Here is a 92,964-nt window from a genome sequence, read left to right as displayed (position 1 = left end):
TGATTGGCGCTGGCATGCCAGCGTTGTTGAGTCAGGGAAAAGACTTCTCGCACCGCAGCGCTGCCCAAACGCTGGCGACCTTGCACGATTGCACTGGGTGCTACCAATGGCCTCTGCCCAGGCAGCATGATGTCCATACGGCTCGCGGCATCCCAAGCTGACATCCGGCGAAACAACGCCATGGCGATCACGCACCAGATCATGGCTTCAAGAGGGAGACGTCGCTTACGCAGGGTCGCCACTCCCGCCGTTTCCAGTGCGGTGCTAACTAGGTCTGGATCAAGCAGCGCCCCCAGCTCGTCAAGGGAGTGGGTAGCAGAAGCCGCTTCGTGAGTCAGTGCCAAGGCGCGGGAAAGTCGCATAAAAAATCCGATGCTCAAAACAAGCATCGGATTTTCGTTTCAGCGCGCAGAAGGTCAAGCTGTAGCGCTTAACTGACTGGCATTAGCCCCGAGGGGCGTTTTTTATTGCTCCAGATTCTTACTGGGCCTGCTGCACCAGCACCAGCTCACCCTGTTTGTTGACCGGGATACGGCTGCCCGGATCACGATCCATGCGCACGTTGCCGACCTTTTCACCCAGCTGGTACTTCACGTCGTAGCCCACCAGTTTCTCGCTGGTATCGGTCACGGTGTTGCAGCGGGTTTCGGTGGTGGTGTAGGTGTCACGCTGCTGCATGCCCTCCTGAACCTTGTTGCCGGCATAACCGCCGCCAACCGCACCGGCTACTGTAGCAATCTTCTTGCCAGTGCCGCCGCCGATCTGGTTACCCAGCAGACCACCCGCGATGGCGCCGATGGCAGTACCGGCAATCTGGTGCTGATCCTGTACCGGACGCTGACGGGTAACCGCCACGTCCTTGCACACTTCGCGCGGCGTTTTCACGGTTTCATTGATCGGGGTTACGGCCAGCACCTCGGCATAGTCCGGACCACGATCAACCAGACTGTACGTGGCAACAGCACCACCAGCGGTCACACCCACAGCACCCAGTACGGCACCTACCAACAGTGATTTATTCATTTTTTGTGTCTCCTAGGCTCGGCGACTCGCGCCCTTCTCCCTGCCTAGGACAGCAAAAAGCCGCGACAAGTTCGACTTGTCGCGGCTTTCACTGACTTTCATGAAGCCCATCACAACATCATGGACGACCGTCGTCAGCCTCAGCCTCGGCCACAGGAGGAATCAAATCCTCCACGCTGAGCTTCAGCCACACCAGCACCGTGGCGCCGATGTAGACCGACGAGTAGGTGCCTACCACTACACCGACCAGCAGGGTCAGAGCAAAGGCCGCCAATACGTCACCGCCGAAGAACAGCAGCGCCAACAAGGCCAGCGCAGTAGACAACGAAGTCGCGATCGTACGCAAAAGGGTCTGGGTGATCGAAACGTCGATGTTCTCGATCAACGAGGTCTTGCGCAGTACACGGAAGTTCTCACGAATTCGGTCGTAGATGATGATGGTGTCGTTGAGCGAGTAACCGATCATCGCCAGTACCGCCGCCAGCACCGTCAAATCGAATGGAATCTGGAAGAACGCCAGCACACCCAGGGTGATCACCACGTCGTGCACCAGCGACGCGATCGCACCGACACCAAACTTCCACTGAAAGCGGAAAGCCAGGTAGAGCATGATCCCGCCCAGTGCCAGGAGCATGGCAATGCCGCCCTGGTCGCGCAGCTCCTCACCTACCTGCGGGCCGACGAACTCGACGCGCTTGACCTCGAAGCGTGCCGCCTCATCGACCTTGCGCAGCGCAGCTGCGACCTCATTACCCAGGTCAGGAGAATCGCCAGCCAGACGCACCAGCACATCGGTACTGGCACCGAAGCTCTGCACCACAGCATCGGCATAGCCAGCCTGGCCCAACTCGGTCTTGATCAGATCGAGATTGGCCGGCTGCTCATACTGCAGTTCGATCAACGTACCGCCGGTGAAATCCAGGCCGAAATTCAGCCCCTTGGCAAACAGCGCGCCGAGACCGATCAGCGTCAGCACGACCGTAATGGAGAAGGCGATATTGCGGATCGCCATGAAACGAATGGTTGACTTGATCATGGCTGCACCTCAGATCCACAGCTTCTTGAAGTTACGGCCACCGAAGATCAGGTTGACCAGGCCACGAGTGAACATGATGGCGGTGAACATCGACGTAATGATGCCCAGCGACAGTGTCACCGCGAAGCCTTTCACCGGACCGGTCCCCATCGCGAACAGGATGCCGCCCACCAACAAGGTGGTCAGGTTACTGTCGAGAATCGCCGAATAGGCACGATCGAAGCCCTCGTGCAGAGCACGCTGCACCGGCAGTCCATTGGCCAATTCCTCGCGTATCCGCGAGAAAATCAGCACGTTGGCGTCAACCGCCATACCCAGAGTCAAGACGATACCGGCGATACCGGGCAGGGTCAGGGTCGCACCAATGGCCGACATCAGACCGACCAGCAGCACCAGGTTGAACGCCAGGGCAACGGTCGCCAGCACACCGAAGAAGCGATAGATGGCGATGATGAAGATAGCCACGAAGATCATCGCCCACTCGGTGGAGGCGATACCCTTGGCAATGTTTTCGGCACCCAGGCTCGGGCCAATGGTGCGCTCTTCAGCGAAGTACATCGGCGCTGCCAGACCACCAGCACGCAGCAGCAGCGCAAGCTCGGAAGACTCGCCCTGACCGTTCAAGCCGGTGATGCGGAACTGGCTGCCCAGCGCCGACTGGATAGTCGCCAGGCTGATGATCTTCTTCTCTTCGACGAACGAGGAGATAGCCATTTCCTGCTCGACGCCGTCGACGTTCTGACGCACGTAGCGAGTGACCGGCCTCTGCTCGATGAAGATCACCGCCATGCTACGACCGACGTTGTTACGCGTGGCGCGGTTCATCAGATCGCCGCCATGACCGTCGAGGCGAATGTTCACCTGCGGACGGCCATTCTCGTCGAAACTGGCCTGGGCGTCGGTCACCTGATCACCGGTGATGATCAGCTCACGCTCGAGCTGCACCGGCGGACGACCTTCCTCGCGGAAGCCGAAGGACTCGGTCGCGCCACGCGGCGCATCGAGATCGGCCTGCAGGCGGAACTCTAGATTGGCGGTCTTGCCGAGAATACGCTTGGCTTCTGCGGTGTCCTGCACACCCGGCAGCTCGACCACGATGCGGTTGGCACCCTGACGCTGCACCAGCGGCTCGGCTACGCCCAGCTCATTGACGCGGTTACGTACAGTGGTGAGGTTCTGGCGAATGGAATATTCACGAATCTCGGCGATTTTCGCTTGAGTCAGCCCCAACTGCAGAATCTGCTGGCCGCCACGCTCGACAGTGGTCAGTTCGAAATCGCTGTAATCCTTGCGAATCAGGCGCTGCGCCTGGTCCAGCGTATCGCTGTCGGCGAAGCCGAGCTGAATCCGGCTATTGCTCTCCGGCATGCTGCGGTAGCGAATACGCTCCTTGCGCAACAGGCTCTTGATCTCACCTTCATAGACCTTGCGGCGCACATCCAGCGCCTTGTCCATGTCGACTTCCAGCAGGAAGTGCACACCGCCGGACAGGTCCAGGCCGAGCTTCATCGGGCTCGCACCCAGGCTACGCAGCCAGTCGGGGGTGGTTTGCGCCAGGTTCAGCGCCACGACGTAATCATCACCCAGCGCGCGGCGGACGATGTCCTTGGCCGGTAACTGGTCATCCTGCTTGGTCAGACGAATCAGACCGCCACGGCCACGCTCGTCGATGCTGGCAGCCTTGACGGCAATACCGGCGTCCTGCAGCGCTTTGCTGGCACGGTCGACATCGGTCTGCTCGATGCTCAGCGCCGAACTGGCGCCACTGATCTGCACGGCAGGATCATCTGGATAAAGGTTGGGAATGGAGTACACCAAGCCGATTGCCAGAACGGACAAAATCAGCAGGTATTTCCACAGAGGGTATTTATTGAGCATGAACGAGCCGCCCGCTTATGACGCGGGGCGCTAAAAGCGCCCCGTCGAATGGAAACTAAGAACCGAATCAGATGGCTTTCAGCGTGCCCTTGGGCAGAGTGGCAGCGATGGCCTGCTTCTGGAATTTCAGCTCGACAGTGTCAGACACTTCGATAACCACGAAATCGTCGGCAACCTTGGATACCTTGCCAGCGATACCACCGCTGGTGACCACTTCGTCGCCCTTCTGCAGGCCGCCGAGCAGGTTCTTGTGCTCCTTGGCGCGCTTGGCCTGCGGACGCCAGATCATCAGATAGAAGATGACCAGAAAGCCAATCAGGAAAACCCACTCGAAACCGCTGCCGGCAGGGCCAGCAGCGGCGGTGTCAGCGTAAGCGGCGGGGATGAAAAAACTCATGTAACACTCCTAATGGAAAGGATCTTGAATCGTTCAGGAATCAGTCAAGCGGCGGCACAGGCAGGCCACGCTTGGCATAGAAGGTTTCGACGAAGGCGGCCAATGTACCCTGTTGGATAGCCTCGCGCAAACCAGCCATAACCCGCTGATAATGCCGCAAGTTATGGATGGTATTGAGCATGCTACCGAGCATTTCGCCGCACTTGTCCAGATGGTGCAGATAAGCGCGCGAGAAATGTTTGCAGGTGTAACAGTCGCAGGTCGGGTCCAGCGGCGAATCATCGTGCTTGTGCACGGCGTTGCGAATTTTCACCACGCCGGTATCAACGAACAGATGGCCGTTACGCGCATTACGGGTGGGCATAACGCAGTCGAACATGTCCACACCACGACGCACGCCCTCGACCAGGTCTTCCGGCTTGCCCACGCCCATCAGGTAGCGCGGCTTGTCGGCTGGCATGTACGGCGGCAGGAAGTCCAGCACGCGGATCATCTCTTCCTTCGGCTCACCGACCGACAGCCCGCCGATGGCCAGGCCGTCGAAGCCGATCTCGCAAAGCCCTTCGAGCGAGCGCATGCGCAGTTCTTCGTGCATGCCACCCTGGACGATGCCGAACAGCGCAGCGGTACTTTCGCCATGTGCGGTCTTGGAGCGCTTGGCCCAACGCAGCGACAGCTCCATGGAACGCTTGGCCACGTCGAACTCGGCCGGGTACGGCGTGCATTCATCGAAGATCATCACGATGTCCGAGCCCAGGTCACGCTGCACCTGCATCGACTCTTCCGGCCCCATGAACACCTTGGCGCCATCGACCGGCGAAGCGAAGTACACGCCCTCCTCCTTGATCTTGCGCATCGCACCCAGGCTGAACACCTGGAAACCACCCGAGTCGGTCAGGATCGGCCCCTGCCACTGCATGAAGTCGTGCAGGTCGCCATGTTTCTTGATCACCTCCATCCCCGGGCGCAGCCACAGGTGGAAGGTATTGCCGAGGATGATCTGCGCGCCGATATCCTCGACGTCGCGCGGCAGCATGCCCTTGACCGTGCCGTAGGTGCCCACCGGCATGAAGGCCGGAGTTTCCACCACGCCACGCGGGAAGGTCAGGCGACCACGACGGGCTTTGCCGTCGGTAGCCAGCAACTCGAAGGACATGCGACAGGTGCGCGACATACTCAAACCTCGGGCCCGCGCGCGGCGGGATTGCGGGTGATGAACATGGCATCACCGTAACTGAAGAAGCGATAGCCCTGCGCCACGGCCTCGCGGTAAGCGGCCATGGTCTCGGGATAACCGGCAAAGGCCGACACCAGCATCAGCAGAGTCGACTCGGGCAGGTGGAAATTGGTTACCAGGGCATCGACCACATGGAATGGACGGCCTGGATAGATAAAGATGTCGGTATGGCCACTGAAGGGCTTCAACTCACCGTCTCGCGCGGCAGTTTCCAGCGAGCGCACGCTGGTGGTGCCCACCGCGACCACGCGACCGCCGCGGGCGCGACAGGCTGCCACGGCGTCGACCACATCCTGGCCGACCTCCAACCACTCACTGTGCATGTGGTGATCTTCAATCCGCTCAACCCTAACCGGCTGGAAGGTACCGGCGCCAACGTGAAGCGTCACGAACGCGGTTTCCACACCCTTGGCGCGGATAGCCGCCAGCAGTTCGTCATCGAAGTGCAGACCCGCAGTCGGCGCAGCCACGGCCCCCGCCTTCTGCGCATAGACGGTCTGATAGCGCTCGCGATCCGCCTCGTCATCCGGCCGATCTATATAAGGAGGCAGCGGCATATGGCCGACGCGCTCCAACAGCGGCAGCACCGGCTCGGCAAAACGCAGCTCGAAAAGCGCGTCGTGACGCGCGACCATCTCGGCCTCACCACCACCGTCGATGAGAATCTGCGAACCGGGCTTGGGCGATTTGCTCGAACGCACGTGGGCCAGCACGCGGTACTGATCCAGCACGCGCTCCACCAACACTTCGAGCTTGCCGCCAGAGGCCTTCTGACCAAACAGGCGCGCCGGAATCACTCGGGTGTTGTTGAACACCATGAGATCACCCGGACGAAGCTGCTCCAGCACATCGGTGAACTGGCCGTGGCGCAGCGTGCCGTTAGGGCCATCGACCTGCAGTAGACGGCTGGCACGACGCTCGGCCAGGGGATGACGAGCGATCAGCGACTCGGGAAGGTCGAAGTGGAAATCGGCAACACGCATGATTCGGAGGGGTAATTTTGCAGGGTGGCAGAGCTTACCGGATTTCCACTTGGCCGGCCACGTGAGCCTGCGGCGCATACCTGGCGACGATACGAGCCAGCGTGCCATCGGCCTGCAAGGACAGGATGGCAGCATTGAATGCATCGAGCCGGCCCGCAAAATCCCGATGCAAACGCAAGCGCAGCTGAGAGCGATTGACCGTCAGCCCCTCCTCGACCTGCCAGCGTGACGCCTGCAGTTGCGCGTCTTCATGCTGAAGATAACGCCACTCCAGGCGATCCAGAATCCCGGCCTCACTACGCCCCTGCGCCACCAGATAGATCAGCGCCCGCACATCGGCCCCATCGTTGCGCTGGAAATACTCGCTACCGACGTAACCATAACCACGCACCGTGGCAATCGAACGCCCCTGCAGGTCCTGCAGACGCTCATAGGCAAAGCGCCTGCCAGGCGCGAAGATCAGCATTTCCTCGGCCTGCAGAACCGGCACTGTCCACAGTGAGACTTCGGCCTGATCGGCGTCGCTGCGCCAATTCTTGCTCACACAGCACTCGATCTGCAGATATCCCTCACGGAACAGCTTCTGCGTACGCAAAGGCGGCTGCGGATGACTGGCTTGCAGCTGTTCAGGCAAACGCTCATCCAGCGCGAGCATTAACTCATGGAAGATGCCGCTGACCCGCTGATCCTCGACAATCCAGTACGGCATCCAGCTTTCATCGGTCACGGCATAGGTCAGCGTTCCGGCCTGCGCAACAGGCGCAAGTAGCAGACCGGCAACAAGTGCACCACGCAAGACGTTGATCACTCCCCCTCCCAACATTGGACTGCCCCGACACCTTTATATACGCCACACCCAGCGCACTTGATGACAGCTGGCGATTCTAGCCGCAACGACGCAATCAAAGCCGGATGCCACTAGCTGCGCCATTGGCCGTTAGTAGATCAACCGATCACTGCACTAACGCCGATTGACCGACGCCAGGCGCATCCCTATACTGCGCCGCCATTGTGCCCCGGTGGCGGAATCGGTAGACGCGGCGGATTCAAAATCCGTTTTCGAAAGGAGTGGGAGTTCGAGTCTCCCCCGGGGCACCACGATTCGAAGCCCGCAAGACATTGTCTTGCGGGCTTTTTCGTATCTGCGCGAACAACGTGGGCAATTGTTGCAAGCATGTTGCCGAAAAACTTTTCCGACACCCCGACAAGCCCCGCAAAACCTGGCCGGCGACCTTGCTGGCGGGGGTTGGCAATTGCGCAAAAGTTAGCGTAGAGTGAGTCAACTGTTTGCATGGGTCGCTGTGAATCGTGACTCTGGTGCAGCAGATCATCTAGATCCGCTACATCCCGCTCGACTTCTATTACTCCTTGCAACCAGTCTCAGCCCTCTATACTTGGAGGCTGTCATCAACTCTAGTTTCAAGGAAAAAGACATGTCGAATCGTCAGAACGGTACCGTCAAGTGGTTTAACGACGAGAAAGGTTTTGGTTTTATCACTCCCGAAAGCGGTCCGGATCTGTTCGTGCACTTCCGCGCGATCGAAGGTAACGGCTTCAAGAGCCTGAAAGAAGGCCAGAAAGTCAGCTTCGTAGCTGTGCAAGGTCAAAAAGGCATGCAGGCTGACCAGGTTCAAGTCCTGGGCTAATCGCCGCTGCTTTGAAGAACCCCTGATATCAGTCAGGGGTTTTTTTTGCCTGTCATTTCTTTAACCCACCTTTCGCAGCGCCAGGTTACAGATAGCCCACGCACATCTTTATATCGATCGCAAAGTCGCGGTTAGAATGGCGCGCACTTTCGTCTCAGCGAGCCCATCATGCCGAAACACCAATTACGTCCGCAGGGAGACTTCCCCACTGCCGGGCTGATTCGTCGCCTGGCGGCCCTCTTCTACGACTTCCTGCTCTGCGTGGCACTGATCATGGTGGTCACCCTGATCTATCAACAGGGCATCCTGCGCCTGATTCACGGCGGCGATGCACTGATGGCCATGGCCGAGGCCGGCGCCCTGGATCATGACCCGATTCTCGCCAGCCTGGTGCTGCTGTCGCTGTTCGCCTTCTTCGCCAAGTTCTGGACGCACAATGGCCAGACACTGGGCATGCAGGCCTGGGGGCTACGCATCCAGAATGCCGATGGCAGCGCCATCGACCTGTGGCAGGCACTGCTGCGCTTCGTGGTCGCCATTGGCTCGTGGCTGTTCGCCGGCCTGGGGTTCCTCTGGCTGCTCTGGGACAAGCAGGGCCGCACCTGGCACGACATCTACTCCGACAGCCGCATGGTGCAGTTACCGAAGAACATTCACAAAAAATAGCCCAGAGCAGATGCGAAAAAGCCGGCTCATTGAACCGGCTTTTTCATACCCCTGATCGACTCATCCAGCTCGGCGCAGCAGCCACACCCCGGCCAACGCACAGATACCGGCCGGCACCAGCACCGCCAGCAGCGGCGAGAAACCGAATACCAAGCTCGATGGGCCCAGCAGGTCCTGGGCGATACGGAAGATGAAGCCCACCAAGACACCGGTAAATACGCGCTGCCCCAGGGTCACCGAGCGTAGCGGACCGAAGATGAAGGAAATCGCCATCAAGACCAACGCGCCGGTTACCAGCGGCTGCAGCACCTTGGTCCAGAACGCCAGCCAGTAGCGCGCATTGTTCAGGCCCTGCTCACCCAGGTAATGGATGTACTGCCACAGCCCGGTCACTGAAAGCGCCTCAGGCTCCATCACCACGGTACCGAGCAGCTCCGGATTGAGTTCGATCTCCCAGCGTTCTTCCGGCTGGTTGATCACCTCGGAACGGTCCTCATGCAGCACGGTGGTCTGCACGTTGCGCAGCATCCAGTGGTTGTCACGGTATTCGGCGCGACGGGCGAAACTGGAGGAAAGCAGGCGACGCTCGTCATCGAAGCGGTAACGCGTAACCCCGAGCAGGACGCCATTTGGCTGTACGGCGTTGATGTGCACGTATTCCTGCCCCTGACGGTGCCACATACCGCGCTTGGAACTCTGCGCCGCACCACCGCCCTGCGCCAGCGCACGGTCGGCCTGAGCCTGATTCTCGGTCAGCGGCGCGACGTATTCACCGATCAGAATGCCGGCCAGCATCAGCACCAGCATGGGCTTCATTACCGCCCAGACGATGCGCCCGATGGAAACACCGGCCGCACGCATGATGGTCAGCTCGCTGTTGCTGGCCAACGTACCGAGACCGATCAGGCAGCCGATCAGCGCCGCCATCGGCAGCATCTCGTAGGCGCGACGCGGTGCGGTCAGCAAGACGTACCAGAGCGCCTGACCAAGACCGTAATCGCCCTTGTTCAGGTCGCCCAACTCGTCGATGAAAGCGAACAGCAGTGCCAGGCCGAGAATGATGCCCAGCACCGCCAGAATGGCGAAGAACACCTGGGTGCCAATGTAGCGATCCAACTTAGCCATGAGCCACCTCCGACACCGGCGCACGACGACTGGCCCACCACAGACTCAGACGCTCCCAATACAACAACAGCATGCCGATGGCGAAGAAGATGCCATGCACCCACCACAACCCCAGCGCCGCCGGCAAACGGCCCTTGTCCAGCGCGCCACGAGCGGCGATCAGCAGGCCGAGGTAAGCCATATAGAGGAAGATAGCCGGCAGCAGTTTGAGGAAGCGGCCCTGACGCGGATTGACCTTCGACAGCGGCACGGCCAGCAGGGTGACGATAAACACCAGCAACGGCAGTGACAGGCGCCATTGCAACTCGGCCTGCATGCGCGGGTCGTCGCTGCCGAACAGCTCACGTGTCGGCGTCGCCTCGCGCTCACTGGCCTCGATGGCGACCTCCGGCTTGGGCAGCAACACGCCATAGGTGTCGTACTGGATGGCCCGATAGTCGGCCTCGCCCGGCTCGCCGTCATAGCGATAGCCGTTTTCCAGAATCAGATAGCGGCTGCCATCTTCCTGAATTTCCTGACGACCACTCTCGGCCACCAGCACGGTAATGCCACGCTCCGAGGTGCCATCGGTGGAGAAGCGCTTCTCCGACATGAACACGCCGCGCAGCTCGCTGCGATCAGGCGACAGCTCCTGCGAATAGGTCACCCGCGATCCATCGCGCAACGACTGGAAGCGCCCCGGCACCAGAGTATCGAGTTCGGTCAGGGCATCCTGCTCGTTGAGGATGCGCGCCACGCTGGCCACGCCTTGTGGTGCCAGGCCCATGCTCAGCCAGCCGACCAGCAGCGCGACGATCAGTGCCGGCGCCATGCTGTAGACGGTGAGGCGCTGCTGACTAACGCCAGTGGCCGACAGCACGGTCATCTCGCTGTCCAGGTACAGGCGCCCGTAGGCCAACAGGAAACCGAGGAACAGGCCGAGCGGCAGGATCAGTTGCAGGAAGCCGGGAATCCGGTAACCCATGATCAGAAACAGCACACCAGGATCGAGTACACCCTGTGCGGCCTGGGCCAGATATTTGATGAAACGACCGCTCATGATGATCACCAGCAGCACGGCACTCACCGCACTGAGGGTCACCAGCACTTCACGGGACAGATAACGGAAGACGATCAAACCGGACGCTCCAGGGTTGTCAGGCTCAGGCGCGAGCGCTCACACTAGCTGCACCTACTTGCCGGCCCACCGCAGGGTGGGCCCTCGAAAAATGGCGGTCATTATCCGTCAAACCCGACTCTTTGTCTTGGGGACAGCTCACTATGGAATTCCTCGTCAAAAGCACCCGTGCAGAAACCCTGAAAACCGCCACCCTGGTCGTCGCCATCGGTGAAGGCCGCAAGCTCGGCGATACCGCCAAGGCCGTCGACCTGGCCAGCAACGGAGCGCTCAGCGCCGTGCTCAAGCGCGGCGACATCGCCGGCAAGCCGGGCCAGACCCTGCTGCTGCACAGCCTGCCGGGGCTCAAGGCCGAGCGCGTGCTGTTGGTGGGCTGCGGCAAGGGTGATCTATCCGACCGTCAACTGCGCAAGTTGGTTGCAAGCGTGCATGGCGTACTCAAAGGCCTGGGCGGCAGCGATGCCCTGCTCGCCCTCGGTGAACTCAAGGTCAAGGGCCGCGACACCTACGGCAAGACTCGTCTGATCATCGAAACCCTGGCTGATGGCACCTACCTGTTCGAGCAGTTCAAGAGCCAGAAAGCTGACCCACGTGCCCTGAAGAAAATCACCCTGGTTGTCGACAAGGCCGAACTGACCGAAGCCGAACGCGGCCTGCAGCATGCCCGCGCCATCGCCAGCGGCGTCGCTTTCACCAAGGATCTGGGCAACCTGCCACCGAACCTCTGCCACCCCAGCTACCTGGCTGAAGAAGCCAAGGCCCTGGGCAAGGCGCACAAGAACCTCAAGGTCGAGATCATCGACGAGAAGAAGCTCAAGGAACTGGGCGCCGGCGCCTTCCTCGCCGTAGCCCAGGGCAGCGAGCAGCCGCCGCGGATGATCGTCATGCATTACCAGGGCAGCAAGAAGGATGACAAACCCTTCGCCCTGGTTGGCAAGGGCATCACCTTCGATACCGGCGGCATCAGCATCAAGCCGGCAGCCGGCATGGACGAGATGAAGTACGACATGTGCGGCGCCGCCAGCGTGTTCGGCACCCTCAAGGCCGTGCTGGAGCTGCAACTGCCGATCAACCTGGTGTGCCTGCTGGCCTGCGCCGAGAACATGCCCAGCGGCCGCGCCACCCGCCCCGGTGACATCGTCACCACCATGAGCGGGCAGACCGTGGAAATCCTCAACACCGACGCCGAAGGCCGTCTGGTGCTGTGCGATACCCTGACCTACGCCGAGCGCTTCAAGCCGCAGGCGGTGATCGACATCGCCACGCTGACCGGTGCATGCATCGTCGCCCTGGGCAGCAACGTCTCCGGCCTGATGGGCAACAACGACGCGCTGATCAAGCAGATTCTCAAGGCTGGCGAAAGCGCCGACGACCGCGCCTGGCAACTGCCGCTGTACGACGAGTACCAGGAGCAGCTGGACAGCCCGTTCGCCGACATCGCCAATATCGGCGGGCCGAAGGCTGGCACCATCACCGCTGGCTGCTTCCTGTCGCGCTTTGCCAAGAACTTCCATTGGGCGCACCTGGATATCGCCGGCACCGCCTGGATCAGCGGCGGCAAGGATAAAGGTGGCACTGGCCGCCCGGTGCCGATGCTGACCCAGTACCTGCTGGATCGCGCCAAGGTCTGACCCAGCATCCGGGCCATGCTCATGTAGGAGCGGCTTCAGCCGCGATCATTCGCGATGAAATCGCGGATGAATCCGCTCCTACAACATCCAGCCCATTACCCTCCAACCGTTGAAAACCGAATGCCCAGAATCGAGTTCTACGTCCTCTCTTCCAATGACGCCACGGGCCGCTTGCGCGCCGCCTGCCAACTGGCGCTCAAGGCCTGGAGTGCCGGCCTGCCGGTGTTCGTTCGCGGCAGCGACGAGGCGCAGTGCGGTGAACTCGACGAACTGCTGTGGACGTTCAAAGCCGAACGCTTCGTACCCCATGACCTGTACCAAGAAGCGCCACTGTCACCCGTGGTATTGGGCATCGACGAAGTGCCGAGCGCCGAGCAGGGCGTGCTGATCAACCTCGGCAGCAGCCTGTCGCCGCATGTCGAGCGCTTTTCCCGCATCATCGAGATCGTCAATCAGCAGCCCGAGTTGTTGAGCGCCTGTCGCGAGAATTTCCGTACTTATCGCCAGCGCGGGTATGATCCGCAACGCGTCGAACTTTAGTGTCCGTGCACGCTCACAACACAAGCCATTCCAGCCCTTTTTCTCGCTGCGCCGATAACCATGGACACCCCCAAGCCCCCACAGAAACCTGCTCAGTTGTTGCACGACCTGGAGTCGATTCGCGAGCTGCTGGGCGATAATGGCAGCGAACCGCCACTGCTGATCGACTCGCTGGACCCGGACAGCATTCCGGTACTGTCCGACATCGTCAGCGCGCCGCCCGGCCCGCCGCCGCCTTTTCATGCAACGCCGACGCCCAAACCGACACCAGCCTCGCAGCCTGCGCCAGCACCAAGCCAGCTGCGCGAGCGCATCGAACCGCGCCTGCATGACAGCGCCCGCGATCTGCAGCATTTGAATGGCGAGTTGCGCGCCGCCGCCCAGCTGATCCTGCAGGACGTGATCGACGATTTCGTGCCGCAGATCGAGGCCGAACTCAAGCGCCGCCTCGAAGCGCGCCTGCCGCGCCTGCTGCCGCCACGCAAGTAGACGAAGCCGTCACGCAACCTTAAAACTGAACGCGGGCCCGCCCTACAGCTCAAGACTTATGGCTTGGCGCTCAGAAGCGGTATACTTATCGGCTTTTCCGATCAGCCGTCAAAGGGTCCCGCCGCGCATGGACAAGACCTACCAGCCGCACGCCATTGAAACCGCCCTGTACCAGAACTGGGAAGCCAAGGGCTACTTCGCCCCGCAAGGCTCGGGCGAGCCGTACACCATCATGATCCCGCCGCCGAACGTCACCGGCAGCCTACACATGGGCCACGGCTTCAACAATTCGATCATGGATGCGCTGATTCGCTTCCGCCGCATGCAGGGCCGCAACACCCTGTGGCAGCCGGGCACCGACCACGCGGGCATCGCCACGCAGATGGTGGTCGAGCGTCAGCTGGCCGCCGACGGTATTGGCCGCCATGACCTGGGCCGCGAGAAATTCCTGGAGAAAGTCTGGGAATGGAAGGAACAGTCCGGCGGCACCATCACCCGGCAGATTCGCCGCCTGGGCAGCTCGGTGGACTGGTCGCGCGAGCGCTTCACCATGGACGACGGCCTGTCCGAAGCCGTGAAAGAAGCCTTCGTACGCCTGCATGAAGATGGCCTGATCTATCGCGGCAAGCGCCTGGTCAACTGGGACACCAAGTTCCACACCGCCATCTCCGACCTCGAAGTGGAAAACCACGACGAGAAAGGCTCGCTGTGGAACCTGCGCTACCCGCTGGCCGACGGCAAGAAAACCGCTGAAGGCAATGATTACCTGATCGTCGCCACCACCCGCCCGGAAACCATGCTCGGCGACAGCGCCGTGGCCGTGCACCCGGAAGACGAGCGCTACAAAGCCTTGATCGGCAGTTTCGTCGAACTGCCGCTGCTGGGCCGTCGCATCCCGATCATCGCCGATGACTATTGCGACCCCGAGTTCGGCACCGGCTGCGTGAAGATCACCCCGGCGCATGACTTCAACGACTACGAAGTGGGCAAGCGCCACAACCTGCCGCTGATCAACATCTTCGACAAGAACGCCGCCGTGCTGGCTCAGGCCCAGGTGTTCAACCTCGACGGTAGCGTCAACGAGCAGATCGAAGCGAACATTCCGGCACAGTTCGCCGGTCTGGATCGCTTCGAAGCGCGCAAGCAGATCGTCGCCGCCTTCGACGCCGCCGGCCTGCTGGAAAAGATCGAAGACCACGCCCTGAAAGTGCCGAAGGGCGACCGCTCCGGCACCGTCATCGAGCCGTGGCTGACCGACCAGTGGTACGTCTCCACCAAGCCGCTGGCCGAGAAAGCCATCGCCGTGGTCGAGAGTGGCGAAATCCAGTTCGTGCCCAAGCAGTACGAGAACATGTACTTCAGCTGGATGCGTGACATTCAGGACTGGTGCATCAGCCGTCAGCTGTGGTGGGGCCACCGCATTCCGGCCTGGTACGACGATGCCGGCAACGTCTACGTCGGCCGTGACGAGGCGGAAGTACGCGCCAAGCACAACCTCGGTGACATCGCCCTGCGCCAGGACGAAGACGTGCTCGACACCTGGTTCAGCTCCGGCCTGTGGACCTTCTCCACCCTCGGCTGGCCGCAGCAGACCGACTTCCTCAAGACCTTCCACCCTACCGACGTGCTGGTCACCGGCTTCGACATCATCTTCTTCTGGGTCGCCCGGATGATCATGCTGTCGACCCACCTGACCGGGCAGATTCCGTTCAAGACCGTCTATGTACATGGTCTGGTGCGCGATGGTCAGGGTCAGAAGATGTCCAAGTCCAAGGGCAACGTGCTCGATCCGCTGGACATCGTCGACGGCATCGACCTCGAATCCCTGGTGGCCAAGCGCACCAGCGGCATGATGCAGCCCAAGCTGGCCGAGAAAATCGCCAAGCAGACCCGCGCCGAGTTCCCCGAAGGCATCGCCGCCTACGGCACCGACGCCCTGCGCTTCACCAACCTGGCGCTGGCCTCCACCGGTCGCGACATCAAGTTCGACATGGGCCGCGTCGAGGGCTACCGCAACTTCTGCAACAAGCTGTGGAACGCCGCCAACTTCGTTATCGAGAACACCGATGACAAGGACACCGGCATCAATGGTGAACCAGTCGAGCTGTCCCCGGTGGATCGCTGGATCATCTCCGCCCTGCAGCGCACCGAGGCTGACGTGACCCGCCACCTCGACGCCTTCCGCTTCGACCTGGCGGCGCAAACCCTGTACGAGTTCATCTGGGACGAGTACTGCGCCTGGTATCTGGAGCTGGTCAAGCCGGTGCTGTGGGACGAGAACGCCCCCATCGAGCGCCAGCGCGGCACCCGCCGCACCTTGGTGCGCGTGCTGGAAGTGATCCTGCGCCTGGCCCACCCGTTCATGCCCTTCATCACCGAAGAAATCTGGCAGCGCATCAAGGGCCAGGCTGGTGTGCAGGGTGAAACCCTGATGCTTCAACCCTGGCCGGTGGCCAACGAGAGCCGCATCGACGCCGCCGCCGAAGGCGACATCGAGTGGGTCAAGCAACTGATGCTGGGCGTGCGCCAGATCCGTGGTGAGATGAAAATCTCCATGGCCAAACGCATCGACATCATCGTTGCCAACGCCAGTGCCGAAGACCTGCGTCGCCTGGCCGACTTCGAGCCGCTGCTGAGCAAATTGGCCAAGCTCGAGTCAGTGCGCGTGCTGGCTGCCGGTGAAGAAGCGCCGATGTCCGCCACCACTCTGGTCGGCGAGATGGAAGTGCTGGTACCGATGGCCGGGCTGATCGACAAGGACGCCGAACTGGCGCGCCTGGACAAGGAAATCGGTCGTCTGGAAGGCGAAGTGCAGCGCGTCGGCGGCAAGCTGAGCAACCAGGGCTTCGTCGCCAAGGCTCCGGCCGAAGTGCTCGATAAAGAGCGCGCCAAGCTGGCCGAGGCTGAACAAGCCCTGGCCAAGATGGTCGAGCAGCGCGGCAAGATCGCCGCACTCTGATCACCGCGCGACACCCACAGACCCGCGCCCCAACCGGCGCGGGTTTGTTTTTTGTGGGAGGGGCTTCAGCCGCGAGCTTTAACCGCAAAGTCGCGGCTGAAGCCCCTCCCACGGTTAGTTTGATTTCCCGGAACACCCATGACTGTTCGCTCCCCTTCCCTGCTCGATGCCTTGCTGCCCATCGGCGTACTCGTCGTGCTGCTCAGCCTCTCCGTTTACCTGTTCGGTGACGCCTCCTCCAGCGGCCCGAACCAGATCGCGCTGATGAGCGCCGCCTTCGTCGCCGGCCTGGTCGGCCTGAAGAATGGCCTGCGCTGGGCCGAGATCGAAGAAGGCATACTCGCTGGCATCCATATGGCGATGAAAGCCAACCTGATTCTTCTGGCGGTCGGCGCGCTGATCGGCACCTGGATTCTCGCCGGCACGGTGCCGACCATGATCTGGCTGGGCCTGAAGCTGATCAGCGCCGAGTACTTCTACCTCACCAGTTGCCTGATCTGCGCGCTCACCGCGCTGTCCATCGGCAGCTCGTGGACGGTGGCCGGCACCCTTGGCATCGGTCTGATGGGCGTGGCAGCAGGCCTGGGGCTGGACCCGGCGATCACCGCCGGCGCGATCATTTCCGGTGCCTACTTCGGCGACAAGCTGTCGCCGCTGTCGGACACCACCAACCTGGCGCCAGCGGCAGCCGGTGCCGACCTGTTCGCGCATATCCGCAACATGTTGCGCACCACGGTGCCGGCGTTGCTGATCGCCCTGGCGATCTTCTTCACCCTTGGCCAGCAGGCCAGCGCCGAACATGACACCAGCCGTATCGCCGAGGTGCTGAGCGCGCTGGAGGCACAGTTCAATCTCGGCTGGCACCTGCTGCTGCCGGTGGCCTTCCTGCTGCTGCTCGCGGTGCGCCAATGGGCCGCCTTCCCGGCGGTGTTTCTCGCCGCCCTGCTCGGTGCGGTATTCGCAGTGGTGTTCCAGCCGGAGGTGATGGCACGCCTGGCTGACCCACAAGCTGGCGCCCTGGCGCCGCTGAAAACGGTATGGAGCGCGCTGTTCGCCGGCTACGAATCGGCCAGCGGCAACGCCGAGCTGGACGGCCTGCTGTCCAAGGGCGGCATGGCGAGCATGCTCACCACCGTCTGGCTGATCATCTGCGCCATGTGCTTCGGCGGCGTGCTGGAGCGCCTCGGCCTGCTACAGCGCCTGTTGCAGAGTGCCCTGCGCCTGGTGCGCAGCGACAGCGGCCTGGTAGCCAGCACCATCACCACCACCATCGGCACCAACGTCATCACCGCCGATCAGTACATCGCCCTGGTGCTGCCAGGGCGCATGTATCGCGCCGAATACGAAAAACGCGGCCTGGCGCCAACCAACCTTTCACGCGCCCTGGAAGACGGCGGTACCCTGACCTCCGTGCTGGTGCCCTGGAATACCTGCGGCGCCTACATGGCCGCGACGCTGGGTGTGGCGACGTTGAGCTACCTGCCGTACTGCTTCTTCAACCTGATCATGCCGGTGCTGGCCATCGCCCTCGCCTACCTGCTGCCGCCCAAACCGCAGACTGCCGGTTGATTTCACAGCCGTTCGGGCCAGCCAGCGCAGCGGCCCGAACACCTCATTAAGTAGCAAAGCGCTCATCTCTTTGCTCCTTTCGCTATAAAAACCTTCCCTTTTTCCAATTGTTTCAGGCATCTTCACCCGCCTGGCAGCAGCCCTCCGGCACGTCCCCACTAATAAGAATCAGAGCGGAACTCCGAACATGTATGCGTTGATGGCACTTGTCTTCGTCCTCGGCTACCTGTGCATTGCACTCGAGCACCCGTTAAAGATCGACAAGGCAGCCTCCGCCCTGCTCACCGCCGTGATTGCCTGGACCCTGCTGGTGCTCGGCGCCGACAGCATCCTGCCACTGCTCGGCACCGGCACCGCCGGCTCCAGCACCAACACCCATCATGTGGTCGAGGAGCTGCGCCATCATCTCGGCGAGATTTCCGAGATCCTGTTCTTCCTCATGGGCGCCATGACCATCGTCGAGCTGATCGATGCCCACGAGGGCTTCAAGGTCATCACCGACCGCATCCGCACCCACAAGCGTGTGCACCTGCTGTGGCTGGTAGGGTTGATCACCTTCTTCCTGTCCTCTGCGCTGGACAACCTGGCCACCACCATCGTCATGATCTCGCTGCTGCGCAAGCTGATCGCCGACCGCCACGAGCGCTGGTTCTACGCCGGCATCGTGGTCATCGCCGCCAACGCCGGCGGCGCCTGGTCGCCAATTGGTGACGTGACCACCACCATGCTGTGGATTGGCAATCAGGTCACCGCCACCGGCATCATCACCAAGCTGTTCCTGCCCAGCCTGATCTGCCTGCTGGTGCCGCTGCTGATCATGAGCTTCCGCCTCAAGGGTGAAGTGGCTGAACCGCGCATCAAGGAAAGCGCCGAGAGCCGTCGCGATCCGACCACGCCCTTCGAGCGTAACCTGGTGTTCTGTCTGGGCCTCGGTGCGTTGATCTTCGTGCCGGTGTTCAAGACCATCACCCATCTGCCGCCATACATGGGCATCCTCTTCGGCCTCAGCCTGCTATGGATCACCACCGAGATCATCCACCGCAGCAAGAACAGCGAAGAGAAGGACCCGCTGTCGGTAGTGGGCGTATTGCGCCGTATCGACATCACCAGCGTGCTGTTCTTCCTCGGCATCCTGCTGGCGGTTTCCGCGCTGTCCAGCGCCGGCCACCTGATCCAGGTGGCGACCCTGCTCAAGGACAGCCTGGGCAATATCTACAGCATCGCCATTTCCATCGGCATGCTCTCGGCCGTGGTGGACAACGTGCCGATGGTTGCCGGCGCCATGAAGATGTACCCGCTGGTCAGCCCTGAAAACCTGGCGGCCGCTGCAGCGAACGAGCTGCCATGGCTGCGCAACTTCGTGGTCGACGGCAACTTTTGGGAAATGCTCGCCTACTGCGCCGGGACCGGCGGTAGCTGCCTGATCATCGGCTCGGCTGCTGGCGTGGCCGCCATGGGCATGGAGAAGATCAACTTCATCTGGTACCTGAAGAAGATCAGCGGCCTGGCCTTCATCGGTTACCTGGCCGGTGCCGTCACCTATATGCTGATGTTCGCCGCCTGACACGCGGCGGCCCTCGGCTCAGAGAAGGAAGTTGCCATGCAGACGAGCAAGACCCGCACCAGCTTCTACCGCCGCCTCTACGTGGCCTGGCTGATCGACAGCGGCCAGGCTGTCAGCGTGCCGGCACTGATGGACGCCACCGGCATGCCCCGGCGCACCGCACAGGACACCCTCACCGCCCTCGCCGAGCTGGATATCGACTGCCAGTTCGAGCAGAACGAGGGCGAGCGCAACAACGCCGGTCACTACCAGATTCGCGACTGGGGGCCGATCGACAAGCGTTGGATCGCCGCTAACCTGCAGCAGATCAAAATCACGCTCGGTTATCCCTGAGATAATTCGTCCCATATCTCCTGGGAATTACGATGAATCCGGATCTGTTCTGGGTGCTCGGCCTGCTGGCCGGCGCCGTCACTCTTTTCGTCATAGGCAAGCCACGCATGGACGTGGTCGCCCTGCTGGTGCTGGTCGCCCTGCCGCTGACTGGCGTACTCGACCTGCAACAGACCCTGGCCGGTTTCAGTGATGCCAACGTCATCCTCATCGCCGCGCTATTCATCATCGGCGACGGCCTGGTGCGCACCGGCATCGCCTACCGCCTGGGTGACTGGCTGGTGACCAAGGCCGGCAGCAGCGAAACGCGCCTGCTGATCCTGCTGATGCTGGCGGTGGCCGGCCTGGGTTCGGTGATGAGTTCCACCGGCGTGGTGGCAATCTTCATCCCCGTGGTGCTCGGTGTCGCCGCGCGCCTGCGCATAGCCCCGGCACGACTGATGATGCCGCTGGCGTTTGCCGGGCTGATCAGCGGCATGCTGACGCTGGTCGCTACACCCCCGAACCTGGTGGTGCACGCTGAACTGCGCCGCGCCGGCCTGGACGGCTTCGAGTTCTTCGCCTTTACCCCCATAGGCCTGGCCGTGCTGGTGCTCGGCGTTGGCTACATGCTGGTCGCTCGCCGCTGGCTGGTGCGCAATGACGCCGACGGCAACGCCGAGCCGCCACGCCTTACCCTGGCCGACCTCGCCGAGCGCTATCGCCTCAGCGAGCGCGAGCGGCGCCTGCAGGTGCGCGCCGACTCGCCCCTGGCCAACCAGGTGCTCAATGAACTGCAGTTGCGCCGTGATCACGGCATCAATGTCATCGCCATCGAACGCCGCCAGCGCCTACGAACCCTGCTGCTGATGGCCAGCGGCAATACCCTGCTGGAGCCGGGCGACGTACTGCTGGTGGATATCGCCAGCCCCACCATCGGCCTGCTCGGCAGCTACCAGGCGCTGGGCCTGGAACCCATGCCTCTGCCGCATTCGTATTTCAGCCTGCACGCCCATGAACTGGGCTTGGCCGAAGTGGCGCTGCCGCCGGAGTCGCAACTGCCGGGCAAGAGCATTCAGGAACTGGGCTTTCGTTCGCGGCACAAGCTCAACGTGGTTGGCCTGCGTCGTCAGGGACAAGCGCTGGAAGGCGTGCTGGTGGACGAGAAACTCAAGGCTTCAGACACCCTGCTGGTAGCCGGCGCCTGGCGTGATATACACCGCCTGCAGGGGCTGAGCCGCGATTTCCTGGTACTCAGCCTGCCGGCGGAAGTGGCCGAGGTGGCACCTGCCGCACGCAAGGCGCCCTATGCATTGCTCAGCCTGGCGGTAATGGTGCTGCTGATGGTCAGCGGCCTGCTGCCCAACGTGCAGGCTGCACTGATCGCCTGCCTGCTGATGGGCGCGTTTCGCTGCATCGACCTGGACAGCGCCTACCGCGCCATTCACTGGCCGACGCTGATCCTCATCGTCGGCATGCTGCCTTTCGCCCAGGCGCTGCAGCAGACCGGAGGCGTCGAACTGGCGGTGCAGGGCTTGGTGGGCGGTCTGGGTGATGCCGGGCCACATCTGATCCTGGCCAGCCTGTTCGTCCTGACCGCAGTGATTGGCCTGTTCATCTCCAACACCGCCACGGCGGTGCTGATGGCGCCGGTGGCCATCGCCACCGCGCAGGCGCTGGGCGCCTCGCCGCTGCCTTTCGCCATGACCGTGGCCCTGGCTGCCTCGGCCGCGTTCATGACGCCGATCTCCTCCCCGGTGAACACCCTGGTGCTCGGCCCTGGCCAATACCGCTTCGGTGACTTCGTGCGCATCGGTGTACCCTTCACCCTGCTGGTGATGATCGTCAGCGTGGCGCTGGTGCCGCTGCTCTTTCCGCTGTAACGCGGGGGATCACCAAGCGTAGGAGCGAGCTCTGCTCGCGAAGCTTTTTGCCGCTAGCCTGGTTCGCTGAAGGCCAACGAATTCGCGAGCAGAGCTCGCTCCTACAAAGCCCGGCTCGACTATGGGAAAATCTCGCCCCCCGAATCGCCGAAGCTCGTTCATGCCCCAGCCCCCGAAACGCCCCCGCAAGCCCGCTCCCGCCGCTGTGAAAACCGCGCCGGCCAAGGGTGAGCTGCACCCACGCAACCGCCACCAGGGGCGCTACGACTTCCCCGCGCTGATCAAGGCCAGCCCAGAGCTGGGCGACTTCGTCATCACCAATCCTTATGGCAATGCAAGCATCGACTTCGCCAACCCGGCAGCGGTCAAGGTATTCAACCGCGCGCTGCTGACGCAGTACTACGGCATCCGCCACTGGGACATTCCCGATGGCTACCTGTGCCCGCCGATTCCCGGTCGCGCCGACTACCTGCACAACCTGGCCGACCTGCTGGCGACTGACAACGACGGGCAGATTCCTCATGGCGCCAAGGTGCAAGCCCTGGATATCGGCGTCGGTGCCAACTGCATCTACCCACTGATCGGTCATTGCGAGTACGGCTGGCAGTTTCTCGGGGCCGATATCGCAGACGCGGCACTGGCCTCTGCGCGCGCCATCATCAGGGCCAATCCGCAGTTGGCGGGTGGCATCGAATTGCGCCAGCAGGCCAATACCGAGCACGTTTTTCTCGGACTGCTGCAATCGAACGAGGCAGTCGACCTGACCCTGTGCAACCCGCCCTTCCACGCCAGCGCCGATGAAGCCACCCGTGGCAGCACGCGCAAATGGCGCAACCTGGGCAAGCTCGACCCGAAGCGCAAGCTACCGGTGCTCAACTTCGGCGGCCAGGCGGCCGAGCTATGGTGCCCCGGTGGCGAAGCCGCCTTTCTCAAGCGCATGGCCAACGAAAGCGCGCAGGTGGCGGAGCAGGTGCTGTGGTTCAGTAGCCTGGTGTCCAAAGGCAGCCATGTGGAATTGCTACAGGGCTGGCTGGCCAAGGCCGGCGCGACTGAGGTGCGCATCCTCGGTATGTCGCAGGGGCAGAAGCAGAGCCGCCTGGTGGCCTGGACGTTCAAGAATGCCGAAGAGCGCAGCGCTTGGAGCAAGAGTCGCTGGCGCTGAGACCTGCTGGTGCGCACAGCGCACCCTACCTGGAGGCAAGGTTGATACCGGGCTGGGCCTTAGGGTGCGCCATGCACACCGATCTCCCTACCAGGGCAACCAGCCACCCAACACCAGCCAGAGCCCGGCCACTGTCATGCTCAGCAGCGTCACCGGTACGCCGCTGCGCGCATAATCGACGAAGCCAAGCCTGACGCCCTGACGCTTTGCCCCCTCGGCGACGATCAGGTTGACCACGCTACCAATCAGCAGCAGGTTGCCGGCCAGGGTTGACATGATCGCCAGACCGATCAGCACCGAATGCGACAACTCCGGCATCAGACCCAGCAGCAACACCACAAAGGGCACGTTGCCAATCAGATTGCCCGCCACCAGCGATGCAGTGGCCAGTGACACCACGCCCTGCGGCAACAGACCATGCTCGGCCAGCCAGGTGGCTCCCTGCGTCATTTGCGGCAACTGCAGCGCGGCGCCGCTGACCAGGAACAAACCGACGAACAGCAACAGCAGGTTCCAGTCCACCTTGTTCACGTAGTCGCGACTGTCCACCCGCCGCGACACCATCACCACCACAGCGATCAACAACGCCGATAGCTCGCGCGGCAGCGCCGTGGCGAACAGCGCCAGCAGCGCGAGGCTGGCCAGCAGCGGTTTGAGATAGCTGTGCGCGCCGTAGATATGCTCGACCGGCGTATCGTCCGCGGTCAGCGGCCTGGACTCACCCCAGCGATGACGCCACTGTAGCCAGATCACCGCATAAACGATGGCCATCGCGATCACTGCCGGTGGCCCAGCCACGGCCACATACCCCCAGAAATCCAGACCACCGGCCTGGCCGATGAGAATGTTCTGCGGGTTGCCGATCAGGCTCGCTGCCGAGCCGGCGTTGCACGACAACGCCAGCGCCAGCAGAAACGGCCGCGGCTCCAGCCCGCGCAGATGCAGGCTGCGACACAACAGCGGCGTCAGGGCGAAAGCGACGATGTCGTTGACCAGCACCGCCGAGAGCAAGCCACCCAGCAGCACCACGCCCATCAGCAGCACAGCCGGGCGCTCGGCATGCTCGGTCAGGTAGCGGTTGAGCCAGGCATACACCCCGGAAAAATCGAACTGCGCCGAGATCAGCATCAACGCCAACAGCAGCAACAACGCGCCGGGGTCGAGATGATGGGCCGCATCCTCCATGCTCAGCGCACCGCTGACCAGCAACAGCACTGCCGCGCAGCAGGCAATCCAGCTGCGATCGATGCGCAGGCCGCGAACGCCACCAGCGGCCATGCCCAGGTAGGTGAGAACGAAAAGACCGAGGGTCAGCCAGGCAGCGAAGGTCATGCGCGATTCACCCAAACGGATGCAGGTTGGAAGCAGCGGACTCTAGCCATGCCAGTGCCGCGCGGGAATAGCCACGGCATGGTTTTTTGCGCGTTTCAGGGCCGCGACATGTAAGTCGCCACCCGCCCCAGATAGGCCGGCGACTCGCGCTGACGCTGCACCTCGGCCCAGATTCGTTCGGCCAACTCGGGGTCACGCGCCAACAGCGCGTTGGACAGCATCAGGTAATAGGGCTTTTCCTCGAGCAGCTCCGGCAGTTTCTCCACCCGCTGAGCCAACTGCGGATTGGCCTGCAAGACGAAATCGCCACGCATGGTCTGCAAGGCGACGGCTTCGACCCGACCGTGCACCAGCATCTGCAACAGCGCCAGTGGATCGCGACTCGATTCGTCCACCTCCAGCCCGTGCGCCAGCAGCAGATCTCGAATGGAGAAGCCACTGAGCGAGCCGACCCGGCCATTCACCTGGCTGAAACGCTGGCCGTCCCAGGACACCGCGCTACCGATACGGCGGTATAGGGTATAGCGCGAGGTGTGCAAACGCCTGGCGGCATCCGGGCGGCCATCGGCATTGGTGGGGTAATGGCCCATCTGTAGCCGCTCGGGTTTGACGCTGGCAGCGAAAGCGCCGTCATAGAGGCCCTGCTGCATGCCCGACAGACAGCGCTTCCACGGCACTGCCACGTAAACCACCTGCAGTGCCAGCGCCTGCTGCACCAGATTGAGCAGCTCCAGGTTGAGACCGGTGCCATCGGTCATCACCCAAGGGTAGGCATTCTGATCTTCATGACAGAACGTCAAGGTTGGCTGGGCACCGTAGCAGGTGCCGGCCAATAGCCAGAGCAGGCAGTAATGCAGCGTTTTGTGCAAAAACCAGACTCCATCACCGGAACGCCTGAGAGCAGGCGTTCGATCCGCGGTTTGTCACCGACTTCTTGTCCTGCTCCAAGCATAGGCATATTCGCCCTGAGTCGTCTGCAGCAATTTGGTGCACGCTTGCGCTCACCAGGTCAGACGCCAGACTTCGATCATTGCACTGCCTTGCAGCCAGCGGCATGACTGGGATCAACAGGGCAAAACCCTTAAAGTGCCATCATCCTGTTGCCCAAGCCGTCGAGGACTACAGATGCGTCACGGCCTGTTGATTGTGCTGTTTAGCCTGTTCTGCTGCAGCCCGCTTGGGGCTGCAGAGGCACCTTTGCTACGGATCAGCGCCGGCGAATGGCCGCCCTATCTGTCAGCCAGACTCGAACACCAGGGGCCAGTGGCCCATCTGCTGCGCGACCTGCTGGCCGAGGAAGGCTACCGTGTCGAATTCACCTTCCTGCCCTGGCCCCGCGCCTACGCCGAAGCGGCCGCAGGCCGGTTCGACGCCACCGCGGTATGGATGCACAAGAGCGAGCGTGAGGCCGACTTTCTCTTCAGCGCCCCACTGCTCAACGAACAGTTCGTGTTCTTCCACCTGAAAACCCAGCCGTTCGACTGGCAGCGCTTCGACGACCTCAGCGGCATGACCCTCGGCGGCGGCCTGGAATATAGCTACGGGCCGGCGTTCGATGCCTTTCTCGCCGAAGGCAAGGTGCGCATCGAACGAGTGTCCAGCGACCGGCAGAACTTCGAGAAGCTGCTCAAGGAGCGCGTGGTGCTCTATCCGCAGGAGCTCAACGTCGGCTACGCCGCGCTGCGTAACGAGTTCTCCAGCGCCGAGGCCGAGCGCATCACCCACCACCCCAAACCGCTGCTGGTCAACCTCAGTTACCTGATGCTGCCCAAGCGCCTGGCGCAGAGCGAAGCGCTACGCGAGCGCTTCAACGCTCGCCTGCAACAGTTCCGCGACGACGGCCGTTACCAGAAGTATTTCGACGACCTGCAAGCTGGCCACTACCAACCCGTGCAGGAAGATACAGCGCCATAACCGAAAAAACTCGGCGCCTGGATTCCCGCCTGCGCGGGAATGACGAGAACTCCAGACAGTCGTCATCCCCGCGAAGGCGGGGAACCAAAAATGAGCAGTCAATGATCAGCGAATAAAGCCCTTGCTGACCTCGCGAAACAGCTCGGTGCCGGCCTGCTCCAGCCACTCGAAGGCAACCATCTCACGCGAGACGATCACCGCGCCGGCACGTTCCATGCGCGCCAGCCCCAAGGCCTTGTCGCGTGTCCGGCGCGATCCCACCGCCTCGTCGACCACGAATACCTCACGCCCGGCCGCCAGCAGGCCCATTACCGTCTGCAGTACGCAAACATGAGTTTCCGTGCCGCAGACGACGAACTGCCTGCGCTCGCCACCGGGCAAGTCGAACAGCCCGGCCCCGGCGGTTGCCGAAAAATGAATCTTCTCCCGCAACCCATCGCCCGGCAGCAACTCATGCAGGCCCGGCTCGGTATAACCCAGCCCCTTCGGATACTGCTCGGTGGCGATCACCGGAACGCGCAGGCGCTGCGCCACTTGCACCAGCCAGGTGGCTTGCTCGACCACTGCCGCGCCACCGTCGATGGCTGGCAGCAGCCGCTCCTGCAGATCGATCACCAGCAGGGTGGAATCCTTCACTCGCATCAGCATCACTACGCTCCTTCCTTCACCGCAAAACGCGCATCGAGCCGGCTGTAACCGAGACCGACGCCCTTGTGCACCCGCAACTGCACGGGAATACGCTCCTTCATCGCCTCGACGTGACTGATCACGCCGATGGTCTTGCCGCTGGCATTGAGGTTGTCCAACGCATCGAGCGCCACCTCCAGCGTCTCGCCGTCCAGGGTGCCGAAACCTTCATCGAGGAACAACGAGTCGATACTGGTCTTGTGGCTGACCAGATCGGACAGTGCCAACGCCAGCGCCAGGCTGACCAGGAAACTCTCGCCGCCGGACAGCGTGCGGCAATCGCGCGCCACGTCGGCCTGCCAGGTGTCGCGCACTTCCAGCTCGAGTTCGCCGCTGCCCTTGCGCGCCAACTGATAGCGTCCATGCAAGCGCGTCAGTTGGCGGTTGGCCAGGTGGATCAGGTGATCGAGGGTCAGGCCCTGGGCAAACTTGCGGAACTTGGCACCGTCGGCCGAGCCGATCAGGCCGTTGAGCTGTTGCCACAGGCGCTGCTCGCTCTCCTGCGCACTAATTTCGGCGAACAGCGCCTGCTGGCTACTGCGCCGCGCCTCGTCGGCCTGCAACTGCGCGCGCAGCTCACCTTGACGCTCGCTCAGGGCGCGCAAGCGTTCCTGCAATGTCTGGAGCTGCTCGGCCAACTGCTCCGGGCTCAAGGCGGTTTGCGCTTCTGCCGAGAGGCGCTGCACCTCGGCCTGAGCCGCCGCCAGCAGGGTCGCAGCCTGGGTGTGCGCACGTTCGAGATCCGCCTTGAGTTGCACCAAGCGCAGGCGTTCATCCTCACTCAACAGTGCCGTTTCGAACGCCGTCTGATCGGCGAAAGGACTGCTCAGCAGCGCCTGTTGCCAAGCCTGCTGACAGCTTTGCAGACGTTGTTGCTCACGCGCCAGCAAGGCCTCCTGGGCTTGCTCGCTGCCGGCGAGGCCATCGCGTTCACGCAGGGTCGCGGCCAACCACTCGGCGGATTCACGTAGGGCCTGCTGCGGATCGGCTGGCGGTTCCGGGGTCGCCAGACCCGGCGCACCTGCGTCCTGCCAACGCAGCTGCCAGTGCTCGGCCTGCGTCTGAGCTTCGTCCAGTTGTCGTTGCGCCTCGCGCGTGAGTTCGAGCAACTGCTGCTCACGCGCCTGCGTCTGTTGCCAAGCGTGCCAGGCGGCTTTCTGCTGCATCAACCAGCCTGAGCCGTCGGCCGGCAGCTCGCTGGCGAAGCCCTGCAGGCTGGCAAGCAGTTCCTGGGCCTGCTGCGCTAGTTCAGTCTGCAGCGCGCTCAGATGCGCCTGTTGCTCGGTCAGACGCACCTGGGTGTTATCCAGATCGCGACTGAGTATTGCCTGCTGCCGCTCGGCATCGGCCTGCTCGCGCTCAGCGCTTTCGCGCAACTCGCGCAAGCGCTGCAACTCGGTCTGCTGTGCCTGCGCCGCTTCCAGGCGCGCCTGGAGCGCAGCCAATTCCTGCTCGTGCTGCTGTTGCACACCTGTCAGCTCGGCGACGTCCTGCAGGCGGATGTCATGTTCGCTGAGTTGCTGCTGCCACTGCTGATCCAGCGGCAGCAATTGCGCCTCGGCTTGAGCTTGTTGTTGCTGCACCTGCTCGATCTGCGCGGCGAGACGGGTCAGCTCATCACGCAGGTTGGCGCCCTGGCTCTCCAGCTCGGCCAACTCACTGCGGCACTGCACCAGCGCCTGCTCGGTGGCGGAGACGTTCAGCGCCTGGTACTGGCTGATCGCCGGATGCTCGTGCGAGCCGCACAGCGGGCAGGCGTCGCCCGGTTGCAGGCGGGCGCGATAGGCCTCCAGATCCTGAATGCGTTTTTCCTGCTCCAGCAGCTTTTCCTTGTCAGCGACCTGCTGCTTGAGTGCCTTGTAACGCTCGCGCAGGGCGTTGATCTCGGTGTTCTTGTGCGCCTGTCGGCGCTGCAGCTCAGCCAGGCGCGGCGGCAGCTCGGCCAGTTGTATGGCCAAGGCCTCACGGTTCTGCGCCAGTTGTTGCAGGCGGTCAAACACCCGGCTGCGCGTTTGCTGGCGCTGCCAGTCCTGACGCAAGCCCGCCTCACCGGCATCACCCAGCAGAGCCTGCAAGGCGCCCTGCTGCTGCCCCTCGGCGTCGCGCGTTTGCTGCACCTGCTGTTGCAGCGTTGTCAGACGCACACCCTGCTCGTCACGCTGGCGTTGCAAGGCCGTCAGTTGTGCAGCGGAGTCGCTTAGGCGCGTTTGCGCTGTCTGCAGTGCCTGCTCAGCCTTGGCACGTTGCGTGAAGCGCTCGTCCCAGCCACTGAGCAACTCACCCAGGCGCGCATGCGAACTGCGCTCGCTCAGCCAGGCCTGCACATCGGCATGCTGGTGCTGCGCCTGCGTCAACGCGACGTGCCGCTGCTCACGCCAGTGCCCCGCATGATGGCTGGCCTGCCACAGCGCCTGCCGTTCACGCTCGGCACACATTTGCATCTGCTCACGCAGTGCGAACAGACCGTGCTCGGCCTGCTGACTGTCGTGCTGCGCCTGCTGCCAGGCTTGGTGCAGCGGTTGTAAACGCGCTGCCGGCTCACTGGCGGCCAGACGCTGTAAGTCATCGGCCGCAGCAGCCTGACGTTGCAGGGCCTGCTCCAGTCCTTGCACTGCCCCGCCGGCTTGTTGCTCGGCTCGCTGCAACGCCTCACGCCAGCGCTGCCCGGCCAGCAGCGTTTGTTGCTCAGCCTGCAACGGGGCCTGTTCCTGCGCCAGGCGCTCGGCTTCGGCCTGCAATTCGGCACGCTGCGCCTCGTCCAGCAGCTCCATGCCCTGGGCGCGGCTTTTCAGCAGGCCCAGCGCCTGTTCGGCGGCCTTGGTGCGCTCGTAGACCTGCTGGGATATCTGCCCGTAAACCTCGGTACCGGTCAGTTCCTCCAGCAGTTCGGCGCGCTGGTTGGCATTGGCCTCGAGAAACGCCGCGAAGCCGCCCTGAGCGAGCAGCATCGACTTGGTGAAACGCTCGAAATCCAGGCCGGTCAGCTCGGCAGTCAGGCTTTCCTTCTCGCGAATCTTGTCGGTGAGAATTTCACCATCGGCGATACGCGCCAGCTCGACCTTGGGCGCCTGCAACGCACCGTCGACCTTGTCCCGCGCGCGGCGCTGGCTCCAGAAGGCGCGGTAGCCCTGCCCTTTAACCTCGAACTCGACTTCGGCCAGGCAATCGGCGGTGTGCCGCGTCATCAGCTCATTACCGCTGGCCGACAGCGTGCTCATACGCGGTGTGCGGTGGTACAGCGCCAGGCAGATGGCGTCGAGCAAGGTGGTCTTGCCCGCCCCGGTTGGCCCGGTGATGGCGAACAGACCGCTACCGGCGAAAGGCTCGGCAGCGAAGTCGATCTTCCATTCACCCTTGAGGGAGTTGAGGTTCTTGAGGCGCAGGCTGAGGATTTTCATGCACAGGTCATAAGCCGTTGAAGGCCGTCATTCTGGCATATCCCGGTAGCGATTCAGTCGCGGCAATAACCCTCACCGCTGCGCACAGTCAGGCAGTTCTGCTTGTCCAGCAGCCACTTCATGCCGGTGGCTTCACCGTCGGTAGCGCTGACGCTTTCCACCACGCCATCGCGCACGAAGACGATCTTCGCGCCCTGCGCACGACCAACAAACCGTCGCGGGCCGTCAAGATTGGCGATGGTCAGGCGGTAGTCAGCCGGCGTGCCGCTGATATCCAGGTAAGTACCCTCTGGCCCGGTCCAGCGCCCCAACCATTGCTCGGTCACCTTGGCATCCTGCTCGCTGGAAGATGTCGCGCAGCCGGCCAACAACAGGGGAATGGCCGCAGCCGCGAGAAGAAAATGTGCCGCTCTTTGCATGACGCTCTCCACTGGAAGGGTGTAGCGATTTCGACCCCAACCGCTCATGCGCGGTTCGGGCCGAGTTCACAGTATCTCGATACGGTCGCGGCCATTGGCCTTGGCGAGGTACATCGCCTGGTCCGCACGCTCCATCAGGCTGTCCAGGCTCTCGCCAGGGCGATATTCGGCAATGCCGAAACTGGCGCTCTTGCGTTGTACACGGTCGAAGGCGAAAGCGCTGATGCGCTTCTGCAGAGCCTGCATGGCGCGCTCGGCGTGCGCCGCATCGTTCTCCGGCAGGATGATCAGAAACTCCTCGCCGCCGAGCCGGCCGACCTTGTCCATGACTCGCACGCCGTCGCGCAACAACCCGGCAAACTGCCTCAGCACGCTGTCGCCCACGGCATGGCCATGGGTGTCGTTGACGCTCTTGAAGTGGTCGATGTCGATCAGCACCACCGAGAACGGCGTGCCGTAGCGATTGGCTCGCGCCACCTCCTCGATCAGAAAATGCAAGGTGCGCGCGCGATTCCACAGGCCGGTCAGACTATCGATGCTGGCGCTCAAGGCCAGGCTGTCCTGGTGCAAGAACATACGTTTGTGCGCCTTTTCCAGCAGAAAGGCACTGAGCAGACCGAAGGAGAACGACGCCAGAATCCAGACCAGGTGCAGGCGCTGCATGCCGGGCGTCAGCGAGTGCTACAGCGTGACCAGCAGGATCGCCGCCAGCGAAACCAACGACGTGAGCATCGCGCGCTTCAGCGTGAGACCGGAGATGGCGAAGGTCCACATCAGGTTGAGGTAAATCTCCGGCGCGTAGAAAGCAAAGCGCGGCGAACCGAAGTTGAAGTAGAGGTTGGCCATTACCGAGAAGATTGGAGCGGCGGTAAGTAACCCCAGCATCAAGGGCTGTCGCTTGGGTTGGAAACTCAGCAAGCCGATGCTCAGCAACGCCGCTGGCACCAACAACGCATGACAGATCAGCCGCGCGACGGACTGATCGGTCTCGACGTTCTGCTCGATGGCGGCATAGATCAGATACAACCCGGTGGTAAGGAACGCCACGTAGCGGATCTGCGGAATCTTCGCCTGCAGGTACCAGCAGGCGAACGCCTGCCGAGTCGCCTCTGGCACTCCATGCAAAGGGTCAAGCGCACGCAGCAAGGCATTGAACAACGGCACTTTCGCTCCCCTGTCGAAACGCCACCATTCACAGCATAGAACGCTTGTTGCGCAGAATGCGATGTGGACCCCGCTATTGAGTCGCCTTCAAACCACGCCGGCCAGATTGTTCCGCGCCTGCGCCTCATGGCGCGCCCTGAAATGATCCGTGCTGTAGATGGTTGGGCGCGCAAGAAATGACTGGAGAACGCTGCGCCGCTTCATGCGGTAGACGAAGCCCGGCACCCAGGCGTACTCGGCGCGCACCTGAGCGTCGTATTCGGCGAAACGCTCCGGCGTGGCGCCGAGAATGGCCAGGTCGATATCCACCAACAACTGCTCATCCGGCTCGCTCGGCGTCGCATCATGCCGGGTGACCATGATCAGTTGCTCGACCCTCGCCAACGTCACCTGGCAGGCGTGACAGCTCGCAAGCACCCGGATGGCCCAATCTGCGCTCAGGCGCTCGTTATCCTTGCCGCGCACGTCGTAGATGGCGTCATGGAACCAGAGCGCGATGGCCACCTCCCCCGGCTGCTGCGCCAGATGCCGCGCCTGCTCGAAATGCACCAGGCATTCGCGCAGGTGTTGCAGCGAATGATAGTGCCGCTGCGGCTCCTCATAGGCACGAACGAGCTGCTCGAACAGACCTGACGGAGGCTGTAGGCCAAGGTCTGACCAGGCACTGGCCCAGGATGATGGCAGAGGAGTCATTTTAGAGGCTCGATAGCGTATTGGTTAAGGGCTGGGCTTTAGCCGGAACCAGCGAGCTGGTTTGAACTAGCGGCTCCATTTCTAACTGAACAAGCTAGCGATCGCACTCGTTATAGCTTCGATAACTGCTAGGACTCCGTCGACCATCGCTTCAACGATGCCGGTTATCGCCTCCAGAACTCCCTCGCTGCTCTGAACAGGAAGTACAGCAGCTCCAGCAACGGAGATAGCCATGGCAGCCATGGCAACGGCGCTGAAACCCATAGCCATGATGTAAATTGCAGAACCTATAAGCAGGGCCGCGCAAAGCGAATTAAAGGCCCGCAGCACTCTTGATCGTTTTACTTTCTTTTTCATTTCAAGATCTACTTATAGCTGAGTAAAAACACCAAATACATATAGTGCTTGGTTAAGGAGTGGGCTTTAGCCCGCACCAGTAAGCGAAGCGAGCGACCTGAACCATGCTTTAGTTTTTAGTTATGGACACTGCGGCGCTACCTGCCCGTTACCACCTACGACTTCGTCATTGACAGAAAAAACATCTATGAATAAGTAATCTACGCAAAGTAGCCTGTTTTTAGATCTTGTACATGTGTACTTCTGAGCGTCCAGATTCTTTTGAGAAAAGTATTGCGCCTCATTTTCTTTCATGTCTGACTCCGCGCAGGAGTAGCCGCCAGCTTCTAGTTTAGAAAGTAGCTTTTTATATCGGCTAAATTTTGTTTTGCGTTATTGAAATCACTAGCAGGCTGGTTGGTGCTACATCCTGCCAGGCTTGCTAGCAGAACGATAACAGCGGATTTTTTTATTAGTTTGGTCATAGGATAACGTTTGGTTAAGGGGCCGGCTTTAGCCGGTCCCAGTGAGCGGAGCGAGCGATTTGAACCATTTGTTATACGCATTTGACAGTGTCTTGGATAAATCTTCTAACTCTCAAATATTCATTGCCTAGTGCGCGAACCCAGCTATTGGTTGGCTCGCTGAATTTAAATATGTCAAAGACATTGTAAGTGTTGTCGTCGGCGTCGCTGTATGTCCCTTTTACAACAATGTAAGAGCTTAAGGCTTTTTCTAGTGAAAATGGGTGCAGCGAGTAATGCATGGACTTTCCTGTTTCATATGAAAGGGTTATGTTTTCAGGAAAGAAATCGCCGAAGCTGGAAGTGTAAGTTAGGTTTCCTTCAATCGGGGTGATAACTGCGTTATCTAGCTTTACATTGTAGGCACTGGCATTTTTTCCAGAGCAATAGGGGATGTCGAAAAATATCTTTTGAGGCTCAATTTCCTTAACCGATATTCCCCTGCTGCAAAGATCAATTATAGGTTTTTGCGCTTTACTAGAGCTTATTCTTAATCTTTGAGTTTCGATGGTGATCTGGTTTTTACGCTCCCATATGGCCAAAAGGACGGCAACGGCTATTAGGGATATGCCTATCGGGGTGGAGGGATCTGACGTCTCGATGGATAAGTATTCGTTCAAAATCCCAGATATATATTTGTCAAAATAAGGGGCGGCCCCGAGTAAGCTTAGGCCGCCAGCAATTAAGGCCAAAATTACCTTGCCTATGAGAGTGCCTTTTATTATCTCTATGGCTCTTAAGGTAAATGTTTTCAAGTCCACGGATAAGTCTCAGTGCGTATAATGTTTGGTTAAGAGGCGGCTTTAGCCCGCCCCAGTGAGCGAAGCGAACGGTTTGAACCTATTGTTAGGCTGTACCACGGAATTACGCCGGAAACTGTGGTGACTACGGGGTTAGTTGTTTTACTGATGTGAGCTTGTATTTGGCTTCTGTTCCGTCGTATGGAAGCTTAACTGTGGTCAATTGATAGGCTTTGCTTTTCCAGTAGACTGTTACTGTCTGATCGGGAGACCACCTAGATGTTGGGCATGTTTTATCTACGAGCGACGATAGCTCTCCTGAGATGTAGATTTTCCCAGTTTCAAATGCTTCAAAAGGACTGCTAGAACATTCCTTGGGTTTTTGTGCTTGCGGCTGTGATTGCGGTGTGCTGTTAGACTTCATAAATTGCATAGCTACAGCAGCGAAAATAACACCGCCTAAAACTACTGCCATGCGCGTTTTTGGGGTCGCAGCTTGACTTGGTTTTTTTACTCCGCAACTTGGGCAGATTTTTGCTGTTGAGCTAACCAACGTCCTGCATTCCTTGCACTTAACTAATGCCATAATTTTTACCGTCAATAAGTTGTTATATGTCTGAAGGCAGCGTGCTGTCGTGGAATCTTATGCTGTTGCAGGCTGACGCATACTGCATGGATACGCCACTTGATTAAAGCCTAACAGTGATTAGATGGAAGGCGGTACTAATCCGATAGTAGAGCCTTCCATCTAACTCCGCATTATCGTCATCGCCGCCCTGGAAAAATTCTTTTCAAATCATGGCATTACCGGCCAGCCCCTGATGTCTGGATGTATTCGCTTGACTTCCTCTTTTTGCCCTACCATTACTACTGTACAAAAACACAGCCAAGGAGTCGGCCATGGAAAACTCCAGCAAACCTCGCCTGCAGGAGCAGTTCAGGGCGGTGATGCGCTTGCATCATTACAGCATCCGGACAGAAAAATCCTACTGGTACTGGATTCGCTATTTCATCCGTTTCCATAAACTGCACCATCCAATGGAGCTTGGCGCTGTAGGACACCTCTAAAAACTACCTGCGTTGCCATCACTGCGTTAAAAACAGGCTCAAAATGCTCATTTACAACTCGTAAACTCCGCTTTTTCGCTCGTTTTTGCCTTGTGCTGACTGCCTCGCCTACGTTTTTAGCAGTGCCCTACCGAGGTCAATGCTTTTCTCACTTGGTTGGCAGTTGAGCGTCAGGTGGCTGCCGCCACCCAGAATCTGGCACTCAATTCGCTGGTTTTCCTATACGACAAGGTCTTGCAACAACCGCTCGGGCAAGTGGGTGAGGTGGTGCGCGCAAAACGCTCAGCGCGTATTCCCTGCGTACTTACGCATGAGGAAGCCACGGCGCTCATTACCAGCCAACCGCATCAGCTACTGGCTTCGCTGATGTATGGCGCCGGCTTGCGAGTGGTGGAAGCTGCACGTTTGCGTATCAAGGATGTGGATTTCGATAAGCAGATCATCACCATTCACGACGGCAAAGGCGCCAAAGACCGAACGACACTTCTGCCGGCGCCTCTGATCACACAGCTGCTGGAGCGCAGAGAGCGTATGTTTCGCGCCTGGAAGCAGCGGGACAGCTTTTATCACGCGCCCGTCAGCCTGCCATTTGCGCTACGTCGCAAATACCCCAAGGCGGGATGTTCATTCGAGTGGCAGTGGCTGTTCCCGTCGACCGGACTTTGCACGGATGAGGACGGGCAGATAGTTCGTCATCACCTTCATGTCAGTGCCATTCAGAAAGCTGTCAGACATGCCGTCCGGCAATCCAATCTGCACAAGCCTGCCAGTTGCCATAGCTTTCGCCACAGTTTCGCCACCGAGTTACTGCGTCGGGGGAGTGACATTCGCACAGTGCAGACGCTACTGGGGCATGCGGATATACGTACGACGCAGATTTATACGCATGTGCTGGGCCAGGGGTTTGCCGGTGTAGTCAGCCCGCTGGGGTGAGCGCAGCAAGCTCTTGGCTGGGTTGTCACGACCGCCATCCCCGAATTGCATCCGGGCTACGGAGGCCTGTGCCGCTAAGCCTTGGGCAGCGCCTCCAGCACCTGCCGATACAACCCCTGCAAACGCAGGGCATCCTCTTCTTCCAATGTTTCCTGCTGCAGGCGGCGGGCGAAGACGTCCTCCACACTCAGCTCGTCCAACGTTTCCCGTGCTTCGCTGGCCAGGCTAGCCATGGCGTTGCCGCGCTCGCGGCGGATACGCAGCACTTCCACGGGATGCCCTTCGCACAGGGCATTGATCCGGCTTTGCAGGTCGCTCAGGTAGTCGTCGGTGCTCACTTGCACTTCCAGCCATACGGGCCGCTCGGCTTTGCCCTGTGCAGCTGCCTCGGTGATGGAGCCTGCCAGCTCCTTGAGCGAGCCGCGCAAGCTGGCCATGGGCTGGAACACCGGCACGGGCAGTGGCGTGATCGACTGCAGGGTGGCGCCTTCGAACGTCAGCAGCAGGACTTCCTTCTGCTGGCGCGCCTCGTCGAAGGACAGGGCAATCGGCGAGCCGCTGTAGCGGATATGCTCCAGGCCGCCGACCTTCTGCGGGCGGTGGATATGGCCAAGGGCGATGTAGTCCGCCGGCGGGAAGGCGCTGGTGGGGAAGGCTTCCAGGCTGCCGACGTAAATCTCGCGCACCGATTCGCTGGCGCTGGCGCCAACCGTGGTGAGGTGACCGGTAGCGATGATCGGTAGCGTCAGGCCCAGCTCGTCACGCTTGCTCGCCGCCAGCTCGTACAGTGCCCGGTAATGCTCGGCGATGGCTTGCTGCAGCGACTGTTGTTTGTCCTGTGCGCTCTGCCCCGCCTGGCTGGCCAGCACGTCGCGCGGGCGGATGAAGGGAATGGCGCAGAGAATGGCGCCCGGCTGGCCAGTACGATCATTGAGTACCAGTACCTGTTCAGCCAGGTCGACGCCCACGCTCGGCACCACCTGGGTGCCCAGTTGCCCCAGCAGGCTGCGGCTTTCACCGAGCATGGCCGGCGAGTCGTGGTTGCCGCCGAGTACCACCAGGGCGCAGCCGGCGTCGCGCAACTCCACCACCAGCCGGTAGTACTGCTCGCGGGCGTAACTGGGCGGTGCGCCGGTGTCGAACACATCACCGGCGATCAACAGCACGTCCACGTCGTGCACGCGCACCTGCTCCAGCAGCCAGGCGCAGAAGGCCTGGTGCTCGGCCTGCCGAGTCTTGCCCATGAAATGCTGGCCCAGGTGCCAGTCGGAGGTGTGCAGGATGCGCAAGCTCATAGCGGCCAGTCCTGTACGACGACATGAGTCTTGACCCGCTGCATTTGCGGGAAGTCCTCGATGGCCGCGCGCACTTCGCTCAGGCGCGCCATGCTCGGCGCCTCGACCAGTACCAGCATGTCGGTCTCGCCGCTGATGCCACTGCAATGGCGGATTTCCGGGTATTCGCGCATACGCTCGACGTAATCCTGACAACGGGCGTTTTGGTAGAAAAGCTCGAGATAAGCTCTGACTCCACCTTCGCCCGGCACCGCGACCTGCGCGTGATAAACACGAATCACCCCGCTCTCCTCCAGATAGCGAATCCGCTCGCTTACCGCCGAACGTGACAGATTGATCTCACGGGCGATCTGACTGACGGAGGTGCGCGCATCGCTGCGCAGCAGAGTGAGGATCTGGCGATCGAACTTGTCCACTGGGGCTTCTCGGGCGGTAATCGGATTGACGGTGAAAACCGCCATTTCGTCGGCAAAAGGCGACAGCCTGCAACTGGCCGGCGCCCTACCATGGCGGTATCTGGAAAATGATGAGCATACCCCATGAGTCGATTGAACAAGGAATTGGGCCTGCTGCAGGGCATCGCCCTGCTCAGCACCTCGCTGCTCGGCACCGGCATCTTCGTGGTGCCGGCACTGGCGGCCACGGCAGCCGGCGAAGCGTCGCTGTGGGCATGGATGATTTTGATTGCCCTGGTGCTGCCGGTGGCGTTCACCTTCGCCCAGTTGGGCAAGCGCTTCCCTCATGCCGGCGGCGCGCCGCATCTGATCGGCCGCGCCTTCGGCCTGCGCATGGAGGGGGTCAGCGCCCTGCTGTTTCTCGCTGTGCTGCCGGTCGGTCTGCCCGCTGCGCTGCATATCGCCAGCGGTTTCTGGCTGGCGCTGTTCGACCTCGATCGCAGCGGCCTGCTGCTCATCGAACTGGCGACGCTGGGCGCCATTCTCCTGCTTGGTCAGCGCCCACCGAAAGCATCGGGCATCCTGCAGGGGCTGATCGCTGTAGCCATCGTCGCCAGCGTGGCGCTGATCTGGTGGGTCGGCGACCTGCCGCGCGCCAGCCAGCCGTTGCTGCCGGCGATGGACGGCCAGTGGCACCTGCTGCCGACGGCGCTGGGGGTGATGTTCTGGTGTTTCGTCGGCATCGAGGCCTTCACCCACCTGGGCGAGGAGTTCAAACACCCCGAGCGCGACTTCCCGCTGGCGCTATTGCTCGGCGTGGTACTGGCCGGCCTGGTGTACTGGGCCTGCTCGGTCGCGGTGCTGAGCTTTGCCACTTACGGCGACGTGCACAGCGACATTACCGCCCTGCCCCGTCTGTTTGAACAGCTGCTGGGGGAGCACGCACGCGTGCTGGTCGCGGTGCTCGGTTACCTGGCCTGCTTCGCCTCGATGAACGTGTACATCCAGGGCTTCGCCCGGCTGATCTGGAGCCAGGCCGATGAAGGCCGTCTGCCGGCCAGGCTGGCCGTGCGCAACCGCCATGGTGTACCCGGCAAAGCCTTGCTGCTGGTGGTGATCAGCTGCGCGCTGTGCGCCATGCTCTCGGCCACCTTGAACCTGTCGGTGGACGATCTGATCCGCTATGCCAACGGCAACTTCGTGCTGATCTACCTGCTGAGCATGGCCGCTGGCTGGGTGCTGCTCAGTGGCGTCTGGCGCCTGCTTGCCGGTCTCAGTGCACTGCTCTGCACCGGGGTGCTGCTGATGCTTGGCGGCGATGCGCTGTATGCAGTGGCGCTGCTAGGGGTGTTGCTGCTGTTCACTCATCTGCGTGCAAGGCACAAGGCGCTGGCGTAATTGATCCATCGCGAACCTGATGGTGGATGAAAGAGTGTCATCCACCCTCCAGGGTGACCGTGAGCCGCATGGGGTTCTATCCTTACCCTGAACTCGCTGAAAGGAAGCCCCATGCTCCGCGTACTCAATGACCTGAAAATCATGATCCTGGCCAACCTGTGGATCGTCCCGGTGGTGGCAGGCCTGGTCTGGGCACTGTTCCAGTTCGTCGCGCCGCCACCACCGATGAGCGCCAGCATGGCCACCGGCACCCAAGGGGGCGCCTACCAGCAGTTTGCCGAACGCCTGAAGGAAGAGTTGGCCAAGGAAGGTTTTGAACTGAACCTGGTACCGACCTCAGGCTCGCGCGACAACCTGCAACGCCTGCTGGCCAAGGACCCGCAAGTGGAGATCGCCCTGGTCCAGAGCGGCCTGGAGCGCCAGCTGGCTCCCGACGAGCAGCGTCAGCTGGAAAGTCTGGGGGCGATTTATCAGGAGCCTTTGTGGCTGTTCTATCGACGAGACGTGAAGCTGGATCGCATTGCCGACCTGCTGCCATTGCGCGTCGGTCTGGGCGGTGAAGGCAGCGGCACCCGTGCCGCCAGCGATGCCATTCTCGGCGCCAATGCCATCGAGCCGGAACAACACCCCGAAAGCTGGCAGAGCATCGGCGGTGGCAAAGCCGCTCGGGCGCTGATGGCCGGCGAACTGGATGCAGCGTTCTTCGTCGGTCCGGCAGAGAACGCACTGGTGCAGCAACTGGCGGCCAACCCGGACATCGCCCTGGCACACTTTCGGCGCGCCGCCGCTTACGAGGCGCGACTGCCGTTCTTCAATCAGGTGAAGGTCGGTGAAGGCCTGCTGGATCTGGCCAGCAACGCACCAGACCGCGATATCGTCACCCTGTCTCCGGTCGCTACCCTGGTGGTCAACGACGACTTCAACCCTGGCCTGGTACCGCTGTTTCTCGAAGCCAGCCGTGAAGTGATGCGCAGCGGCACCCTGCTCGACGCCGCCGGCACCTTTCCCAGTGCCGAGCCTCGCACCTTCGAGCTGCACAAGGATGCCGGGCATTACTACGACAAGGGCCTGCCGATCCTGCAGCGCTACCTGCCGTTTCGCATCGCCTCGCTGGCCGACCGCTACATCATCCTGCTGATACCCTTGATCGTGGTGATGATCCCACTGTTCAAGGCTGTCGGCCCGATCTACCAGTGGCGCATTCGCGCGCGCATCTACCGCTGGTACAAGTACCTGCGCGAGATCGACCGCAAGCTGCACGCAGGCTCCCTGCCGGACGAGCTGGGCAGCGAGATCGAGCGGCTGGAGAAGATGGAAGACGAACTGGCAGCGGTGGAAGTGCCGCTGTCGTATTCCAATGAGCTGTACGAGCTGCACATGCATGTGCGCTATGTGATCGAGCGCTTGCGCGAGTTGCAGCGGCGGCGGCAGGCGTAAGGCGAAGCACGCTTCATTGACGCCCCGAAGCGGTGGGTGGAAAAAGCGTCGTCCACCCTTGTATCTACGCCGCAACAGCAACGCCGCCAGTAGAGAAGCATCGCGGCTAGAGCCCCTCCCACGGATGTTCGCGATACCCGTGGGAGTGGCTCTAGCCGCGATCTGCTGTGTGGTCTTCAACGCTTTTCACGGATAGATCCACACCCAGCCCCGCAATCCATTTTCTGCTTCGGGTAAACTTCGGCTCTTGTTTCATTTGCCCACGAGACCGCCATGCCGATCCGTCACTGCATCGTCCACCTGATCGACAAGAAGCCCGACGGCAGCCCTGCCGTGCTGCACGCCCGCGACAGCGAGTTGGCCACGTCGCAAGCCATGGAGAACCTGCTGGCCGACCTCAACGAGAGCTACAACGCCAAGCAGGGCAAGGCCTGGGGGCTGTTCCACGAAGAATCCGGCGCCTACCCGTTCAGCGGCTGGCTCAAGGCCTATCTCGATGGCGAGCAGGACTTCACCGCCTTCAGCCGCCATGCCGTCGAGCACCTGCAAAAGCTGATGGAGGAATCCAATCTCTCCACTGGCGGTCACGTGCTGCTGGCTCACTACCAACAAGGCATGACCGACTACCTGGCCATCGCCCTGCTGCACCACAGCGAAGGCGTGGCGGTGACCGACGCGCTGGACGTGACCCCGGCCAAACACCTGGATCTCGGCCAGTTGCACCTGGCCGCGCGCATCAACATCAGCGAGTGGCAGAACAACAAGCAGTCCAAGCAGTACATCTCCTTCATCAAGGGCAAGAACGGCAAGAAGGTCTCGGACTACTTCCGCGACTTCATCGGCTGCCAGGAAGGCGTCGACGGCCCAGGCGAGACCCGCACCCTGCTCAAGGCCTTCAGCGACTTCGTCGAGAGCGAGGATTTGCCCGAAGAGCAGGCGCGCGAGAAAACCAAAACCCTGGTCGGCTACGCCAGCGGCCAGGCCAAGATGGGCGAACCGATCACCCTGGAAGAACTTTCCGGACTGATCGATGAAGAGCGCCCCAAGGCCTTCTACGAGCACATCCGCAACAAGGATTACGGCATGGCTCCGGAGTTTCCGGCGGACAAACGTACCCTGAGCCAATTCCAGCGTTTCACCGGCCGTGCCGAGGGCCTGTCGATCAGCTTCGAGGCGCACCTGCTGGGCTCCAAGGTCGAGTACGACGAAGGCCGCGACATGCTGATCATTCGCCAGTTGCCGACCCAATTGAAGGACCAGCTCAAGCGCCGTCAGGATTGAAGTATTTGTAGGGTGGGCCGGGCGGCGATCCGCTTTAGCCCACCAAAGAAGGCGTACTACCTCGCGTTCTGGTGAGCTGAAGCCCACCCTACGGCCTCATATGGCGGAGTGCCCTGGCTCGGTTTACGCTGAGCGGAACGTGCCATCACACAAGGATGCGAAAACATGAAGACGATTGTGTTGCTGCTCGCCGCCCTGGCCCTGTGGCAGAACTGGGACAAGATCGAGCGCTGGATCGACCCGCCCCAGGCGCGTAACGCCAGCGGTGAAGTGGTGCTCTACGCCACGCAATGGTGTGGCTACTGCGCCAAGACCCGCGAGCTGTTCGCCGAGGACGGCATCGCCTACCGCGAAGTGAATATCGAGACCGATACCGCCGGCCGCGCCCAATACCAAGCGCTTGGCGGCCGCGGTGTGCCGGTGATCGACCTGCGCGGGCAGGTCATTCACGGTTATGACGTGCGCGCCATCCGCGCCGCCTACTGACCTCAACTCAGCGAACTGTCCTCACGCCGCCACTGCCGTGGGCTGACGCCGAACCAGCGGCGGAAGGCGCGCGAGAAGGCGCTGGTTTCCGAATAGCCGAGCAATGGCGCCAGGTGCGAGATGGGTAGCTGCGACTGGCGCAGGTAACGGTTGGCCAGTTCGCGACGCACGTTGTCCACCAGTTGCGAGAAGCTCAGCCCCTGCTCACGCAGGCGCCGCTGCAGCGACCAACTGGCCATGCCGAGCATTTCCGCGACATCTTCCAGCGCCGGCTCGCCGTACAGCAGACGCTGGCGAATCTGCTCGCGCACGTCATTGACCATATCCCGCTCACCACGCCCGCATAGCGCGCTGATCTGGTTCAGCGAGTCCTGCATGACCATCAGCAGTACCGGATCACTGTCCGGCATGGCGCGGTCGAGGCCGCGCTTGGGAATCAGCAGGGAATTGCACGGCTGCTCGAAATACACCGGCGCATCGAACACCTTACAGTGCTCGTGCCAATGCTCCGGCCGTGGGTGTTCGAAGTGCACCGCGCGCGGCGCCCACTGCGGGCCAAGCACATGGCGCACCAGGTTGAGGGCCATGCCCAGAGTCAACTCGGCATCCTGGCGGCGGCTGAGAATGGCGCCATGGCGTACCTGATAGTCGAAGCGGTAGCACTCGCCCTCGTCGACCAGGCGGATCAGGCTGTTGCGCTGGTGCAGCGGGAAGGCGCGGACGAAGTTGATCAGCGCCTGTTCCAGCGTCGCCGAGCACAGCCCGATATAACCGAGCAGGCCAAGCGCCTGCGGCTTGAACTGCTGGCCATAGTACAGACCGAAGTTGTCGCAGCCGGACTGATGCGCGGCTTCTTCCAGCACCTGGCAGTAATTGGGCAGCGCCAGGCTCAGGGTCGGATGGCGCAGGCACTCGGGGTCGATGCCGGAGACCCCGAGGATACGATCCGGGTCACCGCCCTGCTTTTCGATGAAGCCGCACAGGCCACTCGCAGCAGCCGCCAGCACACCCGCATTAGCCGGCGCACCGGACAACAGCGAAGCGCCGAACGAACCACCTGCCTGGGAGAGAAATGCACTCATCGGGGCCTCCTTGGTAACAATGCGTTTCGGCAAGCAAGAAATACGCCTGCACTGTCGCATCGCAAAACCACGGTTCAAACGCCACCTCCGTGCCCCGCCTTACCGGGCGAGTGAGTCATTTTGAAACATCCGCACCAAAACGCAGCGGACGACTTGACCCATTACGACACAGGCAGCGTCGGCGCCTGCAAAGTTGACTTTGCACGACAGCAAGCCCCCTGTGCAGTCAAGTTGCGCCCATGAAATCGGCTCATGATCGACCCAGGCTGAACGTCAGCTCACCTGCTACGTACAACTACAACAACATCGTTTCGGAGAACGCTCATGATTTATGCCAAGCCTGGAACCAGCGGCGCCCTCGTCACCCTCAAGCCGCGCTATGGCAACTACATCGGCGGTGAGTTCGTCGCCCCGCTCAGCGGCCAGTACTTCAGTAACACCAGCCCGGTCGATGGCTCGGTAATCGGCGAATTCCCCCGCTCCAACGCTGCCGACATCGACAAGGCTCTCGATGCTGCTCACGCCGCTGCCGACGCGTGGGGCCGCACCAGCGTGCAGGAACGCTCGCACATCCTGCTGAAGATCGCCGACCGCATCGAAGCCAACCTCGAACTGCTCGCCGTGGCCGAAACCTGGGACAACGGCAAGCCGGTGCGTGAGACGCTGAACGCCGACGTGCCGCTGGCCGCCGACCACTTCCGTTACTTCGCCGGCTGCATCCGTGCCCAGGAAGGCAGCACCGCCGAGATCAACGACGGCACCGTGGCCTACCACTTTCACGAACCGCTGGGCGTGGTCGGGCAGATCATCCCGTGGAACTTCCCGTTGCTGATGGCTGCTTGGAAGCTTGCCCCAGCCCTGGCCGCCGGCAACGCCATCGTACTCAAGCCGGCCGAGCAGACGCCGCTGTCGATCACCCTACTGATGGAAATCATCGGCGACCTGCTGCCGCCGGGCGTGCTCAACATCGTCCAGGGCTTCGGCCGCGAGGCCGGTGAAGCGCTGGCCACCAGCAAGCGCATCGCCAAGATCGCCTTCACCGGATCCACCCCTGTGGGCTCGCACATCATGAAGTGCGCTGCCGAGAACATCATCCCGAGCACTGTCGAGCTGGGCGGCAAATCGCCGAACATCTTCTTCGCCGACATCATGAACGCCGAGCCGGCCTTCATCGAGAAGGCTGCCGAAGGCCTGGTGCTGGGCTTCTTTAACCAGGGCGAGGTGTGCACCTGCCCGTCGCGTGCGCTGGTGCAGGAGTCGATCTACGACGCCTTCATGGTCGAGGTGATGAAGAAGGTCAAACAGATCAAGCGCGGCAACCCGCTGGACACCGAAACCATGGTCGGCGCCCAGGCCTCGCAGCAGCAGTTCGACAAAATCTTGAGCTACCTGGAGATCGCCCAGCAGGAAGGCGCGCAGGTGCTCACCGGTGGCGCAGCGGAGAAACTCGACGGCGATCTGGCCAGCGGTTACTACATCCAGCCGACCCTGCTCAAGGGCAGCAACCAGATGCGCGTGTTCCAGGAAGAGATCTTCGGCCCGGTGATCGGCGTGACCACCTTCAAGGACGAAGCCGAAGCCCTGGCCATCGCCAACGACACCGAGTTCGGCCTCGGCGCCGGCGTGTGGAGCCGCGACATGAACGTCGCCTACCGCATGGGCCGTGCGATCAAGGCCGGCCGCGTGTGGACCAACTGCTACCACCTGTACCCGGCGCACGCTGCCTTCGGCGGCTACAAGAAGTCCGGGGTCGGGCGTGAAACCCACAAGATGATGCTCGACCACTACCAGCAGACCAAGAACCTGCTGGTGAGCTATGACATCAATCCGCTGGGGTTCTTTTAATCCACCGTTGTTTACGGTCTGCCATGCACAAGACGCGGCTCACGCCCGTTCGGATCGTCCGCAAGCCGGCCCTGCTGCCTCTGCGCAGAGGGCTCGGCCAAGGCAGCGTTCGAGCGGGCCAATACTGCACCGTCACTCAATAAAGACAGTCAGGGCACAGCAATGGATCAGATAGGTAATTACGTTCTCTACATCATCATGGCCTGCGCCGTTGCAGGGGCTTTCGCGGCCATCTACGACAGCGAGAAGGGTCTGGGCAAGGAGTTCATGGAGGGCATCCACGCCACCGGCTACATCTTCGTGCCGGCGGCCGGTATCATGGCCTCCATCCCGTACCTCACGGTGCTCATCGAGAAGGCCTGCGGGCCGTTTTTCAACGCCCTCGGCGCCGACCCGGCACTGGCCGCGACCATGATCATCGCCTCGGACATGGGCGGCTATCACCTGGCATCGGCGCTGGCGTCGAGCAAGGAAGCGTTGGTCATGGCGCTGATCACCGGCTTCATGGGTGGTGCCACCATCGTCTTCTCCATCCCCATGGGGCTTGCGATGCTCGACAAGCGTGACCACAAATACATGGCACTGGGCATCATGTCCGGCATCCTGACCATTCCGCTCGGCGTACTGATTGCCAGCGTTTTGCTGGTGGCGAGCGACCCGATGATCCGCGAAGTGGTCGCCACCAATGGCGAGGCGACCTATCAGCTGGCCATGGGCCTGGGCAGCATCTTCGCCAATCTGCTGCCGATCATCGTCTTCGTCGTCGCCCTGGCTGCCGGTCTGCGTTTTCTGCCGGATCTGATGATCAAGGGCTTCATCGGTTTCGGCCGTGGCCTAGACGCGATGATCAAACTGGTGCTGGTATTCTCCATCGTCGAATACTTCACCGGGGTGTTCACCATCGTCTTTGGTGGCTGGGGCTTCGACCCAATCATCGCGGACGCCGAAGACCAGACCCGCGCCCTGGAAACCGCCGGCTACATCGGCATCATGCTGGCGGGCGCCTTCCCCATGGTCTACCTGCTGCGCAAATACTTCGGCGGCCCGCTGGAACACCTGGGCAGCAAGGTCGGCCTGAGCGCCGTGGGCAGCGCCGGCATGCTCGCGACCATCGCCAACATCCTGGCCATGTTCCGCCTGGTGCGCTTCATGCCACCGAAGGACAAGGTAATCAACATCGCCTTCGCCGTCTGCGCGGCCTTCCTGCTGGGTGACCACTTGTCCTTTACGGCCAACTTCCAGCCCACCATCATCCTGCCAGTGCTGATCGGCAAGCTGATCGCAGGTTTTGCCGCCATCGGCCTGGCCTATTGGCTATCAGTGCCCAAGGCGCTGGAACTGGAGCAACAGGATCGCGCTGTCGGCATCATCGAACAGGATGAGTACCCGGTCGCAGGCAAGCCACAGGTCAGCCCGGCCTGACAACCGCCGCAACGCCTGATGCCTGCCAAGCAGACGTCGGGCGTTGCCCAACGGCGACCGAGAGAGACTGGTTGAGGACAGATACATGGCAAGCTACTCCCACAGCATGGCCGGCCAGACCTGGCGCTTCGACAGCCTGCGCGAACTGATGGCCAAGGCTACGCCGGCACGCTCCGGCGACTACCTGGCTGGGGTCGCGGCCGGCAGCGATGCCGAGCGCGCCGCCGCGCAGATGACGCTGGCCAATGTGCCGCTGAAGACCTTTCTGCAGGAGGCGCTGATTCCCTATGAGAGCGACGAAGTCACCCGCCTGATCATCGACACCCATGATGCCCAGGCCTTCGCCCCGGTCAGCCACCTGACGGTGGGTGGGTTTCGCGACTGGTTGCTCTGCGACGACGCCGACGAAGCCAGCCTCACGGCGCTGGCCCCTGGGCTGACGCCGGAGATGGTCGCAGCGGTGTCGAAGATCATGCGCATTCAGGATCTGGTCCTGGTGGCGCAGAAGACCCGCGTGGTCACCCGCTTTCGCAACACCCAGGGGCTGCGCGGGCGCATGTCCACCCGCCTGCAACCGAACCACCCGACCGACGATCCGGCCGGCATCGCCGCCAGCGTGGTCGATGGCCTGCTCTACGGTAACGGCGATGCCATGATCGGCATCAACCCGGCCACCGACAGCATGAGCGCCGTATGCACCCTGCTGGAGATGCTCGATGCGGTGATCCAGCGCTACGAGATTCCCACCCAATCCTGCGTGCTGACCCACGTCACCAGCTCCATCGCTGCCATCGAGCGCGGCGCGCCGCTGGATCTGGTGTTCCAGTCCATCGCCGGCACCGAGGCGGCCAATGCCAGCTTCGGCGTCAGCCTCAAGGTGCTGCAGGAAGGCTACGAAGCCGGCCTGAGCCTCAAGCGCGGCACCCTCGGCAACAACCTGATGTACTTCGAGACCGGCCAGGGCAGCGCGCTGTCGGCCAACGCCAACCACGGCGTCGACCAGCAGACCTGTGAAACCCGCGCCTACGCCGTGGCCCGCCACTTCAATCCGTTTCTGGTCAATACCGTGGTCGGCTTCATTGGTCCGGAGTACCTGTACAACGGCAAGCAGATCATCCGCGCCGGGCTGGAAGATCACTTCTGCGGCAAGCTGCTCGGCGTGCCCATGGGCTGCGACATCTGCTACACCAACCATGCCGAAGCCGACCAGGACGACATGGACATGCTGCTGACACTGCTCGGCACGGCGGGCATCAACTTCATCATGGGCATTCCCGGCTCGGATGACGTGATGCTCAACTACCAGACTACCTCCTTCCACGATGCGCTTTACGCCCGCAAGGTGCTCGGCCTGCACGCCGCGCCAGAGTTCGAGGCCTGGCTGGCGCGCATGGGGATTTTCCAGCAACAGGGTGGCCGCCTGCGCATGGGCGATGAGCTGCCCCCGGCATTTCGCCAGGCGTTGGCGCAGTTGTCCTGATCAATCGAGGCCGTCATGAGCGAAAAGTCCCCCGCCACCGCAAACCCCTGGCAGCAACTGCGCCAATTGACACCGGCACGCATCGCCCTGGGCCGCGCCGGCACCAGCCTGCCGACCGCTGCGCAACTGGATTTCCAGTTCGCCCACGCCCAGGCGCGTGACGCCGTGCATCTGCCGTTCGACCACACCGCCCTGCGCGAAGCGCTGCATGATCGCCAGTTACCCACGCTGTTGCTGCACAGCGCCGCCGCCGACCGGCACACCTACCTGCAACGCCCGGATCTGGGCCGGCGCCTGCACGAAGATGCCGCACGCCTGCTCGATGACTACGCCGCCGAGCACGGCCGGGGCTATGACCTGGCCATCGTCATCGCCGACGGCCTGTCATCCCTGGCTGTGCACAAGCACAGCCTGCCGTTTCTCGACCGTTTGCTGGAGCAGGTACAGGCAGAAGGTTGGTTGCTGGCGCCGGTCACCCTGGTGGAGCAGGGCCGGGTTGCAGTGGCTGATGAAGTGGGACAGCGCCTGGGGGCGAAGATGACGGTGATCCTGATTGGCGAACGCCCCGGCCTCAGTTCGCCGGACAGCCTGGGTCTGTATTTCACCTACGCGCCGCGGATCGGCCTCAACGACGCCTACCGCAACTGCATCTCCAACGTGCGCCTGGAGGGTCTGAGCTATGGCATGGCCACCTTCCGCCTGATGTACCTGATGCGCGAGGCCTGCCGCCGCCAGCTCTCGGGCGTCGATCTCAAGGACGAAGCCGAAGTGCCGACGCTGGACAACGCCGGGCCGGGTAATTTTCTGCTGCCGGATCAGCGTTGAGGCGGTTGGTCAGCGCCTACGATGCACGCCGTGGTGGACGAAAAGATCATCATCCACCCGCACTGACCACCCACGTAACCCGAACGCAATCCAGGCATCCCTGACTCGTCGTCCCCGGCTTGCATGCGAGCTAAGGACGCTATCAGTGCGCTTCGATACGGAAGCCCAGCCGCGGGAAGTGCACGTGTACGATGCCGGCACGCTCGTCCTCGCGACGCAGAATCAGCTCGTCACGCCCGGCATGCAGCAACTCGCCCTGCACCGGGTCGACACCATAGTCCACCGCAGCGATGCTCACCGCCTGGCCCGCTTTGAAGCCATTGGGGTCGACGAAATCGTCGTTCGGCAGCGCTGCCGGGGTTGCTTCACGCGCCACCGTGATCGCCTGTTCGCTGCTCATCTCGCTCAACGAACCATGGCCAAAGCCGAGCACACGGCCGAGCCAGGCGGCGACTTCCGGGTAATCGTCGACCAGTGGCGCGGTGACCGGCGTGCCGCGCAGGAACCACAAACAGTGAGCCACGGAAAAATCGGCGAGCGACGCTTCACCGAAAAGGAAATCGCCCTGCTCGCCTTGCAGCTGGCGTTGCAAAGCCCCCATCAGCGCCGGCCATTGATGCTTGGCCTGCTCCAACGGCAGACGGCTCGCCGTACCGCCGGAAAACAGCGCACCACGGTCCGCAGCAAAGGCCTTGGCGAACTCCGGCGGGACCTTGGCGAAGCGCAGCGCCATAGACTCGGGTTGGAACACCAGCGCAACGGCATGCTGGAACAGCACCGAGTCGGCCCACTGCGCCAGCAGGCTGACATTGAACGCCTGACCTTCAGGGAATAGCGCCGGAGTGGCTTTCTCGGCCTCCAGACGACGGGCGATCAGCGCGGTATCGCAATAGATGTCGGCGCCGACCTGCAGCACTGGGGTCTTGCGGTAGCCACCAGTCAGCGCAGTGAGATCGGGCTTGGGCATCAACGGCGGGATCATCACCGAACGCCAGGACAGTTGCTTGAAGCCCAACATCAGGCGGGCCTTCTCGGCGAACGGCGAGGTCGGATAGTGATGAAGGATCAACTCATGCATGGCGCGCTCCGCGTCGGATCAAAGTCCTCAGCTTACCTGCGCGGCACGTGCACGCAACCGCCTCAGGCTGATGAGCCACCATCAACGGCCAGAATGAGCGCTTCTTTGGCGCTTTTACTCAGGCGCTTGATCGCCCTTTCACGGCGCAATGCATCGCCCTTGCCGGCACAGGCTTCGATATAGGCCAGCGCCAGCGCCGGGCTGGTATGGAAGAAGCGAGCGCCCTTGCCACTCTGGTGCTGGGCGAAACGCCGCTGCGGATCATCGCTGATGCCGCAATACAGCGCGCCATTGGCGGCGCGCACCAGATAGACGAACCAGGCTTTTTCGACTGCTGCATTCATCCGCGAGCAGGAAACCACTCACGCGCAGAGCGCCACAGGCACATGCCGACGAAGTAGGCTGAAGCCAACCACCAGAGCGCCAGCAGCCAGAACTGACTGACCGGGTACTGCAGAATCAGCAACGCACTGGAGAGCATCCAGACGAAGGTCACGAGGATGTTCAGCGGCATGAACTGACGCACGCGGAACGGGTGCAGGAACTTCATCTTGGTCAGGGTCAGGCTGGCCAGCAGGACGATCATGGCCAGGGTGATCCAGGGGTGCACGTCGAGGATGTAGAAATACAGCACGACCACGTTCCACGCCGCCGGGAAGCCGACGAAGTAGTTGTCCTTGCTCTTCATGTTCAGGTTGCAGAAGCAGAACAGCGAGGACAGCAGAATCAGGCCCACGGCGAACAGCGGCGTGTAATCGGGCAGCGGAATGAAGCGATAGAGGAAGATCGCGGGGATGAATACGTAGGTGAGGTAGTCGATCACCAGGTCGAGAGTAGAACCGTCGAAATGCGGCAGCACACCCTTGACGTCGTAACGCCGCGCCAGCGAACCATCCAGCCCATCGACCAGCAGCGCCAGGCCGAGCCACAACAGGCATTGCTTGGGTTGGCCGTCGAGAACGGCCAACAATGCCAGGAGGGCGAGGATCACGCCGCTGGCGGTAACGGCGTGGACCCCCCAGGCTTTGGCCTGTTTTACGGCAACGATCAATTCGGTCACGGCAGGTCTCGATTGGCAGTGGAGGTGCGGCACCCGGTGTGCGCACTCTTTATTGAAGGCTAAGACCGGATAGCCTACCACTGCGTTCATTCGCCCGCCTCAGCGCGTACCACGAAACTGGGCCAGACCACGTGCCGCCTGTCGACGAATGGCGGCCTGAACCGGTGGCGCCCAACCCACCAGAAGCCCTTTGCCACCTAACGCCTGACGTGCCCAGCGCCATAGATCGAAGTGATCGCGATGCTCGACGATCAGCCCGTCGCGAAAAATGAAGCGCGCCTGGATGTGGTTGACCACCTGACGACCGGTGGCACTGAAACGGTAGCTGGCAACCCAGCGCGCACTGCCGGCATGATCGTCGGCATGCACCGAATCGAAGGTCAACGAGAAACCCTCGGCACGACTGCACAGCATGCGCCACATATCGCCGGCCTCAGCGCCGTGCAAGTCGACAAAGACTGGGTCGGAGAAACGCACATCTTCGGCGTAACAGCCAGCCATGGTCTCGGCATCGAGCTTCTGGAAGGCGCTGTAGAAACGCTGGATCAGATCGGCATTGGGGTGGCTCATGAGTCGCTCCTGCAGGCTTTTCATTACGTAGGGTGCGCCGCGCGCACCGCTGTCACTGCGTCGCTCACTGGTGCGCACGGCGCACCCTACACGTTCGCAAGGATGGTTCACTCCATTCTGTTCGTCCGGCGGGGACGTGGCGATTGGCTATAAAGACAACTTTGTGTCAATAATCGCCAACCTCACTCCAGGCCATCGTCATGCTGCGCATTGCCTTGTACGTCTGCCCACAAACCGTCTGTTCCAGCCTGAGCATGGCGCAGGATGCCTTCAACCTGGCCAATCGCCTGGCCGGCACAGCGCGCTTTCAGCTGCAGCGTTTCAGCCTCGATGGCCAGCCAGTGCAGTTGGATTTCGCGCAGATTCAGGTCGATGGTGGCCTACCGTTAGCCGAGCTGGCCGATCTGCTGATCGTGCCGGCCACCGGTAGCGCCATCACCCGTACCCTGGAGAGCAACGCCAAACTGCTGCCCTGGCTGGCCCGACGCGAGCAGCAACAGGTGGCCAGCCTGTGCAGCAGCGCCTTCCTGCTGGCGGCTGCCGGCCTGCTCGATGGTCGTCAGGCGACCACCCACTGGGCCCTGGCTGACGCCTTCGCCCGGCACTTTCCCCAGGTGAAGCTGCGCAGCGACTTGTTGTTGACCGAGGATGGCCCGTTGTTCTGCTCCGGTGGCGCCCAGGCCGGGCTCGACCTGTGCCTGCACCTGATTGCCCTGCATGCCGGTGAATGGCTGGCGCAGCAGGTTGCCAGCGCCATGGTCATCGAGCGCCAGCGCGGCACGCAGACCCGTTTTGCGCCACTGCTGCCCAGCAGCGAAGACAAAACCCTTGCCCCCCTGCTGACCTGGCTGCGCGAGCACCATGCCGAGGTGATCGATCTCAACCGCCTTGCGCAGCAGGCACACTGTTCGCCGCGTACCTTGCTGCGCCGTTTCAAGCAGGCCACCGGGCTGACCCCAGGCGATTACCTGCAACGCCTGCGCATCAGCCTGGCACAGCAGGCGCTGGCCGGCTCGGCGCAGTCGCTGGAGCAGGTTGCCAGCCAGGTCGGGTTCACCGACCGTGCGACCTTCGCCAAGCGCTTCAAGCAGTTGTGCGGAGAAACGCCGGGCGCCTTCCGCAAGCGCATGCGGCACAGTTAAATCCAGACAACGAAAAAGGGAGCCCGAAGGCTCCCCTGATCGATGGCGCAATGCCGACTCAGTGCAGGATCTGGCTGAGAAACAGCTTGGTGCGCTCGTTCTGCGGGTTGGTGAAGAAGGTGTTCGGTTCGGCCTCTTCCACGATCTCGCCCTTGTCCATGAAGATCACGCGGTTTGCCACGGTGCGGGCGAAGCCCATCTCGTGGGTCACGCAGAGCATGGTCATGCCGTCTTCGGCCAGACCGATCATGGTGTCGAGCACCTCTTTCACCATCTCCGGGTCGAGGGCCGAGGTCGGCTCGTCGAACAACATGATCTTCGGCTTCATGCACAGCGCGCGGGCAATCGCCACACGCTGCTGCTGACCGCCAGAGAGCTGGCCCGGAAACTTGTTTGCCTGCTCAGGGATGCGTACGCGCTCGAGGAAATGCATGGCAATTTCCTCGGCCTGGCGCTTGGGCATCTTGCGTACCCACATCGGTGCCAGGGTGCAGTTCTGCAGCACGGTGAGATGCGGGAACAGGTTGAAGTGCTGGAACACCATGCCCACTTCGCGGCGAATCGCCTCGATGTGCTTGAGGTCGCTGGTCAATTCGGTGCCATCGACCACGATGCGCCCCTGCTGGTGTTCTTCCAGGCGGTTGATGCAACGAATGGTGGTGGACTTGCCCGAACCGGACGGCCCGCACAGGACGATACGCTCGCCCTGCTGCACGCTCAGGTTGATGTCCTTGAGCACATGGAACTGGCCGTACCACTTGTTCACACCCTGCAGCAGGATCATCGGCTCGGCGCTGGGTTGTTTGATTGCTTCACTCATGACTCACTCCTCTTGAGGGGCTCGATTCAGGATTTAGCGAGCTAGAGCCAGGCAAGGCGAAAACATTCGAGGGAGCGCAATGTACGGTTGTACATGAGCATCCCGAGAGTGTTTTCAACGCCGCCTGGCCGACGCACAGCAAATACTGATCAGCTCCTAACGCTTGTGGCCGGTATCCAGTTTTCGCTCGAGATGCAGCGAATAGCGGGACATGCCGAAACAGAAAATCCAGAAGATCAGCGCGGCGAACACATAGCCCTCGGTGGCCATGCCCAGCCATGCCGGGTCGGTGGTCGCCTGCTTGATGCTGTTGAGCAGATCGAACAGGCCGATGATGATCACCAGGCTGGTGTCCTTGAACAGGGCGATGAAGACGTTGACGATGCCCGGAATCACCAGCTTCAGCGCCTGCGGCAGGATCACCAGGCCCATCATCCGCCAGTAGCCCAGGCCCATGGCCGCAGCGGCTTCGTACTGGCCCTTGGGAATGGCCTGCAAGCCACCACGCACCACTTCGGCGATGTAGGCGGACTGGAACAGGATCACCCCGATCAGCGCACGCATCAGCTTGTCGAAATGCATGCCTTCGGGCAGGAACAGCGGCAACATCACCGAGGACATGAACAACACGGTGATCAACGGCACACCACGCCAGAACTCGATGAAGGTGACGCAGATGACCTTGATCGCCGGCAGGTTGGAGCGTCGCCCCAGCGCCAGCAGGATGCCCAGCGGCAACGCACCGGTGATGCCGACAGCAGCGATCACCAGGGTCAGCATCAGGCCGCCCCAACGGCTGGTGGAAACAACGTCCAGGCCGAATACACCACCGTGCAGCAGGGTCCAGGCGATGAACGGATAGATCGCCAGGAAAGCCAGACCGTACACCGCCTTGCGCGGCATCTGCGGCACGAACAGCGGCGCCATGCCGATGATCGCCAGCCACAGAGTGGCATCCACACGCCAGCGCAACTCGGTCGGGTAGAAGCCGTACATGAACTGACCGAAGCGCTGTTGGATGAACACCCAGCACGCGCCTTCCTTGGTGCAGTCGGCGCGAGTGCTGCCGACCCAGTTGGCATCGATGATCGCCCACTGCAGCAGCGGCGGCACGATCAACCAGATCAGGTACAGCGCAAAAACGGTCAACAGGCTGTTGAACCAGTTGGAAAACAGGTTGGCCTTGAGCCAGCCCACCACACCGACGCTCATGCGCGGTGGCGGCAGGTCCGGTTTGAATGTATGAGTCTGCATGGCTGCTCCTTACCGCTCAGTCAGCGCAATGCGCTTGTTGTACCAGTTCATCAGCAGGGAAATGCTGATGCTGATCGCCAGATACACGCTCATGGTGATGGCGATCACCTCGATGGCCTGGCCGGTCTGGTTGAGCACAGTGCCGGCGAACAGCGACACCATGTCTGGATAGCCGATACCGGCAGCCAGAGACGAGTTCTTCGCCAGGTTGAGGTACTGACTGGTCAGCGGCGGAATGATCACGCGCAGCGCCTGCGGGATGATCACCAGACGCAGAGTGACGCCCGGACGCAAACCCAGCGAACGCGCGGCTTCGGTCTGACCATGGCTGACCGCCATGATCCCGGAGCGCACGTTCTCGGCGATGAATGCCGCGGTGTAGATGGTCAGTGCCAGAGTCAGCGCCATCAGCTCGGGGATCATCACCCAGCCGCCACGGAAGTTGAAACCGGTCAGCTCCGGCACACTCCACACCAGCGGGTTACCGCCGATCAGCACGGTGAGGCCAGGGATGACTACGATCAGCGCCAGCGATGTCCACAGCAGCGGGAAGATCTGGCCGGTGGCTTCACGGCGTTTCTTGGCCCAGCGCCCGAGGGCGATGATGCCGACGATGGTCGCTAGCAGCACCACGGCGAACAGACCGAAGCTCTCCGAAGGACTCGGCGCCGGCATGTACAGACCACGGCTGTTGAGGAAGAAAACTTCACCCACGTCCAGGCTTTGCCGAGGACCAGGCAGGGCTAGGAAGACCGCGAAATACCAGAAGAGGATCTGCAGCAACGGCGGAATGTTGCGGAAGATCTCGATGTAAACGGTGGCCAGCTTGCTGATCAGCCAGTTAGGCGACAGCCGCGCCACACCCAGCAGGAAGCCAAGGATGGAGGCCAGCACGATACCGATAAAAGACACCAGCAGGGTATTGAGCAAGCCAACCAGAAACACACGGGCGTAGCTGTCGCTTTCCGTGTAGTCGATCAAGTGCTGGGCAATACCGAAACCGGCGCTGTTATTGAGAAAAGCGAAGCCGGAAATGATCCCGCGCTTCTCCAGGTTGGCCTGGGTGTTCTGGAAGAGAAACCAGCCGAGCGCCACAACGGCGACGACGGCAATGATCTGGAAAGCCCAAGCGCGCACCTGCGGATCGTTCAGAAGCGATCCTCGCGGGCGCGGGGCATTAGCAGTCGTTTGCATAACAACCCTCATGGAAGCCCCGGCCGCACGCAAGCCGGCCGGAGTTCACTTAATCGGAAACGACAGCGGCAGGCCATAGGCCTGCCGCTGTGGACGGTCAACGCACCGGCGGTGCGTACTGCAGACCACCCTTGTTCCACAGGGCGTTGAGACCACGCTCGATCTTCAGCTCGCTGCCGGCACCGACGTTACGGTCGAAGGACTCACCGTAGTTACCGACTTGCTTGACGATCTGTACTGCCCAGTCTTTCGGCAGCTTGAGGTCTTTGCCGAACTCACCTTCAGTACCCAGCAGACGTGCTACGTCCGGGTTCTTGGTGTCTTTGGCAGTGGCTTCGACGTTGGCCGAGGTTACACCCAGCTCTTCGGCGTTGACCATGGCGAACAGGGTCCAGCGCACGATGTCGAACCACTCTTCGTCACCCTGGCGCACGACCGGGCCCAGAGGCTCCTTGGAGATGACTTCCGGCAGCACGACATAGTCGTCCGGGTTGGCCAGCTTGATGCGCTGTGCGTACAGCTGCGACTGGTCGGAGGTCAGCACGTCGCAACGGCCGGCTTCGACCGACTTGGCGCTCTCGTCAGAGGTATCGTAGGTGATGGGGGTGTACTTCATGCCGTTGGCACGGAAGTAGTCGGAGAGGTTCAGCTCGGTGGTGGTACCGGCCTGGATGCAGACGGTAGCCCCGTCCAGTTCCTTGGCGCTGGAAACGCCCAGCTTCTTGTTCACCAAAAAGCCCTGGCCGTCGTAGTAGTTGGTACCAGTGAAGTTCAGGCCCAGTGCGGCGTCGCGCGAGCTGGTCCAGGTGGTGTTACGCGACAGGATGTCGACTTCGCCGGACTGCAGCGCAGTGAAGCGCTCCTTGGCGGTCAGCGGGCTGTAACGCACTTTGGTAGCGTCGCCGAATACCGCGGCGGCAACAGCGCGGCAGACGTCAACGTCCATACCCAGGTAGTTGCCTTTTTCATCGGCGTAGGAGAAGCCAGGCAGACCGTCGCTGATACCGCACTGCACGAAGCCTTTCTTCTGCACTGCATCCAGGGTGGCGCCTGCCTGAGCAAAGCCACTGACACCGAGCACAGCTGCGGTGGTCAGCACAGCCAGGGTGGATTTCACCATCTTCATCAAAAACCTCCAGTTGCTCTTGTTGTGTTGGAGTCTCCGTCCGCCTTCCCCACCCTTTTGAGGCACGCGATCCGCTGGCAGCAACGGTATCGACGAGAAGTTCGAACGTCAGGCGGGAGTCTAGTCGGCTTTACCCTCTGCTGGCCAACAGCCCCTACCCTGCCCATTGGTTGAACGGGCCAGAGACGGATCGTCATCCGTCTGAGCGATCGATCGCCCTGACGGTCTATTAGGAACCCCACACAGCAGATTCCTGCCTGTTGAGCGGTGCGCAGTGGCACAGTGTTACCGTTACCGCACCGCGTCGTCAGTTCAAATGAGCCATAGCAAGCCCCGTACCAGCACATGGCAAATTGCCGGATATACGGGGGTCAAGGGCAAAACTTTCACCCGTGCGACAACTTATTCACAGATTAGCCAAGCCTTGAGCAGGGTGCCGCCCCAAATTAAGGCGCCCGCACCACACTGGAGCTACCAATGACCGCACCCATGATTTTGCAGCCCCCACAATCCGCCGATGCCAGCGTGATCTGGCTGCATGGGCTGGGGGCTGACCGCTACGATTTCCTGCCGGTCGCCGAGATGCTGCAGGAACGCCTGCCCAGCACACGCTTCATCCTGCCGCAGGCGCCAACCCGCCCGGTGACCATCAACGGCGGCTGGAGCATGCCGAGCTGGTACGACATCCTCGCCATGAGTCCGGCACGGGCCATCGACCAGGCACAACTGGAAGAGTCCGCCGACCAGGTGATCGCCCTGATCGAAGCCGAGCGCGAAAGCGCCATCGCCCCTGAACGCATCGTCCTGGCAGGCTTTTCCCAAGGTGGCGCGGTGGTGCTGCACACTGCCTTTATGCGCTATCCACAGCCCCTCGGCGGGGTGCTGGCACTCTCGACCTACGCACCGACTTTCAGCGATGACATGCCGCTGGCGGATACAAAAAGACAACTGCCGGTGCTTTGTTTGCATGGCAGATTCGACGACGTGGTGACACCCGACATGGGGCGTGCCGCGTACGACCGCCTGCACGCCTGTGGGGTGCCGGTGCAATGGCGCGACTATCCGATGGCCCACGAGGTGCTGCCGGAAGAGATTCGCGATATCGCCCAATGGTTGGGCCAATTACTGGCCACCTGACCAAACCGAAGAGATGCACGATAAATGAGCACAGCGCCCCTCATTCGTACACTGCAGGATATCGAACAGATCGAGAGTACCCCGCTGAGTGATCGCGATCTGCCCAGCAGCACCTTCGAACTGATTCGCCGCACAGCGCAGGCCAGCCCCGATGCACCGGCGCTGTCGTTCATTCTCCAGGGTACGGGGGAGGAAACTCCGCTGCGCCTGAACTATGCCGAGTTGCTCGGCAAGATCACCCAGACCGCCAACGCATTCCACCGCCTGGGCCTGCGTCCCGGCAAGGCGGTGTCCTTCCTACTGCCCAACCTGCCGCAGACCCACTACACCATCTGGGGTGGCGAGGCCGCCGGCATCGTCAATGCGATCAACCCGCTACTCGATCCCGAGCACATCGCCGAGCTGATCCACGCGTCCAACTCCGAGCTGCTGGTGACCCTGGCGCCCTTCCCCGGCACCGAGCTGTGGGACAAAGTCGATGCCCTGCGCGATCAGTTGCCGGAGCTGAAAGCGATTCTCTGCGTGGATATGGCCAACCTGCTGCCCGAACCGCAATGCAGCGCGCTCAAGGCCCAGCGCGGCCCGCTGCCGGAGGGCGTGCTGGATTTCGATGAAACCATCGCCGCCTGCCCCGCCGATCACCTGGAAAGCGGTCGCGTGATCGCCGCCGACGACATCGCCAGCTACTTCCACACCGGCGGCACCACTGGTACGCCCAAGCTGGCGCCGCACAGCCACGGCAACGAAGTGGCGATGGCCTACAGCATGAACCTGGTCACCCGCTTCGGTGTCGGCGACGTGACGCTCTGCGGCTTGCCGCTGTTCCACGTCAACGGCGTGATCGTCACCGGGCTGACGGCGTTCATCGGCGGTGCCGAGGTGCTGCTGGCTACGCCTCAGGGCTATCGCAACACCACCTTGATCGGCAATTTCTGGAAGGTCATCGAGCGCCACAAGGTCAGTTTCTTCAGCGGTGTGCCCACCATTTATGCCGGCCTCCTGCAAATTCCCAGCGAGGGTCATGACCTGTCCTCGCTGAAATACGCCCTGTGCGGCGCCGCCCCCATGCCGGTGGAGCTGATTCGCCAATTCGAAGCCAAGACAGGCCTGACTCTGCTCGAAGGCTACGGCCTGACCGAAGGCACCTGCGGCAGCTGCGCCAACCCGCCGGCCGGCGAGCGCCGCCCCGGCTCTATCGGCCTGCCCATGCCCTACTGCGAAGTGCGCATCAAGGTACTCGACGAGCAAGGGCAGTATTTGCGCGAAGCCGCGCCCAACGAAATCGGCAACCTGTGCATCCGCGGTGCCACGGTGTTCAAGGGCTATCTGCAGGCGAGCAAGAACGCCGGCATATGGGTCGATGGCGACTGGTTCAACACCGGCGACCTTGGTCGCGTCGATGCTGACGGCTATATCTGGCTGACCGGGCGCAGCAAGGATCTGATCATCCGCGGCGGCCACAACATCGACCCGCAGATGATCGAGGAAGCGCTGCACAAACACCCCGCCGTGGCCATGGCCGCTGCAGTGGGCAAGCCAGACGAGAAGGCCGGCGAATTGCCGGTGGTCTACGTGCAGCTCAAGCCGGGCGCGCAGACCAGCGAAGCCGAGCTGCTGGAACATGCCGCCGCCCATATTCCCGAGCGCGCCGCGGTGCCCAAGGACGCCTGGATCATCGATGCAATCCCGCTCACCGCGGTGGGCAAGACCTTCAAACCAGCGCTGCGTTTCGATGCCATCGCCAGGGTTTACCAGGCGGCTGTCGATGAGCTGCATCCGGCTGTTCGGGTCGAAGTGCTGAGCGATGACAAGGCCGGTCAACTGGCCCACATCCACCTGCCGAACCAGGATCAGGCATTGGCTGCCGACATTGCCGAGCGCCTGTCCGGCTACGCGGTGGGCCATCGCATCCACTTCGCAGCGTGATCCAGAGCGCGCAAGGACGCGCGCCAGTTAACAGCTTTGCACTTTCGTGCAACCACTGGTCGGCCGAGCCACTGGCAGACATTGCCACGCCTGGAGCCCGGGAATAATGTCGAACGCTATTCGTAGACACGACAGGGAGCGTTGGTGGTGCCCTCAGGCCTATTCGTCCGGCCAGGCCCGACGAGATCGCAATGAAACTGGCGCACTGGCAGGCAGACCTGCAGCAAGTTCAGCACCTGCGACTATTTCAGAATGTCGCGACCAGCAGCCTGGATCAGTTGCTGCAGGAGTTTCGCGCGTGCGAGTTGGAAGCCGGCGAAGTGTTGCTCTCCCCCTTCAATCGCAACCAGTACCTCTATCTGCTGATCGAGGGCCAGTTGCGCGTCTATCTCGGGTCACTGGACAACCAGGCCGTGAGCGCCCTCGAAGTCGGCGACTGCGCTGGTGAAATCAGTTTCATCGACAACGAACACCCCTCAGCCTACGTCGTGGCCGAGCGCCCCTCCACGGTGCTGCGCCTGCATCGCGAATCGCTGGTCGCGCTGTTTCAGCAATCACCGCAGATGATGCAGAACCTGCTGGAGCTGCTCTGTGAGCGTGTGCGCCAGGGCAACCGGCAGATTCTCGACAGCGAGCAGAATGCCAATGTCGACACCCTCACCGGTTGCTTCAACCGGCGCTGGCTGGAGCATGTGTTCGAACGCGAAAGCACCCGCTGCGCCTTCAACGACGACCCCATCTCGCTGCTGATGCTCGATGTCGACCACTTCAAGGCCTACAACGACCAGCACGGTCACCTTGCAGGGGACTACGCCCTGTGCATGGTGGCGCACACCTTGCGCAGCCAGTTGCGGCCCAAGGACAGCCTGATACGGTTCGGAGGCGAGGAGTTCGTCATTCTCCTGCCGGACATCTGTGCCGAGGCGGCACGCAGTATCGGCGAACGCCTGCGCCTCAGCCTGGAGCAGATCGCCTCTTTCTACTCGCCAGTCGGCGTTCTGCCGGGCGTCACCATCTCCATTGGCCTGGCGCAGATGCAGCATCAGGACAGCCTGCAGGGCCTGATCGCGCGTGCCGACGCCGCGCTGTACCAGGCCAAGCAACAGGGGCGTAACTGCCTCAGCGGCTGATCCCGCGCGTCGCGCTTCCCTGCTAGAGTGGCGCACATAACAACACGCCTGGATGGCTTCTCATGCGCAAACTGCTGATCGCTGTGCTTCTGCTCGTCCCCCTTTCCGCCCTAGCCGTTCTGGGCCTGCCCCAGTTACTCGACGCACAGATGAATAGCGTGGCCAGCCCGCCACCCTATCCGGCCAGCGCCAGCGCGCAGAAGCTGCACCAAGGGCTGTTCGTCGCCGACCTGCACGACGACGCCCTGCTCTGGGAGCGCGACCTGCTCAAGCGTTACGACTACGGCCACTCCGACCTGCCACGCATGCTCGAAGGGCGTCTCGGCCTGCAGGTGTTCTCCACCGTGACCAAGACCCCGCGCGGCCTGAACATGGAGAGCAACGCCGCCGACAGCGACAACATCACCCTGCTGGCCATGGCCCAGCGCTGGCCACGGGAAACCTGGAGCAGCCTGCTGCAGCGCGCCCTGTACCAGGCGCAGAAACTCAAGGACGCCAGCGCCGGCAGCGACGGGCGCCTGGTGCTGATCCGCACCCGCGCGGACCTGGCGAACTTCGTCGATGCCTGGGAAAAGGACCCGCGCCGCGTCGCCGGCCTGCTCGCCACCGAAGGCCTGCAACCTATCGAGGGCAAGCTGGAGAACATCGACGTGCTGTATGACGCGGGTTTCCGCATCGCCGGCCTGACTCACTTCTTCGACAATGAAGTCGGCGGCTCGGCCCATGGCCTGGAAAAAGGCGGGCTGACCCCACTGGGGCGCCAGGTCATCACGCGCCTGGAAGAAAAATCCATGCTGGTGGACCTAGCCCACGCTTCGCGCCCGTTGATCGACGACGTACTGGCCATGGCCAAGCGCCCGGTGCTGGTCTCGCACACCGGCGTCGAAGGCACCTGCGCCGGCACCCGCAACCTCAGCGATAAGCACCTGCAGGCCATCGCCGCCACCGGCGGGGTAATCGGCATCGGCTACTGGAGCACCGCCGTTTGCGACACCTCGGTCGCCGCCATCGTCAAAGCCATCCGCTACGCGGCGGACAAGGTCGGCGTCGAGCATGTCGCCCTGGGCTCGGACTTCAACGGCACCGTACACACGCCATTCGATGTCACCGGCTTGGCGCAGATCACCGAAGGACTGCAAGCCGCCGGCTTCGACAATGACGCCATTGCCGCGATCATGGGCGGCAATGTACAGCGCCTGCTGCTGGCCAGCCTGCCGGTGAAATGAGGTGCTGGGCGCACGGTCCTCTTGACAGACGCGAGCGAAGCACTTCGCCACGCCCGCGTCTTGCATTACACTGGCGGGCGTTCACTCCTTAACCAGTCGATGAGAAGCCCGTGCTCAAAGCACTCAAGAAAATGTTCGGCAAAGCCGAAGACGAGCAGCCACAACCAGCGCCGTCATCCGTAGCAGCGCCCGCCCAGAGCGGTGACGCAGAGCAGAAGCGCCCACGCAAGAACAAGCCCGCCCGCCCTGCCAGCGAGAGCGCAGGCGATAGCCCGGCGCCGCAACAATCCCGCCCGCCCAAGGCCGACAAACCGCGTCGCGAGCGCCCAGCCAAGCCAGTCGACACCTGGAAGCTGGAAGATTTCGTGGTCGAGCCGGCCGAAGGCAAGACCCGTTTCCATGACTTCAAGCTCGCCCCCGAGCTGATGCACGCCATTCACGACCTCGGTTTCCCCTACTGCACGCCGATCCAGGCTGGCGTACTGGGATACACCCTCAAGGGTCAGGACGCCATCGGCCGCGCCCAGACCGGCACCGGCAAGACCGCGGCGTTCCTCATCTCGATCATCACCCAGCTGCTGCAGACCCCGGCGCCGAAAGAGCGCTACATGGGCGAGCCGCGCGCGCTGATCATCGCGCCGACCCGCGAACTGGTGGTGCAGATCGCCAAGGACGCCGCCGAGCTGACCAAATACACCGGCCTCAACGTCATGCAATTCGTCGGTGGCATGGACTTCGACAAACAACTCAAGCAGCTGGAATCGCGCTTCTGCGACATCCTCGTGGCCACCCCGGGCCGCCTGCTGGACTTCAACCAGCGCGGCGAAGTGCACCTGGACATGGTAGAGGTGATGGTGCTGGACGAAGCCGATCGCATGCTCGACATGGGCTTCATCCCTCAGGTGCGCCAGATCATCCGCCAGACGCCGATGAAGGGTGACCGCCAGACCCTGCTGTTCTCAGCCACCTTCACCGACGACGTGATGAACCTGGCCAAGCAGTGGACGGTCAACCCGGCCATCGTCGAGATCGAGCCAGAGAACGTCGCCAGCGACACCGTCGAGCAGCACGTCTACGCCGTAGCCTCGGCTGACAAGTACAAACTGCTGTACAACCTGATCAGCCAGAACGACTGGACGCGGGTCATGGTCTTCGCCAACCGCAAGGACGAAGTCCGGCGCATCGAAGAGCGCCTGACCCGCGACGGCATCAGCGCCGTGCAGATGTCCGGCGACATTCCGCAGCACAAGCGTATCCGCGCACTGGAAGGCTTCCGCGAAGGCAAGATCCGCGTCATGGTCGCCACCGACGTCGCCGGTCGTGGCATCCACGTCGATGCCATCAGCCACGTGATCAACTTCACCCTGCCGGAAGACCCGGACGACTACGTGCACCGCATCGGCCGCACCGGCCGCGCCGGCACCAGCGGCACCTCGATCAGCTTCGCCGGTGAGGACGACGCCTTCGCCCTGCCGCCAATCGAAGAGCTGATCGGCCGCAAGATCCAGTGCGAAATGCCGCCGGACGAGCTGCTCAAGCCGGTGCCGCGCAAGCACTGATAAGGCCGAAGCAGAACAAAGGCGAAGCCCTCCAGCTTCGCCTTTTTCATTTGACCCCGTTGATCGATACGCCATGCAACACTACGACTACCTCATCATCGGCGCCGGTATTGCTGGCGCCTCCACCGGCTACTTTCTCGCCAGCCATGGCAAGACGCTGCTGCTCGAACGCGAGGCGCAGCCCGGCTACCACTCCACTGGCCGTTCAGCCGCGCTCTACACCGTGGCCTACGGCACGCCACAGGTCCGCGCGCTGACCGCTGCCAGTCGCGCCTTTTACGATGCCCCACCAGCCGGTTTTGCCGAGCATCCTCTGCTCACGCCACGTGGCGAGTTGGTGGTGGACTTCAGCGGTGACGCAGCCGAGCTGCAGCGCCAGTACGAGCAGGCCCGTGCGCACGTTGCAGAGGCTCGCCTGATCAGCACCGACGGGGCCTGCGCGATGGTTCCGGTGTTGCGTCGCGAGCTCGTGCACGGTGCGCTGCTCGACCCCAGCGCCGCCGATATCGACACAGCAGCACTGCACCATGGCTACCTGCGCGGCATCCGCCAACAGGGCGGGGAGATTCATTGTCTGCGCGAGGTCATGAGCATCAGCCGCCTCGCCGACGGCTGGCAGGTGGATTGCGCCGGACAGAGCTATCGCGCGAGTGTATTGATCAATGCCGCCGGAGCCTGGTGCGACGAGATCGCAGGCTTGGCCGGCCTACCCGGCATCGGTTTACAGCCCAAGCGTCGGGCCGCCTTCACCTTCAACGGCCCGACAAGCATCGACTGCCAGCATTGGCCGGCGCTGGTAAGCCTGGACGAATCGTTCTACTTCAAGCCTGATGCCGGCCTGCTGCTCGGTTCACCAGCCAATGCCGACCCGGTGGCGCCGCATGACGTGCAGCCTGAAGAGCTGGACATCGCCTTGGGCATCCATCAGATCGAAACCCACACCACGCTGCAGATTCGTCGTCCGGCGCATATCTGGGCCGGCCTGCGCAGCTTCGTCGCCGACGGCGATCTGGTTGGAGGTTTCGATACCCAGGCCGACGACTTCTTCTGGGTGGCAGCGCAAGGCGGCTATGGCATCCAGACCAGCGCCGCCATGGGCCAGGCCTGCGCTGCCTTGATTCGCCGGCAGCCGCTGCCGCCGCGCCTGGCAGAAGCAGGCCTGAATGCGGCTCTGCTCAGCCCTAGACGTCTGCTCGGTTAAGCCGTCAGCCGGGCCTCAACCGCCCTGCCGGTCGCTGGCAATCTCGGTTTTTTTGAGGCCGCCTGCCGATCTCACCACGCTCAATTCCAGCACTCGATCACGCCCACCTTCGGCGATCAGGTAACGACCATCGTCCAAGGGCAGGATCGCTTGCGGCGCCTTGAGGAACGACAGCACGGTGGTCTGTTCGCCCTGGGCATCGACCAACAGCAGGCGGGCGCGGTGGGTCGAGTCCTCGCTGATCCATAGCCCCTGCTCGTCGCAAAGCATGAACGTCGGGTTGCGCAGCCCGTCGACCACCACCGGGTCGCGACCATCCTCGCGCAGCTCGCGAATCACACCGGTTTCCTTTTCGCTATAGAGCATGCGGCCGTCGGTGCAGCGGGTGATCGACTCGGTCTCCGAGAGGTTGTCACGCACCACGCTGAGCTGCCGGTCGTCCCAGCGATAGCGCCATAGCCGACCGTTGCCCTTGCGATCCTCGATGGCATACAGGTAGTGGCCATCGTCCCACAGCCCCTGCACCTGATCGCCCTCGAACAGCTCGGAAACACGTTTGCCCTGCAGGAAGCTGACCGGCTTATCACCCGACTCCTGGCTGAACACCAGGCCACCACGGGCGCTGAGCAGGCCATCGGGTTTGGACAGGCCCTCGACCACCACTTTGCGGTCGCCGTCGGGCTGCATCAACAGGATACTGCCGCGACCATCCTGCAGTTCCTGGCTGACCAGAATGCCACCACCCGGCGCTCGTGCCAGCCCGGCCGCCTTCTGTACGCCGTCGTAGGCGACGCGATACGACCAGCCACTGGCGGCCTGCACCGGAAAGAAGTATTGCCAGGCGAAGAACGCCAGGGCAGCGGCGATCAGCGCAGCAGCTGCCAGCAGTGCGTTTCTCAGGAAACGCAGGGACGTGTTCATGTTCACAGACTCGCAAAGTGTTCGTAGAGAATTGTCGCGCCAACCAGCATCAGCACCACGCCACCGACGATCTCGGCACGCTTGCCGACCAGTTGGCCCAGCATACGACCGAGCAACATGCCCAATGTCACCATCAGGGTGGTGGCCAAACCGATACAAAGTGCTGCGACCAGAATGTTCACCTCGACGAAGGCCAGGCTCACGCCAACGGCCAGGGCGTCGATACTGGTGGCCACGGCAGTGACGGCCAGCACCCAGAAGGAATGGCGCGAGGGCTTGTCTTCAGGCGCGTCGTCATCGGCACTGAGGCCCGCATGAATCATGTGCACGCCGAGCCCGACCAGCAGAGCGAAGGCGATCCAGTGATCCCACTCGATGACGAAACGGCTGGCCGCCTGGCCGATCAGCCAGCCGATGATCGGCGTGATGGCCTCAATGGTGCCGAAGATCAAGCCGGCACGCAGGGCTTCGGCGAGGCGCGGCTTGTGCAGGCCCGAGCCCTTGCCGATGGCTGCGGCGAAGGCATCCGTCGACATGGCGAAAGACAGAAAAAGTAGCGATAGAGGATTCAAGGGAAACTCCAGCCGGGCCTGAGTCAACGACAAGCCACTGCGCGCCCGACCTGGCACAGGACTGTCGTTGGTCTCACCAATCCCAGCGGATGCGTTGGCCACGGCAGGTTGCCGAGAATGTTGACCAACGCGCCGACGCTAGCGCGACGGCAGGCTACTCCCCAAAGAGGCGCGCAGCATAACAGAAGTGTGACGCAGGAAAAGTCTCCTCGGCATACCGACTGTCAGTCACATTCGTTCCGCGAATACTTGACCCTGTAGCGGCTTCAGGGTGTTCACTTTGCGGCCCCTGGTACCGCCTCCGGGCACTTCGTACGATCACAATCACGAGCCTTGCCAATGAGCACCACTCACCAATCTCCCGCCTGGACACCTTTGCTGCTGGCCTGGCTGCTGGCTCTGTTCGCCACCCTGGCCGCCCTGTTCATCGGCGAGGTCATGGGACAGGCACCCTGCGTGCTGTGCTGGTTCCAGCGCATTTGCATGTTCCCGCTGGCCTTGATTCTCGCCGTGGCCTGCTATCGCGCGGACTTCGCCGTCTGGCACTACGCCCTGCCGCTATCAGTCACTGGGGGACTGATAGCCCTCGGCCACAGCCTGTTGTACTTCGACATCATCCCGCAGCGCATCCAGCCGTGCAGTGCCAGCGGCCCGTCCTGCACCGACGCCAACATGGCCATTCTCGGCCTGCCGCTGCCTTTACTGGCCCTGGCCACCTTCGCCCTGATCACTATTCTGCTGCTCATCGTTCGCCGGAGAACCCCGCAATGACCCGCAAAACCCTGGTCGTCACCATCAGTCTGCTGATTCTTGCCCTGTTCGCCGGTGCAGCCCTGCTCTATCAGGGCCTGGCGCCATCCGAGCAGCACGCCGAATCGGTTCACCCGGTTCAGGACAGTAGCAGCCTGGTGCGCTTCCATTCCCCCGTGGTCGGGCCAGCCAAGGCTCCGGTCACCATCGTCGAGTTCTTCGACCCGTCCTGCGAGGCATGCCGTGCCTTTCATCCCTACGTCAAACAGATCCTGGCGGAGAACCCGCAAAGTGTGCGCCTGGTGATCCGCTACACCCTCTTCCACCAGGCTTCGGAAGAAGCGGCACGCTTGCTGGAAGCAGCGCGCAGGCAGGATCTCTATCTGCCGGTACTCGACGCCATCCTTCAGGCCCAGCCGCAATGGCATGACGACGCCAGCGCCACCAAGGCCTGGGAGGCAGCCGAGAAAGTCGGTCTGGACGTAGCCAAGGCACGCGAGGAGATGCATTCACCAGCCATCGACGCCATTCTGAAGACCGACATGCAGGATGTGCAGACCGTAGGTGTACGCGGTACGCCGACCTTCTTCGTCAATGGCCAGCCGCTGCGTGAGTTCGGCCCAGCCCCGTTGCGAGCGCTGGTGATGGAAGAAGTGGCGCGGGCAGGCAACTAGCCTACCCCACCGTATCGATACAGGGCGTTGCGACCTCAGGTCTCGACACCCTGAGCCTCGAGTTGATCCGCCTTCTGCGGCTAGGCTTCATCGTCCTTCTCGGCCTGCTCCTCGCCTTCTTTACCTAGGGCGCGGTTGGTGGATTCCTGCAGGGAATCCACCTGTCGATTGACCTCATCGACCATCTCACCGACCGACTCTTCGACCAGCGTCTGGGCTTCCTTCTTCGCCTCTTCGGCGAGCTTCTGCGCGGACTGCTCGGCGGCATCGCAGCCCGCCAGAGTAATCAGCGCTACGCCTAGGACGACAGGCGCCAGGCGTTTTTTCCAAGTTTGATACATCTCGATTTCTCCACTTGCGAAACCGGGCCTCGCCAGTGTGACGAGGCCCGGTTCATACGTCAGATGTTGGCGGGCGGCTGACCGCGGGTCTTGTACAGCGACAGCAGTACGCCACCGATCAGCAGGCCCAGGGTCACGCTCAGCGACACCACGGCGGGGATCTTGCCGATGATGCCGACCAGGAAAATCTTCGCGCCGATGAACACCAGCACCAGCGCCAGCGCGTATTTGAGGTAGGCGAAGCGGTGGATCAGCGCCGCCAGGGCGAAGTACAGGGCGCGCAAGCCGAGGATGGCGAAGATGTTCGAGGTGTAGACGATGAACGGATCCTGGGTGATGGCGAAGATCGCCGGCACGCTGTCGATGGCGAACACCAGGTCGGCGCACTCGATCAGGATCAGCGCCAGGAACAGCGGCGTCACCCACAGCACGCTGCGCCCCTTGCCATCGTCCTGGCGCACGAAGAAGCGTTGGCCGTGCAGGTCATCGGTCACGCGCAGGTGCTTGCGCAGGAACTTGACCAGCACGTTGTTCTGCAGGTCCGGCGCATCATCGAGCTTGGAGAACAGCATCTTGATACCGGTGAAGAACAGGAAGGCGCCAAACACGTAGAGGATCCAGGCGAACTCGTGGATCAGTGCGGCGCCCAGGCCGATCATGATCGCCCGCAGCACCAGCACGCCCATGATTCCCCAGAACAGCACCTTGTGCTGGTACTGCCGAGGGATGGCGAGAAAGCTGAAGATCATGGCCATGAGAAACACGTTGTCCATCGACAGCGATTTCTCGATCAGAAAGCCGGTGAGGTAATCCATGCTGGCGTCGCCGCCCTTCTGGAAGAACACCCAGACACCGAACAACAGACCCGCAGTGATGTAGCCGGCGGACAGCAACAGACTCTCGCGCACGCCGATTTCGCGGTTATCGCGATGCAGCACGCCAAGGTCGAAGGCCAGCAGGGAGATGACGACAGCGATGAAGACCAGCCACAACCAAGTGGCCGTGCCGAGGAAGTCGGCGAAGAGGAACGGTTCTAGGGCAGTCATGAGCCCCTCCTACAGTCAGATTGAACAGACTGTGATTCCGACATCGCGGTGTTAACCGCCAGAGGGGCCCGGCATCACGGGCGCAAATATATTCAGGCCGCGAGCGCCGCTCAACGGGGCGAATTTTACAAGGTATTTCCAATTCTACGCCGCTACAGAGCCTGCTGCCGCCTTGTAGGAGCCAGCTTGCTGACGATCAGCCGGCGGCATCAGGATCGCCCGCAAGCGGGCTCCTACAGTAATGCTGCTCACATAAGAAAGGGTCGAACGCAATCAGTCCCCTCGCCCCTCTGGGGAGAGGGGGATATGGCAGTTCCGCGATGTTTTCGGCCATCTCCCCCAGCCCCTCTCCCATAAATGGGAGAGGGGAGCCAAACGTGTGCATCCTTAAGTGAACAGCATTAGGCTCCTACAGGGTTCGCTATTTATCCGAAGGTTTCAGAACAAGCCGAGCTGCCCGTCCAGCAGCCGCTCGAACTCGCCGCCGACGAACGGCAGGATGGCATCGGCCACCGGCTGTAGTTGGCGGCTCAGGTAGTGCTCGTAGTCGATGGGTGACTGCAAACGCTCCAGCGGCTGTGGCCCGGCAGTGGTGATCAGGTAGCTGATCCAGCCGCCGCGCTGGTATTGCAGGGGCCGGCCAAGGCGCTGGTTGTGCTCGTCGGCCAGGCGCGCGGCGCGTACGTGCGGCGGCACGTTGCGCTGGTAGTCGTCGAGGCGTCGGCGCAGGCGCTTGCGATACACCAGCAGCTCGTCCAGCTCACCGTCCAGGGTGCGTTTCACGTAGTCGCGCACGTAGTCCTCATAGGGCTGACCAGCGAACACCAGGCGATAGAGTTCCTGTTGAAAACGCTGGGCCAGCGGCGACCAGTCGGTACGCACCGTTTCCAGCCCTTTGAACACCATGCGTTCGCTGCCGTCCACGTCGTGAACCAGGCCGGCGTAGCGCTTCTTGCTGCCCTCCTCGGTGCCGCGAATGGTGGGCATGAGAAAGCGCCGGTAATGGATCTCGAACTGCAGCTCCAGGGCGCTGGCCAAGCCGTAGTCATTCTGCAGATGCTCACGCCACCAGGCGTTCACGCGCGCTACCAGCGAGCGGCCGATGCGCTCTGCCTCGTCCTCGTCATGGGCGCGTCCGAGCCAGACAAAGGTGGAGTCGGTGTCGCCGTAGATCACCGCATGGCCTTCGGCCTCGATCAGCTCACGGGTGCGCTTCATGATCTGGTGCCCGCGCAGGGTGATGGACGACGCCAGGCGCGGGTCGAAGAAGCGGCAGCCGCCGGAGCCGAGCACGCCGTAGAAGGCATTCATGATGATCTTCAGCGCCTGCGACAAGGCCGCGTTGCCCTCGCGCTTGGCCGCCTCACGGCCCTGCCAGACGCGCTCGACGATGGCCGGCAGGCAATGCCGGGTGCGCGAGAATCGCGCGCCGCGAAAACCCTCCACCGAATGTTCGTCATCCGGCTGGTGCAACCCTTCGACCAGGCCCAGCGGGTCGATCAGAAAGCTGCGGATGATCGACGGGTACAGGCTCTTGTAGTCCAGCACCAGCACCGAATCGTACAGACCGGGGCGCGAGTCCATGACGAAACCGCCAGGGCTGTTCTCGCCACGAATGTCACCGAGATTGGGCGCAACGAAGCCCAGGCGATGCATGGGCGGCAGGTACAAATGGGTGAAAGCCGCCACCGAGCCGCCGCTGCGGTCGGCCGCCAGGCCGGTGACGCTGGAGCGCTCCAGCAGGAAGGCGAGCAGATCGGTGTGGGCAAAGATACGCGTGACCAGCTCGCAGTCCTTGAGGTTGTAGAGGGCCAGCGCCGGCTTGTCCTCGTCGTACATGCGCTGGATCTCATCCATCCGCGCATAGGGCGTGTCGATGGCCTTGCCCTCACCGAGCAGGGTCTGCGCCACCGATTCCAGGCTGAACGAAGGGAAGTTCCAGGTCGCCGAGCGCAGCGCCTCAATGCCATCGATGATCAGCCGCCCGGCTGCCTCGGCGAAGTAGTGCTGGCTGCTGTTGTGCTGGCGCCAGCCCATTACGTCGCCGCCACGCCCCAGCAGCAGCGGCACCTTGAGTTGCTCGGCGTGATCGCGCAGCACGCGCAGGTCGAACTGCACCAGGTTCCAGCCGATGATGGCGTCCGGGTCATGCCGCTGCAGCCAGGCATTGAGGCGTTCGAGCAGCAACTGGCGGCTGTCGCAGTACTCCAGGTCGAAATCGACGATACTCGCGTCGCCATTGGCCGGGCCGAGCATGTAGACCTGACGCTGGCCACAGCCTTCCAGGGCGATGGAATACAGCTCGCCACGAGCGCTGGTCTCGATATCCAGCGACACCAGACGCAGCGTTGGGCGGTAATCGGCGGCGGGTTTGAGCGACTTGCACAGCAGGCTGCCGTCCTGCTGCTCGATGCCATCGAAGAGCACGCTGGCAGTGATAAAGCGCTCCATCAGGTAACGATCTGGCGGCCGAATATCGGCCTCGTACACATCGACACCGACCTGGCGCAGCTTCTTCTCCAACTGCAGCAACTGGCGGTACTGGCGGCAATACAGGCCCAACACCGGGCGACGCTTGAAGTCGCGCAAAGCCAGCTCACGCAACTCGACGCCTTTCTCATTACGCAGCAACGGCTCGGCCCAGGCACGCTGCTCGGCGGGGATAAAGGCCACCACGTCCTGGCACGGCAGCCGCACCTGGCGCGGGCCGGCATCGGTCGCCAGCCAGAAGGCCACTTCGGTGCCCTCCGGCGTGTCACGCCAATGGCGGCTAAGCACGAAGCCTTGCTGGGGTTGCGTCATCATCTTTTCAGGCAAGCACGATCTGCCCCCTCTCCCGCTTGCGGGAGAGGGCTGGGGAGAGGGTGTGAGCTTTTCCCCTCTCCCCCGGCCCCTCTCCCATGAATGGGAGAGGGGAGAAAACAGCCTCTGCAGTTACCCATTACCTCGAACCAAACTGGCCGAGCATTCTACGCCAGCGGTTACAATGGCGCCTTTTCCGCGGAACAACGCGATGAGCGACACACCTCCCTACGGCACCGGCGACGCCTCCTACCAGGCCGCTGGCGGTATCGACGGCCTGCGCCGCCTGGTCGACGACTTCTACCGGCTGATGGACGAACGCCCCGAAGCCACCGCCCTGCGCGCCCTGCACCCAGCCGACCTGAGCGCCTCACGCGACAAGCTGGCGTGCTTTCTCAGTGGCTGGCTGGGCGGGCCGCGCCTGTTCGCCGAGAAATACGGCAGCATCAGCATTCCGGCCTTCCATGCGCAGTGGCCAATCGACCAGGCGCTGGCGGAAAGCTGGCTGAGCTGCATGGCCGGCGCCATCGCTCTACAGAACTATGAGCCGGCGTTCGCCGACTACCTGCTGGTTCAACTGCGCGTCCCCGCCGAGCGCTCCGTGCAGGCCAGCCAAAACCGTCACCGCAAGGAAACCTGACATGACTGACCAACTGATCATCGAAGACCTGCAACACGGCGACGGCAAGGCCGTGGTCAAGGGCGCCCTGATCACCACCCAATATCGCGGCTGGCTGGCCGATGGCAGCGAGTTCGACTCGTCCTACTCGCGCGGCAAGCCGTTCCAGTGCGTGATCGGTACCGGCCGGGTGATCAAGGGTTGGGATCAGGGCCTGATGGGCATGCAGGTCGGCGGCAAACGCAAGCTGCAGGTGCCCGCGCATCTGGGTTATGGCGAGCGCAGCATGGGTGCGATTCCACCCAACTCCGACCTGACCTTCGAAATCGAGCTGCTGGAAGTGCTGACCCGCGATGACTGATACCGCCCTCGCCACCCTGCGCGAGCACCTGCTACAGGCGCTGGACAACCACCCCGGCAACGAGACCCGTCGCCTATTCCATGGCCGTGGTCGCTGCTGGCCGGGGCTGGAGCAGATCACCGTCGACTGGCTGTCCGGCGTTGTGCTGGTGATGCTGTTTCGCGAGCCGTCGCCGGCACTGCGACCGCTGCTTATGGAGCTGCTGGAAACGCCGCAATGGCAGGCCAGCGGCGCACGCGGCCTGCTGCTGCAGCACCGCTACGTACAGGGCAGCGAGAGCGAATGGCTAGCCGGTGAGCCGCAGGCGCAATGGCCGATCATCGAGGATGGCCTGCACTACCTGCTGGATCTGGGCAGCAAGCAGAACAGCGGGCTGTTCCTCGATATGCGCCTGGGTCGCCAGTGGGTGCGTGAGCAGGCCGCCGGTAAACGGGTGCTCAACCTGTTCGCCTACACCTGCGGCTTCTCCGTGGCCGCCATCGCTGGCGGTGCTGCGCATGTGGTCAATCTGGATATGGCACGTGCGGCCCTGTCGCGCGGGCGCGACAACCATCGCCTGAACGGGCACGACCTCTCCCGAGTGGAGTTTCTCGGTCACGAGCTGTTCAAGTCCTGGGGCAAGGTGCGCAAGAGCGGCCCGTATGACCTGATCATCATCGACCCGCCGAGCTTCCAGAAAGGCAGCTTCGCCCTCACCCAGGATTACGCCAAGATTCTCCGGCGCCTGCCTGAGCTGCTGACCGAGCACGGCACCGTGCTGGCCTGCGTCAACGACCCGGATATCGGCCCAGATTTCATCATCGACGGCATGGCCGCCGAAGCGCCACAACTGCGCTTCGTCGAGCGTCTGGACAACCCGCCGGAGTTCCCCGATATCTCGCCCGAGAGCGGCCTGAAAGCGCTGGTGTTCCAGCAGGAATAACCTGTGGGAGGGGCTTTAGCCGTGACGTGAACAGATCGCGGCTAAAGCCCCTCCCACAGGCCAGCTAGCGAATGCCCAAGCGCCTGGCCAAGCGGCTGAGGTTGGCGCGATCCACGCCCAGCTCACGCGCCGCATCAGCCCACTTGCCCTGATGACGCGCCAGGCACTGTTCGATCAACTGGCGCTGAAAAGCGTCCACCGCCGTGCGCAGCTCCACACCTTCCGGCACCGGCTCGCCGGACGCCAACACGGCCTCGACGGCGGCGCTCGTCTCACTACTCGGCAAGTCCAGATCCTGCACATCCAGACTGAGAATGCGCGGTCGCTCGCCATGGCGCGCCAGCGCCTTGATCGCCGCGCGGCCAATCAAGTGCTCCAGCTCACGCACGTTGCCCGGCCAGTCGTGGCCCAGCAGCGCCTTCTGCGCCTCGGCACTCAGGCGCAGGCTGCGCAGCCCGAGCCGGGCGCGGTTTTCTTCGAGGAAGTAGCCGGCCAACAGCAGCACGTCGCGACCGCGCTCACGCAGCGGCGGCACCGGCAACGGGTAGACGCTCAGGCGGTGATAAAGATCGGCGCGAAACCGTCCGGCACGCACTTCGGCCGCCAGATCGCGGTTGGTGGCGGCGATCACTCGCACATCGACGCGGTGCTCGCGATCCGAGCCAACCCGTTGCAACTGGCCGCTCTGCAGCACGCGCAACAGCTTGGCCTGAATCGCCAGCGGCAGCTCGCCCACCTCGTCGAGGAACAGGCTGCCACCATCGGCCAGCTCGAACTTGCCGCTGCGCTCGCTCATCGCGCCAGAGAAGGCGCCGCGTACATGGCCGAACAGTTCGCTCTCCACCAACGCATCGGGCAATGCCGCGCAGTTGATGCTGACCAGCGGCCGCTGCGCACGCGGCGAGGCGGCGTGGATGGCTTCGGCCACCAGCTCCTTGCCGACGCCGGTTTCCCCTGTGATCAGCACGGTCAGCGGGCTATCGCCGACCAAGCGAATCTCGTCCTGTAGCTTGCGTAGCGCCGTGCTCTGCCCTACCAGCTCGCGCGGTTGCTGGCGGGCCTGTTTGTACAGCTCGTTGAGTTGACGCTCGGCCTCAACCCGCTGCGCCAGGCCGCTGATACGCTCGCTGACCTTGACCGTCGCCGCGGCCAAGCTGGCAAAGGCGTCGAGGCTGTCCAGATCGAGCCGGCCAAAGCTGGCCGGATCGAGCGAATCCAGGGTCAACAGGCCCCAGAGCTGTTCGTCTAGGTACAGCGGGCAACCGAGGCAATCGTGCACTTCCAGGTGGCCATGCAACCCCTCTACCAGTCCGTCGTAGGGGTCAGGCAAACCGCAATCAGCAGCGAAACGGGTCGGCCCGGCGTGCTCCAGCAACGCAGCCAGGCGCGGATGCTCGCTGACCTTGAAACGTCGTCCCAGGGTATCGGGGCTTAGCCCCTCGACCGCCAAGGGCACCAGAATTTCGCCGTCGAGCCGCAGTAGCGCCACGGCATCGCAAGGGAACAACTGGCGCAAGGCCGCGAGCAGTCGGCGATAACGCTCGCCATCGTCCAGCTCGCGAGACAGATCGGCGACCAGGGGAATAAGAGTTTCCAGCAGAGGATTAGCGGTCATTTCGACTACTCAAAGTCTTTATGACCCGCACATAGAGCGAGTCATTAAAACAACAATAAAAGCAAGCCACTGATATTTAAGGATTATTTATCTGGCACGCTTACTGATAGGTATCTACCGCTAACGCTAGCACGCCACAACTGGCCATACGAGCCACACCGGCGTCTTTATTTGCCTTGCGGAGATACCCCCATGCTGACCAACGCTCAACGTGACCTGATCAAAGCCACCGTGCCTCTGCTGGAAAGCGGCGGCGAAGCGCTCACCACCCATTTCTACCGGATGATGCTCAGTGAGTACCCCGAGGTGCGCCCGTTGTTCAACCAGGCGCACCAGGCCAGCGGCGACCAGCCACGTGCCCTGGCTAACGGCGTGCTGATGTACGCGCGCCATATCGACAAACTCGAAGCCCTCGGCCCGCTGGTACGCCAGGTGGTGAACAAGCACGTCGCCCTGCAGATCCTCCCCGAGCACTACCCCATCGTCGGCAGTTGTCTGCTACGCGCGATTCGCGAGGTGCTGGGCGCCGAGATCGCCACCGATGCGGTGATCGATGCCTGGGCCGTGGCCTACCAGCAACTGGCCGACATTTTCATCGGCGCCGAGGAACAGCTCTATCAGGACAACGCTACGGCACCTGGTGGCTGGCGTGGCGCGCGGGCCTTCCGCGTAGCACGCAAGGTCGTCGAGAGCGCCGAGATCACCTCCTTCCATCTGCTACCTGTCGATGGTGGAGCTCTGCTCGACTACCAGCCGGGCCAGTACATTGGCATGCGCCTGCTGCTGGACGGCGAAGAGGTACGCCGCAACTACTCGCTGTCGGCCCCGGCCAACGGCCGTGAATACCGCATCAGCGTCAAGCGCGAGCCTGGCGGCCGTGTGTCCAACCATCTGCATGACCAGGTTCAGGTCGGCGATGTGCTGGACCTGTTCCCGCCCGCTGGCGAGTTCACCCTGAACGAGTCGGACAAACCACTGGCCCTGATCAGCGCCGGCGTCGGCATCACCCCGGCACTGGCCATGCTCGACGCGGCGCGATACAGCGGCCGGCCGATCCATTTCATCCACTGCGCACGCAATGCCGAGGTGCATGCCTTCCGCGACTGGGTCGATGCCCATGCCGCCGAGCATCCGCAGATTCGCCACTACGTGTGCTACAGCGAGCCGCGCGCGGGTGACCGGGCCGACGCCGAGGGTTTTCTCAGCCGCGATCTGCTGGAGCAATGGCTGCCGGCCGAGCGCGATCTGGACGCCTACTTCCTCGGCCCGAAGCCCTTCATGGCGCAGGTCAAGCGTCATCTGCAAGCGCTGGGCGTTCCCGTCGAGCAGAGCCGCTATGAGTTCTTCGGCCCGGCCTCGGCGCTGGATAGCTAAACGATGAGGAGGTGAACCATGTACCCACTGAATCTTCCACCGCTGCAGATTCTGCACTTGTCCAGCCAGTTGCTCTGGACCGGCCTGATCCTGCTGCTGGTGGGGCTGATGGCAGCCTACGGCCTGGAGAAGCACCTGAATGTGCCGACACTGGTATTGGCCCACAGCCTGACACTGATTGGTCCGAGCGTACTGAAGATCGGCTACGTGCTGCGTCTGATCGCTCAGGGGCGCCTGAAAGACGAGGCATGCGCACATGCAATTGCTTGACCGCAAGCGGGCACTGGCCATCGCGCCCTTCTGGCGCCTGGGCTTTCGCCCGTTCTTTGTCGCCGGAGCCCTGTTCGCCGTGCTCGCCATCGCCCTCTGGGCGGCGGCGCTGCACGGGCTGACCACCCCAGCGGTGCCGGGTGGCATGCTGGCCTGGCATCGCCACGAAATGCCCTTTGGTTTCGGCCTGGCGATCATCGCCGGCTTCCTGCTCACTGCCGTGCAGACCTGGACAGGCAGTCCGGGCCTCAGCGGCCGCCCTCTGGTCGCACTGTTTGGGCTGTGGTTGGCCGCGCGCCTGGTGTGGTTCTTCCCCGTTCCGCTGGCTCTGCTGGTCGTGCTGCAGTTGGCCTTTACCGGGCTGTTCATTGCGCAGATGGCGCGCCAGCTGATCACCGCCCGGCAACGCAACAACTACCCGATCCTGCTGGTGCTGAGCCTGCTCGCGCTGTGTCAGTCCGTCACGCTCGCCGGCCTGGTGCACGGCGACGATAGCCTGCAACGCCGTGGCGCACTGGCCGCACTGTGGCTGATTGCAGTCATGCTGAGCCTGATCGGTGGTCGGGTGATTCCCTTCTTTACCCAGCGCGGCCTGGGTCGGGTCGAGGCCTTCGCCGCCCATCCCCGGCTGGATCGCTTGCTGCTGGTCTGCGGCGTGCTGGTCGCCGCCCTGTTCGCCAGCGGGCATAACCTGCAGGCGAGTCCCTGGTTAGCCGTGCCGTTCATCCTGCTGAGCGTGCTGCACGGCCTGCGCCTGTGGCGCTGGCATCTGCGCGGTATCTGGGGCGTGCCGCTGCTGTGGTCGCTACACCTGGGCTACGCCTGGCTGCTGGTCGCCAGCCTCGGCATGGCCGCCTGGCACCTGGGCTGGTTGACGCAACCCAGCACGGCCAACCACGCCCTGGCGGTGGGTGCGATGGGCGGGCTGATTCTGGCGATGATGGCGCGGGTCAGCCTCGGCCACACCGGCCGCGCATTGCAACCGCCCCGGGCGATGTCGTGGGCTTTCGGCTTACTCAATCTAGGCGCGCTGATTCGGGTCTCGGCAGGCAGCGACTGGCTATGGCTAGCAGCCGTATGCTGGGGCGTGGCCTTCGTCCTGTTCGCCTGGTATTACGCGCCGATGCTGTGCCAGGCGCGGGTGGATGGGCATCCGGGGTGATTCCTGGTGCGCACGGCACACCGTACGGTCAATCGACCAGTGTGCAGGCCATCACCAGCGCATCTTCACGTCCGCCGACTGCCGGGTAGTAATCGCGGCGGCGACCGACTTCGTTGAAACCGAAACGCTCGTACAGGCGGTAGGCACTCTGGTTGCTGGCGCGCACTTCAAGGAAGCATTCACGTCCACCCAACTCGTAAGCCTCTTTCATCAGGTGTTCGAGCAGGCGCAAGCCAAGACCACGGCCCTGGCTTTCCGGCTTGACGGTGATATTGAGCAGGTGTGCTTCGTCGAGAATCAGGTTGATCACGCCGTGACCGACCTGCTGATTACCTTCGAACATCAGCCAGCAGTTATAGGACTTGAGGCTGTCGGTGAAGATACCGCGCGTCCACGGATGACTGAAGGCGGCGTATTCGATCTTCAGCACGGCATCGAGATCCGCCTCGGTCATCGGGCGGAAGGAAATCGCATCGCTCATTGGAATACTCAAAAATATCTATGATCTTGCGAGCTAGAGCCATGCAATACCGATGGCGGCCCCGCAAAAACAAGTGAGAAACGGTCGGAGTCGCGGGCGACTGTACTTTTGTACATGAGCATTTCGACCGGGCTGGCGCTCCAGATTGTTTTCAACGCAGCAGGGCCGACGCGTAGCTGATCGTTTCACGGAGCTAGCCAGCGCTGCCGAACACGCCGCATGGCCTGCCACAACTCGCGCTTGCGCGTCGGTTCTTCCATCAGCAGTTCCAGGCCCGGCAATGCCCAGCAGGCACCAAGGCCTTCAACCTGCATTTCACGGTTGTAGCTGTGCTCATCGCCTTCGCCTGCAAAGCGAATGGCCGGTAAACCCACCAGCCAAAGGCAGGCGCTGGGCTGCTCTTCCAGACGCGCAGCCACGAAGCTCTGCACGAACTCCAGCGCCGCTTGCGGGCCTTGGTCCATATTGCCTCGCACCAATAGCGGCCAGCGCACCGGCTCGCCGAGCAGTTGTGGACTGTCCGGCAGGCCGGCGGCGCGCAACAAATCCTTGAGCAGGATGTAGGCCGGGTCGCGGCTCTGGAAAGGCTGGCCGGTGGGCAGCTCCACCAGTAAGGCGCAATCGCCGGCCCGCAGCAACTGCAGGGAAAAACGCGGCGGCGGAGCACTGACCCGAGCCGGCTTTTCCTCGACCGGCTCCGGTTCCGCCACCGGCTCGACAGCCGCCTGACGGGGCTGTGCGCCCGGTCGCGGGATTTCGATCTTCGGCCGCTCGACCGGCGCTTCACGCACGGCAGCCGGAGTGACGGCAACAGGCTCTGGCACGGGCTCGAACGCTTCCTCCTGTTGCGACTCAAGCAGCTCCAGACGCGACGCTGCCGCGAAGGGCAGTTCGGTACGCGGCAGCCAGGTGGCCACCTGCATGGCGTCGAGGTAGGCGCGACGGCGCTGTTCGGGAATCACAGGCGCTCCAGAGAGAGGTTTTTCAACAGGGGCGGATTGTCGCGTGAAATGGTCGGAGCGGGAAGCGCCACAACGGGATTGCGGGCAAACAAAGTGTCCCAAAAACAAAAACCCCGCAGCTTGCGCAGCGGGGCTTCTGGGGTTCACCTGGGCTTACTGATCCCAGGGACGATCACCGTGCTCGTCCTTGATGCGGGTGGGCAGGCCCATCACATCAAGAAGCTTGAGGAACGGCTCGGCCGGCAGTTCCTCGACGTTGACCATGCGCTTGGCATCCCACTCGCCACGCGCCACCAGCAGCGCAGCGGCGACCGGCGGTACGCCGGCGGTGTAGGAGATGCCCTGGCTGTCGGTCTCGGCGAAGGCGTCTTCGTGGTCGGCCACGTTATAGATGAACAGCTCGCGCGGCTGGCCATCCTTGGTGCCCCTGACCAGGTCGCCGATGCAGGTCTTGCCGGTGTAGCCCGGCGCCAGCGAGGCGGGGTCCGGCAGCACGGCCTTGACCACCTTGAGCGGCACCACTTCGAGGCCTTCGGCGGTCTTGACCGGTTGCTCGGAGAGCAGGCCGAGGTTCTTCAGCACGGTGAACACGTTGATGTAGTGATCGCCGAAGCTCATCCAGAAGCGGACGTTCGGTACGTCGAGGTGCTTGGACAGCGAGTGCACCTCGTCATGGCCGGTCAGGTACAGGTTCTGTTCGCCCACCACCGGCAGATCGTCGGTGCGTTTGACTTCGAACATGCGGTTACTCACCCACTGGCTGTTCTGCCAGCTGTAGACCGTGCCGGTGAATTCGCGGAAATTGATTTCCGGGTCGAAATTGGTGGCGAAGTACTTGCCGTGCGAACCGGCGTTGACGTCGAGGATGTCGATCGACTCGATCTTGTCGAAGTACTGTTGTTGCGCCAGAGCGGCATAGGAGTTGACTACGCCCGGGTCGAAGCCGACGCCAAGGATGGCGGTCACGCCCTTGTCCTGGCATTCGGCCAGGTGCTTCCACTCGTAGTTGCCGTACCACGGCGGGGTTTCACAGATCTTGCTCGGATCTTCGTGGATGGCGGTGTCCAGATAGGCGACGCCGGTGTCGATACAGGCACGCAGTACGGACATGTTGAGGAACGCCGAACCGACATTGATGACGATCTGCGATTCGGTTTCGCGGATCAGTGCCTTGGTCGCTTCCACGTCCAGGGCGTTCAGCGCATAGGCCTTGATCTCGCCGGGCTGCTTGAGACCGCCCTTTGCCTGCACGCTGTCGATGATGGCCTGGCATTTGGAGATGTTGCGCGACGCAATTGCAATGCGACCTAACTCGTCATTGTGTTGCGCGCACTTATGGGCCACCACCTTGGCAACACCTCCTGCACCAATGATCAGAACATTCTTCTTCAATTGTTTCACCTCCTGGGTACTGCGTTTTGGACGATTATTACGTTGGAAATCGTAGGGTGGACGACGCTTCCCCCGTCCACCGAACACATGCGCCATGGTGGATGGGAAAAGCGTCATCCACCCTACGACAAGATCACGACAGGCTGGACAGGTAGTCGTCGAACTCGAACTGGCGAACCACCTCGACACTACCGTCGAGTTGTTTCACCACGATGGACGGCATCTTCAGACCGTTAAACCAGTTCTTCTTGACCATGGTGTAACCGGCAGCGTCGATGAACGACAGGCGATCACCGATCTTGAGCGGCTTGTCGAACTGGTACTCGCCGAAGATATCCCCGGCCAGGCAGCTCTTGCCGCAGACCATGTAGGTGTGTTCGCCGTCATTCGGCGCCATCTTGGCGTTGAGGCGGTAGATCAAGAGATCAAGCATGTGCGCTTCGATGGAGCTGTCGACCACCGCCAGGTGCTTGCTGTTGTACAGGGTGTCGAGCACGGTCACTTCCAGCGAGGCGCTCAGGGTAATCGCCGCTTCGCCCGGCTCCAGATACACCTGCACGCCGTATTTTTCGGAGAAGGCTTTAAGGCGCGCGCAGAAGGCATCGATCGGATAACCCTCGCCGGTGAAGTGGATGCCGCCACCGAGACTGACCCACTCGACCTGAGCGATCAGGTGGCCGAAACGCTCTTCGATGGTGGTGAGCATCTTGTCGAACAGCTCGAAGCTGCCGTTCTCGCAGTTGTTGTGGAACATGAAGCCGGAAATCTGCCCCATGACCTGCTCGATCTTCGCAGGGTCCCACTCGCCGAGGCGGCTGAATGGACGGGCCGGGTCGGCCAGCAGGTAGTCGGAGCTGCTCACCTGCGGGTTGACGCGCAAGCCGCGGATGGTGCCTTCGGTACGCTCGGCGAAGCGTTCGAGCTGGCCGATGGAGTTGAAGATGATCTTGTCGCAGTTGGCGACCATCTCTTCGATCTCGTCGTCGGCCCAGGCCACGCTGTAGGCGTGGGTTTCGCCAGCGAACTTCTGGCGGCCCAGTTTCAGCTCATACAGCGAAGACGACGTGGTGCCGTCCATGTATTGCTGCATCAGGTCGAACACCGACCAGGTGGCGAAGCATTTCAGCGCCAGCAGCGCCTTGGCACCGGAGTTCTCGCGCACGTAGGCGATCTTCTCCAGGTTGACCAGAAGCTTCTGTTTGTCGATGAGGTAGTACGGCGTCTGGATCATCTCGTCGCCCCAGCAAGGTCGGCCAATGGGTACCGCAAAAGGCACCCGGAAAAAAGTGGACGCGAATTGTGCCGATAACCGGCGCATATCGAAAGGGCATTGGAGATTTTTTGTACAACAGGCGATGACCATTATTCGGCCTGCCTGGGCTGACAGGCTATGAAAGCCTGGTTACAGCCCGATGACGTCACGTCGCGATAAGCTTGTCCCCGGCATCGCTGCTCCATGCCTCTGATCGATTGGGACTCAAAACAGGCATCGCGCTTGCAGTACAATCCTTCCCTTTTCACTTGCCTGGACCCGGCGCCTCGATGATCGATCCCAAGCGCGTATTGCGCGCCCTCGCCGAACACTGGACGTTGCTCGAACCGCTCTGCGAGCGTTTCGACGCCGGCACCCTGAGCCTGGTGGAGCTGCGCAACCAGCTCGCCACGCAGTTGCCCGACGCCACGCCCAGCGACACCACTGCCCTGCTCGACACCTGGATTCGCTTGGACATTCTCGTGCCGGTGGCCAAGAGCCCGAACCGCTTCGAGCTCAATGCGCAGATCCACGATTTTCTCGCCTACCTGCGCCGCGAGCACCGCCTCGGCCTGTGCCTGGAGATCGAAGCGTACCTGCGCCACCTGGAACGCCTGGCCGGCTATATCCAGGATGCCTTCGAGGTGCGCGACGCCAACGATCTGGCCCGCCAGCTGCGCCTGCTCGATATGCGCGTGCGCGACGTATTAAAGAAGCTGGCCAACGACGAACAGGCGCTGGTCAGCGTGGCCGACCGGGCCAAGACCAGCGACCGGCAGATCCCCCTGCGCCAACGCTACGCCGAGGTGCTGGCCACCTGGGACGAATATGTCGAGCCGATGATTCAACTGGTCGCCGCCGACGGTGCCTTCGAGCAGGGCGTGCGCCGCGTTGAACAGGTGCTGCTGCGCCTGCTCGGCGATCAACAGCGTCTCGGCCAACTGGTCGACGATGACCTGCTGCTGCGCACCCACGCGCGCATCCTGGAAATGCAGACCACCGCCCAACTGACCCTGCGCAAGGCCCGTGAACTGCTCCTGCCACTGCGCGAAGAAGCGCGCCGGCACAACGCCGTGACCCGTGGTGCCGCGCTGGCGCTGTCGGTGATCCGCAAGAAGGGTATCGACGCCGTGCCGCAGGCAGCCATGCCGCTGTTCACCCGTCCGCAAAGCAACTTCCTCGGCAGCGCCAGCCAGGTCGAGGCCTACGTCTACGCCCTGGCCCGCTTCGAAGCCAAGCCGGCGCATTTCCCCAAGGCCAGCAACAGCCGCAAGGCTGGCGCGCCCAAGGCGCCGAAAACCGCGCGGGAAATGATCGAGCGCTGCGAACAGGCCCTGCCACTACCGGACCTGATGACCTGGCTGCTGGAGCAGGAACCGGAAGGCGCCACCGACGAGCTGCTCTACTGGTTCTCGCGCCTGTCGCGCGAGGGCCGCTTCCAGCGCGACCGCCTGGAACGCCAGACCTACCTGACCCGCGAGCACGAAATCAGCATCAGCTCCTATGCGTTGGTGGGCCGCCCCAGTGCCTGATTTTTACCTAGGGTGGACCAGGGCGCGCAGCCAACGCCTTCTTTGCTCCACCTTGTTGATTGCCTTGATCGAGCCTGTAGGAGCGAGCTCTGCTCGCGAACGACTACGGGACGCTTCGCGAGCAGAGCTCGCTCCCACATTCGTCAGATGACTTGCGTATGAACATCGATCTGAAAGAAATGACCCAGCTCGCGGCCGCCTTCCGCGACCTGTTCAAGGGCTACCACATCTCGCGCAGCGAGCCGGAGTGCTACGCCCAGCTGTCCAGCATGCAGGACCAGTATCGCGCGCTGTTCCGTGCCCTCGGCTTCGAGCTGGTCTGCGACCCGCGCGGTTTCTACTACTTCGTGCCCGAGCAGGTGGCGCCGCAGGTGAACAAGACCGCCCAGCGTCTGGCGCTATTCACCTTCATCCTGGTCGAGCACCTGGCCGACCAGGGCCGCGACCCGCTCTCCGTACTTGACGGCGGCAGCATCGGCCGTGACGAGCTGCCGGCGCTGCTGGAAAAGTACCGCGACCTGTTCCTGCAGGCCGAGGTCACCACCTTCGAGGAGCTGGAAGACAAGATCATCCGCCGCCTAGTGCAGCTCGGCTTCGCCGAGGACAGCAACGGCGTGTACCGTTTCCTGCCACCGATGCACCGTTTCCTCGACGTCTGCCTGTCGGTGCAGCACGACCGTGACCTGGCTGCCAGCCTGCACAGCAGCGACCTGCCACTGCCGGCGCCGGTGCTGCTGGACGATGACGGCGACGCCGATCCGACCGAAGCCGTGGACATCGAAGAATCCGAGGAAGACGCCCTGGCTCGCGCCATGGCCGAAGAACGCGCCGCACAGGAGATGGACGCATGAGCCAGGAACGCTACGGCATCCGCCGCTTCGCCCTGCTGAATACCGCCGGCTACAGTCTCGGCCTGTTCCCGCTGGAAAACCCGCTGTCGGTCTACGGCGCCAACAACCTGGGTAAATCCGCCTCGATCAACGCCCTGCAGTTCCCCATCCTGGCGCGCATGTCGGACATGAGCTTCGGCAAGTACAGCCTGGAAGCCTCGCGCAAGTTCTACTTCGCCAGCGACACCAGCTACATCCTCGTCGAAGTCGCCCTGCCTCATGGCCCGCATGTGATCGGCGTGGCCGGTCGCGGCCCGGGCGGCGGCTTCGGCCACCAGTTCTTCGCCTACGCTGGCGAGCTGGATCTGGAGCACTATCAGCAGAACGGCACCTGCCTGCGTCAGCGTGAGCTGTTCAAGAACCTCGGCCAGGCCGGCATCACCGCCTACGAACTGAAGCCCGACGAACTGCGTCGCCTGCTGGTCGGCGGCCATACCAGCATCCCGCTGGATCTGACCCTGATCCCGCTGCGCTCGACCAGCGAGCAGAGCCTGAAGACCTTCCGCGCCCTGTTCATCAACCTGCTGCACATGCGCGAGATCACCGCCGCCAAGCTCAAGCAGCTGTTCCTCGATGCCTTCGAGCACAGCCTGCGCTCGGGCAGCGTCGACTATATCGCCGCGACGGAAGAGGCGTTTCGCGATGTGCGCCGCATGGAGCAGGACTACCAGGCGCTGGTGACTGCCGGCCCGCTGATCGAGGCACTGGCCTCGGGCGTCACTCAGCGCGAGACTCTGCGCGGCAAGCTGCATCGCCTCTCGCCGCTGCTCGACAACCTGCTGGGCACCTGGCACGACTACGCCGATGCGCGCAAGGAAGAGCTGGTGATCCAGGCCGAGCATTACCGCAGCGAGCAGGACGGCCTGCAGAACGAGCAGCGTGGCGGCACCAGTGAGCTGATGCGCCTGGAGCGCGAGATCAGCGAGATCCAGCGCTGGCTGGGCGAACTTTCGGTGCTGAAGAACCGCTTCGCCCTGGTGGAAAACGCCAAGGTACTGGAAGAGCAACTGCTCGCCGCCAAGGACGCCCACGACGAACTGGCCGGCGCCCTGGCGCAGTCGCGCCAGTTCTCCAGCGAAGACCTGGACGAGCGCCTCCGCGATCTGGAAAAACGCCTCAAGTCGGTCAAGCAGCAGCTCGACCACGCTGACAACAACAGCTACTCGCGCCTGCGCGAGGAGTTCAGCCAGCAGGACGTCGACCGCCTGATGCGCCTGTTCAACGGCCAGCTGTTCAGCCTGCCGCTCGGCGAGAAAGGCATCCAGGCCGAGGGCGACGACTGGGTCAAGGCGGTCGAAGCGGTGCTGGATCGCTTCAAGGGCGACACCTTCGCCGTGCCGGGCCTGTCCATCGACCTCAGCCATATCGAGCCCCCCGCCCTGCAGGCCCTGGCCGACCGCGCTGCCCTGCGCGACCAGAAGGATCGTCTGGAACGCGAGCTCAAGCAGCTCAAGACCCAGCAGTCGGTCGCCGCAGACCGCGCCGCCAGCAAGGCCCAGGCCGAAACCCTGTACCAAGCCGTGCTGGATGCGCAGAAAGCCCTGGAAGACTTCCGCAAGAGCCAGACCCTGACTGCCGAAGAGCCGCAGAAGTTGGAGCGCCTGGCCGAGCTGGAAGGCGCGCAGGACGAACTCAAGCGTGCCAGCGATGCCTTCGCCGAGCGCGTGCAGCAACTGTCCGCCAAGCTGCAACTGGTCGGCCGTCAACTGGCCGATCTGGAAGCCAAGGAGCGCACCCTGGAAGACGCCCTGCGTCGTCGCCAGTTGCTGCCAGCCGACCTGCCGTTCGGCACGCCGTTCATGGAGCCGGTGGACGACTCGCTGGACAACCTGCTGCCGCTGCTCAACGACTATCAGGACACCTGGCAGGCGCTGCAGCGTATCGACGGTCAGATCGAAGCGCTCTACGCCCAGGTGCGCCTGAAAGGTGTGGCCAAGTTCGACAGCGAGGACGACGTCGAGCGCCGCCTGCAACTGCTGGTCAACGCTTACGCCCACCGCCAGGACGAAGCCCTGACCCTGGCCAAGGCGCGCCGTGCGGCAGTCACCGATATCGCCCGTACCCTGCGCAATATCCGCAGCGACTACGACAACCTGGAACACCAGTTGGCGCTGTTCAACCGCGAGATCAACAAGCGCCAGGTCTCCAACCTCTCGAGCTTCCGCATCGTCCTGGCGCCGAACAAGGAAGCCCTGCGCCATATCGATCAGATCATCCACAGCGCCGGCCAGTACGAGGAAGGCGAAACCCTGTCGGTGTTCGACCTGTCGCAATCGGCGGAGCAGGATGCCAAAAACGAGGAAGCCAAGGACTACCTGTCGCGCCTGGTGGCGGCCAACGGCAACCAGCTGGGCCTGAAGGATCTGTTCGAGCTGGCCTTCGAGATCACCAAGGTGCACGGCCAGCCGGTCATCCACACGGACATCGACGGTGCGGCCTCCAACGGCACCACCATGACCATCAAGGCGCTGACCAACATGTACCTGTTGCTGCACCTGATGGACCGCGAGCAGGCCGGGCGTATCCGCCTGCCCTACTACCTCGACGAGGCGGCGGACATCGACGAACGCAACCAGCAGGCGCTGATCGAGACCAGCCTGCAGCTCGGCTTCGTGCCGATCCTGGCCTCGGTCAAGCCGCAGGTCTCAGCCCACGTGGCCATCGACCTGGAAGGCGGCAGCGGCCCCAACGGCATCTATATCGACGAGGCGGACTGGAAGTTCATCAAGCCGCGCGAAAGTGCCAAGGCGCAGGCGCCTCAACAGGAGGAAGCCGCCGAGCCGGCCTGAACGCATCGCGGCTGAAGCCGCTCCTACAGCCAACCTTGTGTAGGAGCGGCTGGGCGGCATTCCGCTTCAGCCGCGAGCTTTTATAGCTGCAAAATGAAAGGGGCCGCTCACTGCGGCCCCTTTCATTTCCATGATCGTCTTACTGCTCCAGCACGATCTTCGGCGCCCATTGCATCCAGGCTTCCTGCGGCTCGTCGAACAGCGCAAAGGTCTGCCCCGGCTGGGCTGGCCCGCCCATCTCCGGATTATTCGGCGTAGCGAAGGCGATGCCGCCTTCGAGCAATGCCTCCAGTGACTCGGTGCGCACCTTCACGCCCTTGAACAACCCGGCATCCACACCAATCCCGCTGGCATTCCAGAAGCGGCTGCCCGAACGCACCAGCGGCGCATAGCGTGGCTCGATCAACACATGGATCAGCACCCGATCCGAGGTTGGCCCCAGTTCGAAATCCACCACCTTGCCCACCGGCACCTCGCGGTAGCTGACGATCACCCCCGGTTTGATCGAACCACGCCGCGGTGCGCTCAGCACCAGTCGTAAGCCTTCCTCGCGCACCGCCTGATTCGGCGCACTGGCCAGGGCAACGAACTCGGTACGCCGCGCGCCCCTCTGCCCAGCAGGCTGGACTTCCAGATACTGACCACTGACCAGCGTGCCGAGGTTCGCTGCGCGGGTCAGACTCAACTCCGGCTTCACCACCCAGAAGCGCGATCCCTCGCGGGCGATCTGCTCGGCGGCCTGGGTGATGCGCACATTCAGGATCACCGCCTGCAGATCATCGGTCAGGCTAAGGTTCTCTACCTTGCCGACCTCCAGGCCCTTGTAGCGCACCAGGGTGCCGGGCTGCAGGCCATCGCCGTCCGCGACCCGGATGCTGATCTGCTGCCCCAGTTGCAAGGCGCTGTCGCGATCCGCATGCAGGGCGAAACGCTGCACCTGGCGATCCGACCGGACTGCCTGCAAATCAGGGGTTTCGAAGGCAATACCACCGGACAGCAGGGTCTGCAACGACTCGCTCTTGACCTCGACACCGGAAAGACCGCCTTTGAGGGTGATACCGCTGGCATTCCAGAAGCGCGTGGAGGTATTCACCAGGTGCACATAGTCCGGCTCGATATGCACGCCCAGCACGACCTGGCTGTTGTCACGCGCCAACTGGAAACTCTGCACCGAGCCCACCTTGATCTGCTTGTAAAGCACCGGACTGCCCACCTCGATGGAACCAAGCTGATCGGTGAACAACACCAGATGCAGACCGGGCGCCCCCAGGTCCAAGGGCGGTGCCTTGCTGCGCGCGACGAAATTGCGCGCTGGTGGCTTACCCTTCTCGCCCGGCCGCACAGCGATGTAGTTACCCTTGACCAAAGCTTCGAGACCGGTGATGCCGGCCAGGGAAATGGACGGCTTGACTACCCAGAACTCCGAACCCTCGACTAGGTACTCCTCGGCCAATGGGTTGATGGTCAGCTCGGCTGTAGCGCTGTTGAGGTCGCGATCAACCTTCAAGGTTTTCAGCGAACCGACCTGGATGCCCTTGTACATCACCGGCGTGCGGCCTTCCTGAAGCCCCTCGAAATCGCTCAGCGTCACCACGACCTTGATCCCGGCCTGGGCCTCGTCGTAGTCCTCGTAAAGGCGGAACGGCAACGCGGGGTCGGTGGGCGGGCTGTCCTTGCGATGTTCAGGCGTGGCGAAGGCGATACCACCAGCGACGATGCTGGCCAACGACTCGCTGCGCAATTTGAAGCCGGACAAGTCAGCATCGACGCTGATACCACTGGCGTTCCAGAAGCGTGTGTGCTTTCTCACCAGATGGGCATATTTCGGTTCGATGAAGACCTTCACCTCCACGGTGCTCTGGTCCTCACCCAAGGTGTAGCTCTTGACCTGCCCCACCTGGATCTGTCGATAAAACACCGGGCTGTCACGATTGAGCGAACCCAGCCGCTCGGCCTTGAGCGTGATGTGCAAACCCGGCACGTCATCACTCATGGGCGGCTCCTGCGCCAATGCAGTGAAGCTGCGTGTCGTGTCTCCACTGCCAGGATTGAAGGTGATGTAGTTGCCTGAAACCAGCGTCTCCAGGCCACTGATACCGGCAAGGCTGACATTCGGCTTGACCAGCCAGAAACGCGTGCCGCTGCGCAGGTACTGTTCAAGCTCCTGGTTCACTTCCAGCTTGGCCACGACGCCCCGATTCTTCTCGCTGGTATCGAGACTGATGTCCGTTACCTTACCGACTGCCATACCCTTGTACATCAGCTCCGTCTTGCCGGCCTGGATGCCCTCGCCGCTGGCGAAGATCAGTTCGATCTGAATACCGGCGTCACTGTAGGCGCGCCAGGCCAGCCAGCCTCCGATCAGCAGCGCAATCAGAGGCAAAACCCAGATGGCCGACCAGTTCGAAGCGGGACGCGTCTTGGCCAGAGGAAGGTCAGTCATGGTCGGTTTCCGTGTTATCCCAGATAAGACGAGGGTCGAAAGTCAATGCAGCCAGCATGGTCAGAATCACCACACTGGCAAAGGCAGCGGCACCGGCCCCAGCTGCGATACTGGCCAGGCTGCCAAAATTCACCACCGCCACCAGGATCGCGATGACGAAGATGTCGAGCATCGACCAACGGCCGATCCACTCGATGAAGCGGTACATGAGAATACGCTGGCGCGCCGTCATCGGCAGATGGCGCTGCACCGAATACAGCAGCAGCGCAATACCCACCAGTTTGAACGTGGGCACCAGAATGCTGGCGATGAACACCACCGCAGCGATCGGCAGCATCCCTAGGTGAACGAGCTCAACCACACCGCCCATGATGGTCGCTGGCGCCCCTTTGCCCAAACTGTTGACCGTCATGATCGGTAGCAGGTTGGCCGGGATATAGAGAATCGCCGACGTCAGCAACAAGGCCCAGGTGCGCACCAGGCTATTGGGGCGACGCGCATGTATTTGCCCGCCGCAGCGACTGCAGTACTGATGCCTGACGCCGTCTTCGACCGGGTTGAGCTGGTGGCACTCATGGCAGACAAGCAGCCCTGCATCAATCGCCCGCATGAATGTTCTCCCCGGACAGCGCTTCCCAGATCTGATGTGGCGACATGGTCACCTCTAGCCACACCTGCACCAGAAGCAATGCGATAAAGCAGAACAAGCCCAGACCCAGGCTAAGATCGGCCAGGTCCATCAACTTCACCATCGCCACCAGAATGCCCATCAGGTAGACCTCGAGCATTCCCCACTCGCGCATGTGGTGATATATCCGGTAGAGCAAAAGACCATAGCTACGCCCGAAGTCGAGGCAGATGCTCAACAGAACCAGCAACTGACAGAGCAGCTTGAGCAGCGGCACCGCCATGCTGCACAGAAACACCACCACGGCGATGCCTTGCATACCGCTCTCGTACAGACCGAGCACGCCACTCCAGACAGTGTCCTGCGAAATTTGGCCCAGCAGATTGAGCTGCATGATCGGCAGAAAGTTCGCCGGGACATACAGCAGTAAAGCGGTCAGCACCAATGCCATGCTGCGTCGCACCACATGATGCCGATGGCTGAACAGCTCGTAGCCACAACGCGGACATTCGGCACTTTCGCCATCCTGCAGCAACGGCTTGCGCATCAATAGATCGCACTCGTGACAAGCGACCAGTTGCTCGAGCGGTAAGGATGACAAGGCGGGTTCGGACGGCGAGTCAGACATGAAAGTCCCCTGCAGAATTCCCGCATTCTACCTGAGCACCGTAAAAGGCCGACATGCCTGCTTTAGGGTAGCCGCTCGCCTGCTGGCACCACTTTGAAACTTTCCCGAGCGCAAAGAAGAAACCCCAGACCGCGATTGCGATCTGGGGTTTCATATAGGAGCTTGACGATGATCCGGCCGGCGCTCCGGTGGCCGGCACTCCGGGACTCTCACAGCCACACCATCATTCGAGCAGAAAAGAGAAAGCCCTGATCAGTAAACTGATCAGGGCTTTCGTGTAGGAGCTTGACGATGACCTACTCTCACATGGTGAAGCACCACACTACCATCGGCGATGCGTCGTTTCACTTCTGAGTTCGGGATGGGATCAGGTGGTTCCAACGCTCTATGGTCGTCAAGCAATTCGGTTGGGATCTCGCGGTTAGGCGCTATCCCTTGGATACGTGATAGAGGCTTGTAGCTCTCGCAAATTTTCGGCTTTCTGTCGACTTCACCATCGACACCCTCTGCCTGAGGGCAGATTGTTTGGGTGTTATATGGTCAAGCCTCACGGGCAATTAGTATGGGTTAGCTCAACGCCTCACAGCGCTTACACACCCCACCTATCAACGTCGTAGTCTTCGACGGCCCTTCAGGGAGCTCAAGGCTCCAGTGAGATCTCATCTTGAGGCAAGTTTCCCGCTTAGATGCTTTCAGCGGTTATCTTTTCCGAACATAGCTACCCGGCAATGCCACTGGCGTGAC

83 protein-coding genes, 1 tRNA gene, 2 rRNA genes and 1 pseudogene are annotated in these 92,964 nt (G+C 62.2%); 40 read left to right on the top strand and 47 right to left on the bottom strand.

The window, feature by feature from the left end:
* The 8 genes from ACNFCJ_RS15915 to ACNFCJ_RS15880 all read right to left on the bottom strand — a co-directional run.
* A partial coding sequence (locus tag ACNFCJ_RS15915) for a transposase domain-containing protein (protein ID WP_416772375.1) occupies window positions 1-389 on the bottom strand: 389 nt, incomplete at its 3' end.
* Window positions 390-480: 91 nt separating this feature from the next.
* Window positions 481-1,023 (bottom strand): glycine zipper 2TM domain-containing protein, encoded by a 543-nt coding sequence (locus tag ACNFCJ_RS15910; RefSeq protein ID WP_037001940.1) that lies wholly within the window; start codon window positions 1,021-1,023, stop codon window positions 481-483.
* A 118-nt stretch (window positions 1,024-1,141) separates the two neighbouring features.
* Window positions 1,142-2,059, bottom strand: a complete 918-nt coding sequence (gene secF, locus ACNFCJ_RS15905; RefSeq protein ID WP_143507533.1) for a protein translocase subunit SecF — start codon at window positions 2,057-2,059, stop codon at window positions 1,142-1,144.
* Window positions 2,060-2,068: 9 nt separating this feature from the next.
* Window positions 2,069-3,937 (bottom strand): protein translocase subunit SecD, encoded by a 1,869-nt coding sequence (gene secD, locus ACNFCJ_RS15900; RefSeq protein ID WP_416772372.1) that lies wholly within the window; start codon window positions 3,935-3,937, stop codon window positions 2,069-2,071.
* Between the two features lie 67 nt (window positions 3,938-4,004).
* On the bottom strand, window positions 4,005-4,334 hold the full coding sequence (gene yajC, locus ACNFCJ_RS15895; protein WP_037001935.1) for a preprotein translocase subunit YajC: 330 nt from the start codon (window positions 4,332-4,334) through the stop codon (window positions 4,005-4,007).
* A 40-nt stretch (window positions 4,335-4,374) separates the two neighbouring features.
* Window positions 4,375-5,490 (bottom strand): tRNA guanosine(34) transglycosylase Tgt, encoded by a 1,116-nt coding sequence (tgt, locus tag ACNFCJ_RS15890; RefSeq protein WP_416772376.1) that lies wholly within the window; start codon window positions 5,488-5,490, stop codon window positions 4,375-4,377.
* Window positions 5,491-5,510: 20 nt separating this feature from the next.
* Entirely contained in the window at window positions 5,511-6,554 is a 1,044-nt protein-coding gene (queA, locus tag ACNFCJ_RS15885) for a tRNA preQ1(34) S-adenosylmethionine ribosyltransferase-isomerase QueA (protein ID WP_416772370.1), read from the bottom strand.
* 34 nt (window positions 6,555-6,588) lie between these two features.
* Complete coding sequence (locus ACNFCJ_RS15880) at window positions 6,589-7,362, bottom strand: substrate-binding periplasmic protein (protein ID WP_416772369.1); 774 nt, start codon at window positions 7,360-7,362, stop codon at window positions 6,589-6,591.
* A 205-nt stretch (window positions 7,363-7,567) separates the two neighbouring features.
* Between ACNFCJ_RS15880 and ACNFCJ_RS15875 the strand changes: the two genes are divergently transcribed.
* The 3 genes from ACNFCJ_RS15875 to ACNFCJ_RS15865 all read left to right on the top strand — a co-directional run bounded on the left by ACNFCJ_RS15875 (window position 7,568) and on the right by ACNFCJ_RS15865 (window position 8,866).
* A tRNA-Leu gene (locus ACNFCJ_RS15875) sits at window positions 7,568-7,652 on the top strand.
* A 335-nt stretch (window positions 7,653-7,987) separates the two neighbouring features.
* Window positions 7,988-8,200, top strand: a complete 213-nt coding sequence (locus ACNFCJ_RS15870; RefSeq protein ID WP_003459665.1) for a cold-shock protein — start codon at window positions 7,988-7,990, stop codon at window positions 8,198-8,200.
* A 168-nt stretch (window positions 8,201-8,368) separates the two neighbouring features.
* Complete coding sequence (locus ACNFCJ_RS15865) at window positions 8,369-8,866, top strand: RDD family protein (protein WP_106734595.1); 498 nt, start codon at window positions 8,369-8,371, stop codon at window positions 8,864-8,866.
* 60 nt (window positions 8,867-8,926) lie between these two features.
* Here the strand turns inward: ACNFCJ_RS15865 and lptG are convergent, their stop codons facing one another.
* A complete protein-coding gene (gene lptG, locus ACNFCJ_RS15860) occupies window positions 8,927-9,991 on the bottom strand; it encodes an LPS export ABC transporter permease LptG (protein WP_125835782.1) in 1,065 nt (354 codons plus the stop codon).
* Window positions 9,984-11,108 (bottom strand): LPS export ABC transporter permease LptF, encoded by a 1,125-nt coding sequence (gene lptF / locus ACNFCJ_RS15855; RefSeq protein ID WP_099526576.1) that lies wholly within the window; start codon window positions 11,106-11,108, stop codon window positions 9,984-9,986. The genes lptG and lptF overlap by 8 nt, the downstream gene beginning before the upstream one ends.
* Before the next feature lie 143 nt (window positions 11,109-11,251).
* On the opposite strand from lptF, the gene ACNFCJ_RS15850 reads away from it, so the two are divergent.
* From ACNFCJ_RS15850 to rlmF, 9 genes are all read left to right on the top strand, one after another.
* Entirely contained in the window at window positions 11,252-12,739 is a 1,488-nt protein-coding gene (locus ACNFCJ_RS15850; protein ID WP_416772367.1) for a leucyl aminopeptidase, read from the top strand.
* Window positions 12,740-12,859: 120 nt separating this feature from the next.
* Complete coding sequence (locus tag ACNFCJ_RS15845) at window positions 12,860-13,279, top strand: DNA polymerase III subunit chi (protein ID WP_416772366.1); 420 nt, start codon at window positions 12,860-12,862, stop codon at window positions 13,277-13,279.
* Window positions 13,280-13,339: 60 nt separating this feature from the next.
* The gene (locus tag ACNFCJ_RS15840) at window positions 13,340-13,768 is read left to right on the top strand and encodes a DNA polymerase III subunit chi (RefSeq protein WP_416772365.1); all 429 of its coding nucleotides are present in this window, start codon (window positions 13,340-13,342) and stop codon (window positions 13,766-13,768) included.
* 127 nt (window positions 13,769-13,895) lie between these two features.
* A complete protein-coding gene (locus tag ACNFCJ_RS15835; RefSeq protein ID WP_416772363.1) occupies window positions 13,896-16,727 on the top strand; it encodes a valine--tRNA ligase in 2,832 nt (943 codons plus the stop codon).
* Between the two features lie 138 nt (window positions 16,728-16,865).
* Window positions 16,866-18,296 (top strand): Na+/H+ antiporter NhaC, encoded by a 1,431-nt coding sequence (nhaC, locus tag ACNFCJ_RS15830; RefSeq protein WP_179574338.1) that lies wholly within the window; start codon window positions 16,866-16,868, stop codon window positions 18,294-18,296.
* Between the two features lie 187 nt (window positions 18,297-18,483).
* On the top strand, window positions 18,484-19,860 hold the full coding sequence (nhaD, locus tag ACNFCJ_RS15825; RefSeq protein ID WP_416772362.1) for a sodium:proton antiporter NhaD: 1,377 nt from the start codon (window positions 18,484-18,486) through the stop codon (window positions 19,858-19,860).
* 36 nt (window positions 19,861-19,896) lie between these two features.
* Window positions 19,897-20,193: a winged helix-turn-helix domain-containing protein gene (locus tag ACNFCJ_RS15820; protein ID WP_416772361.1), complete on the top strand. Its 297-nt coding sequence runs from the start codon at window positions 19,897-19,899 to the stop codon at window positions 20,191-20,193.
* 32 nt (window positions 20,194-20,225) lie between these two features.
* Window positions 20,226-22,055 (top strand): SLC13 family permease, encoded by a 1,830-nt coding sequence (locus tag ACNFCJ_RS15815; RefSeq protein ID WP_416772359.1) that lies wholly within the window; start codon window positions 20,226-20,228, stop codon window positions 22,053-22,055.
* 160 nt (window positions 22,056-22,215) lie between these two features.
* Window positions 22,216-23,217, top strand: coding sequence for a 23S rRNA (adenine(1618)-N(6))-methyltransferase RlmF (gene rlmF, locus ACNFCJ_RS15810; protein ID WP_416772358.1), 1,002 nt, complete (start codon window positions 22,216-22,218; stop codon window positions 23,215-23,217).
* Between the two features lie 87 nt (window positions 23,218-23,304).
* On the opposite strand, the gene ACNFCJ_RS15805 is transcribed toward rlmF, so the two are convergent.
* Both ACNFCJ_RS15805 and ACNFCJ_RS15800 read right to left on the bottom strand, forming a co-directional pair.
* The gene (locus tag ACNFCJ_RS15805) at window positions 23,305-24,549 is read right to left on the bottom strand and encodes an SLC13 family permease (protein WP_416772357.1); all 1,245 of its coding nucleotides are present in this window, start codon (window positions 24,547-24,549) and stop codon (window positions 23,305-23,307) included.
* A 95-nt stretch (window positions 24,550-24,644) separates the two neighbouring features.
* Window positions 24,645-25,418 (bottom strand): substrate-binding periplasmic protein, encoded by a 774-nt coding sequence (locus ACNFCJ_RS15800; protein WP_416772355.1) that lies wholly within the window; start codon window positions 25,416-25,418, stop codon window positions 24,645-24,647.
* 256 nt (window positions 25,419-25,674) lie between these two features.
* Between ACNFCJ_RS15800 and ACNFCJ_RS15795 the strand changes: the two genes are divergently transcribed.
* Entirely contained in the window at window positions 25,675-26,463 is a 789-nt protein-coding gene (locus ACNFCJ_RS15795) for a substrate-binding periplasmic protein (protein WP_416772353.1), read from the top strand.
* 105 nt (window positions 26,464-26,568) lie between these two features.
* On the opposite strand, the gene ACNFCJ_RS15790 is transcribed toward ACNFCJ_RS15795, so the two are convergent.
* From ACNFCJ_RS15790 to ACNFCJ_RS15750, 9 genes are all read right to left on the bottom strand, one after another.
* Entirely contained in the window at window positions 26,569-27,111 is a 543-nt protein-coding gene (locus ACNFCJ_RS15790; protein WP_416772352.1) for a hydrolase, read from the bottom strand.
* 2 nt (window positions 27,112-27,113) lie between these two features.
* A complete protein-coding gene (locus tag ACNFCJ_RS15785) occupies window positions 27,114-30,548 on the bottom strand; it encodes an AAA family ATPase (protein ID WP_416772351.1) in 3,435 nt (1,144 codons plus the stop codon).
* Between the two features lie 53 nt (window positions 30,549-30,601).
* On the bottom strand, window positions 30,602-30,967 hold the full coding sequence (locus ACNFCJ_RS15780; RefSeq protein WP_343349308.1) for a hypothetical protein: 366 nt from the start codon (window positions 30,965-30,967) through the stop codon (window positions 30,602-30,604).
* 66 nt (window positions 30,968-31,033) lie between these two features.
* The gene (locus tag ACNFCJ_RS15775; protein ID WP_416772348.1) at window positions 31,034-31,630 is read right to left on the bottom strand and encodes a GGDEF domain-containing protein; all 597 of its coding nucleotides are present in this window, start codon (window positions 31,628-31,630) and stop codon (window positions 31,034-31,036) included.
* An 18-nt stretch (window positions 31,631-31,648) separates the two neighbouring features.
* Window positions 31,649-32,131 (bottom strand): hypothetical protein, encoded by a 483-nt coding sequence (locus ACNFCJ_RS15770; protein ID WP_416772346.1) that lies wholly within the window; start codon window positions 32,129-32,131, stop codon window positions 31,649-31,651.
* Between the two features lie 87 nt (window positions 32,132-32,218).
* Window positions 32,219-32,824 (bottom strand): N-methyl-D-aspartate receptor NMDAR2C subunit, encoded by a 606-nt coding sequence (locus ACNFCJ_RS15765; protein ID WP_416772345.1) that lies wholly within the window; start codon window positions 32,822-32,824, stop codon window positions 32,219-32,221.
* 81 nt (window positions 32,825-32,905) lie between these two features.
* A complete protein-coding gene (locus ACNFCJ_RS15760; RefSeq protein WP_416772343.1) occupies window positions 32,906-33,181 on the bottom strand; it encodes a hypothetical protein in 276 nt (91 codons plus the stop codon).
* Window positions 33,182-33,716: 535 nt separating this feature from the next.
* The gene (locus tag ACNFCJ_RS15755) at window positions 33,717-34,445 is read right to left on the bottom strand and encodes a hypothetical protein (protein WP_416772342.1); all 729 of its coding nucleotides are present in this window, start codon (window positions 34,443-34,445) and stop codon (window positions 33,717-33,719) included.
* Between the two features lie 124 nt (window positions 34,446-34,569).
* Window positions 34,570-35,010 (bottom strand): hypothetical protein, encoded by a 441-nt coding sequence (locus ACNFCJ_RS15750; protein ID WP_416772340.1) that lies wholly within the window; start codon window positions 35,008-35,010, stop codon window positions 34,570-34,572.
* 314 nt (window positions 35,011-35,324) lie between these two features.
* Here ACNFCJ_RS15750 and ACNFCJ_RS15745 point away from each other — a divergent pair.
* A pseudogene (locus ACNFCJ_RS15745) lies at window positions 35,325-36,425 on the top strand (integron integrase).
* 74 nt (window positions 36,426-36,499) lie between these two features.
* Here the strand turns inward: ACNFCJ_RS15745 and sbcD are convergent.
* Together sbcD and ACNFCJ_RS15735 are read right to left on the bottom strand one after the other, a co-directional pair.
* A complete protein-coding gene (gene sbcD, locus ACNFCJ_RS15740) occupies window positions 36,500-37,720 on the bottom strand; it encodes an exonuclease subunit SbcD (protein WP_416772338.1) in 1,221 nt (406 codons plus the stop codon).
* On the bottom strand, window positions 37,717-38,136 hold the full coding sequence (locus ACNFCJ_RS15735) for an Lrp/AsnC family transcriptional regulator (RefSeq protein WP_416772337.1): 420 nt from the start codon (window positions 38,134-38,136) through the stop codon (window positions 37,717-37,719). Before ACNFCJ_RS15735 ends, sbcD begins: the two co-directional genes overlap by 4 nt.
* A 123-nt stretch (window positions 38,137-38,259) precedes the next feature.
* Between ACNFCJ_RS15735 and yjeH the strand changes: the two genes are divergently transcribed.
* The 4 genes from yjeH (at window position 38,260) to ACNFCJ_RS15715 (ending at window position 42,717) form a co-directional block, all read left to right on the top strand.
* Window positions 38,260-39,513 (top strand): L-methionine/branched-chain amino acid transporter, encoded by a 1,254-nt coding sequence (gene yjeH, locus ACNFCJ_RS15730; RefSeq protein ID WP_416772336.1) that lies wholly within the window; start codon window positions 38,260-38,262, stop codon window positions 39,511-39,513.
* A gap of 111 nt (window positions 39,514-39,624) precedes the next feature.
* Window positions 39,625-40,950 (top strand): TAXI family TRAP transporter solute-binding subunit, encoded by a 1,326-nt coding sequence (locus tag ACNFCJ_RS15725; RefSeq protein WP_416772334.1) that lies wholly within the window; start codon window positions 39,625-39,627, stop codon window positions 40,948-40,950.
* Window positions 40,951-41,223: 273 nt separating this feature from the next.
* The gene (gene yejK / locus ACNFCJ_RS15720) at window positions 41,224-42,231 is read left to right on the top strand and encodes a nucleoid-associated protein YejK (protein WP_416772332.1); all 1,008 of its coding nucleotides are present in this window, start codon (window positions 41,224-41,226) and stop codon (window positions 42,229-42,231) included.
* A 165-nt stretch (window positions 42,232-42,396) separates the two neighbouring features.
* Window positions 42,397-42,717, top strand: coding sequence for a glutaredoxin family protein (locus tag ACNFCJ_RS15715; RefSeq protein WP_106734568.1), 321 nt, complete (start codon window positions 42,397-42,399; stop codon window positions 42,715-42,717).
* A gap of 2 nt (window positions 42,718-42,719) precedes the next feature.
* Here the strand turns inward: ACNFCJ_RS15715 and ACNFCJ_RS15710 are convergent, their stop codons facing one another.
* Entirely contained in the window at window positions 42,720-43,799 is a 1,080-nt protein-coding gene (locus ACNFCJ_RS15710; protein ID WP_416772331.1) for an AraC family transcriptional regulator, read from the bottom strand.
* Window positions 43,800-44,123: 324 nt separating this feature from the next.
* On the opposite strand from ACNFCJ_RS15710, the gene ACNFCJ_RS15705 reads away from it, so the two are divergent.
* From ACNFCJ_RS15705 to eutC, 4 genes are all read left to right on the top strand, one after another.
* A complete protein-coding gene (locus ACNFCJ_RS15705) occupies window positions 44,124-45,644 on the top strand; it encodes an aldehyde dehydrogenase family protein (protein WP_416772330.1) in 1,521 nt (506 codons plus the stop codon).
* Between the two features lie 162 nt (window positions 45,645-45,806).
* Window positions 45,807-47,066 carry an ethanolamine utilization protein EutH gene (gene eutH, locus ACNFCJ_RS15700; protein WP_416772329.1) on the top strand — a complete coding sequence of 420 codons (1,260 nt, stop codon included), beginning with the start codon at window positions 45,807-45,809 and terminating at the stop codon, window positions 47,064-47,066.
* 85 nt (window positions 47,067-47,151) lie between these two features.
* A complete protein-coding gene (locus tag ACNFCJ_RS15695; protein WP_004424195.1) occupies window positions 47,152-48,546 on the top strand; it encodes an ethanolamine ammonia-lyase subunit EutB in 1,395 nt (464 codons plus the stop codon).
* A gap of 15 nt (window positions 48,547-48,561) precedes the next feature.
* A complete protein-coding gene (gene eutC / locus ACNFCJ_RS15690) occupies window positions 48,562-49,371 on the top strand; it encodes an ethanolamine ammonia-lyase subunit EutC (protein WP_416772328.1) in 810 nt (269 codons plus the stop codon).
* 142 nt (window positions 49,372-49,513) lie between these two features.
* On the opposite strand, the gene ACNFCJ_RS15685 is transcribed toward eutC, so the two are convergent.
* The 4 genes from ACNFCJ_RS15685 to ACNFCJ_RS15670 form a co-directional block, all read right to left on the bottom strand.
* Entirely contained in the window at window positions 49,514-50,449 is a 936-nt protein-coding gene (locus ACNFCJ_RS15685) for a glutathione S-transferase family protein (RefSeq protein WP_416772327.1), read from the bottom strand.
* Window positions 50,450-50,511: 62 nt separating this feature from the next.
* Window positions 50,512-50,793: a GIY-YIG nuclease family protein gene (locus ACNFCJ_RS15680; protein ID WP_099526606.1), complete on the bottom strand. Its 282-nt coding sequence runs from the start codon at window positions 50,791-50,793 to the stop codon at window positions 50,512-50,514.
* The gene (pcsA, locus tag ACNFCJ_RS15675) at window positions 50,790-51,509 is read right to left on the bottom strand and encodes a phosphatidylcholine synthase (RefSeq protein ID WP_416772325.1); all 720 of its coding nucleotides are present in this window, start codon (window positions 51,507-51,509) and stop codon (window positions 50,790-50,792) included. Before pcsA ends, ACNFCJ_RS15680 begins: the two co-directional genes overlap by 4 nt.
* A gap of 99 nt (window positions 51,510-51,608) precedes the next feature.
* On the bottom strand, window positions 51,609-52,079 hold the full coding sequence (locus ACNFCJ_RS15670) for a nuclear transport factor 2 family protein (protein ID WP_416772324.1): 471 nt from the start codon (window positions 52,077-52,079) through the stop codon (window positions 51,609-51,611).
* A gap of 200 nt (window positions 52,080-52,279) precedes the next feature.
* Between ACNFCJ_RS15670 and ACNFCJ_RS15665 the strand changes: the two genes are divergently transcribed.
* On the top strand, window positions 52,280-53,221 hold the full coding sequence (locus tag ACNFCJ_RS15665) for a GlxA family transcriptional regulator (protein WP_416772323.1): 942 nt from the start codon (window positions 52,280-52,282) through the stop codon (window positions 53,219-53,221).
* 58 nt (window positions 53,222-53,279) lie between these two features.
* On the opposite strand, the gene ACNFCJ_RS15660 is transcribed toward ACNFCJ_RS15665, so the two are convergent.
* From ACNFCJ_RS15660 to ACNFCJ_RS15645, 4 genes are all read right to left on the bottom strand, one after another.
* Window positions 53,280-54,041, bottom strand: coding sequence for an amino acid ABC transporter ATP-binding protein (locus tag ACNFCJ_RS15660; RefSeq protein WP_416772321.1), 762 nt, complete (start codon window positions 54,039-54,041; stop codon window positions 53,280-53,282).
* A 156-nt stretch (window positions 54,042-54,197) separates the two neighbouring features.
* A complete protein-coding gene (locus ACNFCJ_RS15655) occupies window positions 54,198-55,295 on the bottom strand; it encodes an amino acid ABC transporter permease (protein ID WP_099526610.1) in 1,098 nt (365 codons plus the stop codon).
* Between the two features lie 9 nt (window positions 55,296-55,304).
* The gene (locus ACNFCJ_RS15650) at window positions 55,305-56,489 is read right to left on the bottom strand and encodes an amino acid ABC transporter permease (protein ID WP_416772320.1); all 1,185 of its coding nucleotides are present in this window, start codon (window positions 56,487-56,489) and stop codon (window positions 55,305-55,307) included.
* Window positions 56,490-56,586: 97 nt separating this feature from the next.
* Window positions 56,587-57,615 (bottom strand): amino acid ABC transporter substrate-binding protein, encoded by a 1,029-nt coding sequence (locus ACNFCJ_RS15645; RefSeq protein ID WP_106734564.1) that lies wholly within the window; start codon window positions 57,613-57,615, stop codon window positions 56,587-56,589.
* Between the two features lie 477 nt (window positions 57,616-58,092).
* Here ACNFCJ_RS15645 and ACNFCJ_RS15640 point away from each other — a divergent pair, with 477 nt between their 5' ends.
* The 6 genes from ACNFCJ_RS15640 (at window position 58,093) to ACNFCJ_RS15615 (ending at window position 65,794) form a co-directional block, all read left to right on the top strand.
* Window positions 58,093-58,752: an alpha/beta hydrolase gene (locus ACNFCJ_RS15640; protein ID WP_416772318.1), complete on the top strand. Its 660-nt coding sequence runs from the start codon at window positions 58,093-58,095 to the stop codon at window positions 58,750-58,752.
* A gap of 24 nt (window positions 58,753-58,776) precedes the next feature.
* Window positions 58,777-60,678 (top strand): acyl-CoA synthetase, encoded by a 1,902-nt coding sequence (locus tag ACNFCJ_RS15635; protein ID WP_416772317.1) that lies wholly within the window; start codon window positions 58,777-58,779, stop codon window positions 60,676-60,678.
* A gap of 191 nt (window positions 60,679-60,869) precedes the next feature.
* Complete coding sequence (locus tag ACNFCJ_RS15630) at window positions 60,870-61,808, top strand: GGDEF domain-containing protein (RefSeq protein ID WP_416772315.1); 939 nt, start codon at window positions 60,870-60,872, stop codon at window positions 61,806-61,808.
* A 62-nt stretch (window positions 61,809-61,870) separates the two neighbouring features.
* Window positions 61,871-63,034, top strand: a complete 1,164-nt coding sequence (locus tag ACNFCJ_RS15625) for a dipeptidase (RefSeq protein WP_416772314.1) — start codon at window positions 61,871-61,873, stop codon at window positions 63,032-63,034.
* Window positions 63,035-63,144: 110 nt separating this feature from the next.
* A complete protein-coding gene (rhlB, locus tag ACNFCJ_RS15620; RefSeq protein ID WP_106734559.1) occupies window positions 63,145-64,593 on the top strand; it encodes an ATP-dependent RNA helicase RhlB in 1,449 nt (482 codons plus the stop codon).
* Window positions 64,594-64,666: 73 nt separating this feature from the next.
* Complete coding sequence (locus tag ACNFCJ_RS15615) at window positions 64,667-65,794, top strand: NAD(P)/FAD-dependent oxidoreductase (RefSeq protein ID WP_416772312.1); 1,128 nt, start codon at window positions 64,667-64,669, stop codon at window positions 65,792-65,794.
* Between the two features lie 15 nt (window positions 65,795-65,809).
* Here the strand turns inward: ACNFCJ_RS15615 and ACNFCJ_RS15610 are convergent, their stop codons facing one another.
* Window positions 65,810-66,715: a hypothetical protein gene (locus ACNFCJ_RS15610; protein ID WP_416772310.1), complete on the bottom strand. Its 906-nt coding sequence runs from the start codon at window positions 66,713-66,715 to the stop codon at window positions 65,810-65,812.
* Between the two features lie 2 nt (window positions 66,716-66,717).
* Window positions 66,718-67,287 carry a manganese efflux pump MntP gene (gene mntP / locus ACNFCJ_RS15605; RefSeq protein WP_416772308.1) on the bottom strand — a complete coding sequence of 190 codons (570 nt, stop codon included), beginning with the start codon at window positions 67,285-67,287 and terminating at the stop codon, window positions 66,718-66,720.
* Between the two features lie 339 nt (window positions 67,288-67,626).
* Between mntP and ACNFCJ_RS15600 the strand changes: the two genes are divergently transcribed.
* Window positions 67,627-68,058: a disulfide bond formation protein B gene (locus ACNFCJ_RS15600; protein ID WP_125880943.1), complete on the top strand. Its 432-nt coding sequence runs from the start codon at window positions 67,627-67,629 to the stop codon at window positions 68,056-68,058.
* A complete protein-coding gene (locus ACNFCJ_RS15595) occupies window positions 68,055-68,711 on the top strand; it encodes a DsbA family protein (protein WP_125880942.1) in 657 nt (218 codons plus the stop codon). Before ACNFCJ_RS15600 ends, ACNFCJ_RS15595 begins: the two co-directional genes overlap by 4 nt.
* A gap of 80 nt (window positions 68,712-68,791) precedes the next feature.
* Here the strand turns inward: ACNFCJ_RS15595 and ACNFCJ_RS15590 are convergent, their stop codons facing one another.
* The 3 genes from ACNFCJ_RS15590 to ACNFCJ_RS15580 form a co-directional block, all read right to left on the bottom strand.
* Window positions 68,792-69,052 (bottom strand): hypothetical protein, encoded by a 261-nt coding sequence (locus ACNFCJ_RS15590; protein ID WP_416772307.1) that lies wholly within the window; start codon window positions 69,050-69,052, stop codon window positions 68,792-68,794.
* A gap of 59 nt (window positions 69,053-69,111) precedes the next feature.
* Window positions 69,112-70,098: a TerC family protein gene (locus tag ACNFCJ_RS15585; RefSeq protein WP_125880940.1), complete on the bottom strand. Its 987-nt coding sequence runs from the start codon at window positions 70,096-70,098 to the stop codon at window positions 69,112-69,114.
* Window positions 70,099-70,536: 438 nt separating this feature from the next.
* Window positions 70,537-72,900, bottom strand: coding sequence for a DNA polymerase II (locus ACNFCJ_RS15580; RefSeq protein WP_416772305.1), 2,364 nt, complete (start codon window positions 72,898-72,900; stop codon window positions 70,537-70,539).
* Window positions 72,901-73,111: 211 nt separating this feature from the next.
* Between ACNFCJ_RS15580 and ACNFCJ_RS15575 the strand changes: the two genes are divergently transcribed.
* Genes ACNFCJ_RS15575 through ACNFCJ_RS15565 form a run of 3 tightly spaced genes read left to right on the top strand, consistent with a single transcriptional unit; the run spans window position 73,112 to window position 74,802 of the window.
* Window positions 73,112-73,540, top strand: a complete 429-nt coding sequence (locus ACNFCJ_RS15575) for a group II truncated hemoglobin (protein WP_416772303.1) — start codon at window positions 73,112-73,114, stop codon at window positions 73,538-73,540.
* A gap of 1 nt (window position 73,541) precedes the next feature.
* Window positions 73,542-73,880, top strand: coding sequence for an FKBP-type peptidyl-prolyl cis-trans isomerase (locus tag ACNFCJ_RS15570; RefSeq protein ID WP_416772301.1), 339 nt, complete (start codon window positions 73,542-73,544; stop codon window positions 73,878-73,880).
* The gene (locus ACNFCJ_RS15565; protein ID WP_416772299.1) at window positions 73,873-74,802 is read left to right on the top strand and encodes a class I SAM-dependent methyltransferase; all 930 of its coding nucleotides are present in this window, start codon (window positions 73,873-73,875) and stop codon (window positions 74,800-74,802) included. Before ACNFCJ_RS15570 ends, ACNFCJ_RS15565 begins: the two co-directional genes overlap by 8 nt.
* 64 nt (window positions 74,803-74,866) lie before the next feature.
* Here ACNFCJ_RS15565 and norR read toward each other — a convergent pair whose 3' ends face one another.
* A complete protein-coding gene (norR, locus tag ACNFCJ_RS15560) occupies window positions 74,867-76,417 on the bottom strand; it encodes a nitric oxide reductase transcriptional regulator NorR (protein WP_416772298.1) in 1,551 nt (516 codons plus the stop codon).
* A 192-nt stretch (window positions 76,418-76,609) separates the two neighbouring features.
* Here norR and hmpA point away from each other — a divergent pair, with 192 nt between their 5' ends.
* The 3 genes from hmpA to ACNFCJ_RS15545 are packed head-to-tail and all read left to right on the top strand — an operon-like array spanning window position 76,610 to window position 79,223.
* Window positions 76,610-77,791, top strand: a complete 1,182-nt coding sequence (gene hmpA / locus ACNFCJ_RS15555; protein WP_416772297.1) for an NO-inducible flavohemoprotein — start codon at window positions 76,610-76,612, stop codon at window positions 77,789-77,791.
* Between the two features lie 18 nt (window positions 77,792-77,809).
* Window positions 77,810-78,061: a transmembrane sensor/regulator PpyR gene (locus ACNFCJ_RS15550; RefSeq protein ID WP_416772295.1), complete on the top strand. Its 252-nt coding sequence runs from the start codon at window positions 77,810-77,812 to the stop codon at window positions 78,059-78,061.
* Entirely contained in the window at window positions 78,048-79,223 is a 1,176-nt protein-coding gene (locus ACNFCJ_RS15545) for an NnrS family protein (RefSeq protein WP_416772294.1), read from the top strand. The genes ACNFCJ_RS15550 and ACNFCJ_RS15545 overlap by 14 nt, the downstream gene beginning before the upstream one ends.
* Before the next feature lie 28 nt (window positions 79,224-79,251).
* On the opposite strand, the gene rimI is transcribed toward ACNFCJ_RS15545, so the two are convergent.
* The 4 genes from rimI to ACNFCJ_RS15525 all read right to left on the bottom strand — a co-directional run bounded on the left by rimI (window position 79,252) and on the right by ACNFCJ_RS15525 (window position 83,289).
* Window positions 79,252-79,704: a ribosomal protein S18-alanine N-acetyltransferase gene (gene rimI / locus ACNFCJ_RS15540; RefSeq protein ID WP_021488733.1), complete on the bottom strand. Its 453-nt coding sequence runs from the start codon at window positions 79,702-79,704 to the stop codon at window positions 79,252-79,254.
* 185 nt (window positions 79,705-79,889) lie between these two features.
* Window positions 79,890-80,666 carry an energy transducer TonB gene (locus ACNFCJ_RS15535; protein WP_416772292.1) on the bottom strand — a complete coding sequence of 259 codons (777 nt, stop codon included), beginning with the start codon at window positions 80,664-80,666 and terminating at the stop codon, window positions 79,890-79,892.
* Between the two features lie 153 nt (window positions 80,667-80,819).
* Window positions 80,820-82,058 (bottom strand): saccharopine dehydrogenase family protein, encoded by a 1,239-nt coding sequence (locus tag ACNFCJ_RS15530; protein WP_416772290.1) that lies wholly within the window; start codon window positions 82,056-82,058, stop codon window positions 80,820-80,822.
* Window positions 82,059-82,191: 133 nt separating this feature from the next.
* Entirely contained in the window at window positions 82,192-83,289 is a 1,098-nt protein-coding gene (locus ACNFCJ_RS15525; RefSeq protein ID WP_416772289.1) for a carboxynorspermidine decarboxylase, read from the bottom strand.
* Window positions 83,290-83,600: 311 nt separating this feature from the next.
* Between ACNFCJ_RS15525 and mksB the strand changes: the two genes are divergently transcribed.
* From mksB to mksF, 3 genes are all read left to right on the top strand, one after another.
* Window positions 83,601-84,842: an Mks condensin complex protein MksB gene (gene mksB, locus ACNFCJ_RS15520; protein ID WP_416772287.1), complete on the top strand. Its 1,242-nt coding sequence runs from the start codon at window positions 83,601-83,603 to the stop codon at window positions 84,840-84,842.
* Between the two features lie 158 nt (window positions 84,843-85,000).
* Entirely contained in the window at window positions 85,001-85,693 is a 693-nt protein-coding gene (mksE, locus tag ACNFCJ_RS15515; RefSeq protein WP_416772285.1) for an Mks condensin complex protein MksE, read from the top strand.
* Complete coding sequence (mksF, locus tag ACNFCJ_RS15510; RefSeq protein WP_416772283.1) at window positions 85,690-88,521, top strand: Mks condensin complex protein MksF; 2,832 nt, start codon at window positions 85,690-85,692, stop codon at window positions 88,519-88,521. The genes mksE and mksF overlap by 4 nt, the downstream gene beginning before the upstream one ends.
* Window positions 88,522-88,660: 139 nt before the next feature.
* Here the strand turns inward: mksF and ACNFCJ_RS15505 are convergent, their stop codons facing one another.
* The 5 genes from ACNFCJ_RS15505 to ACNFCJ_RS15485 form a co-directional block, all read right to left on the bottom strand.
* Entirely contained in the window at window positions 88,661-90,964 is a 2,304-nt protein-coding gene (locus tag ACNFCJ_RS15505) for an MlaD family protein (RefSeq protein ID WP_416772281.1), read from the bottom strand.
* Window positions 90,957-91,574 carry a paraquat-inducible protein A gene (locus ACNFCJ_RS15500; RefSeq protein ID WP_416772280.1) on the bottom strand — a complete coding sequence of 206 codons (618 nt, stop codon included), beginning with the start codon at window positions 91,572-91,574 and terminating at the stop codon, window positions 90,957-90,959. The genes ACNFCJ_RS15505 and ACNFCJ_RS15500 overlap by 8 nt, the downstream gene beginning before the upstream one ends.
* The gene (locus ACNFCJ_RS15495; protein ID WP_416772278.1) at window positions 91,561-92,220 is read right to left on the bottom strand and encodes a paraquat-inducible protein A; all 660 of its coding nucleotides are present in this window, start codon (window positions 92,218-92,220) and stop codon (window positions 91,561-91,563) included. The genes ACNFCJ_RS15500 and ACNFCJ_RS15495 overlap by 14 nt, the downstream gene beginning before the upstream one ends.
* 283 nt (window positions 92,221-92,503) lie before the next feature.
* Window positions 92,504-92,619: ribosomal RNA gene (gene rrf, locus ACNFCJ_RS15490) — 5S ribosomal RNA — on the bottom strand.
* Window positions 92,620-92,756: 137 nt separating this feature from the next.
* Window positions 92,757-92,964, bottom strand: a 23S ribosomal RNA gene (locus ACNFCJ_RS15485); the annotation flags it as partial.

The organism is Pseudomonas sp. NY15364 (genome assembly GCF_048068235.1).
GTDB classification, from domain to species: domain Bacteria; phylum Pseudomonadota; class Gammaproteobacteria; order Pseudomonadales; family Pseudomonadaceae; genus Aquipseudomonas; species Aquipseudomonas mendocina_D.
Note: the sequence above shows the minus strand (reverse complement) of the source record. Positions and strands in the feature narration are given on the sequence as shown.

Coding starts and splice junctions, on each gene's coding strand:
- ACNFCJ_RS15910 (WP_037001940.1), bottom strand. CDS start 1,023: ATGAATAAATCACTGTTGGTAGGTGCCGTACTGGGTGCTGTGGGTGTG.
- secF (WP_143507533.1), bottom strand. CDS start 2,059: ATGATCAAGTCAACCATTCGTTTCATGGCGATCCGCAATATCGCCTTC.
- secD (WP_416772372.1), bottom strand. CDS start 3,937: ATGCTCAATAAATACCCTCTGTGGAAATACCTGCTGATTTTGTCCGTT.
- yajC (WP_037001935.1), bottom strand. CDS start 4,334: ATGAGTTTTTTCATCCCCGCCGCTTACGCTGACACCGCCGCTGCTGGC.
- tgt (WP_416772376.1), bottom strand. CDS start 5,490: ATGTCCTTCGAGTTGCTGGCTACCGACGGCAAAGCCCGTCGTGGTCGC.
- queA (WP_416772370.1), bottom strand. CDS start 6,554: ATGCGTGTTGCCGATTTCCACTTCGACCTTCCCGAGTCGCTGATCGCT.
- ACNFCJ_RS15870 (WP_003459665.1), top strand. CDS start 7,988: ATGTCGAATCGTCAGAACGGTACCGTCAAGTGGTTTAACGACGAGAAA.
- ACNFCJ_RS15865 (WP_106734595.1), top strand. CDS start 8,369: ATGCCGAAACACCAATTACGTCCGCAGGGAGACTTCCCCACTGCCGGG.
- lptG (WP_125835782.1), bottom strand. CDS start 9,991: ATGGCTAAGTTGGATCGCTACATTGGCACCCAGGTGTTCTTCGCCATT.
- ACNFCJ_RS15850 (WP_416772367.1), top strand. CDS start 11,252: ATGGAATTCCTCGTCAAAAGCACCCGTGCAGAAACCCTGAAAACCGCC.
- ACNFCJ_RS15845 (WP_416772366.1), top strand. CDS start 12,860: ATGCCCAGAATCGAGTTCTACGTCCTCTCTTCCAATGACGCCACGGGC.
- ACNFCJ_RS15840 (WP_416772365.1), top strand. CDS start 13,340: ATGGACACCCCCAAGCCCCCACAGAAACCTGCTCAGTTGTTGCACGAC.
- ACNFCJ_RS15835 (WP_416772363.1), top strand. CDS start 13,896: ATGGACAAGACCTACCAGCCGCACGCCATTGAAACCGCCCTGTACCAG.
- nhaC (WP_179574338.1), top strand. CDS start 16,866: ATGACTGTTCGCTCCCCTTCCCTGCTCGATGCCTTGCTGCCCATCGGC.
- nhaD (WP_416772362.1), top strand. CDS start 18,484: ATGTATGCGTTGATGGCACTTGTCTTCGTCCTCGGCTACCTGTGCATT.
- ACNFCJ_RS15820 (WP_416772361.1), top strand. CDS start 19,897: ATGCAGACGAGCAAGACCCGCACCAGCTTCTACCGCCGCCTCTACGTG.
- ACNFCJ_RS15815 (WP_416772359.1), top strand. CDS start 20,226: ATGAATCCGGATCTGTTCTGGGTGCTCGGCCTGCTGGCCGGCGCCGTC.
- rlmF (WP_416772358.1), top strand. CDS start 22,216: ATGCCCCAGCCCCCGAAACGCCCCCGCAAGCCCGCTCCCGCCGCTGTG.
- ACNFCJ_RS15805 (WP_416772357.1), bottom strand. CDS start 24,549: ATGACCTTCGCTGCCTGGCTGACCCTCGGTCTTTTCGTTCTCACCTAC.
- ACNFCJ_RS15795 (WP_416772353.1), top strand. CDS start 25,675: ATGCGTCACGGCCTGTTGATTGTGCTGTTTAGCCTGTTCTGCTGCAGC.
- ACNFCJ_RS15790 (WP_416772352.1), bottom strand. CDS start 27,111: ATGCTGATGCGAGTGAAGGATTCCACCCTGCTGGTGATCGATCTGCAG.
- ACNFCJ_RS15785 (WP_416772351.1), bottom strand. CDS start 30,548: ATGAAAATCCTCAGCCTGCGCCTCAAGAACCTCAACTCCCTCAAGGGT.
- ACNFCJ_RS15780 (WP_343349308.1), bottom strand. CDS start 30,967: ATGCAAAGAGCGGCACATTTTCTTCTCGCGGCTGCGGCCATTCCCCTG.
- ACNFCJ_RS15775 (WP_416772348.1), bottom strand. CDS start 31,630: ATGCAGCGCCTGCACCTGGTCTGGATTCTGGCGTCGTTCTCCTTCGGT.
- ACNFCJ_RS15765 (WP_416772345.1), bottom strand. CDS start 32,824: ATGACTCCTCTGCCATCATCCTGGGCCAGTGCCTGGTCAGACCTTGGC.
- ACNFCJ_RS15760 (WP_416772343.1), bottom strand. CDS start 33,181: ATGAAAAAGAAAGTAAAACGATCAAGAGTGCTGCGGGCCTTTAATTCG.
- ACNFCJ_RS15750 (WP_416772340.1), bottom strand. CDS start 35,010: ATGGCATTAGTTAAGTGCAAGGAATGCAGGACGTTGGTTAGCTCAACA.
- sbcD (WP_416772338.1), bottom strand. CDS start 37,720: ATGAGCTTGCGCATCCTGCACACCTCCGACTGGCACCTGGGCCAGCAT.
- yjeH (WP_416772336.1), top strand. CDS start 38,260: ATGAGTCGATTGAACAAGGAATTGGGCCTGCTGCAGGGCATCGCCCTG.
- ACNFCJ_RS15725 (WP_416772334.1), top strand. CDS start 39,625: ATGCTCCGCGTACTCAATGACCTGAAAATCATGATCCTGGCCAACCTG.
- yejK (WP_416772332.1), top strand. CDS start 41,224: ATGCCGATCCGTCACTGCATCGTCCACCTGATCGACAAGAAGCCCGAC.
- ACNFCJ_RS15715 (WP_106734568.1), top strand. CDS start 42,397: ATGAAGACGATTGTGTTGCTGCTCGCCGCCCTGGCCCTGTGGCAGAAC.
- ACNFCJ_RS15710 (WP_416772331.1), bottom strand. CDS start 43,799: ATGAGTGCATTTCTCTCCCAGGCAGGTGGTTCGTTCGGCGCTTCGCTG.
- ACNFCJ_RS15705 (WP_416772330.1), top strand. CDS start 44,124: ATGATTTATGCCAAGCCTGGAACCAGCGGCGCCCTCGTCACCCTCAAG.
- eutH (WP_416772329.1), top strand. CDS start 45,807: ATGGATCAGATAGGTAATTACGTTCTCTACATCATCATGGCCTGCGCC.
- ACNFCJ_RS15695 (WP_004424195.1), top strand. CDS start 47,152: ATGGCAAGCTACTCCCACAGCATGGCCGGCCAGACCTGGCGCTTCGAC.
- eutC (WP_416772328.1), top strand. CDS start 48,562: ATGAGCGAAAAGTCCCCCGCCACCGCAAACCCCTGGCAGCAACTGCGC.
- ACNFCJ_RS15685 (WP_416772327.1), bottom strand. CDS start 50,449: ATGCATGAGTTGATCCTTCATCACTATCCGACCTCGCCGTTCGCCGAG.
- ACNFCJ_RS15680 (WP_099526606.1), bottom strand. CDS start 50,793: ATGAATGCAGCAGTCGAAAAAGCCTGGTTCGTCTATCTGGTGCGCGCC.
- ACNFCJ_RS15670 (WP_416772324.1), bottom strand. CDS start 52,079: ATGAGCCACCCCAATGCCGATCTGATCCAGCGTTTCTACAGCGCCTTC.
- ACNFCJ_RS15665 (WP_416772323.1), top strand. CDS start 52,280: ATGCTGCGCATTGCCTTGTACGTCTGCCCACAAACCGTCTGTTCCAGC.
- ACNFCJ_RS15660 (WP_416772321.1), bottom strand. CDS start 54,041: ATGAGTGAAGCAATCAAACAACCCAGCGCCGAGCCGATGATCCTGCTG.
- ACNFCJ_RS15655 (WP_099526610.1), bottom strand. CDS start 55,295: ATGCAGACTCATACATTCAAACCGGACCTGCCGCCACCGCGCATGAGC.
- ACNFCJ_RS15650 (WP_416772320.1), bottom strand. CDS start 56,489: ATGCAAACGACTGCTAATGCCCCGCGCCCGCGAGGATCGCTTCTGAAC.
- ACNFCJ_RS15645 (WP_106734564.1), bottom strand. CDS start 57,615: ATGAAGATGGTGAAATCCACCCTGGCTGTGCTGACCACCGCAGCTGTG.
- ACNFCJ_RS15640 (WP_416772318.1), top strand. CDS start 58,093: ATGACCGCACCCATGATTTTGCAGCCCCCACAATCCGCCGATGCCAGC.
- ACNFCJ_RS15635 (WP_416772317.1), top strand. CDS start 58,777: ATGAGCACAGCGCCCCTCATTCGTACACTGCAGGATATCGAACAGATC.
- ACNFCJ_RS15630 (WP_416772315.1), top strand. CDS start 60,870: ATGAAACTGGCGCACTGGCAGGCAGACCTGCAGCAAGTTCAGCACCTG.
- ACNFCJ_RS15625 (WP_416772314.1), top strand. CDS start 61,871: ATGCGCAAACTGCTGATCGCTGTGCTTCTGCTCGTCCCCCTTTCCGCC.
- ACNFCJ_RS15615 (WP_416772312.1), top strand. CDS start 64,667: ATGCAACACTACGACTACCTCATCATCGGCGCCGGTATTGCTGGCGCC.
- ACNFCJ_RS15610 (WP_416772310.1), bottom strand. CDS start 66,715: ATGAACACGTCCCTGCGTTTCCTGAGAAACGCACTGCTGGCAGCTGCT.
- ACNFCJ_RS15600 (WP_125880943.1), top strand. CDS start 67,627: ATGAGCACCACTCACCAATCTCCCGCCTGGACACCTTTGCTGCTGGCC.
- ACNFCJ_RS15595 (WP_125880942.1), top strand. CDS start 68,055: ATGACCCGCAAAACCCTGGTCGTCACCATCAGTCTGCTGATTCTTGCC.
- ACNFCJ_RS15590 (WP_416772307.1), bottom strand. CDS start 69,052: ATGTATCAAACTTGGAAAAAACGCCTGGCGCCTGTCGTCCTAGGCGTA.
- ACNFCJ_RS15585 (WP_125880940.1), bottom strand. CDS start 70,098: ATGACTGCCCTAGAACCGTTCCTCTTCGCCGACTTCCTCGGCACGGCC.
- ACNFCJ_RS15580 (WP_416772305.1), bottom strand. CDS start 72,900: ATGACGCAACCCCAGCAAGGCTTCGTGCTTAGCCGCCATTGGCGTGAC.
- ACNFCJ_RS15575 (WP_416772303.1), top strand. CDS start 73,112: ATGAGCGACACACCTCCCTACGGCACCGGCGACGCCTCCTACCAGGCC.
- ACNFCJ_RS15570 (WP_416772301.1), top strand. CDS start 73,542: ATGACTGACCAACTGATCATCGAAGACCTGCAACACGGCGACGGCAAG.
- ACNFCJ_RS15565 (WP_416772299.1), top strand. CDS start 73,873: ATGACTGATACCGCCCTCGCCACCCTGCGCGAGCACCTGCTACAGGCG.
- norR (WP_416772298.1), bottom strand. CDS start 76,417: ATGACCGCTAATCCTCTGCTGGAAACTCTTATTCCCCTGGTCGCCGAT.
- hmpA (WP_416772297.1), top strand. CDS start 76,610: ATGCTGACCAACGCTCAACGTGACCTGATCAAAGCCACCGTGCCTCTG.
- ACNFCJ_RS15550 (WP_416772295.1), top strand. CDS start 77,810: ATGTACCCACTGAATCTTCCACCGCTGCAGATTCTGCACTTGTCCAGC.
- ACNFCJ_RS15545 (WP_416772294.1), top strand. CDS start 78,048: ATGCAATTGCTTGACCGCAAGCGGGCACTGGCCATCGCGCCCTTCTGG.
- rimI (WP_021488733.1), bottom strand. CDS start 79,704: ATGAGCGATGCGATTTCCTTCCGCCCGATGACCGAGGCGGATCTCGAT.
- ACNFCJ_RS15525 (WP_416772289.1), bottom strand. CDS start 83,289: ATGATCCAGACGCCGTACTACCTCATCGACAAACAGAAGCTTCTGGTC.
- mksB (WP_416772287.1), top strand. CDS start 83,601: ATGATCGATCCCAAGCGCGTATTGCGCGCCCTCGCCGAACACTGGACG.
- mksE (WP_416772285.1), top strand. CDS start 85,001: ATGAACATCGATCTGAAAGAAATGACCCAGCTCGCGGCCGCCTTCCGC.
- mksF (WP_416772283.1), top strand. CDS start 85,690: ATGAGCCAGGAACGCTACGGCATCCGCCGCTTCGCCCTGCTGAATACC.
- ACNFCJ_RS15505 (WP_416772281.1), bottom strand. CDS start 90,964: ATGACTGACCTTCCTCTGGCCAAGACGCGTCCCGCTTCGAACTGGTCG.
- ACNFCJ_RS15500 (WP_416772280.1), bottom strand. CDS start 91,574: ATGCGGGCGATTGATGCAGGGCTGCTTGTCTGCCATGAGTGCCACCAG.
- ACNFCJ_RS15495 (WP_416772278.1), bottom strand. CDS start 92,220: ATGTCTGACTCGCCGTCCGAACCCGCCTTGTCATCCTTACCGCTCGAG.